Genomic DNA, 113,310 nt, shown 5'->3' with positions numbered 1-113,310 from the left:
CCAGCTCGGCCAAGGTATAGATGTGCGGCCCGCCCAGCTGGACGACCTGGCCGGCGGCATGCGGGTCGCGCAGGGCCTGCAGGTAAGCGCTGGCGACGTCGCCCACGTACACCGGCTGGAATCTGGCGGTGGCGCCGGCCAGCGGTACCACGGGCAAGTGGCGCTGCAGCTTGGCGAACATCGTCAGAAAATGGTCGCCCGGCCCGAACACGACCGAGGGCCGGAAGATGGTGGCGGCGACGTCCGGCTGGCTGCGCGCGGCCAGTTCGCCGTCGCCCTTCGAGCGCGCATACATCGACGGGCCGCGCGGGTTCGCGCCGAGCGCGCTCATATGCAGGTAGCGCGGCACGCCGACGGCGGCGCAGGCGTCGACGATGCGGCGCGGCAGGTCGACGTGGGCGCGCCTGAATTCGGCGCCGTAGGGCCGGGCGCGGCCGCCGTGCAGGATGCCGACCAGGTTGATCGCCGCCGTGCGCCCGGCCAGCAGCTCGCGCAGGGCGGTGCCGTCGTGGATGTTGGCCTCGACCACGTCCACGCCCGGCAGCGTAGTCAGGTGGCGGACACGGTCGGCGTGGCGCGTCGGCACCAGCGTCGGAATGTTTTCCTCCGCCAGCAGCGCCACCAGGTGGCTGCCGATGAAACCGGAACCGCCAAATACCACTACCTGGGGGCTGCGCATGGGGTCCTCTTCAGCTCGATGTGGTCCGGTTACGGCAACCCGGAAGCGCCGGTCCGTGGCGTGATCGTTCCGAGCCGCGCCTTGAGCGACTGCGGACGCCGTTCGAACAGGGCCGCGTAGTTCGTCGCGTTGGACATCACGTTGCGCACGTAGGTTCGGGTCTCCGTAAACGGAATCGATTCGACGAAGACGGCGCCCTCCATCGGGGTCTCGAGCAGGCCGCGCCAGGTGCGCGAGCGCGCCGGGCCGGCGTTGTAGGCGGCGGTGGCCAGCACCTGCGAGCCGCCGTTATTCTCCAGCACCATGTTCATGTAGTTGGCGCCGAGGGTGATGTTGGTGCGCAGGTCGTTGAGCATGTCGTGCACGAAATCCGTCAGGCCGATCTTGCCCGCCACCCACTTGCCGGTGGCCGGCATCACCTGCATCAACCCGGAGGCGCCGACGCCGGAACGGGCATCGGTGATGAAACGCGATTCCTGGCGGATCAGGCCATACACCCAGGCCGTGTCGAGCGAGAGGTTTTTCGCGGTCGGCTGCAGGATGTCGTTGTGCGGCGCGGGGAAACGCTGGTTGAAGTCGAGCTCGGTGCGGGTGCGCAGCGAGGTTTCGACCATGCGGTCGAGCAGATCGTTGCGCCGTGCGTACTCGGCGGCGGCCAGCAGTTGCCGCTCGGAGAGCGAACGCAGCGCCCAGTTCCATTCGCGGTTGCCCTCGGCCCGCAGGCGCAGCGCATAGAATTTCATGGCCTGGCGCATTGCGGGGAGCGCCGCCACGGCCTCGACTTCGGCCGGCAGCGGCGGCGCAGCGCTCGGCGGAATGCTCACCAGTTCGCCCAGTTCTTCCATCGCCAGCTGGCCATAAAAATTGTTCTGGGTGGCGACGCGGCGGAACAGGGCTTCGGCCTGGAGGCGCCGGCCCTCGGCCGCCTGGGCGCGGCCCAGCCAGTAGACCCAGCCGGATTCGTCGCGCAGCGGAGCCGGCATCGATTCGATGGTGGCGGCCACCGTTTTCCAGTCGCCGCGGCGAAGCGCCATGCGGGTTTTCCATTCGCGCTGGAAGTTGGTCAAGGGTGCGCCCTCGGCCCGCTTCCAGTAGTCGTGGGCTTCCGGCGCCAGCACGATGGAAGCGGCCAGGGCCACGTTGGCCCAGCCGATCGCGCGTTCCTCGTGCGTGAGCTTGTCGCTGTTCTTATTCAGCGCGATGGTCGCCAGTTTAAGGCTAGTGCGCGCCATGCGGCCCAGCGCCACCAGGTAGATTTCGTGCTCGGCGCGTGTGTCGCCGATGCCGCGCGCCATCGCCACGGCCGGTGCGTCGACCGCCTGCGCGGCCCGCGTGTCGGACGCCCCCAGCAGCTGGGCGATGCGGCGCGACGGGCCGGTGGCGCCCATTTCTCCCGCCAGCCGCAGTTGCGTCAGCAACTCGTCCTGGCCGAGCTGGTTCGACTGGACCAGCTGCGCCATCAGGGCCGCGCAGGCTTCGCCATAAGCAGGCGGATTGGCCAGCAGCGGCCGTGCCTCGAGCGCCACCCGCTCGCCGCGCGCGGCGCGCATCAGGAGCGCATAGCAGCGCACTTGCAAGTTGTCGCTGCGGGTGGCGAAAGCGAGTTCGCGTTCAAAATTGACCCAGTCGCGCTGGCGGCCGAGTTCCTGCAGCCACTCGATGCGCAACTGTTCTGCGATGGCGCTGCCTTCGTGGCGCCGCAGCACGGTACGGATTTCCTCGTACGGTGTCTCGCGCAGCCGCGGTTTGAGACGATAATAGTCCACGTAGGCAGGCAGGACATAGTTGGGCAAGCGCGAGGCCAGCGCATTGGCGCGGGCGGCGTCGTTCTGGCGAGACGCTTCGCGCAGCAGCAAGAAGGTCTCGTCCTCGGCGCGCGTCGCGTCGTTGGCCGGTGCGGCGCCCGGCGCAGCAGGGACGGTCGTGGCACCCGGCACGGGCGGCACGGTTGCCGCGGGGGGCTGGGCCAGGACGGAAGCACCAGCAGCGGCGAAGATCGCGCCGGCTATCAATTTCCATGGAAGCAACAACACAGCTTTTCTACCCTTCACTCGAATCATGACCGGCAAATCAAGAATACCATGCGCATCAATTGTGCCGCCACAAGAGGACTCTGGCGTGGCGCGTGACGGAAACTCGGCGCCTGCCTCCGGCGCAGTCTCTGTGCCCAGCATCGCACAGGCAAACGTGGCATGCGGCAAGCCCGCACAGGCGCCGGCATCAGGCGATGTGGAAACGCAACAGAGTAGCCTGGGCGCCACGGCGCAAGCGGCTGCCGTCGCCAAGTCCGTCCTGCGCAAGCACCTGAAGGCGCAACGCGCCGGCCTTGACGATGCCGGCAAGCCGGAACGCGACCGCCGCATCGGAGACCAGGTACTGGCCTGGTGGCGCCGCACCCGCCCGCCCCTGCTGGCCGTGTACTGGCCCCTGAGCGGCGAGCCGGACCTGCAAGAGACCTATCGCGCGCTGGCGCATGAGGGCGCCGCGCTGGCGCTGCCGGTGGTGGTCGAGCGCCATGCGCCGCTGGCCTTTGCCGAGTGGACGCCGGGCGAACCGATGCTCACCGATCCGATGGGCATCGCGGTGCCGGCGCAGCTGCGCACGGTGGCGCGGCCGCCCGCCTTGCTCGTGCCCTGCCTGGGTTTCAACGAACACGGCTACCGCCTCGGCTATGGCGGCGGCTTCTATGACCGCACGCTGGCCGGCGGCGTCAAACCGGCCACGCTGGGCATCGCCTATGCCTGCCAGGCGGCGCAGTTCGAGGCCGATGTACACGACCTGCCGCTCGACATCATCGTCACCGAAGAGACAGCCGTGGAGTGAGGTGTGCGCTGCCCTTGCCGGGCAGCTTCCCGGGCCGCGGCAGCGAAAAAAAATCCCGGCAGGCGCTTGCGCGCTGCCGGGATCTCGTCATGCAGGGTTGGCCTGCCGAACGGAAGGCTTATTTGCCCGTCAGGTGCTGCCAGATCGCCGTCGTCGCGACCGCCTGGTTCATGCTGTAGAAGTGCAGGCCCGGGGCGCCCCCCGCGAGCAGGCGTTCGCACAGCTTGGTGACCACATCCAGCCCGAAGGCCTTGATGGAGGCGCTGTCGTCGCCGAAGCTGGCCAGTTTCAGGCGCACCCAGCGCGGGATTTCGGCGCCGCACATGTCGGAAAAACGCATCAGCTGCGTGTAGTTCGTAATCGGCATGATGCCGGCCACGATCGGCGCGTCGATGCCCAGTTTTTGTGCATTGTCGACGAACTGGAAATAGGCGTCGGCATTGTAGAAATACTGGGTGATGGCGCCGTTGGCGCCGGCCTTGACCTTGCGCTCGAAGTTCAGCAGGTCGTCCTGGGGAGACCTGGCCTGCGGGTGCATCTCCGGATAGGCCGCCACTTCGATATGGAACCAGTCGCCGGTCTCGGCGCGGATGAACTCGACCAGCTCGCTGGCATAGCGCAGTTCGCCGGCGCCGCCGTAGCCGCTCGGCAAGTCGCCGCGCAGCGCCACCAGGCGGCGGATGCCCTTCTGCTGGAATTGCTGCAGGAGGGTGCGGATCGATTCGCGCGTGGCGCCGATGCACGACAGGTGGGGGGCGGCCAGGTGGCCGTCGGCCATGATGTCGAGCACCGTGTCGAGCGTGCCCTGCTGGGTGGAGCCGCCGGCGCCGAAGGTCACCGAGAAATACTTCGGATTCAGTTCGGCCAGCTTGCGGCGCGTAACGCGCAGTTTGTCCGCGCCCTCGGGTGTCTTGGGCGGGAAAAACTCGATGCTGAAATTAGGGGTTTCCATCTTTTTTCAGGAGCAAGGTTGAAAGCGCCCACGAAATGACGCTGTACAGGATCGCCGCCAGGAAGGCGGACCAGAATCCCGCCACCTCGAAGCCCTCGATCATGGTCGACACCAGCCAGAACAGGACGGCATTGATGACCAAAATAAAGAGCCCCATCGACAGCACCGTGACAGGCAAAGTCAACAATACCAGCAGGGGCCGGATCAGCGTATTGACCAGGCCCAGCACGAGGGCCGCGATCAGGGCGGTGCCGACGTTGGTGACGGAGACGGAGTGCATCAGGTAAGGCAGTGCCATCAACGCGACAGCGTTGATCAGCCAGGTCAGGAGCAGGCGCATGGTCGGCTTTCGTGGTGCGTTTCTTGTTGTGGGACAAGCGTATGGGAGGTCCCGGACCCGCACCGAGTCCGGGACTTGCACGGCCACGGGGGCCGCTTGCTGCTTAGAACACTGAGCGCTCAGCGATCAATAACGGTAGTGGTCAGGCTTGTACGGGCCTTCCTTCTTCACCGAAATATAGGCGGCCTGCTCGTCGGTCAGCTCGGTCAGCTGGGCGTTGAGCTTCTTCAGCTGCAGGCGCGCAACCTTCTCGTCGAGGTGCTTCGGCAGCGTGTAGACGCCGACCGGGTAGTTGGCCGTGTTGGCGAACAACTCGATCTGGGCGATGGTCTGGTTCGCGAACGAGGAGCTCATCACGTACGACGGGTGGCCCGTGCCGCAGCCCAGGTTCACCAGGCGGCCTTCGGCCAGCAGGATGATGCGCTTGCCATCCGGGAAGATGACGTGGTCGACCTGCGGCTTGATGTTTTCCCACTCGTATTTCTTGAGCGCGGCGACATCGATTTCGTTGTCGAAGTGACCGATGTTGCAGACGATCGCCTGGTCCTTCATGCGCAGCATGTGCTGTTCGGTCAGGATGTGATAGTTGCCCGTGCAGGTAACAAAAATGTCGCCATGCTCGGCGGCGTAATCCATGGTCACGACGCGGTAACCTTCCATCGCCGCCTGCAGTGCGCAGATCGGGTCGATTTCGGTGACCCAGACTTGCGCCGACAGGGCACGCATGGCCTGGGCCGAGCCTTTGCCCACGTCACCGTAACCGGCGATGACGGCGATCTTGCCGGCGATCATGACGTCGGTGGCGCGCTTGATGCCGTCGACCAGCGATTCGCGGCAGCCGTACAGGTTGTCGAACTTCGACTTGGTGACGGAGTCGTTGACGTTGATTGCCGGGAAGGCCAGCTTGCCTTCCTGGTGCATCTGGTACAGGCGGTGCACGCCGGTGGTGGTCTCTTCGGTCACGCCGAGGATGGCCGGCAGGCGCTTCGAGTACCACTGCGGATCGCGGGCCAGGCGGCCTTTGATGGCGTTGAACAGGCAGATTTCTTCTTCCGAACCCGGGTTCGCCAGCACCGAGATGTCGGTTTCGGCGCGCTTGCCCAGGTGCAGCAGCAGCGTGGCGTCGCCGCCGTCGTCGAGGATCATGTTGGCGTGGTTGTCGCCCGGCCATTCGAAGATGCGGTGGGTGTATTCCCAGTATTCGTCCAGGGTCTCGCCCTTGATCGCGAACACCGGCGTGCCGACGGCGGCGATGGCGGCGGCAGCGTGGTCCTGGGTCGAGTAGATGTTGCACGAGGCCCAGCGCACCTGCGCGCCGAGCGCTTCCAGCGTGCGGATCAGCACGGCGGTCTGGATGGTCATGTGCAGCGAACCGGCAATGCGCGCGCCCTTCAGGGGCTGCGATGCGGCATATTCTTCGCGGATTGCCATCAGGCCCGGCATCTCGGTTTCGGCGATGCGGATTTCCTTCTCGCCCCAGGAGGCCAGGGAGATGTCGGCAACGAGGAAGTCTTGGGTTTCTTTCAGTACGGCGCTCATCACGCCCTCCTTTCAATTGAAAAAAGTAACGTGAGCGCAGTTGCTGGATATCCGAGCCTGGCGAAAAGGAATCTTTTCGTCGCAACGCTCCTCGGAACGGGGTAGTTTAGCACGACTGGGCGGGGGTGTCGCGGGCCGGCCAGGCGGCTAGGGAGAATTTGTGCGGTCGCAACAATTGAACAGCCGCAGGTGCTCATCCGTGGGATACCGCGTGGGCTCGAGAGCCCACCCTACGAAAAGCGGGCATCGACCTGTTCGGATCGATGCCCGCTTTATTGCTTACGCCAGGCCCGCTTCCGCGCGCAGCAGCGCCGCCTTGTCGGTGCGCTCCCAGGTGAACTCCGGCTCTTCGCGGCCGAAGTGGCCGTAGGCGGCCGACTTGGTGTAGATCGGGCGCAGCAGGTCGAGCATCTGCACGATGCCTTTCGGGCGCAGGTCGAAGTGTTCCATCACCAGCTGGGCGATCTTCTCGTCAGGGATGACGCCGGTGCCTTCGGTATAGACGGTGATGTTGATTGGGCGTGCCACGCCGATCGCGTAGCTCACCTGCACCTGGCACTGGCGCGCCAGGCCGGCGGCGACGATGTTTTTCGCCACATAGCGTGCCGCGTAGGCGGCCGAGCGGTCGACCTTCGACGGATCCTTGCCCGAGAACGCGCCGCCGCCGTGCGGGGCTGCGCCGCCGTAGGTGTCGACGATGATCTTGCGGCCGGTCAGGCCGCAGTCGCCCTGCGGGCCGCCGATGACGAAGCGGCCGGTCGGGTTGACCAGGTATTTCGTGTCCTGCAGCCATTCGCGCGGCAGCACCGGCTTGATGATTTCCTCGATCACCGCTTCCTCGATCTGCGAGTGCGACACGTCCGGATGGTGCTGAGTCGAGAGCACGACGGTGTCGACCGAGACCGGGCGGCCGTCGACATAGCGCAGCGTGACCTGGCTCTTCGCGTCCGGGCGCAGCCACGCCAGGCGGCCGTCCTTGCGCAGCTGCGACTGGCGTTCGACCAGGCGATGTGCGTAGTGGATGGCGGCCGGCATCAGCTCGGCGGTCTCGTCGCAGGCGTAGCCGAACATCAGGCCCTGGTCGCCGGCGCCCTGGTCGAGGTCGAGGCCGGCGCCTTCGTCGACGCCCTGGGCGATGTCCGGCGACTGCCTGTCGTAGCAGACCATGACGGCGCAACCCTTGTAGTCGATGCCGAAGTCGGTGTTGTCGTAACCGATGCGTTTGATGGTGTTGCGCGCGACGCCGATATAATCGACGTTGGCGTGCGTGGTGATCTCGCCGGCCAGCACGACCAGGCCGGTGTTGCACAGCGTTTCAGCGGCAACGCGGGCACGCGGGTCCTGCTCGAGGATGGCGTCGAGGATCGCGTCCGAGATCTGGTCGGCGACTTTGTCGGGGTGGCCTTCCGAGACGGATTCGGAAGTAAAGAGATAATCGTTGGACATGGAGGCTCCAGTTACTGTTCAAAAACTGCCGCAGCAACCCGTGCCTGCGACGCTTTAGCGACATTTATATTCCGCTTCGCAAGTTGTCTATTAACTCGGCGGATCCTGCATAAAGTGGTATTTTACGCTCCTTTGAGAAATTTTTCGCGGAGGGGGCCGCTTCCTCCTCAACCCTGATCAATCGAATGCTAGTTATTTTATTCAGAGTCTTATCCGTTTTTCCCCTGCGCATGCTCCACGGGCTGGGCGCCGCGCTGGGCTGGCTGGTCTACCTGCTCTCCCCTTCCTACCGCCGCCGCCTCGACGCCAACCTGGCGCAGGCCGGCTTCAGCCAGCATCGGCGCGCGGCCGTCGCCGAGGCCGGCAAGGCGATCGTCGAGCTGGCGTTTGTCTGGTGCGGCAAGCCCGAGCGCGTCGCACGCCATGCCAGCGTCGAGAACTGGGAGGTGGTCCAGCGCGTGCTCGATGCCGGCCGCGGCATTGTCTTTTTGACGCCACACCTGGGCTGTTTCGAAATGACCGCGCAGCAAATCGCGCTGCACACGGCGCTGACCGTCATGTACCGCCCGCCGAAGAAAAGCGCGCTAAAGCCGCTGGTCGAAGGCGCCCGGGCGCGCCACAACCTGCACCTGGCGCCGGCCAACCTGTCGGGTGTGCGCATCCTCGCCAAGACCCTCAAAAGTGGCCAGCCGATCGGCCTGCTGCCGGACCAGGTGCCGCAGGAAGGAGAAGGCGTCTGGGCGCCCTTCTTCGGCCGCAGCGCCTACACGATGACGCTGCCGGCGAAACTCGCCCAGCTGGGACGCGCCGACATCCTGCTGGTGTACGCCGAGCGCCTGCCGCAGGGACGCGGCTACACGGTGCGCTTCGTGCCCTTCGAGGGAGATTTGTCGGGCACGCCGGCCGAGCAGGCAGCGAGCATCAACCGTGCGATGGAAGAACTCATCGCGCGCTGCCCCGCCCAGTATTTCTGGAGCTATAACCGCTATAAAAAACCCGATGGGGTTGCCGCGCCGGAAGCCGAGGCCGTGGCATGAGGGTCCTGATCGCATTCCTGTGGCTGCTGCACTGGCTGCCACTGCCCGTGCTCGGGCGTTTCGGCGAGGCCGTCGGCAGCCTGCTGTTCCTGGTGCTGGGCAAGCGGCGCCATATCGCATTGACCAATTTGCGCCTGTGCATGCCGGAGCTGTCCGAGCAGGAGCGGCGCCGCATCGCCCGTGAACACTTCCGCGGCTATTCGCGCAGCATTTTCGAGCGCTCGATCCTGTGGTGGGCGCCGGAAGCACGCGTGCGCAGCCTGATCCATGTGGACGGGGCGGTGCCGCAGGCGGCGATGGAAGCCGGCCCGACCATCCTGTTGTGTCCCCATTTCGTCTGCCTGGACGTGGCCGGCGTCGCCTCCCGCGTGATCCCGGTGTGCAGCATGTACGTGCCGCAAAAGAACGCCGCCTTCGACAAGCTGCTGCGCCATGGCCGCGAACGCTACGGCCCGGTACGCCTGGTGACGCGCAAGGAAGGCATCAAGCCGATCCTGCGCGCGCTGCGCGACGGCCTCCCCTATTTCATGCTGCCGGACATGGATTTCGGAGAAAAGGACGCCGAATTCGTGCCCTTCTTCGGCGTCCCCGCCGCCACCCTGACCGCGCTGGGCCGGATCGCCGCCACCACCGGCGCCAAGGTGATTCCGGTAGTGGCGACCTTCATGCCGAACTACCAGGGCTGGCGCGTGCGCTTCTATCCGGCCTGGGAAAACTATCCGGGTGACGACATGATCGCGGCCACGCGCCGCATGAACGCCTTCATCGAAGAGCGGGTGCGCGAAGCGCCGGCCGAATACTTCTGGACCCATAAACGATTCAAGACGCGCCCGCCGGGCGAACCGTCGCTGTATTAAATAAGCGCTGTACGAATAACAGGCACCTCACACGATGAAACTCAAGTTCACCAAGATGCAGGGCGCGGGCAACGATTTCGTTGTGCTCGACGCCATCAGCCAGACCGTCGATTTCAGCCCCGAGCAATGGCGCCGCCTGGCCGACCGCCGCTTCGGCGTCGGCGCCGACCAAATCCTGGTCGTGGAACGCCCGACGGTGCCCGGCTGCGACTTCCGCTACCGCATATTTAATAGCGACGGCGGCGAAGTCGAGCAGTGCGGCAACGGCGCGCGCGCCTTTGCCCGTTTCGTCAGCGACAAGGGCCTGAGCGGCGAGCGCAGCATCCGGGTGCAGACGATGTCGGGCATCATCGCGCCGCGGCTCGAGGAGGACGGCAGCGTGACGGTCGACATGGGCGCGCCGGTGCTGGAACCGGCCGCCGTGCCCTTCGACGCCGAAGGCCTGGAAGGCCAGGCCGAAGGGCGCGATATCGTGTGGCCGCTGATGGTGCACCAGGGCGTGCTGGAAACGACCGTCCTCGTGTCGACCGTTTCGATGGGCAACCCGCATGCCGTGCAGGTCGTGGACGACGCCGATACCGCGCCGGTCGCCGAGCTGGGGCCGCAGATCGAACACCACCTGCGTTTCCCGAAGCGCGTGAATGCCGGTTTCATGCAGGTGGTCGAGCGCCATCATATAAAACTGCGCGTGTACGAGCGCGGCGCCGGGGAGACCCTGGCGTGCGGCACCGGCGCCTGCGCGGCGGTCGTGGCCGGCATCCGGCGCGGCCTGCTCGATTCGCCAGTCCGGGTATCGGCGCGCGGCGGAGAACTGTCGATCGCCTGGGCCGGTGAAGGCGAACCGGTGTACCTGAGCGGCCCGGCCGTTACCGTGTTCGAGGGAGAAATCGAACTGTAAGGATTCGGCTGCGACTTGGGCCTCGCCAGGGCGCGTTACGCCCCTGGCAACTAGGCCGGCTCAATCCTGGCCGGTTGGCCTCTTCCGTTGCCGGTCAAGCGGCCGCCCTCAGGCGGCAATTCCGTACGAGGAGCCGGGGCGCTGGGGGCTGGCCGGCACCGGCATCGTGTCCTTCGCTTCGTGTTCGCCGGCTTGCGTGGCCGCGGCAATCAGCGTGCGCAAGCGATACAGGCGCTGGCGGTAATTGCCTTCCGGCCCACCCGGGCCACAATCGACACCCTCGAACAGGTGTACGATGCGGTCGAGCGACTGTCTCTCCTGCGCCGTATCGACCATGACCAAGCGGCGCTTGCTGCGCCCGTAGCTGGCGCGGATATCGATCACCAGGCAGTGCCCCTGGTCTGCCGCCGGCACATCGAGCAGCAGGGTTTCGGCGCGCGTGAGGCCGAACAGGGCGGCCAGTTCGAGGCGCGCCGCCAGCAAGGGATAGGCGGACAGGTCGCCCATGCAGGCCAGCAATGCGCCCGTTTCGAGATGGGCTTCGTCCGCAGGACGCGGCGCGATCTTGTGCAGGGCCGCCAGCGCCTCGGCATTGCCCTGGGCAGCCGCCTGCTGCAGCCAGAACACCGCCCGTACGTCATTGCTCTCGTTTTCGCGGCGGGCACGCCAGGCATTGCTGCCGCATTCGAGCTGGGCGGCCTCGTAACCCATTTCCGCCGCACGCTCGAGGTAGCGCTGGGCGTCCGCGACATTGCGTTGCGAGAACTCGGGTTTTAAATAGATGCGCGACAGTGCGTACCAGGCCGCCGCCAGGCCCTGTTCGCCGGCCATCAGCAGCCAGCGGATCGCTTTTTTGAAATTGGCCGCGCCGGTGCCGCCGGTGATGCGCGTGCCGTCGACCTCCATGCGCGCATACCAGAGGCCCATGGCCAGTTGCGCATGCCGGTCGTGTTCGCTCCCGGCCAGTTCCCAGAACGTGTGCAGCTCTTCGCCGCTGACGCCGCGGTCCCCGCCCTCTCCCCTGGCGAGCAGACGCGCGGTACGCGACAGCAAGGCGACCTCGCCGGGCGCCAGACGCTGCCCGCGCTTGCTGCCCGCCGCCTGCACCAGCGTACGCGCCAGCGGCAGCGCGCGCTCGAGGTAATCCACCCAGGCACCGCTTGCCCAGCTTTGCTCGAGCACGGCGAACTGCGCCTCGGCCAGGCCATTGTCGGCTGCGCGGCGCATCCAGGGCTGCCCTCCCGGCGCCAGCGCCGGCGCCGAGCCGGCCATGCGACGCTCGACCGGCCGGGCGGCCGTTGCAGCAGCGCCGCCAGGACCGGCGGCGCCACCTGCGGTAGTGGTGTTGGCCCGGGCCGGCGCCGCGGCAGCGGCCGCCGCGATCTCGGGACGGCGCGCCAGCAGCCACTGCGCTTCCGCGAAGCCTGCACGCGCCGCGTCCTCGAGAGCATGCACGGCCTTGGAGCGGGAAACGCCGGGGCCGGCGCCGCCGTCTTCGAGCAGCAACTGGGCCAGCACCATGCCGGCGCGCACGTTGCCGTTGTCGTAGGCGCGTTCGTACCAGGGCGCCAGGGGCGTCGGGTGGGTGCGGGCCAGGTCGAACGGGATGTGGCTGCCGATCAGCTCGCAGGACTCATCGCAGCCCTGACGCGCGGCCCGGTCGAGCCAGTGCAGCGCGGTAGGCAGGCTGCGCGGCAGGCCGGCGCTGCCGAACAGATAGCGCTTGCCGAGCTCGAGCTGCGCCTCGGCGCGGCCACTGCGGGCGCCGCGGATGATCGCCAGTTCTTCACGATTTGCCATCGGTCGGTCTTTGTTAAATGAGTGGGAGGCGTGGCGTGGGCGGGTCGGCGGGATGCCACAACGAGACGGCCGTCGCGGAAAAAAGTTGCCAATATACAAGAAGATCCCGGATAGCGCCCACACCCATCGGTTCAGGAAAAAGTCTAAGCCAGCCCCTGCCCCCTCATGTCCCGAACAAACCGATGATTGATATCGAACAAGCGCACCCGATTAGTGCGGAACCCGGTACACAGCCGTGCATCGGGCACGGTTGCGGGGCGCGGCAGAGCGAACTCTGCGTTTCAAAAATACAACAGCACGATTGGTTAAATTGGCTTTCCACCAACTCGCGCCGTCATAATTAACAAATCCGGCATCCCTGATGCATTAAGCAATTAAGGTTCACTCATCCGAGTGTTCAGCAAATAAAGTCTCAATGCTCTTTGGATTCCGATTCATCTTCTAAGGAAACAAATAAATGAAAACATCGTTGATGGCAGTCGCTCTTTTCGGCGCATTCGCCGGCGCCGCCCATGCCCAGACCGCCGTTCAGATCTACGGCACCGTGGACGCAGGCGTTCAAAAGCAGACCGGCCAGACCCTGAGCATCGGCAAGCGCGCGTCGAATACCCTGGGTTTCAAAGGTACTGAAGACCTTGGCAACGGCCTGAAAGCCCTGTTCCACCTGGAAATCCGCTACGAGCCGGACACCGGCACCCTCGAGCGCACCAACCGTCCACTGTTCCAGGGCCAGAGCCGCGTCGGCCTGCAGGGTGACTTCGGTATGGTGCGTATCGGTCGCGGCCTGACCCCGTACCAGGAAACCATCGGCGCCTTCGATCCGTGGCATGCCGTGCCGAACCAGGGCGGCTTCTACACTGACCTGACCGTCGCCGGCTACAACTCGCAGCCGCTCGACCCGGCCGGCACCGGCAACAACCGCTGGGCCAATGCCTTCTGGTACAACAGCCCGGTCGTCAGCGGCTTCCAGCTGAACGCAGCCATCGCCACCAAGGAAGGCAATGGCGGTACGCTGATCGGCCGCGGCACCGCGGCAGCTCCGCAATACCCGGTTGGCGCAGAAGCCAGCGCCAACCCGTTCTCGGTCTCGGCAACCTACAACAACGGTCCTGCCGCCCTGATGCTCGGTTACGAGCGCAACGCGATCGAAACCAAGGTAATGTCGGTCGGCGCCTCGTTCATGGTCACCCCTGACCTGAAGCTGATGGGTACCGCAACCCGCCAGGACCAGGAAAACACCGTGTTCGTGAACCCGAAGACCAAGGCATGGGTGCTGGGCGCAAACTACGCCCTGGGCCCAGGCAAGGTGCTCGCTGGCTACGGCCAGAAAGACCCGGACGGCCAGGTCAAGACCAAGCAAATGTCGCTGGGCTACGAGTACAGCCTGTCGAAGCGCACCTACCTGTACATCGACGCATCGCGCAAGAAAGCGCAAAACAGCGTCAACTACTACGACCTGGGCGTGAACCACTCGTTCTAAGCTGAGCCGGGCGCAAGCCCGCAAGCCCAAGTGAAAACATGAAAGGGCAGGAACCGTCGCCGGTTCCTGCCCTTTCACTCGAATGAAAACCGAAGAGGCAGGAACCGTTGCCGGTACCTGCCTCTTCTAATGCCACCTCGTTGTTTTTATGCAACGTTGATCGCAACAGTCCTGCTTGCCATGTATACAGTGCCATGCGTCAATGGCATATTGGCAAAACGGAATGAACCTCATCCAAGATTAACAATAGTGGAGATGCAATGAACAAATGTTTGATCGCCGGCCTGGTCGGCGCCTGCTTCGCAATCCCGGCTGCAGCCGAGACCAGTGTCCAGATCTACGGCATCGCCGACGCCGGCGTGCTGTGGCAAAAAGGCGGCCCGACCAAGATCGTCAGCGGTGGCGCCGACGGCTCGCGTATCGGCTTCAAGGGCACCGAAGACATCGGCAACGGCTTCAAGGCGATCTTCAACCTGGAAGCCCGTGTCGAACTCGACACCGGTACCCAGCAGCCAACCCTGATCAACGACAACCGCGGCCTGTACCTGGAGCGCGGCCTGAATGCACTGAACGCGTTCAGCCCATTGATCGCCCCAGGCCTGCGCGCAGCGCTGTACACCCCGGGCGCACCGGCCGTCAACCAGGAACGCGCACTGTTCGACCGTACCGCGATGGTCGGCCTGATCACCCCGGTCGGCGCCGTGCTGCTGGGCCGCATGTACACCCCTGGCTATGAAGTCTTCGCCGCCGCCGATGCATTCGAATCGGGCATGGTCGGCACCTGGGGCCACGTCACCGGCGGTACCGCCGGCTTCACCGCACTGGGCGCGGACATCCGCTCGCAGGAATCGGTCCAGTACCGCATCGCGCATCCGTCGGGCTTCGGCGGCTCGGTGATGTACGGCAAGCAGGGTTCGGGCTACCTCGGCCGCTACAGCAAGTTCCAGGGCGGCGCGTTGACCTATAAAGCCAACGGCTTCGACATCGGCATCGGCTACAACCAGGGCTTCGACCAGCGCGGCTTCCACAGCCTGCGCACCCGTACCATCGGCGGTTCGTACACCCTGAACCAGTTCAAGTTCTTCGCCGGCTTCCACGACCAGCGCAACCAGAACTCGGCCCTGATCGCCGACTACCTGGCGGCATGGGATGCGCGCATCGCGCCGGCACTGGCTGCCGCGCCTGCACCGATCCGTGGCGCTGCCCGCGCGACCTTCGAAGGCATCATGCGCAACAACACCTTCCAGGATGCCAGCAGCTACCAGATCGGCCTGCACTACAAGCTCGGCAGCGGCCGCATCATGGCCTCGGCTGCGCACCAGAACGACCTGACCGCGTCGAACAGCGATGCCAACATGTACGCGCTGGCCTACGACCACTTCCTGTCGAAGCGCACCGACCTGTATATCGCCGGTTCGGTCATCCGCAACGACAACGAAGCCCAGTACTCGCCAGGCATCTCCGGTTCGCCGGGCGGCTTCACCCGCGCACCGGGCGAAGACGGCCGCGCAGTCCAGATCGGCGTGCGTCACCGCTTCTAAGCTGCCGCTTCCAAGCGACATTCAGCACCAGCAATACGGAAAGGGCGCCTGCGGGCGCCCTTTTTCTATCCGGCACGCCTCCCCTCTCAGGTAGAATTGCGCTCACCCAATTCCTTGCAAGCTACTCCCATGATCGCCACCCTCGACTCCGCCACCGTTGCCCAATTCCTGGCGGACAATCCGCAGTTTTTTGAAGAACACGCCGACCTGCTGGGCGAGGTCAAGCTGTCGAGCCCGTTGACGGGGAAAGCGGTGTCGCTGCAGGAGCGCCAGATGGAAGTCATGCGCGCCAAGTACAACGCGCTCGAGCTGCGCATGGCGGACCTGATGCGGGTGGCGGCCGAGAATACCGCTCTCCTCGAGCGCTTCCATGCCTGGCACCTGGCGCTGCTGGCGTCCAGCGGCGGCGCTGCCATGGCGGACGACCTGGTCGCCGCCCTGGTGGAACACTTCGGCGTGCCGCAGGCTGCGCTGCGCCTGTGGAACGTCGCACCCGAATATGCGGACGCCCCCTTCGCCGTCGGGGTGACCGAGGATGCGCGCCTGTTCGCAGCGGGCCTGCGCGCGCCCTACTGCGGCCCGAACAAGGATTTCGAGGCGGTGCGCTGGCTCGACGATGCCGACAGCGTACGCTCGACCGTCCTGCTGCCGCTGATTAGCGACGGCCAGACCTTTGGCCTGCTCGTGCTCGGCTCTCCCGACGACGCGCGTTTCAGCCCGGCGATGGCGACCGATTTCCTGGTCCAGCTCGGCCAGAGCGCCAGTGCCGCCCTGGCCCACCTGCGCGGATAAGCAAGATGGAGACGGCGCGCGAGGACTGGGCCGGGCGCTACCTGAGCGAACTGGCCACGCAGCGCCAATTGTCGAAGCACACGGTCGCAGCCTACCGGCGCGACCTGTCCGAACTTGCCGAGCTTGCCGGCCACGACGACTGGCCGGCGCTGACCCATGCCGACATGCGCCGTTTCGCCGCGCGCCTGCACGCCGGCGGCCAGGAACCGCGCACGATCGCGCGCAAACTCTCCGGCTGGCGCGGCTTCTATGCCTGGCTGTCGCAGAGAATAGCGCTGCCGGCCAATCCCGTCGAAGGCGTGCGCGCCCCGCGCCGCCCGAAAACCCTACCTAAAGCCCTGCCCGTGGACGCCGCGGTCCAGCTGCTGGAAGCGAACCGCCATGGCCACCCCGAACCTGCCGAACTGTGCAACCTCGCCATGTTCGAACTGCTGTATTCGAGCGGACTGCGGGTGTCCGAGCTGGCCGGGCTCGACCTGGCCTACCGCAGCGAGAAAGACAGCGCGGACGGCGCCGCCTCGCTCGGCTGGTTCGATGCGGCGGCCGGTGAAGTCGTGGTGACCGGTAAGGGAGGCAAGATGCGCCGCGTTCCGGTCGGCGGCCCGGCGCGCGAAGCGCTCGCGGCCTGGCTGGCGGTGCGCCCGCCGGCACGCGACGGCAGCGCCGCCCTGTTCCTGTCGGCACGCGGCGCGCGCATCACGCCGCGCGTCGTCCAGCAGCGCCTGAAGCAGCACGCGATCCGGGCCGGCTCGGCCACCCACGTGCACCCGCACGTGCTGCGCCACTCCTTCGCCTCGCACCTGCTGCAATCCTCGGGCGACCTGCGCGCCGTGCAGGAACTGCTGGGCCACGCCAGCATCACCTCGACCCAGGTCTATACGGCGCTCGACTTCCAGCATTTGGCGGCCGTGTATGACCGAGCTCATCCGCGAGCGAAAGCGAAGTAAGCAAACGCTCGCCTGAGCTGGCGCAAAAGCCGGTACGGTTGATGGTGGCAGATTGCAAATTACGGCATAATCTTCCGATTCCCCTTGCCCTACCAGGCCGAACCGAACGCGAACCCATGTCTTCTTCTCCGTCTCCCGCCGTGCAGCCCGCAGTGCAGCCCGCTGCACTGCCGATCCCGACCACCATCCTGACCGGCTTCCTCGGCGCCGGCAAGACCACCCTCCTCAACCGCATCCTGCGCGAGGAGCACGGCCTGCGCATTGCCGTCATCGAGAACGAATTTGGCCAGGAAAATATCGACAACGAGATCCTGGTCCAGGACAGCCGCGAGCAGATCGTCGAGATGAACAATGGCTGCATCTGCTGCACCGTGCGCGGCGACCTGATCGTGGCGCTGACGAACCTGGCGCAAAAGCGCGAAGCGGGCGAGATCGCCTTCGACCGCGTCGTCATCGAGACGACGGGCCTCGCCAATCCGGGCCCGGTGGCCCAGACCTTCTTCGTCGACGAAGAAGTAGGTGCTCACTACATGCTCGACGCCGTGGTGACCGTGGTCGACGCCCGCCATGCGATGGACCAGCTCGACCGCCACGAGGAAGCCCAGCGCCAGGTCGGTTTTGCCGACAAAATCCTGCTCTCGAAGCTGGACCTGGTCGACGCCGCCGCCCTCGACGCCCTCAAAACACGTCTTGCACGCATCAACCCGCGCGCCCCGATCTCGACCTCCGACTTCGGCCGCGCGCCGCTGGCCGAAGTCCTCGACCTGCGTGGATTCAACCTCAACGACAAGCTCGAACTCGACCCCGATTTCCTGCGCGCCGACGAGCACGGCCACGACCACGATCACGATCACGCTGCCTGCGAAGAGCATGGCCACGTCCACAGCGAAGCTTGCGGCCACGGTGTCGACCACCATCACGCCCACCACAGCGACGACATCGCCGCCTTTGTGTTCAAGAGCGAACGCGCGTTCGATCCGGAACGCCTCGACCAGTTCCTCGGCAGCATGGTGCAAGTCTTCGGCCCCAGCATGCTGCGCTACAAGGGCGTGCTGTCGATGCAAGGCGCCGACCGCAAGGTCGTGTTCCAGGGCGTGCATCAAATCATGGGCAGCGACCTCGGCGCAAAGTGGGAAGCCGGCGAAGCGCGTGGCAGCAAAATGGTTTTTATTGGTAAAAATTTACCGAAAGACGTATTTATCCGCGGATTGGAACAATGTTTGGTATAAACTATCCCGGTTTAACAGTACCGGTCGTGGCCTGAGGGATGTAACCGGTACTGGCGATGGACCGCTGCCGAAGCCGGGCAGCGAAGACGGCAGGCACGCCGTCATGGCAGCAGCGCAGGCGCGCACCCTTGAGCAAGGGTGTTACGGCTGAGCTAGCTGATAAAATGAAAACCTCTGTCGTATCGAAGGTAAGTGAAGTCATGACTAAAACAACGAAACCGAATGCCGCCGCGGCCGAAACCCGACTTTTGACGGAAGAAGAAATTCGGGCGATGGGCGAAGAGGACTACATGAACCCGGCCCAGCTCGCGTTCTTCAAAGACCGCCTGCAGCAGCTCGAGAAGGAACTGCTGAAAAACGCCGGCGAGACCACGGAACACCTGCGCGAGACCGTCCTCGTTCCCGACCCGGCCGACCGTGCGACCATCGAGGAAGAGCACGCCCTCGAACTGCGTACCCGCGACCGCGAGCGCAAGCTGCTGAAAAAAGTGCAGCAATCGCTGGCGTCGATCGAAGCCGGCGACTACGGCTGGTGCGAAGAAACGGGTGAGCCGATCGGCATTCCACGCCTGATCGCGCGCCCGACCGCCACGCTGTCCCTGGAAGCCCAGCAGCGCCGCGAACTGAAGCAAAAGCTGTACGGCGACTGATCCTGCCGGGCCCCGCCCTTGGGTTCTACCCTCGAAAAGCATGCGCTCGCCGCATGCTTTTTGCATTTTGGCGCCATACCTTCCTGCCGGACCTGCCATCCGTGCTCTCATAAACTTTCCCATCGGATACACTAACGTGCGTCCGCACAGCCTTTGCGCGGGCGCAGGTGTGCGCGGCACGCCGTCGGCGCGTCCATGCTAACGTCATGGATGAGCGCTACCTGATGCGATTGACATGAGAACAACGTGGGCTTCTTCTCCTTTTTAAAGAAAAAGAACGAGGCGCCGGCATCCGCGCCGGCGGCAACTCCACGTCCCCAGGAAACGTCCCTTCTCTCGAACGAGGCCGAGCGCGAGCGCCAGCGCGAAATCGCCCGTGCCACCGCCGCCAAGATCGACGCGATCGAACTGGAGATGACGAGCGACATGTTCGCCGACACCGAGGCCGCCTGGGGCAGCGCGCGGCGCGCCCCGGCTGCGGCGACGGCAAGCACGACCGTTGCCGAGGCGGCCGACGTCGACGCCGTCACCCTGGCCGAGCTGCCCGACGCGGCTGCCGCGCCGGCCAGCGCGCCGGTGGTCGAGGAAAGCGCCATCCTGTACGCCAACGGTCAAGCCGCGCTGGCCGAGCAAATGCTGCTGGGCAGCCTGATTGAACTCGGCCGCAGCGAGCGCCAACCCTGGTGGATGCTGTTCGACCTGTACCAGGCACAGGGCCGCGAAGCCGACTTCGACAACATCGCAATCGACTACGCCAGCCACTTCGAAACCTCGCCGCCCGCCTACACCGACCGGGTGCCCCAGGACAGTCCAGGTGCGGCCTGGACGGGTGCGGCACCCGGTGCGCGCTTCCCGGGCATGCTCGACAGCGCCGCGGCGCCGCGCCTGCAGGCTTTGCTGGCGACAAGCGGCGCCCCGGTACGGCTCGATTTCAGCGGCGTGACGGGCGCCACCGCCGAGGGTTGCGCGGCCCTGCTCGCCACCTTGCAGGGTTTACGGGCAGCCGGGCGCGAGCTCGCGCTGCCTGGGGCCGACGCCCTCATCGCCGTGCTGCGCCCGATGCTGGCCATCGGCGAACGCGCCGGCGGCGAGGCGCCCTGGCTGCTGCTGCTCGAACTGCTGCAAAGCTTGGGGCGCGAAAAAGATTTCGAGGAAACGGCGATGGATTACTGCGTGACCTTCGAGGTATCGCCGCCGTCTTTCGAGGCAGGCGCCACGTCCCGGGCCGGCGCCGCCTTCCCAAGCGCGGGCGCGCCGGCGGCCGCCGAGCAGCGTTTCCTGCTGCCGCCGGTAATCGACGGCGACATCCACCCGCTGCTGGCCGCGCTCGACGCCTACGCCGCCGCCGATCCCTTCCAGCCTGTCGTGCTCGACTGCTCACGCCTGGCGCGCATCGGCTTCGGCGCGGCAGGCGTCCTGCATACGAGCTTGAGCAGGCTGGCCTCGGACGAGCGCCAGGTCGAACTGCGCGAACTGAACCACCTGGCGGCGGCACTGCTGCGCCTCCTGAACTACACCGACTGCGCGCGCCTGTATGCGCATAAATATTAGGGAACAGGAAGTTACCACCCTGGCGCACTGCCTTGGCGACGCGCCTGTCCTGATCATCCTGTCTTGCAATTTTGTGCAACACCCCCACTTGCGGAGGGCTAGTTAATCATGAGGCAGATATGGAACAATTTCACGGCACCACCATTGTGAGTGTGCGTCGCGGCTCCCAGGTCGCATTGGGCGGCGATGGCCAGGTCACGCTGGGCAACGTCGTCATGAAGGGCTCGGCCCGCAAGGTGCGCAAACTCTACCAGGGCAAGGTCCTGTGCGGCTTTGCCGGCGCCACCGCCGATGCCTTCACCCTGCTCGACCGTTTTGAGGCGAAACTGGAAAAACACCAGGGCAACCTGCTGCGCTCGTCGGTCGAACTGGCCAAGGACTGGCGCACCGACCGCATGCTGCGCAAGCTGGAAGCCATGCTGCTGGTGGCCGACAGGGAAACGACCCTGATCATCACCGGCAACGGCGACGTGCTCGAACCCGAGGACGGCATCGGCGCCATCGGCTCGGGCGGCATCTATGCCCAGTCGGCGGCCAAGGCGCTGCAGGAAAACACCGAGCTGCCGCCGGGCGAGGTGGTCAAGAAGGCCCTGACCATCGCCGGCGAGCTGTGCATCTACACGAATCTGTCCCACATCATCGAAACGCTGGACTGACCGGCGCGCACACCATGAACATGACCCCACTGGAAATCGTCTCGGAACTGGACAAGCACGTCGTCGGCCAGGGCAAGGCCAAGCGCGCCGTCGCCATCGCCCTGCGCAACCGCTGGCGCCGCCAGCAGGTGGCCGAGCCGCTGCGTCACGAGATCACCCCGAAGAACATCCTGATGATCGGCCCGACCGGCGTCGGCAAGACCGAGATCGCACGCCGCCTGGCGCGCCTGGCCGATGCGCCTTTCATCAAGATCGAAGCAACCAAATTCACCGAAGTCGGCTATGTCGGGCGCGACGTCGACACCATCATCCGCGACCTGATCGACATCGGCGTCAAGCAGACGCGGGCCAGCGAAATGAAGAAGGTGCGCCAGCGCGCGGAAGACGCCGCTGAAGACCGCATCATCGACATCCTGGTGCCGCCGGCGCGCGATTTCGGCTTCAACGTCAGCGCCGCCGCCGAAGCGAAGGAAGGCGACAGCACGCGCCAGACCTTCCGCAAGCGCCTGCGCGAAGGTTCGCTCGACGAGCGCGAAGTGGAAATCGAAGTGGCCGATGCTGCGCCGCAGATGGAAATCATGGCGCCGCCGGGCATGGAAGAAATGACGGAGCAGATCAAGTCGATGTTCGCCGGCGTCGGCGCGGCGCGCAAGAAGCCGCGCAAGATGAAGATCAAGGACGCGATGAAGGTGCTGGTCGACGAGGAAGCTGCGCGCCTCATCAACGAAGACGAGATGAAGCAGAAGGCGATCCACAATGTCGAAAACAACGGCATCGTGTTTCTGGATGAGATAGACAAGATCGCGACCCGCTCCGAGCATGGCGGCGCCGACGTGTCGCGCGCGGGCGTGCAGCGCGACCTGCTGCCGCTGGTCGAGGGCACGACGGTCAATACGAAATACGGCATGATCAAGACCGACCACATCCTGTTCATCGCTTCGGGCGCCTTCCACCTGGCCAAGCCCTCGGACCTGATCCCGGAACTGCAGGGCCGCTTCCCGATCCGGGTCGAACTCGAATCGCTGTCGATCGACGATTTCAAGCGCATCCTGACCAGCACCGATGCCTGCCTGACGACGCAGTACGCGGCGCTGCTGGGCACCGAGGGCGTGCAGGTGTCCTTCTCCGAGGACGGCATCCACCGCCTGGCCGAGATTGCGTTCGCGGTCAACGAGCGCACCGAAAACATCGGCGCGCGCCGCCTGTACACGGTGATGGAAAAGCTGCTCGAGGAAATTTCCTTCCACGCCAGCGACACCCAGGATAAACAGGTGACGATCGATGCGGCCTATGTCAACGAACGGCTCGACGTGCTGTCGACCAACGAAGACCTGTCGCGCTACGTGCTGTAAAGGAAAACGATCAGGAGAGGCACATGGCGAACAAGGCACTCGCGACGCGGCAAAAGATGATGCTGCGGGTACAACCGGTGGGTCAACTGAGCAAGCCGCGCAACCCGCTCGCGGCCCTGGCGAAGGCACGTTCGGCGGGGCCGCACGCCAAGCCGCTGTCGAGCGAGCGCCAGGCTGCCAAGCGCCAATTGAAAAAGGCGCCGCTGGTATCCGAAGACGACTGACAGGCCGCCATCGATACACCAGCGGCGCCCGGTGCCCGCCGGAGCGGACGCCTTCCTTGTTTCAAGGAAGGCTGCTCCGACCATCGGCGGGACGATCCCGCCGGGGCGATTGCCAGCGGTAAGGGCTAGGGGTAACGCTAGGGGTAACGTTTACCGACGCACTTCGCCCGGTAGTACTCCTCCTGGCCGTGGGCGCGCACCGTCCGGGCCAGCTCCGCCGCCTCCACCGCCGCCTGGTTGACGAAAGCCTGGGCGTGCGGGACCTCCTGCAGGCGCGCGATGGTCTCCTGCGCCTGCTCCTTGCCCGCCAGCGCCAGCCCGAAGATCGCGGACACGGGCCGAGCCGATGAACTTGCCGGCATCCGACCCGCCCGCGGCGCCCTCGCCGATCGAGACGAATACCTGCGAGCGGGGACCGACTTCCGGCCAGTCGAGGCGCAGCGTCCACTGGCCGCGCCGCGGCCCCCAATCGTGGCGGTAGGTAAAACCGGTCCCGCTCAGTTCGGGCTGGGGCGTGGCCGCGCCGAACAGCGGCTGCACGGCTTCCCGCTGGACCTCTTGCGTGGCCTGCGCGAAGGCCGCGGCGGCCTCCTGGCCGGAACCGGACGTGGGGACCATTCCGGGGGTGTGAATTTGATTATTTGTCATCCACTATCTCCTTTGCACGCTATGTGTAGGATCAACCCAGTCCGCGAAGCGACCGGCCGAGCCGGATCGGTTCGCCAGAACGCTATGAACTTAATGGAAGTCTCTCCAGACTGAACTCGATTTCCTCAAGGCAAGGGGAATTCGACGGCGGGTCGGCGGGGGCGTCTTGCCCACCCTGCCATTCGCCTGTACATTGGTCGCCGTCCCTTGCCTTATTGCCCAGTAACCACAGGAACTCCATGAGCTCTCCCGAGCTGATCGTCGACGTGCTGCGCGCCGAATTGCGCGCGGCGAACCTCACCTATAAAACGCTGGCCGAACGCATCGACATGAGCGAGTCGAGCGTCAAGCGCCTGTTCGGCCAGAAAGACATGCCGCTGTCGCGCCTGGCGCAGATTTGCCAGGCCGCCGGCATCGCCTTCGAGGACGTGCTGCGCCGCGCAGCCGACTCCCAGCCGCAGGCCGATGCCCTCACCCTGCCCCAGGAAACCTCGCTGGTGTCCAAGCCGCGCCTGCTGCTGGTGGCGATCTGCTGCCTCGGCTACTGGAGCATGGAGCAGATCGTGGAAACCTACAGGCTCAGCGAAGCGGAATGCATAGTCTGCATGGTCGAGCTGGACCGGCTGGGCCTGATCGAACTGCGCCCGCTGAACCGCTACACCCTGCGCGTCTCGAATGCCTTCCACTGGCTACCGGACGGCCCGGTGCAGCATTATTTCCGCGAGCAGATCGTGCCGGATTATTTTGCGGGACGTTTCGACGGCGCCGGCGAAACCCTGATGTGCCTGCCGGCACGGCTGTCCGCGGCCAGCGCGGCCGAGCTGGCGCAAAAGATCCACCAGCTGGCGGCGGAGCTGACGCGCCTGCACCGGCATGACCGCAGGTTGCCCGCGGACGAACGCGAGGGGATGACCTTGCTGGTCGGGTTCAGGTCGTGGGAGTTTGCGGCGTTTACGGCGCTGCGGCGGTGATTGTGCCGGGCCAGGAGCGGGCGCTGCGGGTTTAGCAGGGGTAAGTCCGCGTGGACACAAGCGTCCACCCTACACTCGGCAGCATGGCCGAGGCAATGCTTACTGCGATACCGGCTGGCCGCTCACCGGGCTGCCGATCGAGCGGGTCGGCGGCGGCATTTGCGGCTGGGTTGGCGGCGGTGGTGGCGCCGGCGCGACGTCGGGCGGCGGCGGTTCCTGCGGCGGCTCCTGGCCCTGCGGGACGACCGGGTTGACTTCGCCCGGCGGCGGCGGAGCCTGGACGGCGCCCGGCGCAGTCTGCGGTTCGACCGCCGGCATGGCGCCCGGGGCGACCGCCGGCTGCGCCATCTGCGGCGGGGCCATAGCCGCCGCGCCCGACAGCGGGATCGCCGGCCGGGTGTCGGCCACGAGGTCGACCCGCTTCATGACCCCGCCTTCGGACAGCATGATGTACTTCGGATGCACTTCGCTGATGCTCACGCCCGGCGCCAGTTCGCGTCCGACCTTCAATGCCTTGGGCGGCTGGCCGTCGGCTACCAGGATGGCCACGCTGTCGCGGCCGGCGGCGACGATCCCCGTCAACTGGTAGTTGCTGACGACATTCGTCACAGCCTGGCCGCCGAACAGGGTCGCGGCGGCGTCGGGAGACGGCTCGGGCAGCGCGGCCGTCTGCACGGCGGCGATCGGGCGCTGCTGCGGCTTGACCAGCTGCATGCCCCAATAGGTGGCAGAGACGGCGACGAAGACCAGGGCAAGCAGGGTGAATAGGAGAGGCAGACGCTTCATCGGTTTCCTTGTTAGCGCACCAGCTGGTTGATTTCAATAATCGGCATCAGGACCGCCAGCACGATCAGCAGCACCACCAGGCCCATCGCCAGGATCAGCACCGGCTCGAGCAGGCCGGCGATCGTCAGCGTGCGCCGTTCGAGGTCGGCCTGCTGCGAGTTGGCTGCGCGTTCGAGCATGGCCGGCAGTTCGCCGGTGATTTCTCCGGCGCGGATCATGTGCACCAGCATCGGCGGGAAGTGTTTTTGCACGGACAGCGCGCGCGCCAGGCTGACGCCCTCGCGCACGCTGCCGGTCGCCTGTTCGACCAGGTCGCGCATGGCGACGTTCGACAGGGTGTCGCGGCTGGTGTCGAGCGCGCGCAGGATGGGCACGCCCGAACCGGTGGTGATCGCCAGCGTGCTGGCGAAACGCGCCGTGTTCAGGCTGCGCTCGAATTTGCCGTAGATGGGCGCCGTCAGCAGCCAGGTATGCCAGCGCCGTTTCAGGACCGGGTTTTGCAGCGCGCGGCGCCAGGCGAACCAGGCCGCGACCAGCGCCAGGCCAAGGATGATGCCGTAGGCGCGCATGAAATCGGACACGGCCAGCATCACGACGGTCAGCACCGGCAGCTTTTGCTTGGTATTGGCAAACACCGACACAATCTGCGGCACGACATAGGTGAGCAGGAAGATCACGATCGCGAACGCGACCACGGTGACGATCGCCGGATAGGTAAAGGCCAGGCGCACCTTCTGCACCAGCGCATTGCGGCGTTCGATATAGTCCGCCAGGCGCGACAGCACGCGCGCGATCTGGCCGATCTGCTCGCCCGAGGAGACCAGGCCCCGATAAATCTGGTCGAAGTCGCGCGGGTGGTGCGACAGGGCATCGGAGAACGCGATGCCGCCCATGACCTCCGAGCGGATCGAGGCGATCAGGTCGCGCACATAGGGCCGCTCGGCCTGCTCCAGCAGCGCCGTAAACGCTTGCTCGAGCGGCAGGCCGGCTTCGAGCAGGCTGGCCAGCTGGCGGGTGAACAGCGCCAGCTCGACGGTGGACAGGCGTTCGCCAAAACCGCGTGCACGGGTGGCGCCGCTGGCGTCGACCTGGGCCGCGATCGCTTCCACGTTCAGGGGCGTCAGGCCCTGGACGCGCAGGTCGGAACGCGCGGCGCGCGGGCTGTCGGCATTGACCACGCCCTTGCGGGTGGCGCCGCCGGCGTCGACTGCTTCGTAACGGAATGCCGGCACTTAGTTCATCCCCATTCGTTAGTCTTTCGTCACGCGCAGCAACTCCGCCTGCGTGGTGGTGCCGTCGCGCAGCCAGCGTTCGCCGTCTTCGCGCATCGTGCGCATGCCGCTTTCCTGGGCCGCGACGCGGATTTCCGCTTCCGACGCCTGGTTGTGGATCTGGGCGCGGATGCCCTCATTGGTCTCGAGCAACTCGTAGACGCCGACCCGGCCGTGGTAGCCGGTATGGCCGCAGCGCTCGCAGCCGACCGCATGCCAGACCGCGCCGTCGCTCTTCTTGCAGTGCGTGCAGAGCTTGCGCACGAGGCGCTGCGCCATCACGCCCAGCAGCGACGAAGACAGCAGGAAGGGTTCGATCCCCATGTCCAGCAGACGGGTCACGGCCGCGGCCGCGTCGTTGGTGTGCAGGGTCGCCAGCACCAGGTGGCCGGTGAGCGAGGCCTGGACCGCGATCTGCGCCGTTTCCAGGTCGCGGATCTCGCCGATCATGATCACGTCCGGGTCCTGGCGCAGGATCGCCCGCAGGGCTTTCGCGAAGGTCATGTCGATACGGGCATTCACCTGGGTCTGGCCGACGCCGTTCAGGTCGTACTCGATCGGGTCTTCCACCGTCATGATGTTGGTGGTCGAGGCGTTCAGGCGGGACAGCGCCGCATACAGGGTCGTCGTTTTGCCCGAACCGGTCGGGCCGGTAACGAGCACGATGCCGTGCGGCTGATTGATCAGTTTGTCGAACTGGGGTAGCAGGTCCGGGCTCATGCCGAGGTGCGACAGGTCGAGCCGCCCCGCTTCCTTGTCGAGCAGACGCAGCACGGCGCGCTCGCCATGGCCGGTCGGCAAGGTCGAGACACGTACGTCAACGGGTTTGCCGCCCACGCGCAGCGTGATGCGGCCGTCCTGCGGCAGGCGTTTTTCGGCGATGTCGAGCTGCGACATGATCTTGATACGCGAAATCAGCGAAGCGTGGATACCCTTGCGTGGACGCACGATGTCGCGCAGCGCGCCATCGATGCGAAAACGTACGACCGAGGTTTGCTCGAATGGTTCGATGTGGATGTCGGACGCCCCTTCGCGCAGCGACTGCGTCAGGAGCGCGTTGATCATCCGGATCACCGGTGCGTCGTCCGAGGATTCGAGCAGGTCTTCGATGGCCGGCACGTCCTGCAGCAGGCGCGTCAGGTCGAGGTCGGCGTCGAATTCATCGGCGACCTGGTTGGCGTCGCCGCCCGCGGAGGCATAGGCGGCGGCGATGGCGTCGTCGAGCTCGCCGCGGTCGAGGCGGCGCAAGGCGATGCGGCCGAAACGACGCGACACCTCGGCAATGGCGGCCGGCGGCGTGCTGCTCGACACCAGCACTTCGATACTCTGGCCGTTCTGGCCCGAATCATCGCCAGTGCGCGCCAGCACCCCGTGGTCGCGGGCGAAGGCATAAGGCAACAGATTAGTCATGATTCATCACTTCTGGTTCGGTGGCGTCACCGGACGGTATTCCGGTACCGGCGACACCTGGGCCGGGCTTGGCGCGACCTGGGCCGGGCTGCGTCCGGTTGGCGTACCCGCTCCGGCCGCGGCGCCCGGGCGCGCGGTCGGCGGCGCCGGCGGCGGCATCGTCGCCAGGGTGCCGCCTGGAGGCGGCTGGCCATTGGTCAGGGGCGGCAGTTCCGGCGCGCCGATGTTCTTCATCAGGATGGTGTCGTCGGCCGGACGGTTGACGGCGCCCAGGGCGCGCATGTATTCGTAGCGGTCGAGCGAGATGCTGTTGTTCTGCTCCTTGCTGCGCACCACTACCGGGCGCAGGAAGACCATCAGGTTGGTCTTGCTGCGGGTGCGGGTCCGGTATTTGAACAGGTTGCCCAGCACCGGGATGTCACCCAGGCCGCGCACTTTTTCTTCGCCGTGGTCTGCGTTATCGGAAATGAGGCCGCCCAGGACGATGATCTGGCCGTCGTCCGCGAGGATATTGCTTTCGATCGCGCGCACGGTGGTCACGATGCCATCGGCGCTGGTCACGGAATTGTCGATGCCCGAATTCTCGTGGTAGATCGACAGCTTGATCACCCCGCCTTCGGAGATTTGCGGACGTACCTTCATCAGCAGGCCGATGTCCTTGCGGTCCACAGTCTGGAACGGATTGTTCGCGCCGCTGGTGCCGGTCGTGAACGAACCCGTGAGGATAGGGATGTTCTGGCCCACCTTGATCGTCGCCAGCTCGTTGTCGAGGGTGATCATGTTCGGTGTCGACAAGATGTTGGCGGCACCGTCGTTTTCAAGGGCGCTGGCCACGGCGCCCAGGCCCAGGTCGCCATTGATCTGCTTGAAGACGCCCAGCGTGAAGCCCGGCAGCGAAGGCACCGAGGTGGTGCCGCCGAGGCCGGCGCGGGCGGCGGCAGCCAGGTTGATCAGGTTGTTGCTGGCGGGTGCGTTGAACGACTGGATGCCGCCGACGCGGTACTTGCTGGTGTCGCTGCCCGACAGGCCCAGCCACTGCACGCCGAATTCGGACGCTTTATTCGAGGTCATTTCGACCACCAGCGCCTCGATGTAGACCTGGGCGCGGCGCACGTCGAGCTGGTCGATGACGCCGCGCAGGTTGCGGTAGACCGCGTCCGGCGCCGTGATGATCAGGCTGTTGGTGGAAGCGTCGGCCTGGATGAAGCCGGAACCCTGGCCACCACCGGCGCCGGCGCTGGTCGCCTGGCTCTGCTGGCCGAAGGTGTTGCCGGTGCCGCCCATGCCGATGCTGCTCTGCTGGCCCTGCTGGCCGCCGAGGTTGCCCGCGCCGCCTGCCCCGCCCTGGGCGCCGGCCTGGATCGAGCCGCCCGAGGTGCCCTGCTGCTGCACGGGTACTGCCGAGGCGTCCTGCGAGACCACCGCGCGCAAGGTCTGGGCGACGCGGCTGGCGTCGGCGTTTTTGAGGTACACGACGTGGATGTTGCCGCGTTCCGTCGTTGCCTGGTCGAGCTTGGCGATCAGGGATTTGGCCAGGTTGGCGCGTGCCTGGGACGGCGCGCGCACGACCACCGAATTGGTGCGCGGATCGGCCAGCACCGTGACGCGACCGGAGTCGCCGCCGGCGGCCGGCTCCATCAGGCGCGACACCAGGGTCGCGATGTCGCTGGCGATGCCGTTGCGGATCGGCACGACGTCGAGGTCGGCCGCCACCGGCGCGTCGAGCGCGGCGATGATGCGCGACAGGCGGCGCAGGTTGTCGGCGTAGTCGGTGATCACCAGGCTGTTGTTGCCCGGATTGGCCATGATGGAATTGTTCGGCGAAATCAGCGGGCGCAGCACGGCGGTGAGATTCGCGGCCGATTCGTAGGACAGGTGGAAGACCTGGGTCGCGATCTGGTCGCCCTGGACGCGCGTGCCGCGCTTGCCCACCTGGGTCGGCGAGGATTGCAGCTTCGCTTCGGCTTCCGGCACCACCTTGGCATAGCCTTCGCCGGTGGTGACCACGGCAAAGCCCTGCAGGCGCAGCGCCGAGGTCAACAGGCCGAAGGCCTGGCTCTTGGTCAGCGATTTTTCCGACTGCAGGGTGATCGTACCCTTCACGCGCGGGTCGATGATGAAAGTCATCCCGGTGTAGTGGCCGACGGCCTTGATCACGGACTCGATGTCGGCGTTCACGAAGCTGAGGGCGGCGGCGTTTTCCTGGGCAAATGCGGGGGCCGGCGGCAAGGCCGTGGCGACCGCGCAGCACAGGAGGGCGCCGGCGGCGACGCGCTTGAGTACCGGAAGGCGAGCCGGGAAACGGGCCGGGAAATCAGGGGTGCTACGGAAGGATGTCTTCATTATCTGAACTCTAGTGCGATTATGTTTTTACCGTTCACCATGCGGCGCTGTCCCAGCAGGTTCAGCATATTGCCCAGTGTCTCTTCATATCCTTCGGCAGCCGAAGCCTGCCCGGAAAAGCGCAGGCGTCCGTTCTGCAACGTTCCATTTCCCGACAACAGCAAGGCGCCGCGTACCGTGCGCAGCACCAGGTCGGCCTGGGCGCCACGCCAGTCCATCGCCATCTCGTAGCTGCCCAGCGGCCGGATCGGCGACATGCGCGAACCCATGTCCGTCATCGACAGCACCGTGCGCCCGCTGACCGCCACGCTGTTGGGCTGGCGCACGAGGTCGAGCCGGTTCCAGGACAGGCGGATGACGCCCGATGGCATCAGCGTATTGAGCGGTGCGCCGAGCCCGGCCAGGCCCTCGGCCGGCAGCAGCAACTGCCCTTCGCTCACCTGCCATTGCAACCAGCTGCCTTCGATGCGTACCGGGGCGCTGAGCGCCTGGGCATTCTCGAGCACCATGTCGACGCGCCCGAACAGGACCAGCGGCGACAGCTGCCAGGCAAAACGCCCCGGCAACAGCGGCGTCACCGATCCGCCTTCGCCCGGCGCGCCGCCCACAAAGGCTGAGCCGTGCCAGAGCGTACCCTGCGCATCCCCGAGAGTCAAACGACCGCCGGTCTGGCGTTCCACGATCGAGCCGAGCCAGCTGGCGGGCAGGCAGACGAGCACCGTCAGCGCGATCGCCACCACGAGCACGAGCAGCAACCCGAATGTTCGCTTCATCGGGCGCCGGTGCCAGTGTCCTGGCGCAAGGTCAGGTTGGCATCGACCTGGCCGACCGGATCCTGCGCACTAAAGTTTCCTTCCTGTACGGCGATACGGTTCTCGCGGCGCTGGGCGTCGAGCCAGGCGACCAGGTTGGCGAACGACACGCCGGTCACCTGCAGGCGCGCGAATTCGCCGGTGAGCGTGAGCGAACCGGGCGTGATGCCGCGTGCCGTCAGGCTGGCCTGCAAGGTCTCGCGCGTCATGGGCGTGACCGGCACCGGCTGCTGGCCGGCAAGGGCCCGCGCCTGGCCGGCCATGTTCGTCAGCTCGGCCGCCTGCAGGCGCAAGGCCGGAAGCGAGCGCTGCAACTGGGCACGGCCTTCGACCGCCGGTTCGATCAGGCCCATGTAGACCAGCGCCAGGGCGGCGACCGTGAAACCGGCCGCAAGATAGCGGCGCTCCTGCTCGGTGCGCGCGATCCAGTATGCCGAGGCGCGTTCGCGCACCCGGCCGACAGTGTTACCCAGGCTCATGATTTAACTCCCGTACTGCGTACCACCCAGCTGGCCGGTGACGAGCTATCCAAAGTAAGGCCGCGTGCGGACAGGGCCGCCTGCAATTGACGCAGCGCGTTCGGGTCGACCGTTTCTGGTTTGACCGCTACCCGCAGAGTCCGATCCTTATATTCGATTGACGTAATCCCGGGTGGGCTCATCATTTCGCGTGTTGCCTCGCCCAGGGCGCCGGCCAGATAAATGAATTCGTCGGGGGCGACCTGGCCGCTGCCGGCCTGGGCGCGGGCAATCGCCTGGCGCATCTGCGCCACCGGATCGACCATCGGCTGGTTCGGATAGACCGACTGGTAAGTCTGCGTCATCTGCTGGCGCACGGCGTTCGCTTCGCCGCGCAGGCGCAGCCAGTCGTAATTGATGGCGCCGATGTTGATGACGGCGCCCAGGAAGGCCAGTGCGATCGGCACGCGCCAGCGGCGCCAGTCGCGCTGGCGCGCGCCGGCGGCGCCCAGGCCGGGCACCAGGTCGAAGGCGATGCTGCGCGCGCCGGCGATCCAGTGCGCCCAGTCGTCGGCCTCGAGCACGGTGCCGGGACCGGCCTCGGCCAGCAGCACGCCGTATTCTCCGAGCTGTTCGCGCGGCACGTAGAGGGTCAGCGGTGCATCGCCGGCCAGCGCGCGCGCGGTCTGCAGGGCGACGGCCGGGTTGGCGTCGAGCGCCAGACCGAGGCCGCTGTACTGGCCCTGGCGCAGCAACAATTCCGCGCCGCCGATCGCGGCGCTCACGCCCCCGGGCTGCAGGGGCAGGCACAGCTGCGCCGGCAGCGCCGACACGGCCCTGGCGCCCTGCGCCAGCAGGGTGCGTATCAAGGGCTCGAACCAGTCGCGCGCCACCACCGCCACTGGGCGGGTGCCGTCGCTGCCGGCAGGACCGGCGACCAGCACGCACTCGAGCGGGTCGCCCAGGATATGTTCTTCGACCAGGCCGGGCAGTGCCGCGCGCAGGCGCTGGCCGGACAGCGGCGGCACCGGCAAGGAGAGCAGGTTGACGTCGGTGCCGGCCAGCAGCAGCACGACCTGGCGGCTGGCGGCGACGATGTCGGTCAGGCTGCGCAGTGCGCCTTCGCCTTCTTGTTCGATCTTGCCGCCCTCGCCGACGAGGGCATAACGGCAGGGCGCGCCTTCGCCTTCTGCGCGTGCCGGATGCCGGATATAAAGTGTAGCCAAACCGTCTCGCTTTCTTGTTAGTTTTAGTTTTGACGAACCCACACAACCTTGACGCCGCCGCTGCCCATGTTCAGCGGGTTGCCGCTGCGCTGGACCAGGGCCTGCGCATTCAGTGCCGCGCGCTCGAGCCGGATCCGGCTATTGACGAGGAACCAGTTGCTCTTCACGTTCACTGTCCCGTCTACCACCGGATGGCCGGCGCCGAGGTCGCGCTGGAACATGGCGAGGTCGCGCCAAGGCACATTACGCCGCCGCGCCAGCAGCGCATTGGCTTCGGACAGCGAATAATTCGGGATCACCGCCGCCAGCACTTCGGCCGAGGCCGTGTTCACGTTCACTTCGCTGCGTTCGGGCAGCACGGTCACGAAGGGGCGCACGCGCTCCAGCATTTCCGGTGTAAATCCTTTTACGGCCAGTAAATCGTCGACTTCCATGAACTTGATCGGCGTACCAAGGCCTTCGCGCGCGACCGGCAGGGTATTGGCCGGATCGACGTCGGCAGTATCTCCGTCGCGCTCCGCCCCACCGAAACCGCCCCCGCCCGCACCGCCGGCGCCCTCGCCTTCGGGATTGCCGCCCGCGGTCGGATCCTTGTCCTGGCCGCCGACCTCTTCCCCCGTGTTCGGGTCGACCGCCCCTTCCCCATAGCGCTGCGGCTGGCTGGCCGCCACCAGGTTCGCCGTGGTGCGCGCGAGGGCGGGATTGATGCGCAGGTTGGTCAGCAGGCGCTGGAAAATCTCCAGGTGCGTCTTGTTGATCCTGTTTCCAATTTCCAAGTTTCGCAGATTGTAGCGCGCAGTGGCGTCCTCGATGTTGCCCGACAGGGTGGCGTCGTAGCTTTCGCCCTCGATGCGCTCGCGTTCGATGTACTGGTCGAGCCGGGTCTCGGCCACCGGCATGGCCCAGACCTGGTCGAGGGACGTGTACTGGCTGGTATACGCGTCCTGGCGCAGCGCCAGGGTGGCCCAGTCGAGCGCGCCGCGCAGGATCCAGCGCGTCTGCAGGTTCAGGCGCTGGTTTTCCATCGAGCGCACCTCGACCTGTTGCTGCCAGAACAGGCTGGCGACGATCGAGATCGCCAGCGTGGTCAGCAGCAAGGCGGTGATCACGGCGACGCCGCGCTGGCGCCAGGTCCGCACAGCTTGCATGTTGGGGCGCATCAGATACTCCCCAACAGGAAGGATTTGGTCAGGGGCTGCGGATAGCCGCGCGTGGCCAGCACCACCTGCACCCCGGCGATGGCGGTAGTGCCGACGATGCCCTGCGCTGCCGGCTCGGGCTGCTTGCGCCAGGCATTGTTTTGCCACACGAGCACGCCCATCGAATCGACGCCGCCGTGCAGGCGCACTGGTGGCGTGGCGTCGGTGTCGCTGAGGGAAGCCTGCCACAGGGCATCGAGCTCGAGCAGGTCGCGGGTGGCGACCGACTCGCGCCGCAGCAGCTCGCCGTTGACCAGGCGGTAGGCGACCACCTGCAGCCGCGCCGGCTCGTGCTCGTTGAGCACGGTGCGGATCAGGGTCAGGCGGTTGTCGTCCTGGTGCAGGTAGGGACGGCGTCCGAGCAGGGTGGCATCGGCCGCGTGCTCGCAGTCGCTCTGCATCTGGGCAAAGGTCAGTTGCAGGCCGCGCGTCATCTCCATCTGCTCGGTCAGGGCGACGCGGGCACGCACGATGCCGTCCAGGCCGCGCCAGCCGAGCACGGCGACCATGGCCAGGATGCCGATCGCGACCAGCAATTCCACCAGGGTAAAGCCCCGGGCCAGGCGGCGTTGCGCTGTCATCGCGGCCTCAGCACGAGTTGGATCAGTTTCAGGATGCGGCGGTTCGGGTTGTCCATGTCGAACACGGATACCTCGACCCGGCGCAATTGCGGATTCGGGCTGACCAGGACTTCTTCCTGGCACATCAGGCGCAAGTCTCCCTGGCCGCAGGCGTAGCTGCGCTTGCCCACTTCGGGGAATTCCTTACCCAGGCGAATCTGCACGAGGCGGTTCTCGGCCGACCAGGTCGCCATCATGGAGGCGCGCAAGCCGTCGCTGTTGGAGGCCAGGCTGCCGACCGCGCGCAGGCCGGCCGCGAGCGCGGTGCCGACGATGACGAGGGCCACCAGCACCTCGAGCAGGGTAAAGCCCCGAGAAAAATGATGTGTGCGCAGCATTATTGTTCGCCCGGTTCGACGACCGTGAAGTGACCGACGCCGTCGGCGCGCACCGAGACGCTGTGGTTGCCGCTGGCCAGGGTCAGGACGAAGGGTTTATCCACCGGTTCGCGCCCGAAGGTGACGCGCAGCGATTCGCCGGCGCCCGGCTGCGGCGGGTCGAGCAGCAGGCGCACCGGCGCATTGCGGAAGGGCCGCTCGCGCAATAAATCGTCCTGGGTCACCGGCACCCAGCCGGTATCGTTGCGCACCATGAAACGGTAGCGCTCGGGGGTGGCTTCGAACGCGACTTGCCGGTTGCGCACGATGGCTTCGTCGCGCGCCAGCTGCAGGAGCAGCGTCAGGCGCTTGGCTTCGTTCTCGAGGTCCTGGCGCGGGCTGGGGATGGCGTTGAGCGACGCCATCCCGAGCGTGATGCCGATGATGACCATCACGACCAGGATCTCGACCAGCGTGAAACCGGCAGCCCTGCGAGCGGCCGAAAAATCCGCCCGGTGCGGCGCCGCGACGGCAGCCATGATGTGCTGTTATCCCTGCCAGGAACCGACGTCGGCGTCTTCGCCCTCGCCGCCGGCCTGGCCGTCGGCGCCGTACGAGAAGACGTCGATCTCGCCGTGCAGGCCCGGCGACAGGTACTGGTACGAGTTACCCCATGGATCCTTCGGCAGCTTCTCGACGTAGCCGCCTTCTTTCCAGCCGTTGGCGGCCGGGCCGGAGGTCGGCTTGCTCGTCAGCGACTGCAGGCCCTGCTCGGTGGTCGGGTAGCGCTGGTTGTCCAGCTTGTACAGTTTCAAGGCTTGCATCAGGGTGGCGATATCCGTCTTGGCGGCGACGACGCGCGACTCGCCGGTACGGCCCAGCAATTTCGGCACGACGAGGGCGCCCAGGATGCCGATGATGACCACGACAACCATGATTTCAACGAGGGTGAAGCCGCGCGCGAAACGCCGGCCAACTGCACGGTGCGAAACGATCTGCATAGTCAATCTTGGGTAGGTGGATCGGGAAAACGAACGAACTTAGTATAAGGCCGAATGGGGCATCGGGCCACCAGCGGGTGCAACATTGTAAGGCAGAGATAAAAGCTGCCGTAGTTCAACCGTGCGCGGGATGCGCGGCGCATACCGGGCAGGCGGGATTGCGCGCAATTTTGACGGCGGTCCACTCCATGGCACGGCCGTCGAGCAGCAGCAGGCGGCCGGCCAGCGGCTCCCCGATGCCCAGCAGCACCTTGAGCGCTTCGGCCGCCTGCGCGGCGCCGACGATCCCGACCAGGGGTGCGAACACGCCCATCGTACTGCAGGCAGCATCCTCGAAACCGCTGTCCTCGGGGAACAGGCAGGCATAGCACGGACAGTCGGGACGGCGCGTGTCGAACACGGATAATTGGCCATCGAAGCGGATCGCGGCGCCCGCCACCAGCGGCACCCCGGCGGCGACGCAGGCGCGGTTCAGGGCGTGGCGGGTGGCGAAGTTATCGCTGCAGTCGAGCACGACCGAGGCGCCTTGCACCAGTTCCAGCAGGCGCGCCGGGCCGGCGCGTTCGCGCAGGCAGGTCACCATCACGTCCGGGTTCATCGCCTGCAAGGCGGTGCGGCCGGACTCGACCTTCGCCATGCCGATGCGTTCGGTCGTGTGCATCACCTGGCGCTGCAGGTTCGTCAGGTCGACCTCGTCGTCGTCGACCAGGGTGATGCGGCCGACGCCGCTTGCCGCCAGGTACAGGGCCGCCGGCGAACCGAGGCCGCCCGCGCCGATGAGGAGCGCATGCGAGGCCAGCAGGCGTGCCTGGCCTTCGATGCCGATCTCGTCGAGCAGGATGTGGCGCGAGTAGCGCAGCAATTGGTTGTCGTTCATGGGAAATGGGACGTAGGGTGGACGGCTCCAACCGGCACAGGGGCATACATGCGGCGGCGACGCCGTCCGCGCGTTCAAGCGGCTGATGAAACCTCGCGACGGTGCTGGCGGGAGTGGAACGCGTGGACGGCGCACCCGTCGCGGGTTTTCATGCGCTGGGGCCGAGCCGTCCGGTGAAACTGTCGCCGAGGCCACTGGCCTCGGCGACCCCTACCTTACTTCTTCGAACCCTTCAGTTCCGGCGGTTTCGTTTCGGCGCCGGGCAGCTGCTTCGGCGCGGTCTCGACCTCGGCCGCATCGGCCTTGGCCAGTTGGACCGGCAAGCCCTTGAAGTGGTTCAGGGCCTGGGCCAGCTGGAAGTCGTCCTTGCCGCCCAGCTCGAGCGGCTGGCGGTTCTTCAGCAGGGCCAGGGCGCGCTGGCGCTGCTCGGCGGTGTCACGCGCCTCCTTGGCGGCACCCGGCTTTTCGCTTTCGCCGGAGAGGTGGCGCTGCAGGTCGACTTCGCGCACGCGCAGGGCGTTCAGGCCATCTCCCTCGAGCGTTTCGTCCACCAGCATGTCGGGCACGATGCCGCTGGCCTGGATCGGCCGTCCTTTCGGCGTGTAGTAGCGCGCCGTGGTCAGCTTGATCGCGGTGTCGGCGGACAGCGGGCGCAGGGTCTGCACCGAGCCCTTGCCGAAGGTCTGGCTGCCCATCACGATGGCGCGCTTGTAGTCCTGCAAGGCGCCGGCGACGATTTCCGAGGCCGAAGCCGAGCCGCCGTTGACCAGCACCACCATCGGCACGGTTTTCAGGGCCGCCGGCAGCTTCGCCAGCGGATCGGCGCCGCGCGGCGCGTAGAACTCGCGGCGGCCATAGTAATTCTCGTTCGAGCCGGGCAACTGGCCCTTGGTCGAGACAATCAGCTCTTCCTTCGGCAGGAAGGCGCTCGAGACGCCGACGGCGCCCGGCAGCAGGCCGCCCGGGTCGTTGCGCAAGTCGAGCACGAGGCCCTTGATGTTCGGGTTGTCTGCGTACAGGGCGGCGGTTTTATTCGCCAGCTCCTCCAGCGTGGCTTCCTGGAACTGGCTGATGCGCACCCAGGCGTAGCCGGGCTCGACCATCTTGGCCTTGACGCTCAGCACGCGGATTTCTTCGCGCATGACGGGCACCACCCAGGGGCGGTCCTCGCCGCGGCGGGCGATCGTGAGCGTCACCTTGCTGCCTGGCTTGCCGCGCATTTTCTTGACGGCGTCGTCGAGCGACAGGCCCTTGACCGGGACGTTGTCGATGCGGGTAATCAAATCTCCCGCCTTGATGCCGGCGCGGTAGGCCGGCGAATCCTCGATCGGCGAGACGATTTTCACGTAACCATCTTCGGCGGCGACCTCGATGCCGACGCCGACGAATTTACCGGCCACGCTTTCGCGCATCTCGCGGTAGGCCTTCTGGTCGAGGTAGACCGAGTGCGGGTCGAGCGAGGCGACCATGCCGCTGATGGCTTCGGACAAGAGTTTCTTGTCCTCGACCGGCACCACGTAATCGCTCTTGATGAGGCCATAGACATCGGCCAGCTGGCGCAGTTCGTCGAGCGGCAGCGGGCTGCCCTCCCCTTTCTGCGCCCAGGCCGAGACCTGCACCGTCAGCGCCACGCCGGCCACCACGCCCAGGCCGACCAGTCCCATGCTTTTCACTTTGTTGCCCATCGCTCGCCGTCCTTAGAATTTGACCCAGCTCGCCGGGTCGAAGGCTTTACCGAGATGCCTGAGTTCGAAGTATAGACCTGATTCCTCGTTACCGCCGGTGTTGCCCGCACTGGCAATCGGCTCGCCGGCACGCACTGCATCGCCGAGGCGTTTCAGCAAGGTCTGGTTGTTGGCGTAGATCGACAAATAGTCGCCGCCGTGGTCGATGATGATGAGGTTGCCGAAGCCCCGCATCCAGCCCGAGTGCACCACCCGGCCGAGCGCCACCGCACGCACCTCGGTGCCTTCCGGCGCCTTGATGAACATGCCTTTCCAGCTCGGACCGTCGCCGCCGCGCTTGGCGCCGAAGCGCGCGGCAATCGTGCCGCTGACCGGGCTGCTCAAACGCCCGCGCATGGCGGCAAAGGCGCCTTTCGGCGCGGCCGGGGCCAGCGAGATATCGGGCGTGCGTTCTTCTTCCACCGGCTTTGGCGTCTCGGCCACGCGCGGTTCTTCCGGCAGCGGCTTCGGCGGCGGCTTGCCCGCTTTCGCGGCTTCGCGCGCCAGGCGGTCGCGTTCGGCTTTCGCGGCGGCGCGCGCTTCGCGGCGCGCCTTTTCTTCGGCTGCGGCCTTGGCGCGCGCCGCGGCCAGTGCTTCCTGGCGCTTGCGTTCGGCTTCGGCCTGTTCGCGGATCAGGCGCGTCAGGCGGTCGACCAGGCCGCTCATGCGCTGTTCGTCGCGCTGCAGGCTGTCGACCTGCTTGCGTTGGCTGACCAGCTTGCTCGACAGTTCGTTCAGCAAGGCGGCACGGCGCAGCTTTTCCTTCTCCAGCACGACTTTCTGGTCGCGCTGCTCCTCGGCGATTTCCTCGAGCTCGACCTTGGCGTTCTCGACCTTCGCCCGGTTTTCCTCGACCTGCGCCAGGTTCGCATTCAGCGAGGCCAGCAGTTTTGCCTGGGCCTGCGACACGTAGGCCATCATCTGCAGGTCGCGGTTGATGCGGTTCGGGTTGTCGCCCGAGAGCAGCAGTTTGATCCGGTCTTCGTTGCCGGCCACATAGTGCTCGCGCAGCAAAGCCGACAATTGTTTTTTCTGACGAACAATTGTCAGGGCGAGCCGTTCCTGCTCGGTGCCGAGGTCCTGCAGGCGCAGATTCGTGTCCTGCTGCTCCTGGGCCAGGTCGCGCAGGGCACGGTTGGCATTCGAGATGGCTTCTTCCGATTCGGCCAGCGTGTCGGCGACGTCTTCCTTTTCGCTTTCGGTGGCGCGGATCTCTTTCTTGAGCGCGGTCAGCTTTTGCTGGATGCCGGCGCGCTTGGCTTCGGCAGCCGCCTTCTGGCGGCTGCGCTCGGTCGGCTTGGCAGCGGCCCCGGCCGCGTCCGCAAGGGGCGCAGCCAGGCTCAACACCAGGGCGCACACCAGTGCGCTGCCGGCTAACTTCTTGTTTGAGACACGCAAGACTTACTTCGCCTTCCCTTGGTTCGCGACGGCGGCCACGGCGGCGGCGATCGCGTCCTGGTCGCCCAGGTAGTAATGGCGGATCGGCTTCAGGTTTTCGTCGAGTTCGTAGACGAGCGGCTGGCCGTTCGGGATGTTCAGGCTGACGATGTCTTCGTCGCTGATGTTGTCGAGCATCTTGATCAGGGCGCGCAGGCTGTTGCCGTGGGCCGAGATCAGGATCTGCTTGCCGGCGCGAATGGCGGGGGCGATTTCTTCTTCCCAGGCCGGCATCACGCGCGCCACCGTATCCTTTAAACATTCGGTCAGCGGAATGCTCGCTTTCGGCAGGCCGGCGTAGCGCGGATCCTTGAACGAGGCGCGTTCGTCGGATTCGTCGAGCGCCGGCGGCGGCGTGTCGTAGCTGCGGCGCCAGACCAGCACCTGCTCGTCCCCATACTTCGCAGCGGTCTCGGCCTTGTCCAGGCCCTGCAGGGCGCCGTAGTGGCGCTCGTTCAGGCGCCAGTCGTTCTTGATCGGCAGGTACATCTGGTCCATTTCGTCGAGCGCCAGCCACAGCGTGCGGATCGCGCGCTTCAGTACCGAGGTGTAGGCCAGGTCGAAGGCGAAACCGGCTTCGCGCAGGACGCGGCCGGCGGTACGGGCTTCGTTGGCGCCTTTTTCGGTCAGGTCGACATCGACCCAGCCGGTGAAGCGGTTGGCCAGGTTCCAGGTGGATTCGCCGTGGCGCATGAATACGATTTTGTACATAAGCTCTTCTTCGATTTAAAAAAAACCTGCGGGGGACGTGCAAGCGGCTCGTCGCGCCGGCGTCTTGCGCCTGGGGCGAAGCCTTGCGGTCCCAAAAAATATTCCTGTCCGGCTTCTATTTTATAATGCGCGGATTGCGTTCAACCATTGGAAGCCTTGTGAAATTCATCCTCGATAATATCCTCTTCGTCGCACTTGCCGCTGTTTCCGGTGGTGCACTGCTGTGGCCAGCCCTCGCGCCAAAGGGCCGCCGTGCGACGCCGCTGCAGGTAACGCAGCTCATCAACCGCGGCAAGACCACGCTGATCGATGTGCGCAGCGCCGACGAGTTTGCCGCTGGTCATGTGCGCGACGCGAAAAACATTCCGCTGGCAGACTTCGGCAATCGGATCGGCGAACTGGAAAAGTCGAAAGGCCGCACTATCGTCGTCGTGTGCCAGGCCGGTACCCGCTCGGACAAGGCCGTGCGCCAGCTCAAGGCTGCCGGCTTCGAAGACGCGCTCAGCCTGGACGGCGGCATGACGGCCTGGACCGCTGCCGGTTTGCCGGTGACCAAGTAAATCAAGACAGGAAGGAAGAACGATGACTGCCCATGTTGTGCTTTACCATACCGCCGCCTGCCCCTACTGCGTGCGCGCCGAGCGCCTGCTCGAAGCGAAAGGCGTGACCGACATCGAACGCATCCGCGTCGACCTCGACCCGGAACAGCGCCAGATCATGATGCAAAAGACCGGCCGCCGCACCGTGCCGCAGATCTACGTGGGCGAGACCCACGTCGGCGGCTTCGACGACCTGTACGCGCTGGACCAGGCCGGTCGCCTCGACCCGCTGCTCAAGGGCGAATAAGCCCGGACGCGGGCCGCACGGCCCGCCTCACCCGCCTGGCTTGCCTCACCCTGCCGAACTGCCTTCAAAGGCCGAGGTCAAACCGCTATTGCATCCAAATTGATTTTGATACAATTGCCGTTGCGTTTGACTCCAAGCCCATCGGGGGCGGCGCTTTGCCGTCCCTTTTACTACACAACGAAAGCGTTCCATGTCTGACGAAAACCTGCAACCAGTATTCCAAATCCAACGCGTCTACCTGAAAGACATGTCGCTGGAACAGCCGAATTCCCCGGCCATCTTCCTCGAACAGGAAGCCCCGACGATCGAAGTCTCGCTGGACGTCGGCGCCGAAGCGATCGCCGATGGCATCTACGAGTCGACCGTGACGATCACCGTGACCGCCAAGGTCAAGGACAAGGTCGCTTTCCTGGTCGAAGGCAAGCAAGGCGGCATCTTCGAAGCCCGCAACATCCCTGCCGACCAGATGGATCCGCTGCTGGGCATCGGTTGCCCGAACATCGTTTATCCTTACCTGCGCAGCAACATCGCCGACGTGATCACCCGTGCCGGCTTCCCGCCAGTGCACCTGGCCGAGATCAACTTCGAAGTGTTCTACCAGCAGCGCCGCCAGGCAATGGCTGAAGCCGCTGCCGCAGCACCGGCAAACTAAGCATCGCATAGGCCAGCAATCATGCTGCCCATTACCAGTGCCGCGCCCTCCGGGGCCGGCATTGGTCATTCGTATTCCTCCCGTTTTCCCTCGATTCTTTCCTTCCTGGCGTCTGGTGTCACCGAATCCGGAAAGCCCGCCATGAACTCATTCCGCCTCCTTGCCAACACGCTCGCCGCCATGCTGCTGGTGCTCGCTTGCGGTTCCGCCAGTGCCTTCGATTTCCGTTCGGTCGGCCCGAACTCGGTGGCGCTGTACGATGCGCCCTCGCTGAAAAGCGTCCGGCGTTACATTGCGCCGCCCGGCATGCCTGTCGAGATCGTTTCCCGCTATGGCGCCTGGGTCAAGGTGCGCGACATCGACGGCGACATGGCCTGGACCGAAGCGAAGGGACTGTCGGCACGCCGCACCATCGTGGTCAAGGCGCCGCAGGCGCGCATCCGCGCCGCCGCCGACGACAACGCCGCCCTCCTGATGACCGCCGACAAGGGCGTGCTGCTGGAACTGGTCGACCCGCAGGCGGGCGAATGGGTCCGGGTCCGGCACCAGGATGGAATAGGCGGCTTTGTCCGCGCCTCGGAAATCTGGGGCATCTGAATCGACACCATGCAAGAACTGACCAACATGAACAAGATTACCGTCCTGGGCGCGGGCGCCTGGGGCACCGCCGTCGCCATCGCCATCGCCGCACGCAACGACGTTTTGCTGTGGGGACGCAATCCGGCCCAGATGGCCGCCACCGAGGCGGCGCGTGAAAACACGACTTACCTGCCTGGCCAGCCGCTGCCCGACGCCCTGCGCGTCACGGCCGACTTCGAGGCAGCGCTCACCCATGTCGAGGGCGCCGGCGCAGGCGCGCTCCTGATCGCGGCCTGCCCGGTGGCCGGGCTGCGCCCCCTGCTCGAGCAACTGAAGGGCCGGGCGATTCCGAATGTGGTGTGGCTCTGCAAAGGTTTTGAATACGGCACCGGCCTGCTGCCGCACCAGGTGGTGCGCGACGTGCTGGGCGATGCGGTGCCGGGCGCCGCGCTGTCGGGGCCCTCGTTCGCGCAGGAAGTGGCGCGCGGTTTACCGTGCGCGCTCACCGTCGCCTCCGACTCCGTCGCCCTGCGCGACCAGGTCGTGGCCGCGGTCCACGGCGGCAACCTGCGTGTCTATGCCTGTGACGACCTGGTCGGCGTGGAAGTGGGCGGCGCCGTGAAAAACGTGCTGGCGATCGCCACCGGCACCGCCGACGGCCTGGGCCTCGGCCTGAATGCGCGCGCAGCCCTGATCACGCGCGGCCTGGCCGAAATCACCCGCCTCGGCACCGCGCTGGGCGGACGCGCCAGCACCTTCATGGGGCTGACGGGCATGGGCGACCTGATCCTGACCTGCACCGGCGACCTCTCGCGCAACCGCCGCGTCGGCCTGGCGCTGGCACAGGGCAAGCCGCTCGACACCATCGTGGCCGAACTGGGTCACGTGGCCGAAGGCGTGCCCTGCTCGAAGGCGGTGCGCGACCTGGCGGCCAAGCTGGGCGTGGAGATGCCGATCACCGATGCAGTGGCCGCGGTGTTGTTCGACGGCTACGATGCGGCCGAGATGGCGAAACAGTTATTGGCGCGCGATCCGCGCAATGAGCTGGCGTAGGTATTCGTAGGGTGGACGGGTTCCGCCGTCCACGCGTTCAAACAGTGCTTGCATCACTGCGACGCATGCATTCATTCGCCTTCGCGTATTTGGGAATTGCAACGACACACTCGGGTTCCGTGCACGCGTGGACGGGAGACCCGTCCACCCTACAGAAAATGTATTAACTACCCTGCCCGCGTGCCGCATTGGTCGGCCCGCCGGTCCGCACCGGCCCCAATAAAATCGTCATGAGCGCCACCGCGTCCTGGTTGGCGCGGATTGCATGCGGCTCGCCGCCGGCCAGGTAGACCATCTCGTTCGGACGCAGCACGACGGTGCGGCCGTGGGCGTCGAAGGCGATCTCGCCTTCCAGGCACAAGAGCGTGACCTCTCCCTCGACCCGGTGCTCGGGCATCGGCTTGTCCTTGGTCACGACCAGCCGGATCAGTTCCATGTGCTCGGTCTTCGCCAGGGCGATCGACGTGAAATTCGCGATGTCGTCTTCGCCCCGGTGCAAGGCGATCCGTTCGCCCGATGCTGCGTGTTGCAAGGCCATGTCGCCTCCTTTTGCCGTTATCTACTCTTCGTTGGTGTGGGGCACGCCGCGCAGCCAGGTGACCAGCGCGTACGCGTCCTCGAATCCGCGCGCCAGCCGCGGCACCAGCTCGTCCGGATCGTTCACCCTCAGCGGCAATTCGGTCCACACGAAAAAGCTTTTCAGCTTGATGTGTTCGATGTGCGGGTGCGCAGGGTCGAAACCCTTGGGCGGACGCTGCAGTTTGTCTTCGTCCAGCAGGTCGCCGTAGGTCGCGCGCAGGTGTTTATTCTTTAACATTTTTGCGAAACCTGTCGCATCGTTGACCACATGTTCGCGGATCGCTTTCAGGCGCGCGCTTGGCGGCAGGTATTCGCCGGCGCCGATGCCCAGGGTGCCGTTGCCGTCGATCTGGAAGTAATAGGTCGAGCCGCCGCCTTCGCTCGGGCGGCGCTTGTTGTTGGGCGTGATGCCGGCTGAAAAACGTGTTTTATAGGGCGTCTTGTCGTTCGAGAAACGGATGTCGCGGTTGATGCGGAACATCGCCTTCTTTGGGTCGACGGCGGCGACTTGCTTGTCGAAACGGGACAATTCGCGGATCAACTCGGTAACGACGACGAGGAACTCTTCGCGCAGGATGTCGTAGCGCGGTTTGTTCATGATGAACCAGGGACGGGTATTGTTTTCGCTCAGTTCGGAAAGGAATTGCGTCAGGTCACGCAGGTGCATGGAGGGTCCGGAGTGGTTATGGTTTCGCGCGCGGCCGCTTGCCAACGGTGACATCGACCGTCGATTCGCGGTTCTGGCGCATCAGTTTGAGTTTGGCCTTGGCGCCGGGCGCCAGCTGGGCGATAAGGTTGAGCATGTCGCCGGTGCTCGTCACCGCCTTGCCCTCGACCGCGAGCAGGATGTCGCCGGGACGCACGCCGGCGCGGTCGGCCGGGCCATTGCGCACGACGCCGGCGATGATGGCGCCGCTCTTGCGCGCAAGGCCGAAGCTGTCAGCCAGTTCGGGCGTGATGTCCTGCGACTCGATCCCGATCCAGCCGCGCACGACCTGGCCGTGCTTGATGATCGATTCAAGCACAGTGCGCGCGGTCGAGACGGGAATGGCGAAGCCGATGCCGATCGAGCCGCCGGTCTGGGAATAGATTGCCGAATTGATGCCGAGAAGGTTGCCGTGGATGTCGACCAGCGCGCCGCCCGAGTTGCCGAAGTTGATCGCGGCATCGGTCTGGATAAAATTCTCGAAGTGGTTGATGTGCAGGTTGTTGCGGCCCACGGCCGAGATAATGCCCATCGTCACGGTCTGGCCGACGCCGAACGGGTTGCCGATCGCCAGGACGACATCGCCGACCCGCGCGTCGTCGGGCTCGCCGAGCACCATCACGGGCAGGTTGCGCTCGCCGATGCGGATCACGGCCAGGTCCGTTTCCGGATCGGTACCGACGATGCGCGCCGCCGCCTTGCGGCCATCGGCCAGGCCGACCTCGATCTGGTCGGCGCCTTCGACCACGTGGAAATTCGTGATGATGTAGCCCTCGCTGCTGACGATCACGCCGGAACCCAGGCTCGAGAGCTGCTCCTCGGGCGGCAGGCGGTCGCCGAAGAAGCGGCGGAAGAAAGGATCCTTGAGGATCGGATGGGTTTCGCGCGAGGCTTTGCTGGTGAGGATGTTGACCACCGCCGGCATTGCGCGCCCGGCGGCATCACGGTAGCTGGCCGTCGGCGGCCCCGACTGTGCCTGCAAGACGGGTACCGCGCCGGCGCCGGGGCCGACCGGCACCTGCACCGGCGCACGTCCGAGCCAGTCGGGCTTGAGCGCCGCCACCACGAAATACAGGGCGAGCGCGACGGTGACCGTCTGGGCGAACAGCAGCCAGAGGCGGCGCGCCGCGCCCGGACGGGAAGTGATGACGTCGTCTTTCACTTTTTATGCATCAGTTTGTCGACGTCACTTTTTCAACGTCAATGCATCGCGGATTTCGCGCAGCAGCACGACGTCTTCCGGAGTGGCAGGCGCCTTGGCTTCGTCGGCGGGCCGGACGCGCTCGCGCATGCGGTTCATCAGGCGCACCATCTGGAAAATGATGAAGGCGAGGATGATGAAATTCAGGAGGATGGTGAGAAAATTACCGTACGCAATGACCGCGCCGCCTTTTTTGGCCTCGGCCAGCGCCAGCCCGGTTAACTGACCATTCAGGGGAATATAATAATTCGCGAAATCGAGTCCGCCCAGCAGCCTGCCGACCGGCGGCATGACGATATCCTGCACCAGGGAATCGACGATGCGGCCGAACGCGCTGCCGATGATCACGCCGACCGCGAGGTCCACCACATTGCCGCGCATGGCGAACTGCTTGAATTCATTCATCATTCCCATAGCATCCCCTAGTTATTGAAATAGCTAATGTGATGATACCGCAAGCATTGGGGAGTGTTCGCACGACCGCTTGCCCCTCCTCCCGCCAGCCTGCCAGGCGCCACGCCAGCCACCGCTGCATGACAGGCACACCCTGCTCCGGACACGCTTTCGGCGGCTCGGAAGGCGGGTGCGCGGGACGCCCATGCCACAGTTAATGCACGCTCAACATTTTTTCTCCAATAAAGATTGCCATTCACATATAATTTTGTGTTGCTGCAAGCTCTTCATTGATTCTCAAGATTCGTAATTTCACGGAGTGGGGTTGGTATGAGTAACGAAAAGCAGGTCGATTCAGGCCGGCGTGGCCTCCTCGTCGCGACATGTGCGGCGGGCGGCGTCGTCGGTGTGGCCACGGCAGGTGCGCTGGTCAGTACGTTCCAACCGTCCGAGCGGGCCAAGGCTGCCGGCGCTCCGGTCGAAGTGGATATCTCCGACGTCAAGCCGGGTGAAATGAAGGTGGTCGAGTGGCGCGGCAAGCCGGTGTGGATCCTGCGCCGCACGCCGGAAATGCTGGCCAGCCTGCCGAAGAACGACGCACTCGTTGCCGACCCGAACTCCGAAAAAGTCTTCCAGCTCGACATGCCGGAATACGCGAAGAACGAATTCCGCGCCCGGCCCGAGCACAAGGAAGTGCTCGTCACCGTGGGTATCTGCTCGCACCTGGGCTGCTCGCCCTCCTCGCGCCTGACTGAAGGCCCGCAGCCGAACCTGCCGGACGACTGGCATGGCGGCTTCCTGTGCCCTTGCCATGGTTCGACCTTCGACCTGGCCGGCCGTGTGTTCAAGAACAAGCCGGCGCCGACGAACATGGATATTCCCCCGTACATGTATCTCGCCGATAACAAGATCGTGATCGGCAAAGACGAGAAAGGCGAGGCATAACATGGGCGCCGCATTCAAGGAAACCAAGCTGCCGGACAACGCACCGGCCGGCCACAAGGCCCTGGCCTGGGTCGACGACCGCTTCCCGCTGTCGAAACTCTGGAACGACCAATGGGGCAAGTACTACGCCCCGAAAAACTTCAACATCTGGTACCTGTTCGGCTCGCTCGCGATGCTGATCCTGGTGCTGCAGATCGTGACCGGCATTTTCCTGACGATGCACTACAAACCGGACGCCAACCTGGCCTTCGGCAGCGTCGAATACATCATGCGTGAAGTGCCCTGGGGCTGGCTGGTGCGCTACATGCACTCGACCGGCGCCTCGGCCTTCTTCATCGTGGTCTACCTGCATATGACCCGCGCCCTGCTGTACGGTTCCTACCGCAAGCCGCGCGAATTGATCTGGCTCTTCGGTTTCGCGATCTTCCTGTGCCTGATGGCCGAAGCCTTCTTCGGCTACCTGCTGCCATGGGGCCAAATGTCGTACTGGGGCGCGCAGGTGATCGTCAACCTGTTCGGCGCCATCCCCGTGATCGGCCCTGACCTGTCGCTGTGGATCCGCGGCGACTACGTGGTGTCGGATGCGACCCTGAACCGCTTCTTCGCCTTCCACGTCATCGCCCTGCCGCTGGTGCTGCTGGGCCTGGTCGCGGCGCACCTGATCGCGCTGCACGAAGTCGGCTCGAACAACCCGGACGGCATCGAAGTCAAAGCCACCATCGGCGCCGATGGCCATCCGGTCGATGCAATCCCGTCGCACCCGTACTACACGACCAAGGATTTGTTCGGCGTGTCGATGTTCCTGCTGATTTTCTCGGCGGTCGTGTTCTTCGCGCCTGAGATGGGCGGCTACTTCCTCGAGTACAACAACTTCATCCCGGCCGATTCGATGAAGACGCCGAACCACATCGCGCCGACCTGGTACTTCACGCCCTTCTATTCGGTGCTGCGCGCTACCACGGCCGACTTCATGTACGTGCTGATGGCGGCGATCGCGCTGTATGTCGTTTTCATCTGGATGAAGTCGCGCCTGTCGTTCAAGGCCAAGGTGGTGATTGCGGCCGTCGCGCTGGTGCTGATCATCGGCATGCTGCCGCAGGTGCTGGAGGCCAAATTCTGGGGCGTGGTGCTGTTCGGCTCGTCCGTGGTGATCATCGGCTTCCTGCCGTGGCTCGACCACTCGCCGGCACGCTCGATCCGCTACCGCCCGAACTGGCACAAGTGGGTCCTGGCCCTGTTCGGCCTGACCTTCCTGGCCCTGGGCTACCTCGGCACCCAGCTGCCGACGCCGGCGTTCACCATCATTTCGCAGGTGTGCACGCTGTTGTACTTCAGCTTCTTCCTCCTGATGCCATGGTGGAGCACGGCGGGCCGCTTCAAGCCGGTCCCGACGCGCGTGACCTTCCATCCGCATTGATCCCCAGGACCGAGCTTAAGGACAACCATGAACTTTACGAAGAAACTGATCGCGGTCCTGGCGCTGGTGCCGGGACTGGCATTCGCGGCCGAAGGCACTTTCCCGCTCGACCGCGCACCGGAACGCAGCGACATGGTGTCGCTGCAAAACGGCGCCAAGCTGTTCGTCAACTATTGCCTGAACTGCCATTCGGCATCGTCGATGCGCTACAATCGCCTGCGCGACCTCGGCCTCACGGACGAGCAGATCAAGACCAACCTGCTGTTCTCGGCAGACAAGGTCGGCGAAATGATGACGACGGCCCTGCGCCCGGCCGACGCCAAGGCGTGGTTCGGCGCGGTGCCGCCAGACCTGTCGGTGATCGCACGTGCAAAATCGTCGCCGGCCGGATCGGGCGCCGACTACCTGTACACCTACCTGCGCACCTTCTACAAGGACGATGAGCGTCCGACCGGCTGGAACAACATGGTGGTGCCGAACGTGGCGATGCCGCACGCGATGTGGCAACTGCAAGGCGTGCGCACCGTCAAAATGGTCGACGCGCCGGACCCGCACGACGCCAGCAAGACCATCCACAAGTTCGCCGGTTTCGAGCAGGTGGCGCCGGGCACCATGACGGCCACCGAGTTCGACACCGCGACCGCCGACCTGGTTGCCTACCTGAGCTGGATGGCTGAGCCAGCGCAAGGAACCCGCAAGAAGCTCGGTGCTATCGTGTTGATTTTCCTGTCGATATTTGCATTCCTGGCCTGGCGTTTGAACGCCTCGTACTGGAAAGATCTGAAGTAATTCGTTTTCATTGCCCGCTTGGCTATAATACGGGCAATCATTTTTTCGGGGTGAGTCGCTCGGCGCTTCACCCCTTTGTTTCTTAAGGAACGACCCACCATGATGGTTCTCTACTCCGGCACCACGTGCCCGTTCTCCCAACGCTGCCGCCTGGTCCTGTTCGAAAAAGGCATGGATTTCGAGGTGCGTGACGTCGACCTCTTCAACAAGCCAGAAGACATTTCGACGATGAACCCCTATGGCCAGGTCCCGATCCTGGTCGAGCGCGAACTGATCCTGTACGAATCGAACATCATCAACGAGTACATCGACGAGCGCTTCCCGCACCCGCAGCTGATGCCGGCCGACCCGCTGATGCGCGCCCGCGCCCGCCTGATGCTGTTCAACTTCGAGAAGGAACTGTTCGTCCACGTGCACGTCCTGGAAAGCGACCGCAACAAGACGAACGAGAAGGCCCACGACAAGGCGCGCGCCGAAATCCGCGATCGCCTGACGACGCTGGCCCCGCTGTTCCTGAAGAACAAGTACATGCTGGGCGACGAGTTCTCGATGCTGGACGTGGCAATTGCCCCGCTGCTGTGGCGCCTGGACCACTATGGCATCGAACTGTCGAAGACGGCAGCGCCGCTGATGAAGTATGCCGAGCGCATCTTCTCGCGTCCGGCCTACATCGAAGCGCTGACCCCGTCCGAAAAGGTCATGCGCCGTTGATGAGAACGGGGTAACGGGGAGACCGCGCCGCGCTTGCGGTGGTCTCCCTGTTTCCCCTCTCCTTGCGCCGGTTTTGCGACGTCGTTTGACGATTCGCAGTAAACTGGCGCCTCGCGCAGCTACCCGTTTGACATACGCCGCGTGCGGCGACGCATCCGTTTGCCGGCCTATTGACGGATTATTGTTATTCTCATTTGCACATGCCTGACATCTCCACCAAACCCTACCTGCTGCGCGCCATCTACGAGTGGTGCACCGACAGCGGTTTTACGCCGTATCTCGCAGTAAAGGTCGACGCGGCCACGACGGTTCCGATGGAATACGTCAGGAAGGGCGAAATCATCCTCAACATCAGCTACGGCGCGACCTCGGGGCTGAAGATGGACAACGAAGCGATCCAGTTCCGCGCCCGTTTCGCCGGCGTCTCGCGCGACATCTATGTTCCGGTGCATAACGTGCTGGCGATCTACGCCAACGAAAACGGCCAGGGCATGGCCTTCGAAGTGAGCACCACCGCCGCCGAGATGCCGGCGCCGACGGAGGAACCGGCCACTGCGTCGCCTGGCCTGTCGGCCGTGCCTGGCGGGACCAACGACGCCGCCACGGCAACGCTGTCGCATTCGCCCGACGACGATAACGATCCGCCGAAAAAAGGCGGCCGCCCGACGCTGACCCGGATTAAATAGCGTTATAATTCTTGCCGTACAGATTACGCCGGCTTAGCTCATTTGGTAGAGCAGTTGATTTGTAATCATCAGGTGGCCAGTTCGAAACCGGCAGCCGGCACCATAAAAAAGTAGAAGTAAAACAAAATGCCTTACGTGCACTGCGCGTGAGGCATTTTGTTTTTGCGGGACCGGATCGTCTTGGGTCAGAAGCGCACCGGCAAGGACACCATCAGCCGGAAGTCCGGCGTATTGCGCGTCAGGCCCGCCGAGAACAGGATGTCAATGGCGGTAGTCGGCGTCAGCACGGCCGATCCGCCCACCTCCAGGAAGGCAAGGATATCGTCGGTGGGGACCGGTGAGCCATTGACCTGCGTCTTGTCCAGCAGGCTGAGGCTGACGGCGGCGCGCAGCGAGGTCGCAGGAGCCGTCGCCAGCGCCGTGCCGAAGCGCATGCCATAGATATTTCCAGGCCGGATGCGGGCGCCGCCCTTGTCGCGTGCCCCGTAGCGGGTGGCGGACAAGCTGCCGAAAAATACCAGCGGATCGAGGCGCCGGGTGGCACTGAGCGAGGCTTGCAGCGAGGGGAAGCCTCCGCCGAGTGCGACCAGCGGCCCGCCCTCGTAGCTCGTGTTGCGCCCGGTCGTGCTCTGGTAGCTGAGGCTGCCGACGAGGCTCGGCAGCTTGCCGGCCTCGGCCATGAATTGGTGCGAGGCCGCCACCGACAGGTCGCCGACGCCGTCGTTGTGCGTCGACTGGCCGCCATTCCTGATTCTTTCGAATACGTAGGGCAGCGATGCTTCGACCTGCGATTTTCCGGGCAGGCCGACGCGTACCGTCACACCCGGGCCGAAGGAGGTGCGGCGGAACCCGCCTTCGCCCGAACTGTGCGAGGCGACGACATTCGGCTCGACCTCGGCCGTACCGGACGAGAGCAGCAGCGCGCCTTCCCGCACCAGAGCGCGTTCGAGCGCACGGTTGCTGTCGTCGGCTGCGTCCTGCGGCGCCGTATTCGTGCTGGTGCGGGTGCCGGCGTCGACCCGTGCCGGGGTCAGTTCGCGCTCGAGCAATTCGATGCGTTGCCGCTGGCGTTCGATGGTCGCCGCCTGTTCCGCGATTTTTTGCTCCAGCTCGGCGTTACTCTGGGCAGCGCAAGTCGCCGCGGCGCCGTACAGCACGGCACCGATCGTCAGATTCTTCATGTGGTTGCCTGTCGTGTTTTATTGGATGCCGAATCCGACGCCTTTCCACTGCGCGGCGAAGGCGGATTGGTCCATCCGATAATTCCCGAAACTGGGGTCGCCGATGTTGACGCCCGTCGCGGCGACCCGGCGGACGACGACGAAATGCGGATAGCCGTTCAGGGTGATCGGCACGATCATCGGGACGCGCTGTGCCAGGTCGGCCAGGCTCATGCGGGCGTAGCCCTCTCCCTGGAGGCCGATCCCTGCCAGGTAGCGCTGCATGTCCAGCAAGGAAAAGCCGCCACGCACGCGCACGCGCAAGGGATCGGTCTGGCGCAGCATGCCGCGCGCCACCGCTTCCTCGTCGGTCGGCACGCCCTTGTAGTAACGCAGCACGGTCGCCAGGGCCGCGGCCCCGCAGCTATTGTCCCAGCGCTGGGTAACGAGGGCTTCGCGCCGGATTTCGAGCAGCGAGCGGACCGGGCGCTCGGCCGCGGCGGGCGGCATCGCCAGCTGACAGGCCAGCCCCAGGATCAGCGCGCGCAGGCACCAGGCAAGACGGAAAGGGCAGGTCCGGGACCTGCCCTCGTGAGTCACCCTCATCGCCCGGTGGATCCGGTCGGGTTGGTATTCGGCCGGTCTGGTGGCGACGGCAGATTCTCGTTGCCGGTCTTCGACGGCGCGGTACGTCCGTTGTCGCTGCCGGGATTGCTCGGGTCTGCACCGTTGCCCCAGCCATTATTTCCCTTCTCCTTGCCCGTCGGCGGCGGGCAGCCGCAGTCGGTACCGGCCACGACCTCGTCGAGCTGGATGCTCGTCATGCGCTCGGGCGCAGCCATGGCCGGCAAGGCGAAGATCGCCGCTAGGGCGATTCCTGCAGTGGTGTGTTTCAACATGATGTGTCCTCCTTCAAAAAATCGCCCGCAGGCGAGAGGTCCACGATGCAGTGTGGGGTGGTCTCGGGTTTGATGAAGGTCAATCGGAACAAGGCTAGATGGGGCTCAGCGCACTCGGCACATGCTCTCTGGCCATGGGCCGCGTCGATGACATACATGGGTAACATTGATTCCGCACCACCTGGCTGGCTGGCTGCGTGCACCTGCCCTGCTCCGGGCTGGGGTTGGTTGCGCGGGCATCGTGCGGCGGGCGCGGCGCGACGCTTCATTCCGCATATTGTGCAGCCCGTCGCACAAGCAGGGCCTGCAACGGGCCACGGATCTATAGTGCAATCAAACACTAACCGATCACGGAGACCACCATGAACAAACTGCTCGGCACCACCCTGATGGCCACGGCCCTCACCCTCACCGCGGGCGCAGCCCTTGCGGCCGAAATGGTGCGCGAAACGCGCGCGGTCGACGCCCGCGTCACGCGCGTAAAACTGGACGGCGTCGTCGACCTCGTCCTGCGTCAGGGCAGCAAGCCATCGCTCGTGCTGTCCGGCGAACGCGACGACATCGCCCGCGTGACGACGCAGCAGCGCGGCGAAACGCTGGAGATCGACACCGAGCGCCGCAACAACTGGAACTCGGGCAACCGCAACCCACGTTTGCGCGCCGAGCTCACGGTGCCCAACCTGACCGAGTTCGTGTCGGACGGCGTGGGGGCCAGCACGGTGAGCGGCTTTAACGGCGACAAGATCGTGCTCGCCCTCGACGGCGCGGGGACCGTAACGCTCAACGGCAATTACCGCAACATCGATGCCCGTCTCGGCGGCGCCGGCAGCCTGAAGATTGACGCGCCGAAAGCGGAACGGATGGACCTGGCGCTGCGCGGTGCCGGGCAGCTGGCGGTGACGGGCCAGACCCGCAACTTGCACGCGACCCTGGCCGGCGTCGGCAACCTGGATGCGCAACACCTGCGCGCCGAAAAAGTCGACCTCGACATGAGTGGGCTTGGCGGCGCAACGGTGCATGCCAGCTCAGCGATCGACGTCAACCTGAGCGGCATGGGATCGGCCACCGTGTACGGCAATCCCACCCAGCGCAACGCCACCACCGGCGGCTTGGGCCGGGTGAACTGGCGCTAGGCACCGCCGGCTATTTCAGGATGGTGTTGTTGCGCACCTCGGTGACGCCTTTCACCTGACGCGCGATCTGCACCGCCCTTTGCGCACTTTCGCGCGATTCGACGAAGCCGCTCAGCTGCACCGTGCCTTTGAACGTTTCGACCTGCACTTCGGTTGCCTTGACGGTGGGATCGGCGGCAAAGGCTGCCTTGACCTTGCTGGTGATGACGGCGTCGTCGACGTACTCACCTGTGCCGCGATGGGCGCTGGTTGACGAGCAACCGGCCACCGTGAAGGCCATGAAGGCGGCAAGGATGGCAATGAAACGCTGTGCAATGCTCATGGCAACGCTCCCGTGAAATGAGGTGACAAGGCCTCATTTTCGGGTGCGCTCAATGCCAGGGTTTGAGACGGAACAAACGTGCCTTGCGCGCGAGGTCAGGGCGCAGACGTGGGCAACGGCGCAGCCGCATAGGTTTGTCCGGGTTCGGGCGCAGGCGCAGGCCGCAGCGTCACCGCGCCACGTCCCAGGTCGCGGCCGAGCACCAGGCGCATGTCGGTCTGCTTGCAGGTATCGACCTGCACCACCTGCACCTTGTCGAAGCTGCCGGTCAGGCGCGCAGCCAGCCGCTCGGCGCTGGCGCGGAAAGCCGCGCTGTGTTCGATGCGCGTGCGCCGTACGTTGAATCCCTTCTCGTTGCTCAAGCGCGTCACTTGCAGGTTGTCGTCCTTGACCTGGTGCGACAGGGCGCGTGCCATGCCGGTCACGCCATTTCCATTGCGAATTTCAATCAGGACGAGATCGGGCCGCCTGGCCGGCGGCGGCAATGGGTCGGGTTCGCGCGGCGGCAGGGTAGCCGCGACCGCCCGTTGCGCCGGCACGCGCAGCAGCTCGAGGGTGCCGTCGGCGGCGGTCCGTACTTCGGTGGCCGCCCAGCCGGGATCCGGCCGCACCGGCATGGCGACCGCTGCTTCGATCGCCGCCACCGCGGTGCCCCCCACGGCGGCATGGTCGCTTTGGAAATTGTGTTCGCGCAGGGCCTTGGCCTGGCGCAGCATTTGTTCAGCGCGGTCGAACTGGCCGAGGCGGCGCAGCGATTCTCCTAGGTTATGCCAGGCGCCGTGATCGAGCGGGTCAAGCACGCAGGCGCGTTCCAGCGCGGTGACGGCCTTGTCGTAATTGCCGTCCAACAGGTAGGCGTAGCCGAGGTTGGCGAACAGGTAGGCGGTATCGGGTCCGGCGCCCACCGCCAGTTCTTCGGTCAGGGCGCGCCAGATCGGAATGGCCTGGGTGAAATCGCCCTGGCGTGCATAGCTTGCGGCCAGCGCGTTGCGCGCCCGCATATGGCGAGGCGCCATCGCCAGTACCTTGCGGTAGGCGGCAACGGCTTCCTCGTAGCGTCCGGCGAGGTGATGCTGGCGTCCCCCATCGTAGATCAGGTCGGCGTCGACCTGGGACGCGCGCTCGGGATGGCGCCCGATCCCGGCGCAAGCGATCAGCAGCGTGCCGGCGCACAGGACCGACATTTTCTTGAGCATCATGCGGGTGGACATGGTCAACCTCCTATCGAATCATCGCGTGCCGCCGATGGCACCCAGTGTGCGGCTCAGCTGGATCACCGCCGGTCCCAGCAACACCATCAGCAGAGTCGGGAAAATGCAGAAAATAAGGGGGAACAGCAGTTTCAATCCGATCTTCGCCGCGCATTCCTCGGCCAGCATGCGGCGTTTGGTGCGCAGGTTTTCGGAATACACGCGCAGCGAATCGCCGACACTGGTGCCGAAGCGTTCGGACTGGATCAGCATCGCCACCAGCGTGTCGATGTCGTCGACGCCGCTGCGCAGGGCAAAATTGCGCAGGGCCTTTTCCTTGCTGAAGCCGGCGCGCATTTCCATCAGCACGAGCTGCAGTTCCTGGGCCAGCGTGACGCTTTTGATATGGATTTCGCCGGCCACCTTGACGAAGGCGCGTTCCAGGCTCAGGCCAGCCTCGACGCAGACCGTCAGCAGGTCGAGTGCGTCCGGCAGCGTCTCGAAGATTTCGCGCTTGCGACGGCGCACGATGCGGTTCAGCGCCAGGTTCGGCAGGTAGTAACCCACCGTCGCGGTCAGCAGCAGCAGGAACAGCAGCTTGCTGCCCGACAGCATGATCACCGAGGCGGCGACCAGCACGCCGATGGTTGCCGGGCCGGTCAACGCGAGCACCGTTTTGGAAGCAAAGAACAGGGTCGGCGCCACCGGATTGCGCCAGCCCGCATTCATGAAGCGGGTGCGCAGCGCCGATTTTTCCCAGCCCTCCTCGGGCACCGACAGTTTCATCAGCGGCTGGCTAACCTTGGCGACGCGCTCGACCCATCCGTCGGATTCGAGCGCAGTGGCCTCGGATTTACCGATGAAACGGCGCAGCCGGGTACGCAGCGCCACCGGCGCAAACAGCATCATCGCCAGCCAGGCCAGCGCACAGACGATGCCGAAGACGATCAACAGGAAAGCTAATTGTGCGGCATTCATTGCAGCTCCTCAGACGCGGATCCGGATGACCCGGCGCAGCCACACCACCCCGAACAGGATCATGCCGGCCGCATACCAGAGCATGCGTATCCCACTTGGGTCGGTCCATAACATGCTGACGTATTCCGGGTTGACCACCGTGAGCATCAGTGACACGGCAACCGGCAGCAATCCGAGAATCCAGGCCGACATGCGTCCCTCGGCCGACAGCACGCGCACCTGGGCCACCAGCTTCAGGCGGCTGCGGATGATGGTGCTGATATTGCCGAGGATTTCAGCCAGGTTGCCGCCCGACTCGCGCTGGATCAGGACCGCAATGATCAGGTAGCGCAGGTCGGTCAGCGGGATGCGCTCGGCCATGTTGTGCAGCGCTTCGTCCATCGGCACGCCGTAGTTGATTTCCTCGCGCGCGACGCGAAATTCGCTGCTCAGCGGCTCGGGAAGCTCGTTGCCGACGATTTGCAGCACGTTGGTGAACGAATGGCCGGCACGCAGGGCGCGGGCGATGAAATCGGCGGCATCCGGCAGCTGGTACTCGATGCGGCGCAGGCGCTGGGTGCGTGCGCGCCGCAACAGGCAATACGGGATGCCGAGCGCCAGCAGCGCGAGCAGGACGCGCCCTCCCGGCGGCAGAGTCCAGCGCGCGCTCACGATAAAGGCCAGCAGGAAGGCCGCCAGCGAGCAGCCGAGGAAGCGCTCGACCGTGAGCTTGCTGCCTGCCTGGACCAGCAAGGCATCGAGCCGTTGGAGCAGCGTCAGTTGCTGCAGCAGGCGATCGACGCCGTCGTTGACGCTGAAACGGCGCTGCTTGAGGATCGAAATGCGTTCACCGGCACGCCCCACGCCGCCCGACATGACCTGCAGCCGCCGTGCGATGCGCTGCGCTGCCTTGCCGTGGGTGCTCGACCACCAGAGATAGACGCCTTCGATCAGGAGGATGACGGCGGCGAACAGGAAGACGGTGAAGCTGTAGAAAAGCAGGTCCATGGCGCGGCTCCACGGCAGGCAGGGCCTGCAGGTTCATTGGTAAATGCGGTCGGGATGGAAGGTGTCGTCGGGGATCTCGACGCCGTACATCTTGAGGCGGTCGGCAAAGCGCGGCCGTACGCCGGTGGCGGAGAAATGGCCCAGCACCTTGCCGTCGCGGTCGACGCCGGTCTGCTCGAAGCGGAAGATCTCCTGCATCGAGATAATGTCGCCTTCCATGCCCGTGATTTCCTGGATGCTGACCAGCTTGCGGCCGCCGTCGATCAGGCGCGAGGCCTGCACCACGACCGTCACGGCCGAGCAGATCTGCTGGCGGATGGCGCGCGGCGTCAGGTTGGCCCCCGCCATGCCGACCATGTTTTCCAGGCGCGCCAGGGCGTCGCGCGGGGTATTCGAGTGGATCGTCGCCAGCGAGCCTTCGTGGCCGGTATTCATCGCCTGCAGCATGTCGAGCGCTTCGGCGCCGCGCACTTCGCCAAGGATGATGCGGTCCGGGCGCATGCGCAGCGCGTTCTTGACCAGCGCACGCTGGGTGACCTCGCCCTTGCCTTCGATATTCGACGGGCGCGTCTCGAGGCGCACCACGTGCGGCTGGCGCAGCTGCAGTTCGGCCGCGTCCTCGATGGTGACGAGGCGCTCGTTGGCCGGGATGAATCTGGACAGCAGGTTGAGCAGCGTGGTCTTGCCGCTGCCGGTACCGCCCGAGATCAGGATGTTGATCTTGGCGATGCCCAGGCCCTGCAGTACCTTGATCATCGGCGGCGTCACGCTCTTGTAGTCGAGCAGGTTCTGCACCGTCAATGGCGTGGCGCTGAAGCGCCTGATCGACAGGATCGGGCCGTCGACCGCCAGCGGCGGAATGATTGCATTCACGCGCGAGCCGTCCGGCAGGCGGGCGTCGACCATCGGGCTGGACTCGTCGACCCGGCGTCCCACGCGCGAAACGATCTTTTCGATGATCTTCATCAGGTGCGCGTTGTCGTGGAAGCTGACGTCGGTCAGCTCGAGCCTGCCGCGGCGCTCCACGTACACGCGGCTGGCCGTGTTGACCAGGATATCGGAGACGGTCGGGTCGTTCAGCAGCGGCTCGAGCGGGCCGAAGCCCAGCATCTCGTGCTGGATGTCGAGCACGAGGTTGTGGCGCTCGTGCTGGTTGAGGACAATGCGTTCCTCTTCGATGATCCGCTGGATCAGCAGCGCCAGTTCATGCTTGAACTGCTCGGCGGTCAGGCGCTTCAGGCGCTCCAGGTCGATCCGGTCGAGGATCATCTGGTGCATGGTCCTTTTCAGCTCCTGGTAGGCGCCGTTGCTGGCCTCGGCCGGCAATACGCTGGCCTTGCGGTCGTCGTCCGAAATGGAAAGGCGTTCGCGCAGCGACATGGATTCTCCTCACAGACTAGTAGTCGGCTTCGCCGCGGCCGAACAGGCGGTCGAGCAAGCCACGGGTTTCGGGGGCACGCCGCGCGGTGACCAGTTCCACCAGGTCGGCCAGGCTGCGCGCAGCTGCGCTCGCGCGCGACAGTTCGAGGACCGGCACGCCCTGGTTGACCGAATCGGTGACGGCGACGTAATCGTTCGGGACGGTATGCACGACCTCGCAGCCGAGCGCCGCATGCAGGTCGGGCAGGCGCAGGCGGCCGCCTTTTTCGTAGCGGTTGACGATCAGCCGAATCGTCTCGAGCGGGTAGCCGAGCGAACGGAAGATGTCGAGCAGGCGGCGGGCGTCGCGGATGTCGGGCAGGGCCAGCTGGAGCACCGGATAGATGGTGTCGGTGCTGTCGAGCGCGCGCAGCGACACGGCGTCGATCTGGCGGCCGACGTCGAGCACGATGTAGTCGTAGTGCTGGCGGGCGACGCGCAGGATGGCGTCGATGTGCTCGGGTTTGGCCGCCTTGGTCTGGGACGGGTCGTCGGCCGCGGCCAGCACGCCGAAGCCGCGCGTAACGTGCACCAGGCAGGAATCGAGAAACGGGCCGTCGATGCGCGCAATCTGCTCGCAGACATCGGACAGGGTCATGGTCGGCTTCTGGTCCGAGACATACAGGGCGGCGTCGCCGAACTGGCCGTGCAGGTCGATGAGCAGGACCTTCTTCTCGGCCAGCGTCGCCAGCGCATAGCCGAAATTGGTCGAGATGAAGGTGGCGCCGCTGCCGCCCTTGCAGGCGATGAAGGCCAGCACCTTGCCCTCACGCAGCTGGGCGACGCCGGCCGCCGTGGCAATCCGGTCCATCGCTTCGTGAAAGGCGCGGTGCACCAGAGGCAACTGCAGTACTTCGCGCACGCCCGCGCGCATTGCCCGGATCAGGAGTTCCGGCTGGTGCTGGCTGGTCAGCAGCATGAACTGGGCGTCCGGGTACTGGCGCGCCAGGCGTTCGAGCAGGTCGGCATCGTCGGACGCGCCTTCAGTGGCGTCGACAATGATCAGTCCTGGCGCCTCGCCCAGCGGCCGTTCGAGCGCCTCGCGCATCGACACACGGCTGTTGGCTACGTTCAGCGGCGGCACGCGGGCCGCGCCCTGGGACGCAAGCTCGGCAAACAGCAGGCTGTCGCGACTGATCAAAAGGGCTTTCATGACAATCCTTGTTGAAGCACGGGGATGGAAGCGGAACGGGTCAGCCGCGGTGGTTCATTGCCCGCTGCCGAGCGTGTTGAGCATCGGCGCCTTCGGGTCGGGCTGGACGAAGGAGCGCTGGTAGCGATCATGGGCAGCGCGCGCCGCCGGGCCGTCGATGCCCGTGGCGGGATTCACGTTCGCCGCGCCGCGCGGGTCGACTGTCTGCGCGGCCAGGTTGGTGCGCACCGCGTTACCGAAATTCTTCTCGAAGCGCGGCGCCGTCGAACAGCCCTGCAGCAGTACGAGCACTGCGATCCCTGCTATTGTCTTGGTTGACATTGCCGCCTCCTATTTGAGTTCGAAACCGTCGACGCTCTGCCCCGTGCGCGCAGCCGGCGGCGGCGCCTTGGCGGCGCTTTCGAGGCGCCCGCCGAGCATCAAGGCCGCGCGCGAAGGGGCATCGACGTTATCGGTTGGCAGCGCGTAACCCGTTGCCGTGAGCGGCTTGACCAGGCGCGCAGTGATCACGAAGACCAGCTCGGTGCGGTCCTGCTGGAAGTCGGTACTGCGAAACAGCGCCCCGAGTACCGGTACCTCGCCCAGCCCCGGCAGGCCTTTCAGGTTGGTGATGAGGTTGTTCTTGATCAGGCCGCCGATGGCAAAGCTCTGGCCGTCGTACAGCTGCACGGTGGTACTGGCCCGGCGCGTGGTCACGACAGGCAGGACCGTGGTGCCCGAGAGGCCGGTGGCGTTGATGCCGATGCCCTCGCGCGACAATTCGGATACCTCGGGCGCCACGCGCAGGTTGATGCGTCCACCGCTGAGCACAGTCGGCGTGAAGCGCAGACCCACGCCGAATTCCTTTTCTTCCAGCGTGATCTTGTCATTGTCCTGCGCCACAGGGATATAAAACTTGCCGCCGGCGAGGAAGCTGCCCTCCTGGCCGCTGATCGCCATGACGTTCGGCTCTGCCAGCACACGTATCAGGCCGTCCTGCTTCTGTGCGTCCAGGACGATGCCCTTGTTGCTGTCGCGGGCTGCGCCCAGCCTCGCGCCGGCCGTGCCGCTCAGGAAGTTCGATGTCAGGGCAGCGGCCCAGCTGCCTGGCGAGAAGCTCCAGGTCGCGCCTGCCTCCAGCCGCTCGAGCAGGGTCTTGGACACCTCGGCGATCTTGACCTCGAGCTGGACTTGCTGCGGCGCGCTGACGCTCAGCAGGTTCACCACGCGCACCTCCGGGGCGGCGCCACCGCCTGCCCCGCCGGATTTCGGCTCGAGCTCCTTCGGTACCGCGCCCAGCGCCCGCAGCGGACGGCGCACGTAAGCGGCCGCCAGCTCGGCGGCACGCGCCACCGCGGCAGCATCGGTGACGGTCCCCGTCAGCACCAGCGAATCGGCGGCGGCCAGCACCCGGATCTCTTTTTCTTCCGGCATGACGGCAGCCAGCGTGGCCTGCAGCGCGCTCGGGTCCATCGCCACCGTGATGTCGAGCACGCTGCACAGGCCGCTGCGGCCCTGGACGATCATGTTGGTGGTGCCGACGTCGACCCCGGCGATGTACATCGTGTCCGGCGCGACCAGCATGGCCTGCACGACGGCGGGATTGCCGACACTGCGGTTCTGGACCGCCTCGGGCAGGCGCATCAGGGTCGATTTGCCCATCTGGAGCGCGACCTGGGCCGGACGCGCGGCTTCGCCTTTGCAGCGCGGGCCGATTTCGGCACGATCGCCGACGACGGAGACGACTTCGGACTGCCCGGCAGGACGCGCGCCGTGCGCTCCCCCTGCCAGCGCCAGCGCCATGCCGCCAAGGACCACGTGGCGCAGCAAGGGGCCGCGCACGGCATGCGGCCGGACTGATTTCATAGGACGTGTGTTCATGGTTTCACCTGACACGGTAAAGGGGATCAGAAGCACTCCTGCGAGGAATGCAGGCCGTTGATGACGGTGACGCAGTTGCGCCGTACAGGAGGCGTCGCGATCCGGTGCACGGCCGGCTTCTCGGGACGGCGCGGCGCAGCCACCGGTTTTACGGGAACCGGCTTGACGACCGGCGCCGCCGGCAGCAGGGTCAGTTTGGTGGCGCCATCGGTCTGAGCCGATTGCGGATCGACCTGGTTGCGCAGGGCCAGCGACAGCGTGCCGACACTGCGCGCGAGGTCGAGTTTTTCGGCCTGCTCCGGCGTCACCTCGAGCGTGACGGCGTTCACCACGCGCGGCTTGGTCTCGTCGCGGTTGACCTCCTGCGCCACCGCCAGCACCAGGATGCGCTCCAGCACGATCTTCGAGATGCTCTGCTCGCGCCCATTGGCTTCCGGGGTCGGATCCTTTTCGGTGCTGACAATGATGTCGACGTAGTTACCCGGCAGCGTGAAGCCGGCTACGCCGATGACGTCGTTGACGCGCACCGTGATCGCACGCTTGCCTTCGGTGATCAGGGCCGACAGGCCGCCCAGCGTGCCGACCGGCGCCAGTTTCGCTTCGCTGACCGGTTCGCCGGCCAGCACGCTGCTCTTCAGGACGCGCCCGGCAAGCTTCTGCGGATCGGCAAAGGCGCCTTTCGGCACGCTGTCGGCGGGCCATTCGGCCAGCTTGACCATTTCCGGGGCAAGGCGCTGGCCAAGGCTGATATCCGTCGCCGCCACCACGATGTGCCCGCTGCTGGTGCTGGGCTGCAGGAGCAGCCAGCGCGAAGCGAGGACCACGGCCGTCAGGCCGAACAGGATGGCAACCGCCATCACGACAAGAGCGCGCTTGTTTTTCATTGGTCGATTCCTGCGACGTGGCACGGGGCCGGGGCGCTGCCGCTGGTCATGCTGTTCCACGCCTGCTCCAGGGCAGCGATCGTCAAGCGCGGTTCGGTTCCGGCAAAGCCGGCGAAATCAAGTACACGGCCGAGCAGCTCGTGCGGATAACAGGCCAGCAGCGGCGTGCCGCTGGCGCGGTGCAGGCGCGTGACCAGGTGGTCGAGGATGGTCTCGTCGCAATCGAGCCCGTGCAGCCGGCTGGCGCGCCGCAGCATGGTCCGGTAGGCGGGCTCGGCCAGCGGCCCGAGGCCGACGCGGTAGCCGATACGGCGCAGGAAGGCCGGATCGAACACGCTGGCCGGCGCCAGGTTGGTGACGAGGACGAGCATCGCGTCGAACGGCACGGTCTCGCCGTGCCCGCCTTCGACGGCGCGCGCCGGCCCGCCGTCGAGCACGCCGAACCAGCCGGCGAGCAGTTCGGCCACCGGTACCCGGCCGCGGCCGAGATCGTCCAGCACGAAGATGCCATTGTTGGCCTGCAGCGGCAGCGGCGCCTGATGAATGCCGCTGTCGGGGTCGGGGCGCAGCGCGAGCATGGATGCATCGAGTTCCGCGCCGACGTGCACCAGCGGCCGCTGGCAGATCGCCCAGCGCGCGTCGCAGCTGCGGCGCTCCTCCTGCTGGCGGCCCTGCGGCAACGGCGGCGGATGGCGCAGCGGATCGTGAAACGGCGCGATGTGGCCTTCGATCAGCAGCGCATACGGCACCGCGACCGCACCCGGCAACAGGCGCGCCAGCTTGCGTGCGAGCGTGGTCTTGCCGGAGCCGGTGGGGCCGTGCAGCAGCAGCGGGCGCTGCGCGTGCAGGGCAGCGCCGAGCAACTCGCGCAAGGCTGGATCGATCCCGTCGTCGGCCAGCACGGCGGCCAGTTCGCCGGGGGTGGGGCCACGCGTCGCCGCCCCTCCCTGGCGCGCCGTCGGCGCCTGGCGCAAGGACTGGCGCTCGACCATCGCCCGGTACGCGGCCAGCGTGACCGGTGCGGGGCCGACGTAGCGGCACTCATCAAGGCAAGCGAGCGCGGCGCGCTGGCCGATCGCGGTCAGCTGGTATTGCACGTCGATGTCGGAATCGCCCGACCAGGCCACCTCGGTCTGCTGGTCGACCGTCAGCACATTGAGTACTTCGCGCAGCACGCTGACGGACAAGCGCAGTTTTCCGGCCAACAAGGGCAAAGGCGCGCGGCCGGTGGCATGCAGGGTCTTGAGCAGCAGGGCGGATATCAGGCGCAGCTCGAGTCCGGTGTCGCCGACTGTCCTGGGCTGGCGCGGCAGGGTTGCGGCAACCTCCAGTTCGCCCGGTACCGGGGGCGGCACCGGACGCGACCCCGTAGCGGACGCGGTACTGGACGCTGCGAACGACAGCGTTTCGCTCATGGTCTTTCTCCTCGCATTTCAGCGGAGTGCATTCCCCGAGAACATTGAATTCATTCTAATGAGCTAGCCTTTGCGGCCATTGAGCAACAGCAAGCCGTTACCTAAGGATGATGACGTTGTGCTAACAACCAAAGCGTGCTCAAGGCAATCGCCAACCCATAGGGCATCGAGCCGACACTCTTGCGGGCCGGCGCGCTCCCGGGCGCCGGCGGCCCCAGGCGCAGAAGGATGGGCAGCAGCATCTCGCGCAGGTTGGCGTAGGCAGCCGACCAGCGCCGCGTAAACAGGATGATGACCAGCGCCATCGCGCCACCGAGGCACCAGGTCAGGATGCAGGCATAGATCGTCTGGGACGGTCCCAGGAACAGGCCGACAGTGGCCATCAGCTTGACGTCCCCGGCAGCCATGCCGCGCACTGCGTACAAGGGCAGGTACATCGCGAAACCAATCAGGGCGCCACCAAGCGCCGTGCTGATTGCGGCACCCGGCGCCGCGGTAGTGCAATACAAGCCGAGCGCGCCTATCCAACCGCTCAGCAACAACACATTTGGAATTTTGCGTATCGCCAAATCAATGACGGCAGCCGACACGACGAGAACAAGCAGCAATAGGTCAAGCCAGGTAGCGGCAGGCATGGTCGTACTCCAAAAAAAAAAGCCCTCCGGACAAGTCCGGAGGGCGAACTTAGGCGATTACACCAAAGCGGCGGCCAGCGCGTCGCGTACCCTCTCAAAGGTAGTTTCGATCTGCCCGCCCACGGTCGCTGCTACACCTGCCATCGCGACACCGATGAGGGCAGCGATCAGGCCATACTCGATGGCGGTCACACCGTCTTCATCAGCAACGAAGGCTTGCACAGCAGTAAAGATCGTTTTCATGACAAACTCCATATGGTGGTTTATAAGAAAAACCCTGAACCGGAGACTCCCTTGACTCCGCTAACTGCGCTTCGTCGTTTCCGTTTCAGTGAGTTCACTATAAAAGATGATGCCGGACAGCAAGTTGACTGTGAGCAAGGTTTCCTGTGTGAATTATTTACGCGCGGAAACTGTTGATCTATCTCGTGTCGAACCGGGTGAGCGTCGCGCAATGCCAAAAAAAGAGGCGGAATAATTGCCGCGATAACAAAAAAGGATTATTCTGTTTCGATTGCCCCTCGGAAATCTCAGTGTTGCAAGCGCAGCAACTGGGGCGACAGGCTGGCTGCTTACCTATCTGAGAACGACATGGATTCCCTTCTGAAACACATGGTCGACATGACTGGGCACCGCGATCACGCGATGCTCGACATCTCAGTGGTATCGGCGGTGCAGGAACTGGCCGCCGCCGCGCAGACGCGGATATGGTCGATCTCGACGATCGGCAACCGCTCCTGGGTGCGGGTACGTGCCAGCATCAATGCCGGTGGCCACGCCCGGGTCGAGGACGCACACGACAACGCGGCCCCCGGCCAGCCGCTCGATGCCTTTCCCGAGCTGGCCGCCTGCCTGGCACGGCGCGAAACGAGCGCCCTCGCCTGTGTGGGACCGAGCCGTACCCTGTGGCTACCGATCTGGCTGGGAGACAAGGCCGATACCTGCCTCGAGATCGTGCGCCATGCGCCCTTCCGGGCCACGACCATGCGCACCATCGCCGGCATCGTCGGCGTCTATCGGAATTTCCAGAATCTGCTCGACTACAGCGAGCGCGACTCGCTCACCGGCCTGCTCAACCGCAAGACCTTCGAGGACCAGCTTGCCCGCATGCTGCACTGCCCGGCCGAGCAGGAACCGCCGCGGCCGGGCCAGCCGGAGCGGCGCTCCAGCACAGGCGAAGAAAAGGGATGGCTGGCGGTGGTCGACGTCGACCATTTCAAGATGGTGAACGACACCTTCGGCCACCTGTACGGCGACGAAGTGCTGATCCTGATCGCCAACCAGCTGCAGGCCTCGTTCCGCTCGCGGGACCGGGTATTTCGCTTCGGCGGCGAGGAATTCGTGATCCTGCTGCGTTCGACCACGCTGGAACACGCGCGCCGCATCATCGACCGCTTCCGCAGCAACGTCGAGTCCTATGCCTTCCCGCAGGTAGGACGGGTGACGGTGAGCATCGGCTTCGTCAGCATCAGCCCCTACGATTCGCCGGTTGTCACGCTCGGCCATGCCGACCAGGCGCTGTATTACGCCAAGACGAATGGCCGCAACCAGACCTGCCACTACGACGAGCTGATCGAGCGGGGGCTGCTCAAGACCATCGCGTCGAACGATACCGCCGAGTTTTTCTGACGGCTTCCCTCAGGGGAGGAGCAGGAATTTGTCCGGGTCGACGCGCCACTTGGCCGGCGACTCGTGGCGCACGATCTTGTCGCCGCCGCCAAAGCCGAGCGCGCGCGACAGATCCAGCAGTTGCGGGCGAATATAGGTCTCGCTCTTCGTATTGAAGAACACATTCACCTTCGGCGTCAGCAGGTTCGTTTCGTGCGGCTCGACCACCACGCCCAGACGCCCCGACTCCAGCATCACCATCGTGCCGACCGGATAAATGCCGACGCAGCGCATGAATTCCTGGGCCAGTCCCGGGTGGAAGTGGAACTTGCTCCACTCGTAGATCTTGCGCAGCGCATCGGCTGCCGACATGCCCTTGTGGTAGCAACGATCCGAGGTGATCGCATCATAGACGTCGACGATCGCCGCCATCTGCGCCAGCTCCGAAATCTCGGCCTCGTTCTGCATTTCCGGATAACCGCTGCCGTCGCGCCGCTCGTGGTGGTGCAGCGTGATGTCGAGCGGGATCGGACTGATGCCGGGCGTGCGGCGCAGGATGTCGTAGCCGTCGCGCGGATGCTTCTTGATGATGGCGAATTCCTCGTCCGTGAGGCGTCCCGGCTTGTTCAGGACCGCGTCCGGCACCAGCGCCTTGCCGGTATCGTGCACCAGGCCGCCGATGCCCGCCTGGTGGATCGTTTCCTCGTCCATCCCGCGCGAGCGGCAGAAGGCGACCAGCAAGGTGCAGACGCTGACCGAGTGCAGGAAGGTGTAGTCGTCCTTGGTCTTGATGCGCAATAAACTGAGCAGAGCCCCGGAATTGCGCAGGATCGATTCGGTGATGTTCTCGACCACCGGAGAGACATTCTCCATCTCGACGGCCTTACCCAGGCGCGCATCCTGCATCACGGTGCGCACCAGGTTGACCGCCTGGCGCCGGATCCCGACGGCGCGCTGCATCTCGTCGCCGAGCGAGGTACGGAGCAGCTTGACCGGCTGGGCGGCGATCGCCGTCACCTCCGCTTCGGTTCTCGCCTGCGCTTCGGCCAGGGTCGGCGCCTCGACGTCAAGCCCTTTCGCGCAATCGATGACGACGTTGCGAATGCCGGCCCGGGTGATCTTGCGGATCTCCTCCTCGCTGCTCAGGACGAACTTCGCGCGCATGAACGGGTGCTCCATCCAGCCGCAATCGAGATCGTGGATGGCCATGCCCACGCGCAGCTGGGAGGAATCGATTTTTTTGAGCATTACGAGGGTTCGACGGTATGTTAATCTGCGCCAGCACCACGGCGGCTATGCAGTATAACAACTAAGTTTCCGTGCATAAACTTCTTGTCATTTATGTGTTGCAACTAGACACAAACTCCGTTTTCCATGGAATTACGCCAGCTACGCTATTTCGTTGCCATCGTCGACCACGGCTCGCTCTCGCGCGCCGCCCAGGTGCTGCACGTGGCGCAGCCTGCGCTCACCCAGCAGTTGCGCCAGCTCGAGGAAGAGCTCGGCGCCCAGCTCCTGCACCGCTCGGCCCATGGCGTGCTCAGCACCGAGGCCGGCAAGGTGTTTTATGAACATGCGCAGGCGATCCTGAAACAGGTGGCCGACGCACGCTCCGCCGTCACCCAGCTGACCACGCGGCCGTCGGGCAGCGTCACGCTCGGCCTGCCGCACAGCATTTCCGGTGCCCTGGCCCTGCCCCTGCTCACTGCCGCGCGCACGACCTATCCCGAGATCACCCTGCAGCTGACCGAGGAAATCTCGGGCAGCCTGACCGAGCAGCTCAAATCCGGGCGCCTGAACCTGGCCGTGCTGTTCGACGACGGCCAGCTCGGCGGCTTCGACAGCACGCCCCTGGTCGAGGAAGACCTGATGTACATCTGCCGCGCCAGCTCGACCTGGGTGCCCGCTACGGCCTCGGTCACCCTCGGCGCGGCGCTGGCCAGCCCCTTGATCCTGCCGGCGCAGCAGCACGGCGTGCGGCCGCTGATCGAGCAGGCGGCGCTTGGTGCCGGGCTGGCGCTGGCCAACATCATCGAAATCAATTCGATCGCGATCCTGAAGTCGGCCCTGCTGGCGGACATGGGCGCCACCCTGCTGCCGCTGGCGCCCCTGCGCGCCGAGATCGAAGCCGGCGCGCTGGTGGCGACGCCGGTGCACAGCCCGCCGATTTCGCGCCGCGTCACGCTGTGCGCTTCGCGCAATATTCCGCCGACCAATGCGGCGACGGCCATCAGCCGCCTGGTGCGCCAGGTCACCGAAATGCTGTGCACTAATGGGGAATGGCCCGGTGCGCGGCTGCGTGCGCCGTTGCGTGAATAGCGGCTATCATTTTTTCTTATACCCCCATCCGCATTCCCTATTTCCCTTCCCAACGGCGAGCCCCTACACTCCACGCCGACCGATAGACCTCCGTTTATCAAGAATACGTCGCCGACAAGCGACACCAACCCGTCACATTCGGCCGCCTACCCGGCGCCAGAGCTGGCGGGACACAACACCCAACGATCTTGGAGACCCGCATGCCCGATACCGTCGCGCCGCAAGCTGCCGCGCAGGACGTCTCGTCCCGCCTCACCACCGTCACCCTCGACGACAAATACACCGCGAAATCGGGCAACATCTTCCTGTCGGGTATCCAGGCCCTCGTGCGCCTGCCGATGATGCAGCGCGAGCGCGACGCCGCCGCCGGCCTGAACACGGCCGGCTTCGTGTCGGGCTACCGCGGCTCGCCCCTGGGCGGCCTCGACGAGACGCTGTGGAAGGCCAAGGGCCACCTGGAAGCGAGCCATGTGAAATTCGTGCCGGGCGTGAACGAAGACCTGGCCGCCACCGCCGTCTGGGGCACGCAAACCGTCGACCTGATCGGCCCGACCAGGTACGACGGCGTGTTCGCCATGTGGTACGGCAAAGGCCCCGGCGTGGACCGTTGCGGCGACGTCTTCAAGCACATGAACCATGCGGGCACGGCGAAAACCGGCGGCGTGCTGCTGGTCGCCGGCGACGACCACGGCGCCTATTCCTCGACCCTGCCGCACCAGTCGGACCACATCTTCTCGGCCTGCATGATCCCCGTGCTGTACCCGTGCAATGTGCAGGAATACCTGGACCTGGGCGTGCACGGCTGGGCCATGTCGCGCTTCTCGGGCTGCGCCGTCGCCTTCAAAGCGCTCGCCGACACGGTCGAGTCGAGCGCCTCGGTCGACGCCGACCCGCACCGCGTGCAGGTGAAACTGCCGAAGGACTTCACGATGCCCGAAGGCGGCCTGAACACGCGCCTGTCGTCGGTGCCGCTGGGCCAGCAGGCACGCGCGCAGGAAGCGCTGATGCAGGACTATAAGATCTACGCGGCGCTCGCCTACGCCCGCGAAAACAAGCTGAACCACACGACGATCGACAGCCCGAACGCCAAGCTCGGCATCATCGCCTCCGGTAAATCCTACCTCGACGTGCTCGAAGCGCTGGAAGAACTCGGCATCGACGAAGCCATGGCCGCGCAAGTCGGTCTGCGCCTGTTCAAGGTCGCGATGATCTGGCCGCTGGAGCCGGAAGGCGTGCGCGAATTCGCGCAAGGCCTGGACGAGATCCTGGTGGTCGAAGAAAAGCGGCAAGTCGTCGAATACCAGCTCAAGGAACAGCTGTACAACTGGCGCGACGACGTGCGTCCGCACATCATCGGCAAGTTCGACGACAAGGGAGAATGGGTTGCCCCGCGTGGCGACTGGCTGCTGCCGCCGAAGGCCGATTTTTCAGTCGCGCAGGTGGCGCGCGTGATCGCCGGCCGCCTCGCTCGCCTGCGCCTGATCGAAGACGACGCCACGCGTGACCTCATCAAGGCACGCCTGGCCTTCCTCGACGCCAAGGATGCGGTGCTGCAGAAAGCCATCACCACGCCCTTCCGCCCGGCGTTTTACTGCTCGGGCTGCCCGCACAACACCTCGACCAAGGTACCGGAAGGTTCGTTCGCGCTGGCCGGCATCGGCTGCCACGTGATGGCGACCTCGATCTACCCGGAGATGAACAAGCTGACCACCCACATGGGCGGCGAAGGCACGCCGTGGATCGGCCAGGCCGCGTTCTCGAAAGTGCCGCACGTATTCCAGAACCTGGGCGACGGCACCTATTTCCACTCGGGCTATCTCGCCGTGCGCGCGGCAGTCGCGGCGAAGGTCAACATCACCTATAAGATCCTCTATAACGACGCGGTCGCCATGACCGGCGGCCAGCCGGTCGACGGCCAGACCTCGGTGCCGATGATCGCCCAGCAGATGGCGGCCGAAGGCGTCAAACGCATCGCGCTGGTCACCGAAGACCTGTCGCGCTATGCGGACCGTTCCAGCCTGCCGGCCCTGGTCACCCTGCACGACCGCAAGGAGATGGACGACATCCAGCGCGAGCTGCGCGAACTGCCGGGCGTGTCGGTCATCATCTACGACCAGACCTGCGCCGCCGAAAAGCGCCGCCGCCGCAAGAAGGGCGAGTTCGCCGATCCGAACAAGCGCATGGTCATCAACGAAGCCGTCTGCGAAGGCTGCGGCGACTGCGGCATCCAGTCGAACTGCGTCTCGATCCTGCCGAAAGAGACCGACTTCGGCCGCAAGCGCACCATCGACCAGTCGTCCTGCAACAAGGATTATTCGTGCGCGAAGGGCTTCTGCCCGAGTTTTGTGACCGTCGAAGGCGGCACGCTCAAGAAGAGCAAGGCTGGGGTCACCAAGGGCGATGGCGACGACGGCTGGGGCATCCTGCCCGAGCCGGTTCTGCCGTCGATCGAGCACCCTTACAATATCCTCATCAACGGCATCGGCGGCACTGGCGTGATCACCGTCGGCGCGCTGATGGGCATGGCCGCGCACCTGGAAGCCAAGGGCGCCTCGGTGCTGGACATGACCGGCATGAGCCAGAAGAACGGTTCCGTTACCTCGCACGTCAAGATCGCCGCAACGCCCGAGCGCCTGCGCGCCCAGCGCATCGCCACCGGCGAAGCGGACCTGGTGCTCGGTTGCGACATGCTGACCACGGGCGCCGCCGATGCGATCTCGAAAATGCGTCCGGGCCGCACGCTGGCGATCGTCAACCTGCACGAGCAGCCGACCGGCACCTTCGCCCAGAACGCCGACTGGCAGTTCCCGGCCGAGGACGTGCGCGGCCTGATCGTCGAAGCCGTGGGCGGCAACGCCGGCGCCGATTTCGTCGACGCCACCAAGCTGGCCACCGCGCTGATGGGCGATTCGATTGCAACGAACCTGTTCCTGATGGGATACGCCTGGCAGAAAGGCCGCATTCCTTTGACCGAAGCGTCTCTGATGCGCGCGATCGAACTGAATGGCGTAGCGGTTAATTCGAACAAGAAGAGCTTCCTGTGGGGCCGCCGCGCCGCCGTCGACTTCAAGCGCGTCGAAAAGGTCGCCACGCCGACCCAGGCCGTGCTGGTGCAGATGCCGCAGAGCCTCGACACCGTCATCAAGAAGCGCGTCGAAGCCTTGAGCGCCTATCAGGACGCCGCTTACGCCGCCCTGTACGCCGAGCTGGTCGAGAAGGTGCGCGCCGCCGAGACGGCGCAAGGCCTGGGCAACAAACTGTCGATGGCGGTCGCGAAGTACTACTTCAAGCTGATGGCCTACAAGGACGAGTACGAAGTGGCGCGCCTGTACACCGACGGCCGCTTCCTGGAACAGGTCAAATCCCAGTTCGAAGGCGACTTCACATTCAAGTTCAACCTGGCGCCGCCGCTGTTCGCGAAAAAGGACGCCAAGGGCCAGCTGGTCAAGCAGGAATTCGGCTCGTGGATGATGGGTGCCTTCAAGGTGCTGGCCAAGCTGAAGGGCCTGCGCGGCGGCGCCTTCGACGTGTTCGGCTACACCGCCGAGCGCAAGATGGAGCGCGCCCTGATCGGCGAATACCGTGCGATGATCGAGGCAATGCTGCCGTCGTTGAATGGCGCGTCGTACGCCCAGGCCGTCGAGCTGGCGAACCTGCCGGAACAGATCCGCGGCTTTGGCCACGTGAAGGAAAAGGCGGTCGAGGAATTCCGTGTGCGCAAGGCGGAGCTGCTCAGCGGCAACGTCAAGAAGCGCGCCGCTTAATTGCTGGCGTTGTACCGCGTGGGCATGAATGCCCACCCTACGTAAAACCGGTTTTCGTAGGGTGGGCACTTGTGCCCACGCCGTCTCACCGTTTGATCACCCGACATCCCGAACTTGACGTTAACGTTAACGTCATATACCGTACAAATCGAACCTGTCCGCTTCCGATTCCAGAAGGAACCCCATGAACGACATCACCCCCGCCGCCAAGCTCGAGCTGCCGGAGCAGCCGAAGCTCGCCAACAAGGTCCGCTTCGTCACTGCCGCCTCGCTCTTCGACGGCCATGACGCTTCGATCAACATCATGCGCCGCATCCTGCAGTCGAACGGCGTCGAAGTGATCCACCTCGGCCACAACCGCTCGGTCGACGACGTCGTCACCGCGGCCCTCGCCGAAGACGTGCAAGGCATCGCCATCTCCAGCTACCAAGGCGGCCACGTCGAATATTTCAAGTACATGATCGACCTGCTGCGCCAGCGCGGCGGCGCCCACATCAAGGTCTTCGGCGGCGGCGGCGGCGTGATCGTCCCGTCCGAAATCGAAGAACTGCACGCCTATGGCGTCGCCCGCATCTTCAGCCCGGAAGACGGCCAGCGCATGGGCTTGGTCGGCATGATCCGCTCGATGATCGAGGCCTGCGACATCGACCTCTCTCCTTACGCCCCGACCACGATCGACGCGCTCCGCAGCGGCGAGATCGCCGAACGCCACCGCCCGCTGGCCCAGCTGATCACCGCGCTGGAAAACGGTAAAGCGGACCCGGAACTGCGCAAGCAGATCGTCGAAGCGGCCGACGGTGTAAAAGTGCCGGCACTGGGCATCACCGGCACCGGCGGCGCGGGCAAATCCTCGCTGACCGACGAACTGATTCGCCGCATCCGCCTCGACCAGGGCGACCGCCTGAACATCGCCGTCATTTCGATCGACCCGTCGCGCCGCAAGTCGGGCGGCGCCCTGCTGGGCGACCGCATCCGCATGAACGCGATCAATCCGTGGAACGGCCAGGCGCGCGTCTTCATGCGCTCGCTCGCCACGCGCGAAGCGGGATCGGAGATCTCGCACGCACTGCCGGACGTGATCGCCGCCTGCAAGGTCGCCGGTTTCGACCTCGTGATCGTCGAAACCTCCGGCATCGGACAGGGCGACGCGGCGATCGTGCCGCACGTCGATGCCTCGATGTACGTGATGACCCCGGAATTCGGCGCCGCCTCGCAGCTGGAAAAGATCGACATGCTCGATTTCGCCGACTTCATCGCGATCAACAAGTTCGACCGCAAGGGCGCGCTCGACGCGCTGCGCGACGTCTCCAAGCAATACCAGCGCAACCGCGAACTGTGGAGCCAGAGCCCGGACGAGATGCCGGTGTTCGGCACCCAGGCCTCGCGTTTCAACGACGACGGCGTTACCGCCCTCTACCACGGCCTGCTGCCGAAGCTGGCCGAACTCGGCCTGCGGGTCGAGCCGTCGAAGCTGGCCGCCCCAGGCCAGAAAGCCTCGAGCGGCAAGAACGTCATCGTGCCGCCAGCCCGTGCGCGCTACCTGGCCGAAATCTCGGACACCGTGCGCGGCTACCACAAGAACACCGCGAAACAGGTAAAACTCGCGCGTGAGCGCCAGCAGCTGATGGAAACCAAGCGCATGCTGGTCGCCGCCAACCGCGAAGTGGTGCTGGACGACCTGATCACCGAGCGCGAAAACGCGATGGACGGCAGCGCGAAAAAGCTGCTGACCATGTGGCCCGACATGCAGGCCGCCTATGCCGGCGACGACTACGTCGTTAAAATCCGCGACAAGGAAATCCGTACCAAACTGGTGCAAAAGACCCTGTCCGGCACCACCATCCGCAAGGTCGCCCTGCCGAAGTACGAAGACCACGGCGAAGTGCTGCGCTTCCTGATGCTGGAAAACGTGCCGGGCTCCTTCCCGTTCACGGCCGGCGTGTTCGCCTTTAAACGCGAGAACGAAGACCCGACCCGCATGTTCGCCGGCGAAGGCGACGCCTTCCGCACCAATAAGCGCTTCAAGCTCGTTTCGACCGGCATGGACGCCAAGCGTCTGTCGACCGCCTTCGACTCGGTGACCCTGTACGGCGCCGACCCGGCGCTGCGCCCCGACATCTACGGTAAAGTGGGCAACTCGGGCGTCTCGATCGCGACCCTGGACGACATGAAGGTGCTGTACGACGGCTTTGATCTGTGCAGCCCGAGCACCTCGGTCTCGATGACGATCAACGGCCCGGCGCCGACCATCCTGGCGATGTTCATGAACACTGCCATCGACCAGCAGATCGAGAAGTTCGTGCAGGATAACCATCGCCAGCCGACCGACGACGAAGCGCAGAAGATCAAGGAATGGGTGCTGGCCAACGTGCGCGGCACGGTGCAGGCCGACATCCTGAAGGAAGACCAGGGCCAGAACACCTGCATCTTCTCGACCGAATTCTCGCTGAAGGTCATGGGCGACATCCAGGAATACTTCGTGCACCACCAGGTGCGCAATTTCTACTCGGTGTCGATCTCGGGCTACCACATCGCCGAAGCGGGCGCGAACCCGATCTCGCAGCTGGCCTTTACTCTGTCGAACGGTTTTACTTTCGTCGAAGCCTACCTGGCGCGCGGCATGCACATCGACGACTTCGCCCCGAACCTGTCGTTCTTCTTCTCGAACGGCATGGACCCGGAATACACGGTGCTGGGCCGCGTGGCGCGCCGTATCTGGGCCGTGGCCATGCGCGACAAGTACGGCGCGAACGACCGCTCGCAAAAGCTGAAGTACCACATCCAGACTTCGGGCCGCTCGCTGCACGCCCAGGAAATCGACTTCAACGACATCCGCACCACGCTGCAGGCGCTGATCGCAATCTACGACAACTGCAACTCGCTGCACACCAACGCGTATGACGAAGCCATCACCACGCCGACCGACGAATCCGTCCGCCGCGCGCTGGCGATCCAGCTGATCATCAACCGCGAATGGGGTCTCGCCAAGAACGAAAACCCGAACCAGGGCTCGTTCATCATGGACGAACTGACGGACCTCGTCGAAGAAGCCGTGCTGCAGGAATTCGAGCGCATCGCCGAACGCGGCGGCGTGCTGGGCGCGATGGAAACCGGCTACCAGCGCGGCAAGATCCAGGAAGAGTCGATGCTGTACGAGCACAAGAAGCACGACGGCTCGCTGCCTATCATCGGCGTCAACACCTTCCGCAACCCGAAGGGCGCGGAAGCCCCGGCCACGATCGAACTGGCCCGCTCGACCGACGACGAAAAGCAGTCGCAGCTGACGCGCCTGGAAGCCTTCCACACGCGCCACGCCGCCGAGGCGCCAGCCGCCCTGGCAGCGCTGCAGCAGGCCGCGATCGACAACCAGAACGTGTTCGAAAAGCTGATGGACGCCGTGCGCGTCTGCTCGCTGGGCCAGATCACGACTGCGCTGTTCGAAGTGGGTGGGCAGTACCGCCGTAATATGTAAGCCGGCGCCCGCGCCTGTACTAAGATCCCCTCACGCCTCCACGGCGTGAGGGGATTTTTTTTGTTTGAAGGCTTTTGCGGGAGCAGCGATGCTGCGGTACATGAGGCGCCGGATGCCCGGGATTTTCAGGCCGGCCGCGAACATCAGGTCGCGCCACAAGCCGCCGCCGTCGGCCTGGAAACACGGTGTCAGCGCCTTGCTGAGCAGTTGATAGTTGCGCACGGCGCACAGGCGCTCGGTGGAATAGGCGGCGGCGCCGTCCACCGCGCCGTGCCTGCAGACGGCTTGCGCCAGCGCCAGCGCGTCCTGCACCGCGAGTGTCGTGCCGAGGCCGAGCTGGGGGCTCATCGAATGGGCGGCGTCGCCGATGACGCATACCCGGCCGCCGGCCAGGCGCCTGGCGCGCGCGTGGCGGTAGGTTGCCAGTGCAAACTGGTCGTGGCGTGCGATCTGGCTGACGACCGGCGCCGATGCCGGCCACAGGTCCAGCAATTCGGCCTTCCACTCCTCGATCGGGCGGCTGGCCCAGGCTGCGTAGTCCCGGCAAGGCAGGCTCCAGAACATCGACAGGGTCAGCTTGCCGTCTACGCGCGCGGTGGGCATCAGGCCGAACATCTGGCGCGTGGTCCGGTAGCGCTGTTCGAGCAGCGCGTCGCCGGGCCAGTGCGCGACGTCGAACATCGCCCAGAGTGCGCCCCATTCGTACACGGTGGACGCCACCGCCAGCCCGGCCTGCGCCGGCAAGCGCGAGCCGGCGCCGTCGGCAATCGCTACCAGGTCGAAGCGGCGCGTTCCCGAGCGCAGGCAGGCCACCGCCTGCTCGCCGTCGTCGGCGATCCGCTCTACCTCGCTGTCGTATTCGATCCGCGCGCCGGCCTGCAGCGCCGCCTCCAGCAGCAGCCGCGACAGCGCCGCGCGGCTGACCCCGCGCGCCTCAAGCGCGCCGTACTCGATGTCGACCAGCGTCCAGTCGCGGTGACAGGTGCCGAGCAGCCGCGTGACCGGCACGCTGGCCGCGGCAAAGGCGGCGCCCACACCCAGCGCCTCCAATGCGGCCACGCCCTGTGGCTGGATCAGCAGGCCCGCGCCCAATGCCGACAGCGCCGCATGCTTTTCGAAGACCGTGACGCGGTGCCCTGCCCGCGCGAGCGCGATGGCAGCGGCCAGTCCGGCCGTGCCGGCGCCGACGATCCCGATATTTAACGAGTTGCTATTTGGCATGATCCGATTCTAGACCATGCCGGCGCAGCGCTTGAAAAAAAACAGAACAGGCTGCGTCGTATCAGGTGCCGTGCCGCTCCCCGGTTCATGGGTACCGCCAGCGCCGCGATGCTGGCCTACAATAAGCCATCATTCACGCCTGGAGGACCGCATGCCGATCAAGCCGGAACAACTGGCCGCCCTGATGCGCGAAGTCGAGCAGGAAGACCCGATCGACTTCGCCGACCTGCCTTTCGCCGAGGACGACCTGCGCGCACTGGTGGCCAATCACCTGTGCGAAATGGCCGCGGCCATGGAAAATTTCAGCACCGAGGACAGGCTGATGACCCTGCTTGCCGTGTCGGCCAAGCTGGTGCTGGAAAACATGGTGCTGCACATCCAGCTGCTGCGCCGCCATGGCCTGCCGGTGGGCGACAACGTCGACGCCCTGCTCAGCCGCCTGCGCAAAGGCGAATCTGAATAAGAGCGCCTAACAAAACCTCCATAGCTGCGTTGCAGCTCCTTGCCGTACAGTCGTACTGTCTTCGCCGCTGCGCCTTGCTCTGAAGGTTTTGTTAGGCGCTCTAAGTCCCGGGCAGCGCTGGTCGCGTGATCATTCCACAGGGAAATCGCGTGCCTGCAACACGATTCGCATTGTGCGGGAACTAAGCCATTCCTTAAGGTATTATTGTTAGTCAAGAAACTCGTCGGCGACGCTCGGCGTGTCTGCACTCCGTAAAACCTGAGGAACCCATGTCCCGTACCGTCTCCAAGCTCAAACTCACTACCGCTGTGGTCTCCGGCGCCCTGCTGCTCGCCGGCCTGGGCGGCTGCACCCGCGACCAGTCGACCGCCAGCCTGCTGGCCGAGGCCAAGCAATACCAACAGAAGGGCGACCACAAGGCCGCCATGATCCAGCTGAAGAATGCAGTGGCGAAGAGCCCGGAAGATGGCGAGGCACGCATGCAGCTCGCCACGCTGTACCTGGAAACGGGCGACGCGCTGTCGGCCGACAAGGAGCTGCGCAAGGCGGCCAGCCTCGGCATCCCTGCCGAGCGCACCCTGCCCCTGCTCGCCCAGGCCATGCAGGCGCAAGGCAAGTTCAAGGAATTGCTGAACGAAATCAAACCGGAAATCGCCGCCAAGTCGGCTCCGCTGACGGCCATTCGCGGCGATGCGCTGCTGGCCACCAACGACCAAGAAGGCGCGAAGGCGGCCTACGAGGCGGCGCTGGCGCTGCAGCCGGCCAACGGCGCCGCCCTCACCGGCCTGGCCCGCCTGGCGCTGGTCAAGCAGGACCTGCCGACGGCCGAGCGCTATGCGAGCGAAGCGGTGGCGAAGGACGCGAACAATCCGGAAGTCTGGATGTTCCGCGGCGGTATGCTGCGCGGCATGAACAAGCCGGACGAGGCGCTGGCCGCCTTCGACAAGGTGCTGGCCCTGCGTCCGCAAGACCGCAACGCCAACCTGGAAAAGGCGTATATCCGCATCAACCAGGCCAAGTTCCCCGAAGCGCAGGCAGAGATCGCGGCGGCCCAGAAGAACGCGCCGAACAGCCTCCTCGTCACCTATGCCCAGGCCCTGCTCGACTACACACAAGGCAAGAACGCGGCGGCGCGCGAGTCGCTGCAGCGCGTCCTCAAGAGCGCTCCCGAGCACATGCCGAGCATCCTGCTGGCCGGCGCGGTCGAGCTGAACCTGGAGGCGCCGCAACAGGCGCAGATGCACCTGCGTAAATACCTGGAGACCGATCCGAACAACCTGCATGCGCGCAAGCTGATGGCCCAGGCCCAGCTCAAGACCGCGCAGCCGGGCGAGGCGGTAAACACGCTCACGCCGATGCTGGACAAATCGACCGACCCGCAACTGCTGGCGCTGGCGGGCGAATCGCACATGCAGGCGCGCGAGTTCGGCAAGGCGACGACCTATTTCGAACAGGCGGCCAAGCTGGCGCCGGAAGCGGCCGTGGTGCGTACCTCGCTCGGCCTCGCACGCCTCGGCCAGGGCGACACCGCCCGCGCCATCGGCGAACTCGAACGCGCCACCGAACTCGATCCGAAGTCGGACCGCGCCCTGACCGCGCTGGTCCAGGCCGAAGCCGGCCTGAAGCACTACGACAAGGCGCTTGCCGCCCTCGCCAAGCTCGAGCAGATCAAGGGCGACGACCCGCAGACCCACAACCTGAAGGCAAGCGTCCTGCTCGGCAAGGGCGACGTCGCCGGCGCCCGCGGCGCTTTCGAGAAAGCGCTGCAACTGAAGCCCACCTTCTTCCCGGCTGCCGCTAACCTCGCCAAGCTCGACCTGCTGGAAAACAAGCCGGATGCGGCGCGCAAGCGTTTCGAGACGGTGCTGGCAAGCGACAAGAAGAACTTCGGCGCGATGTCCGCGCTGGCCGAACTGGCGATGCTGCAAAAGCGTCCCGAGGAAGCGACCACCTGGCTGGAGAAGGCGCAAGCCGAAAACCCGGACGCGATCGCGCCGGTGCTCAAGCTCGGCAACCAGTATCTCGCCACGAAACAGGAAAAGAAGGCGCTGACGCTGGCGCGCAAGTTCCAGGCCGCGAACCCGGCCAACGTCGACCTGCTCGACCTGCTCGGCCAGGCCCAGCTGGCCAACGACGACGGCCAGGGCGCCCTCGACAGCTACAGCAAGCTGGTCGCCGCGGTACCGAAATCGGCGGCGGCGCAGATTCGCCTGGCCTCGGCCCACTCCCAGCTGAAGAACGACGCCGCCGCGGCCGACGCGCTCAAGCGCGCCGTCGCGCTCGAGCCGGGCATGGTCCGGGCCCGCGTGCTCCAGGTCGAACTGGCAATGCGCCGCGGCCGCACCGACGAGGCGCTGGCGCTGGCGCGCGAGGTGCAGGCCGCCGATCCGAAGTCGCCGGTCGGCTTCCTGCTCGAAGGCGACCTGCAGCGCGCGCAAAAGAACCCGGCGGGGGCCGTGGCCGCCTACGACAAGGCGATGGCGATCAGCAAGTCGGGGTCCATCCTGATCCGCAGCGCCGAGCTGCTCAAGACCATGGGCAAGGACAAGGAAGCCCAGGCGCGCGTGGCCGCCTTTGCCAAGGCCAACCCGGACGATCCGGCCGTCCAGATGTACCTGGCCGAATCGCACCTGAAGGCGTCGGAATACAAGCCGGCTGCGGCGATTCTGGAAACCCTGGTCAAGCGCAACCCGAACAACGGCGCGGCGCTGAACAACCTGGCCTGGGCCTACGCCCAGCAGAAGGATCCGCGTGCGCTGGCCACGGCCGAGCAGGCCTATAAGGTATCCGCCAACAGCCCGGCCGTGATGGATACGCTGGGGTGGATGCTGGTCGAGAAAGGCGATACCGCGCGTGGTTTGCCGCTGCTGCAAAAAGCGGCGGCGGGCCAGCCGCAAAGCCCGGAAATCCGCTATCACCTGGCGGTCGGCCTGCATAAATCGGGCGACAAGAATGGCGCGCGCAAGGAACTGGAAACCCTGCTGGCACAAAATCAGCCATTTGCGCAACTCGAAGAAGCGCGTTCGTTGCTAAAAATGTTATAACCGTCTAGTATTTAAAATAAATAAAAGACAACAGAACCGCGCCCGCCGCTTTGCCGGACAGGGTGCGGGAAACGTCAAAAAGGCGCCGCCGTCGTGAGCGGCGGCGCCCCAAAACGAAGGTGTCCCGATGATGAATCCCGACGATTTGCAGGAACACGAAGAGAGTTCCGTCGAATTTCTATCGAACGCTCATGTTTCAGAGGATCGCGATAATATGGCGAACTCAGAATTAGAGGATGTTATCGTGAACCAAGATTCATATGGAATCCGGCTTACCGATACGGCGAAAGGACGCAATTCGGCCAGCATGCTGGTCAACAAAATGTATGCTTGGCGCGGCTATGCTGGCTCGCACCAGTTCAGCGACGATCCCAATCGCATTACCCTGACAGCCACTGACAAAGGCGACGTGGTAGGCACCCTGACGCTCGGTATCGACTCGCCCATCGGCCTGATGGCCGACCAGATTTTCAAGGAAGAACTCGACGCGCACCGTGCGCGCGGGGCGAAGCTGTGCGAATTCACCAAGCTCGCCTTCGACCCGACGGTCCGCTCGAAAACCTCGCTGGCCAACCTGTTCCACCTCGCGGTGATTTACGCCCGCGATATCCACGACTGCACCGACATCGTCATCGAAGTCAATCCCCGCCACCGCCGCTTTTACGAGCATATGCTCGGATTCAAGCGCGAAGGCGATTTGAAGGACAATCCGCGCGTGAATGCGCCGGCTTATCTCTTGCGGATCGAGCTGTCATACGTCACCGAGCAAATCAAGAAGCACGGCGGCACCTTCAGCGAAACCTCGACGGAACGCTCGTTTTATCCGTACTTCTTCTCCGCGCGCGAAGAGCAGGGTATTATCAACCGCCTGCGCCGCATCGACGAACAGCAGGTAGCGTAAAATTCCCCGGCGCCGGCAACGGTCCGGCGTGTCAACAAGCCGCGCCGGGACGATTCCCTCGGGCGCTAACGCGACGCACCAGGAGAGTCGCCATCGCGCGACTCCCGGGCCGCCCATTTCCCACAGCTTTATCGCATCAAGACATGACCACTTCTTTTCGCTATGAGCAGGCTTTTTCTCGAAATATTGGCTGGGTAACCCGAGAGGAGCAGGCGCTGTTGCGAAGCAAGCAGGTGGCGATCGCGGGCGGCGGCGGCGTCGGCGGCGTCCATGCGCTGACCCTCGCCCGGCTCGGCGTCACGAAATTCCGCATTGCCGATTTCGACACCTTCGACGTGCCCAACTTTAACCGGCAAGTGGGCGCGATGGTGTCGACACTGGGCCAGCCGAAGGTCGACGTCATCCGCCGCATGCTGCTCGACGTCAATCCGGAATGCGAAGTCGAAGTCTTTGCCGAGGGCATCAATGACGCCAACCTGCACGCCTTCCTCGACGGCGCCGACATGTATGTCGACGCGCTCGATTTCTTCGCCTTCGAGATCCGCCAGAAAACCTTCGCCCTGTGCGCCCGGCTCGGCATCCCGGCCAGCACCGTGGCCCCGCTCGGCATGGGCGCGGCGCTGCTGAACTTCCTGCCGGGGCAGATGACGTTCGAGGAATACTTCCAGTGGGGAGACCTGCCGGAAACGGACAAGGCCGTCCATTTCGTGGTCGGCCTGGCGCCGGCCGGGCTGCACCGCCCCTACCTGGTGGTGCCCGAGGCCGTCAACTTCGTCGAGCGGCGCGGGCCCTCGACCATCATGGCCTGCCAGCTGTGCGCCGGCGTGATGGGAACCGAGGCGCTGAAAATCCTGCTCGGCCGCGGCCGGGTGCTGGCCGCGCCCTGGGGCATCCAGTTCGATGCCTACCGCAACAAGCTGGTACGTACCTGGCGTCCGGGCGGGAACCGCAACCCGCTGCACCGCCTCATGATCAAGATAGGCAAGAAGCAGCTGGCCAAGGACCTGGCCGCCGCAGGAGCGACCCGATGAACAACCCGACGACGACGATCGAACAGATCCTGGAGCTGGCGCGCTGGGCGCCCAGTGGCGACAACATGCAGACCTGGCGCTTCGAGATTGTCGCGCCGGACCACGTCGCCGTGCACGCCTACGACACGCGCGACCACTGCGTCTACGACCTCGACGGCCACCCGAGCCAGATCGCCTTCGGCACCCTGCTCGAGACGATCGCGATCGCCGCCAGCGGCCATGGCCTGCGCGCCGACGTCAAGCGCCGCCCCGAAGGACGCGACACGCACCCGGTGTTCGACGTACGCTTCATGGCCGACGCGAGCGTCGCGCGCAGCCCGCTGATCGAAGCCATCGACAAGCGCACGGTGCAGCGCCGGCCGATGCGCACCACCGCCCTCACGCCGGAGCACAAGCGGCTGCTGGAAGCCACCGTCGCGCCCGAATATGGCTTGCGCTGGCTCGAGAGCCGCGACCAGAAATGGCAGGCGGCCAAGCTGATGTTCAATAACGCGCGGCTGCGCCTGACGATGCCCGAGGCCTTCGAGACCCACCGCAGCATCATCGACTGGGAAAACCGCAAGCACAGCCCGGACAAGGTGCCGGCCGGCGCGCTGGGCGTCGACGCGATGACCCTGCACCTGATGAAATGGGCGATGGTCAGCTGGCGCCGCATGGCGACCGTCAACACGCTGATGGGGACCTGGGCGCCGCGCCTGCAGATGGACCTGGCGCCCGGCATGGCCTGCGCCGCCCACTTCGTGCTCAAGGCGCGCCGCGCACCGCAGTCGATCGACGATTACGTGGCCGCCGGCCGCGCCCTGCAGCGCTTCTGGCTGACCATGACCACGCTCGGGCTGTACATGCAGCCGGAAATGACGCCCCTGATTTTCTCGAAATACGCGCGCGAAGGCACCCGCTTCACGGCCCAGCCGAAGCTGGCGCAGGCGGCCAAGGACCTCCAGCGCCAGACCGAGGCGCTCATCTTCAACGACGAACTGCACCCGGTCTACATGGGACGCCTGGGCTATGGCCCGGCGCCGGAGGCGCGCTCGGTGCGCCGTCCGCTGGCCGAGCTGATGAAGCGCTGAGCGCGGGGCCGGGACATGCAAAAACGGCGGGGCCCGAAAGGGCCGCCGCCGTTTTTTTCATTCAGCTTCTTCTCGCGGCATACAAAGAAAAAGAGCGGGCAAGCCCGCTCTTTCTCATGCAGCTTTCGCTACGTCCAGGAGGCGATTAGGCCTTCTTGGCAGCGCGCTTGCGGCTGGCGAAACCAGCGCCCAGCATCGCGATGCCGAACAGGGCCAGCGAGCCTGGCTCTGGAACTTCAGCCAGCTTGAACTGGCCGTTGTTCGAGACGAAGAAGTACTGGCCAGGTGCATTGGCGTAAGCCGAGCCGTTGCAGCCGGCGCCGGTGAAGCCTGCGTATTGGCAAGCGACTTCCGACACCAGGTTAGGCGTTGCAGCGCTGTTCGGGTTGACGATCGGGTTGGCGTTGGTGAAGGCGAAGGCCAGCACCGATTCCATCGACAGATCCTGGCCGTTGCTACGGAAGAAGTAGCCTGGCGCCATCATGGTAGCTTGTGCGAACACGCTCACCTGGCCGTTGGCGATCGGGCTGCCGCTGGCATCGACTTCGCCGCCGCCGCCGGCGAGGACGTTGAAGGAGGCGATTTCGGTGCCCAGGTTGGCGCCGTAGATGCCCTGGGTGCTGCCGTACTGGCCATCAACCGGGTTCTGGAAGATGCGGATGGTGCCGCCGGTGAACGAGAACGAACCGTTGGTGGTGCCGGTGCCGCGCATGCCGTTACCGAAGCCTTCGAAGATTGCGCTGATGTTGCCGCCTTCGAAGCGGTCGTTGAAGGCCTGGCCATTGCTGTCAGCTTGCAGGATGTTGAACACTGCGTGCTCGACGAAGCTGAAGCTGCGCTCGCCGGTTGGGGTCAGTTGGATGAACGAGTTGCCGTTCACGTCCAGGTATTCGCCGATGACTTGGGCGTTATCGAAACCGCCGCCGTTCGGGTTGAAACGCCAGTCGGTCATGATCTGGGCTGCGTTAGCGGCACCAGCGAAGGACATTGCGACAGCAGCAGCACAGGCCAGTTTCTTCATAAATTTCATGATTCAAATTCCTTGTTGAGTGGATCGGTTTGGGCAAACACACTCAGCTATTAGCAAGCGCCGTGCCAGCCTCCACTTTCCCTTTTAAATCAATGATTTAAAGTCAACAGTTAGAGCTAGCTCAGCAGCCTTGTAAAGAATGCCGACAGGATTTTTTATTATAAAAATGTCCTCAGGAATTTTTCTTTCTATACAAGAAATTCTTAACAATGTTGCTTTTACCTAATATTCTTGTAACGTTGTAAGAACGCTCCTACGCAGCACCCGACGTTCACCATTTAGCGCGCCGGCGCAGCCCTCGACGACAGGAAAGCCTTGTGGAACAGGTGGCGCGACAGCATCAACGGCGGCATGCGCAGCCAATTGCCGCGTATATACAGCATGGCGTGCGCCGCCGGATCGAGGGCAGTTGCGCAGCTCGGGTGCGGCGGACGCAAGGCGCGCTCGAACAGTGCGTCCATGAGCGTTAACAAGGGGGCCGGCGGGCGGCCGCGCTGCGCCGCCTCGACGGTATGGGCCGGCACCTGCGTAGCGAGCAGGCGGGTGCAGTAACGCAGCGCGTAGAACAGCGGCCGCTCCAGCTGCAGTTGCTGCGCACGGGCCGGCAGCGCCGTCCAGAAACCGGTTTCCAGCGCCCCGAAATGGCCCAGCAGGCGGTGCAGGTCGAACAGGCCGCGCAGGCCGTGGTGGTACTCGCCTTCGGAAAACAGGTGGGTGGCGCTGTGCAGGACCATGTCGCAGGGGGCCAGCACCCGGCAGCCCTCGCCGGCCGGCCGCGCCGCCGCGCGCAGCAGCGCCGGGTCGGGCCGGACCGCCGCCGTCAGCGGCAGGATCGCGTGGTGGACGTCGATGGCGCTGCCGCGCCGCATGTGCTGCATCGGCGGCAGCTCGTGCATCCACTCGCGGTAGTAGCGCTGGTCGTAGGCGTCGTGGTGGGTGGAGGCCCAGCCGTGCAGCATCAGCTGGCTCTCCACGTCGGGCAGGCCCTCTTTCGGCACCAGGATGTCGATGTCGGAAAACATCCGTCCGCCGGCGGCCGGCAGGCCCGCCGCCAGGTAAGCGCTGCCCTTGAGCAGAAGCAGCGGCAGGCCGGTGCCGGCCAGCGCCCTTTTTATCTGCCTGATTTCGAAGCGCACCGCCTGCACATGGCGCTCCCAGACGGTACGGGCCCAGCCCAGGCGGCGCCGCGCGGCCGGCGGCAGGGTCTCGAACAGGCCCTGTTCCTCGGCCAGCACGCACAAGGTGGCGGTGAGCCCGGCCGCGCCGGCCTGGCGCAGCAGCAGTTCCCACTCGGACGCCTCCAGCGTGGCCATGCACGCCGGGTGGCGCAGCACCTGGACCAGCAGGGGCAGCGGCGCGCTCATGGGCGCTCCAGGAGCAGGCGCTCGAACACGGCCATGGCGTCCTCGAGCGCGCCGTAGCGGAAGTCGAACGTGCGGGTGCCCCCGATCAGCCGCGCCGCGGCCGTAAAACCTTTGGCACCCAGCAGGCTGTAATTGAAGGCGTTTTCCGCCAGGCGCAGGTGGGCGCGCGCCTGCGGCACCGGCGCCAGCTCGGCCGCCGCGCCAGCGTGCCATTTCGGGAACACGATCCAGGCCGGCAGCGCCGGCTCGTGCGCGCGCGCCACGCTGGCCGCGGGCACGCGCATGTGCGCAACCGTGCCCTTCAAGGTGTCGGCAACCGGCGGCGACAGCTCGGCGTCGGGGGCCCAGGCGCGGATCACGTCGATCGAACCGTTCTTCAGGCTGACCGGGCGCGGCAGCGGGTCGATGCGGCCGTCGTCCAGCCGGACCAGGGTCAGCTCGTCCGACAGGAGGCGCCAGCCGCGCGCCACCAGGGCCGCGCACAGCGTGCTTTTTCCCGAACCGGGCGGGGCCGGCAGGATGACCGCCTGGTTTTCCTTTTCGACGACGGCGGCGTGGATCACCAGCCACGAGTGGGCCTGGCTCGAAACGCACCAGTTCATCGCCCATTCGAACATCGGGAAGGCCTGGGCCAGCGGCAGCGGCTGAAACGGAGCCATGCCGTCGTAATGGAAGTGCACTTGCGGCCGCACCAGGCGGCGCAGCCCGCGCGCGCTAGTAAGCAGCAGGTCGAAATCGGCCTGGGTGCCCTCGTCGAGCACGGGATAGTCGGCATACATGCGGCCGAGGCTGCGCGCCAGCGCGGGCAGCGGACTGCGCACGCGCGCCACGAAGGGCCCGGTCTGCAGGCGCAGGCCCGGTCCGCGCAGTCGCTCCGCCAGCGCACCCGCGCCGAGCGCGCCGACGGTCAGCACGCCGCCTCGATCAGGTGCAGCGCGGCGAGGTCGGCCAGCAACTCGGCAAGCGGGTCGTCAAGGGCGGCATCCACGTCAGGATGCTCCTCGAGGGCGCCGAGGGCGGCGGCAAGCGCCCCTGCCGGCCGCGGCGCGGCGCCTAGCAGTTCCAGTAATTCGAGGGTGAAGGCATCGACCAGATGGGTGTCGCCCGTCAGGTCGTTGTAGAGCACGCATTCGCCATCCCAGCAGCGGTGCAGCAGGTGCTGGCCCGGGACCAGGCGCCAGGAAATAAGAGGTGGCATGCGTGCGCGGCGAATCGCTGCCTTAGCGGAAGGTACTTTCGAAATATTCCGCGATCAGCGGGCCATGCCAGATGAAGGCGCCGGTGCTGGGCGAATAATAGCCCTGGCGGACATACTGACCCCAGATTTCCTGCACTAGACTTTCCGGCAACACGGTCGGCGTGGCCGTCCGGCTGGCCGCGCGCGCATTGAGGAAGGCCGTGACGGTCTGCATCGCCACATTATTCTGGTCGATCTCCTTGATGTCGATCCAGTCCGTGGAGTCCGTCGAGTCCTCTGAGCCCTTTGGGTTCTTCGGGCCTTTCGGGTCCTTTGGGTCCTTTGAATCCTTCGGCGGACGGACCAGGACATCCATCAGGGTAGCCTGCGCAAGACCTTCGTAGTTGCCGGTGGCAAGGAAGATGTCGCCGAATTTCGTTGTCGAGTCGACACCGGCTTGGCTCGCCCACTCATCTTCATGGGTTTTCCAGTAGCCGTGCGAGCGGTTGCCCGAACAGATCCCTTGCGGGCTGTGGCTGGCCGAAGTGGTCTTCATCGACATGAAGCCGGACGGCGTAACGCATCCGAGCCCTTCGGCCGCCATGCCCGGCTGGCTGTGCAGGGTCAGGATGACGCCGGTGGCGCCAGCGCCAAGACGCGTAAAGCGGCGTCGCGCAGCTCCCTTGGAATCGAGGGGCGGTAGCGTGGTGGCGGTTTGCGACGGCTTAACTTGGTTTGGTTGCTTGTCCATGAACACATCTCCCTCGTTTTTCAAAGTATGGCACACCTGCGCTTTCGTAGGGAAATTCCTACAAGCAAATGCCATACCAAAGGAAAATAAGTAATTAAATACAACAACTAATCAAGCACTTAGCCAAGCTGGAGCGCAAAGACAAACGGCGCCCGAAGGCGCCGTTGTAAGAAAACCCGACAGTATCATGCCGGGTCGACAGGGTAATCCCTGCTTAGAAGAAGCTTTCCGGGATCACCAGGATGTCGCCCGGACGCATCGGCATGTTGGCCGAGATGTCGCCGTCCTTGATCAGGTCGTCGAGGCGCACGCGCAGTTTCTGCTGCTTGCCGTCGACCGTGCGGATGATGCTGGCGCGGTTGCCGGAGGCGAACTCGGTGACGCCGCCGACGGCGATCAGGACGTCCATCAGCGACATGTCGCGGCGGTACGGCAGGGCTTGCGGCTTGGCGGCCTGGCCGATCACGCGGATTTGCTCGCCATAGTTGCCGATGAAGCCGGTGACGACGACGGTGACAACCGGTTGCTGGATGAACTTGGCCAGCGCCTTTTCGATGTCGCGCGCCAGTTCGGTCGAGGTCTTGCCTGCGGCCGGCAGGTCTTCGACCAGCGGGGTGGTGATCTTGCCGTCCGGACGCACAGGCACCGACATCGACACTTCCGGATTACGCCAGACGATGATGTTGACGGCGTCGCCCGGGCCGATCAGGTAGTCGGCCGGCACCACGCCTGCCATCGATGCATTCGTTGGCGCGGGCGACTTGAACCTGTCCAGCAGCGAGCAGCCGGACAAGGCCACGACGCAGGCGGAAGCCAGGGCCAGTTTCGTCAGATTCGTCATGATCTTGCTCACTTCATTCCCCTTCACAAAACAGGCACCGGCGGCAGCGACGGCATCGCCAGACTGTTGTTATTGCAGATTAAAAATTGTTATTTAGCCATCAAACTGGCGTATTGTATCTTAATCGTGCTCGCGGTTAAGGCGTGCACGATTGAAATATTTCATTTTTTTCACTTCCGCTGCAACAGTTCATGCACGTACTGAACCGGGATAGCATAGCTGATGCCGCTCGGGCTGGAAATCGCATTTTCCTTCAATCCCTTGACGAACACCATATTGATCACGGCGAGCACGGCGCCCGTCTCCGGGTCGTACACCGGGCTGCCGCTGTTGCCCGGATAAGCCGTGCCGTCGAGCTGGAAAATTTTCAAGGGGTCGCGCTGCAGCTGGGTGATCGCACGGGCATCGAGTCCGCGCGAGCTCATCGACGGCATGACGATCGGCGTCACGGCCGACAGCATCGCGCGATGGGTGACGTGGTTCAGCCCGAGCACCATGCCCAGCGGGAAGCCGGTGAAGGCCAGCGCCTGCCCTTCGAGCGCGGCGCGCGAGTCGCCCAGCGCCAGCGCCGGCAGCGGCGCCCCGCCAGTCAAGCGCAGGTGCGCCAGGTCGCGCCCGCGATCGACCGCCACCACGCGCGCCGGGCGGAAAGCGAAGTCCTGGCCGGCGCCGACCACCACGCCCAGCTCTTCCATCCTCGCGCCGTCGAGCGTAGTCGGCACCACATGCGCGTTGGTGATGACGCTCAGCCCGTCGCCGACGGCAAAGCCGGTGCCGGTAAACATCACCGACGGGCTACGGGTTTTCAGGAAGGTGCCGACCCCGACGATAGCCGGCTTGACCGCCGCAATCGTGCGCGTCAGGCCATCGGCGTGACTCGGACCAGCCGTCGCCGCCAGCGTAAAGGCCGCGCAGGCGGCCAGCAGCCGGCGCCGCAACGGTCCCTTATTGATGTTGCATTCATTATTTCGAATAGGAATCAATCGTGCAGCCCCTTTTGCAATTTCAACATTACAATACATCAGCTTGATGGTAAGCAAAGACATTGTCCTGGATTCAGGTTCAGGAAAAATGCTGCGGTTGCGTATTAACGCTGTGCAACATTTTAAGCGAGCTGAAGTTTGTTTGGTGGCAATAATAACGTCCCAAATGAAACACGACAGCCGTTTTCGGCGTTGCAGGCAAGAATTTGTGTTGTAACGCGTGCTATGCAAGGCGTTTATTAGCACAAATTTCTGGCACGCAATTGCAATTGCACAAACTACAAGCGATGATGCGTGTTCCTTTGTTGAATGTTCGTGTCCGGCGCCCCGCCGGGCACTCATGGCGAGACTGATGAGATGGCAGAGATAACAGCCCTAATCCTGAATTTCCTTAAGGCCATCGGTAAATACCGCTGGCATGCAGTGGCCATCACCTGGGTGGTGGCGCTGATCGGCTGGGCCATTGTGCTCAAACTGCCGAATCAGTACGAAACCTCGGCCCGCGTCTATGTCGATACGCAGAGCATCCTCAAGCCGCTGCTGTCGGGCATGACCACCCTGCCGAACGTGGACCAGCAAGTCATGTTCATGCGCCAGACCCTGATCAGCCGCCCGAACGTCGAACGCGTCATGCGCGATACCGACCTCGACGTCAAGGCCAAGACCAGCGACGAGAAGGACCGCATGGTCGACGAGCTGATGTCCAAGATCACGATGGCCGGTACCGAGCGCGACGACATCTATACCATCAGCTACACCGCGACCGATCCGAAGCTGGCCAAGGACGTGGTTCAGTCGCTGCTGACGATCTTCGTGGAAGGCAGCTTCGGCGGCAAGAAGCAGGAATCGGACAAGGCTGTCCAGTTCATCGACGACCAGATCCGCAGCACCGAGGAAAAACTGGCCGCCGCCGAGAACAAGCTGAAGGAATTCAAGATCAAGAACATGGGCCTGCTGCCGAACGGCACCGATTTCGGCAGCCGGGTCGCTTCCGCCAACGACGCCCTGAGCCAGGCCCGCCTGGAGCTGGCCGAAGCCGAGCAGGCGGCGAACGCAATCCGTCGCCGCATGGCCACCGGCGGCGGCGCCGTCACCAGCAGCGGCACCGTAGTCGATCCTGAACTGGAAAACCGCCTCGCCACCGCCCAGAAGAACCTCGACGCGCTGCGCCTGCAGTACACCGAGCAGCACCCGGACATCATCGGCACCAAGCGCCTGGTCGAGCAGCTGCAGGCGCAGAAGAAGGAAGCGGCGAAGAAGCCTCGCGCCGATGCGGTCGTGGCCGCCAGCCCGATGATGCAGCAGCTGACCGTGTCGCTGTCGGATGCCGAGTCGCGCGTGGCCTCGCTGCGTGCCCGTGTCAACGAGTACTCGAACCGCGTGGCCACCCTGCGCAGCCAGCGCGAGACGGCGCCGGAAGTCGAAGCCCAGCTGGTCCAGCTGAACCGCGACTACGAAGTCAACCGCGACAACTACCAGAAGCTGGTCCAGCGCCGCGAGCAGGCCCGCCTGTCGGGCGACCTGACCTCGGCCACCAACATGATGACCTTCCGCGTGATCGAGCCGCCGCTGGCAGCCGTCAAGCCGTCCGGCCCGAACCGCCTGGCCCTGTTCTCGGCCGTGTTTGCCGGCGCTCTGCTCGCCGGCCTGATCGGCGCCTTCCTGATGGCCCAGGTGCGTCCGACCTTCCTGAGCCATTCGGCCCTGCGCGAGACGACCGGCGTTCCGGTGCTCGGATCGATCAACATGCACTGGACCGGCAGCCAGAAGGTGATGCGCAAGCGCCGCCTGATGGGCCTTGGCGCCGCCGTGCTGGGGCTGTTCGGCGCCTACGGCATCGGCGTGGCCGCCATGCTGGCCCGGGCAGCGGCGTAAGCGCGCCCCCGGACGCCGTGTAACGGAACAATATTAGGAGCGAACGTGAGCATTATCGAAAAAGCGGCCAGCCGCATTGACCACACCCGCGTGCCTGCACCGGCCCCCGTCGTCGTCGAGCACGATGGCGAAGCCGTCGTGCTGCAGCCGCAGGCAGCGCCTGCCGCGCCTGCACCCACCGCCGCCACCGCGGCGCCAGCCCCGGCAGCGCGCGCCGAAGCGCCGCGTGCCGGCCGCGCCGAACCGCGCCTCGACACGCCGCGCATGACCACGCCGAAGCCGGGCGTGCGCAAGGTCGAACTCGACCTGGCGGCGATGCGCGAAGCGGGCCTGGTGACGGCCGCCAGCGGCCGCACCAGCCTGCTGGAAGACTTCCGCGTCATCAAGCGCCCGCTGCTGCAGCGCGCTTTCGGCCAGGCCAAGGGCGCCCGCCCGAACAACCTGATCATGATCACCAGCTCGCTGCCGGGCGAAGGCAAGACCTATTGCGCGATCAACCTGGCGATGAGCATCGCCATGGAACTCGACCACACGGTGCTGCTGGTCGACGCCGACGTGGCCCGTCCTTCGGTGCTGCGCACGCTCGGCCTGCCCGCCGAGCGCGGCCTGATGGACATCCTGGTCGACGACAAGCTCGACCTGTCGGACGTGATGCTGCGTACCAATGTCGACACGCTGAGCATCCTGCCGGCCGGCACCAGCACCCCGCGCGCCACCGAACTGCTGGCCAGCTCGACGATGAGCAACCTGGTCAACGAGATCGCCCACCGCTATCCGGACCGCGTCATCATTTTCGATTCGCCGCCGCTGCTGCTGACGAGCGAATCACGCGTCCTGGCCAGCCACATGGGCCAGATCGTGATGGTGGTCGAGGCCCAGGCCACGACCCAGCAGGCGGTCTCGGAATCGCTGCGCCAGCTCGAAGGCTGCAGCAACGTCAACCTCATTTACAACAAGGCGCGGGACATCCCGGGGATCGAAGAGAAGTATGACTACAACTACGGCTAAGCAGATCATCGGCAAGCTGCCGCGGCTTGCGCCGCTGGCAGCGGCATTGCTGGTGGTACTGCCGGCCCAGGCCCAATGGCGTGTCACGCCCTCGCTGTCCATCACCGAAACCCTGACCGATAACGCCAACCACGGCAGCTCGCGCCGCGACGCGCGCCTGATCACCGAAGTCATGCCGGGCATTTCCGCTTACGGCCAGAACAGGTACGTGCAGGGCAGCGTCAACGCGAGCGCCTCGCTGTTCGGCTACATCGGCGGCGGCCGCGGCAACTCGCGCAGGAACCGCCTCCAGTACGACGCCGCCGGCCGCCTGAAGGTCATCGACGAGTTCATGTACGTCGACGCCAGCGCCAGCGCCAGCACCCAGGCCATCTCGGCCTTCGGCCTGCTCGGCCAGGAAGCCCGCTACAACAACGAAAACGTCGCCGACGTCAGCACCTGGAGCATCAGCCCGAACATCCAGCAGCGCTTCGGCAACTTTGCCCATGCGACGCTGCGCTATACCCTGAACGGCGTCGAGGCCGACCGCTCGCGCTACGGCAGCAGCACCGCCCATGGCCCGTCGTTCACCCTGACCAGCGGCCGTTCGTGGGAAGACCTGAACTGGAACCTGAACTATGCGCGCCAGGATGTCGACAACAAGCAATTCGCCGACACATTCTCGGAAAACGCCAAGCTGAACCTGGGCTATGCGCTCAGCCGCACGCTGCGCCTGACCGCCAGCGGCGGCTACGACACCTACGACTACGATTCCCTGGGCGGCAGTACCGAAGGCCCGAGCTGGTCGGCCGGCTTCGCCTGGCGCCCGAACAGCCGCATCAAGCTGGAAATGTCGGGCGGTCGCCACTTCCTGGGCAAGACCGGTGCACTGTCGGCCTCGTTCCGCGGCCGCCACAGCGTCACCAGCCTGAGCTACTCGGACGACGTGACGACCACCCGCTCGCAGTTCTCGCTGCCGCAGGCGCTCGACACTGCCTCCCTGCTCGACACGCTGTTCGCCGCGACGATCCCCGATCCGTTCGCGCGCCGCCTGGCGATCGACAACTACCTGCTCGCCACCGGCCTGCCGGGTAGCCTGGCGCAGGAAGTGAACTACCTGACCAACCGCTATTTCCGCCAGAAGCTGGCGCGCGCCGCGACCACCTACAACTGGCGCACCCACAGCACGGTCGTGTCGCTGTTCGCCAGCGAGCGCATCGCCCTGTCCTCGAGCGAGGCCGACAGCGACCTGCTCGGCAGCCAGCTGTTCGCACTCAACAACAACGTGCGCCAGGCCGGCTTCAACGCCGCCCACAGCTATCGCCTGGACTCGAAGACGACCGCGACGGCGGCCCTGACGCTGTCGCGCTCGCGCTCCCTGTCCACCAACATCGAGCGCGACCAGCAGACGCTCAGCATGGGCGTGCGCCAGATCTTCAGCCGCCAGCTGAACGGCCTCGTCGAACTGCGCCACTCCCGCGGCGAGCATGGCCTCAACAGTACGCATTACTACGCCAATTCGATCAGCGCCACCCTAACGGCCCAGTTTTAAGTGGAGTGACACGATGTACGAACCGTATTATGGATTTTCGGCCAAGCCCTTCCAGCTGCGCCCCGACCCCCACTTCTTCTTCGGCAGCAAAGGCCACAAGCGCGCCATGGCGTACCTCGAGTACGGCCTGTCGCAGGGCGAGGGTTTCATCGTCGTGACCGGCGAGGTCGGCGCGGGCAAGACCACGCTGGTGCGCAACCTGTTCAACAAGCTGCCGCACGAGCAGATCGTCGCCGCCCACATCGTCAACACCCACCTCGATCCGGACGACACGCTGCGCATGGTGGCCTCGGGCTTCGGTCTGCCGCATGAAGGCGCGACCAAGACCGACCTGCTGACCCGCCTCGAGGCCTTCCTGCACAACGTCGACCGCCAGGGCAAGCGCGCCCTGCTCGTCATCGACGAAGCGCAGAACCTGAACCCGAAGACGGTGGAAGAACTGCGCATGCTGTCGAACTTCCAGACCGACGACAAGTCCCTGCTCCAGACCTTCCTGCTGGGCCAGCCGGAATTCCGCGCCACCCTGCACAGCCCGGGCATGCAGCAGCTGCGCCAGCGCGTCATCGCCAGCTACCACCTGGGCCCGATGGATGCGCAGGAAACCCGCGCCTACATCGAGCACCGCCTGCACACGGTGGGCTGGAACGGCGACCCGAGTTTCGACGATGCCGCCCACGAGGCGATCTTCGGCTACACCGGCGGCATCCCGCGCAAGACCAACACGCTGCTCGACCGCGTGCTGCTGATGGGCTACCTGGAAGAGCTGCACCACTTTACAGAAGAGCATATCCGGACCGTCATCGGCGACATCAGCGAAGAATTCCAGCAGCCGGAGGTGATGGCTGCGCCGGCAACCGGCGCCCTGCGTACTCAATCGATGGCCGATGGCCTCGACCACCTGGGCGAACGCCGCGACAGCATCGAAGTGCTCGACGAGCGCATGATGCGCCTCGAAAAATCGGTGGTCTCGGTGCTGTCGATCCTGAAAAAAATCGTCGCCAACCCGCAAGGGATCCAGGCGGCACAACACGTGGATACCCAGGAATGAAGATGCAGACTCCCGCAGCCCGGCCGCAGCGCCAGCCGGGCGAGCGCATCCGCAATGCGATGACCTGCGACGTCGAGGACTATTTCCAGGTCTCGGCATTCGCCCCCTATATCGACCGCGCCAGCTGGCCGGCGCGCGAATGCCGCGTCGAAGCCAACATCGAGCGCATCCTCGCCCTGTTCGAGCAGGGTGGCGTGAAGGGCACCTTCTTCACGCTCGGCTGGATCGCCGAACGCTATCCCGCCATGGTGCGCCGCATCGTCGAGGCCGGCCATGAACTGGCCAGCCACGGCTACGGCCACCTGCGCGCCTCCGACCAGAGCCGCGCCGAATTCGACAACGACATCCGCTCCAGCAAGGCCCTGCTGGAAGACATCGGCGGCCAGGCCGTGATCGGCTACCGCGCCCCGAGCTTCTCGATCGGCCACGGCAACCTGTGGGCGCTTGACGCGCTGACGGAAGCGGGCTACCGCTACAGCTCGAGCATCTACCCGATCCAGCACGACCACTACGGCATGCCGGACGCGCCCCGTTTCGCCTTTTACCCAAACGGCCCGGACGGTTTGCTGGAAATCCCGATCACCACTGCCATGCTGGGCAATCGCAAACTGCCGGCCGGCGGCGGCGGCTACTTCCGCCTGCTGCCGTACGCACTGTCGCGCTGGATGGTCAAGCGCGTCAACGAGCTCGATAACGAGCCGGCCCTGTTCTACTTCCACCCGTGGGAAGTCGATCCCGGCCAGCCGCGTCCCGAAGGCCTGGGCGCCAAGGCGCGCTTCCGCCACTACATCAACATCGACCGCATGGAAGGGCGCATCGCTGCCCTCGCCCGCGATTTCGCGTGGGACCGGATGGACCGTATTTTCCTGAGTAAGCCATGATGAATTCGATTATTGAAAACTCGCAGGCCCTGCAGGCGGAACGCACGCATGGCCTGCGTTCCGCTGCCGCACAAACCCTGCAGCTATTGAAACCGCAGGACCGCGCCCGCTGGGACGCTTTTGTCCGCAGCTGCCCGGAAGCGACCTTCTTCCACCTCTCCGGCTGGCAGCCGGTGATCGAGCAATCCTTCGGCATCAAGACCTGGTTCTATTACGTCGAACAGGACGGTCAGATCCTCGGCGTGCTGCCGCTGGCGCAGATCAAAAGCCGCCTGTTCGGCCACTCGCTGGGGGCGATGCCCTTCTGCGTCTACGGCGGCGTGGCCGCGATCGACGACGGGGCCCGTGTGCTGCTCGACGGCGCCGCCGACAAGCTGGCGCGCGAGCTCGGCGTCGGCCACCTCGAATACCGCGGCATGGAGCGTGCCCACCCGGACGATCCGTCCTGGCACACGAAGGAGCTGTACGTCACCTTCCGCAAGGCGATCTCGCACGACGACGAGGAAAACCTGAACGCGATTCCGCGCAAGCAGCGCGCGATGGTCCGCAAGGGCATCAAGCTGGGCCTGCGCGGCGAAGTCGACAGCAACGTCGACCGCCTGTTCACGGCCTATTCGCACAGCGTGCACCGCCTCGGCACCCCGGTCTTCCCGAAAAAATACTTCGCGCTGCTGCAAAAAGAGTTTGGCGATGAGTGCGAAGTGCGCACCATCGTCACCGATGACGGCCGCCTGGTCGGCTCGGTACTGAGCTTCTACTGGCGCGACGAAGTGGTGCCCTACTACGGCGGCGGCATGGACCTGGCGCGCGAAGTGGCGGGCAACGACTTCATGTACTGGAATCTGATGCAGGCAGCGGCCGCGCGCGGATGCCGCCTGTTCGACTTCGGCCGCTCCAAGCTTGGCACCGGTGCCTACGACTTTAAAAAGAACTGGGGCTTCACGGCCCAGCACCTGCCCTACGAATACAAGCTGTACGGCGCCGACGCCCTGCCGGACAATAATCCGCTGAATCCGAAATACCAGCTCTTCATCAAGATGTGGAAAAAACTGCCGATCCCGGTGGCAAACCTGATCGGTCCACACATTGTCCGCAACCTGGGGTAATCCGTGCAAGACCTGCTGCTACTGATCCACCGTATCCCTTATCCGCCGAACAAGGGCGACAAGATCCGCTCCTACCACCTGCTCAAGCATCTTGCGGGGCAGTACCGGGTGCACCTGGCGACCTTTGTCGACGACGCCGACGACTGGCAGCACGTGCCGAAGGTCGAGGCCATGTGCGCGAGCAGTCATTTTGCGCCGCTCAACCCGACGCTGGCGCGCGTGCGCAGCCTGGGCGCCCTGCTGAAGAACCGCTCGCTGTCGCTCGACTACTACCGCGACGCCAGCCTCGAACGCTGGGTCGACGCCACGGTCGCCAAGCACCAGATCGAGCGCGTGCTGGTGTTCTCGTCGGCGATGGCGCAGTACGCCGACAAGTACCCGCAGGCGCGCCGCGTGGTCGACTTCTGCGACGTCGATTCGGACAAATGGCGCCAGTACGCCGACCAGAAATCCTGGCCGATGAGCTGGCTGTACCGCCACGAAGCGCGCCAGCTGCTGTCCTATGAACGCCGCGTCGCGCGCGACTACGACGCCTCGCTGTTCGTCTCGGCCCCGGAAGCCCAGCTGTTCCGCGACCTGGCCCCGGAAAGCAGCGCCCGCATCGGCTTCTTCAACAACGGCGTCGATACCGAGTACTTCAGCCCCGACACTCCCTACGCCAATCCGTATGCCGGGGGCGAGCGCGCCGTCGTCTTCACCGGCGCCATGGATTACTGGCCGAACGTCGACGCCGTGCAGTGGTTCGCGAACGAGGTGTTCCCCACACTGCGCACGCGCTTTGCCGACCTGCGCTTCTACATCGTCGGCGCGCGCCCGACCCAGGCCGTGCGCGACCTCGAAAAACTGCCGGGCGTGACCGTCACCGGCACCGTGCCCGACGTGCGCCCCTACATCGCGCACGCCCAGGCCGCGGTGGCGCCGCTGCGCATCGCGCGCGGCATCCAGAACAAGGTACTCGAAGCGATGGCGATGGCCACCCCGGTCGTGGTGTCGCCGCAGGCACTGGAGGGCATCGAGGCCGAACCGGGCGCCGAACTGGTGCTGGCCGACGGCGCCGACGCCTTTGTGGAAGCCGTGAGCGGCATGCTGCACGCACGCCGGGATGCGATGGGACGCGCCGCACGCGAACGCGTCGAACGCCAATACAGCTGGCCGAGCAACCTGGCCTGCATCGGGGAGCGACTGGAATGTTCCTGAAACCGCCACCGGGCCTGGTCGAGGCCAACGCCCGTCCCGTGACGGGAGCCAATGCGCTCCTGGTCGTCCTTGCGCTGCTCGCGCCCCTGGTGCTGTATTTCGACACCGCGCGCTCGATCGTCGACATCTGGAACAGCTCGGAGACCTTCGCCCACGGCTACGCCATCGTGCCGATCAGCCTGTGGCTGATCTGGCGCCGGCGCGCCAATTTTTCCCTGATTCCCGCGCAACCGGCATGGCCGGTGCTGGCGCTGCTGGCGATCGCCGGCGCCGGCTGGCTGGCCGCGCGCATCGCCGGGGTGCAGGTCGTGATGCAGTACGCCTTTGTCGCGATGTTCCCGCTGGCGGCCTTTGCCCTGCTCGGGCGCCGCCTGGCCGGTTCGCTGACCTTCCCGCTGCTGTTCCTGCTGTTCGCCGTCCCCTTCGGCGAAGTCTTCGTCGACCCGCTGATCGGCATCACCGCCGACTTCACCGTGTGGGCGGTGCAGGTCACCGGCATCCCCGTGCTGCGCAACGGCACCCGCTTCGAGCTGCCCACCGGCAGCTGGTCGGTCGTGGAAGCCTGCAGCGGCGTGCGCTACCTGATCTCCTCGATCACCCTCGGCTGCCTGTACGCCTACCTGACCTACCGCTCGAACGTGCGCCGCGCGCTGTTCATCGGCCTGTCGGTCATCGTGCCGATCATCGCCAACGGCCTGCGCGCCTACATGATCGTCATGATCGGCCACCTCTCCGGCATGGAACTGGCGACCGGCGTCGACCACCTGATCTACGGCTGGCTGTTCTTCGGCATCGTGATGTTCCTGATGTTCTGGATCGGCAGCTACTGGCGCGAAGAAGAAGCGCCGTCACCAAGCGCACAGGCCGCCGTGGCCGGTATGGCAAACGCGGGCCCTGCCCGCTCGCTGCTGCCGATGGCGCTGGCGATCGTCGCCGTAGCCGCCGTCTGGCCAGCCTTTGCCGCCTACAACGACCGCGCCAACCACAACCCGGACGCCGTGTCGCTGGCCCTGCCGCAACTGGGCAGCCAGGCGAGCACCGCCGCCGCCTTCCCGGGCTGGGAACCGGACTACATGGCCCCGGATGCCAAGGTCGCCGGCGTCTACATGGAAGGCAGCCGCCCTGTGAAGCTGCAGGTGCTGTACTACCGCAACCAGGACAAGAGCAAAGGCCTGATCAGCTCGATCAACCGCCTGGCCGGCCCGAAGGATGCCTGGCACGCCACTAGCAGCAGCGGCCGCACCGTGGACGGCCTGGCCGTGCGCGAAACCACGCTGGCGGGTCCCGGCGGCCCGCTGCTGGTCTGGCACTGGATGTGGATCGATGGCCACAACACGACCAGCAACGTGGTCGGCAAGCTGCACACGGCCAAGGCCAAGCTGCTGTTCCATGGCGACGACGGCGCGCTGCTGGTGCTGGCGACGCCGGTGAACGACGACCCGCAGGCGGCGCGCGCCGCGCTGCGCGCCTTCATGGCACGCGGCGGCGAGGCCATCGAGGCCACGCTGCAGCAGACGCGGGGACGCTGAGCATGGCCGTGGTAACGCTTCATCGCACCGCCCCGCTGGTCGTGCACCTGATCTACCGCCTCGACATCGGCGGCCTGGAAACGCTGCTGGTCGATACGATCAACCGCATGCCGGCCGAACGCTACCGGCACGCGATCGTCTGCCTGACCGACTACACGGATTTCGCAGAGCGCATCGCGCGCCCGGACGTCGAGCTGTACGCGCTGCACAAGGCACCGGGTCTCGCGCCGGAGGTGCATGTCAAACTGTTCAAACTGCTGCGCCGCCTGCGCCCGGCCATCCTGCACACCTATAACCTCGGCACCATCGAGTACCAGGCGGTGGCTTTGCTGGCCGGCGTGCCGGTGCGCATCCACGCCGAGCACGGACGCGACGCCTCCGACCCGCAGGGTCTGAACCGCAAGCACAACCTGCTGCGCCGGCTGCTGGCGAACGTGATCGACCGCTATGTGCCGGTGTCCGCCGACCTCGCACGCTGGCTCGACACGACCGTGCGCCTGCCGAACCGCAAGGTGGAAACCATCATCAACGGCGTCGACACCGAGCGCTTTTATGCAGGTGCACCGGTAGCCCCGGCGGCAGCAGCCTGGCGCGCCGACGGCGCCTTCGTCATCGGCGCCGTCGGCCGCCTGCAGGACGTCAAGAACCATGCCTGCCTGATCGACGCCTTTGCGCGCCTGCGCGCACGCGTCCCCGACCAACAGCTGCGCCTGGTGCTGGTCGGCGACGGCCCGCTGCGCGCGCGCCTGGAAGCGCAGGCGGCCGCCAGCGGTGTCGGGGAGGACATTATCTTCGCCGGCGCCCATGCCGACGTCGCTGCAGTGCTGGGCGGCTTCTCGCTGTTCGCCCTGCCCTCGATCGCCGAAGGCACGCCGGTGACCCTGCTCGAAGCCATGGCCAGCGAACTGCCGGTCGTCGCCAGCCGTGTCGGCGGCATCCCGGAAGTGGTGACCGACGGCGTGCACGGCAGCCTGGTGCCGGCCGGCGATCCGGAAGCGCTGGCGCAGGCGCTGGCCACCTACGTACGCAACCCGGACCTGGCGGCAGCGCACTGCCGCGCCGCACGCGAACGCATCGAACACCAATACAGCATGGCGGCCATGCTGGCCGCCTACCTCGGCCTCTACGACCGCCTCTGCAAGAGCAAGACAACACTTCAACAAGCAATCACACCATGTGCGGAATAACTGGCATTTTTGACCTGCACGGCGGCCGGGCGATCGACCCGGCCCTGCTGCAGCGTATGAACGACTCGCAATTTCACCGTGGTCCGTCGGAGGGCGACCTGCACCTGGAGCCGGGCCTGGCCTTCGGCCACCGCCGCCTCTCGGTGATGGACCTGGCCGCGGGCCTGCAGCCCATGTTCAACGAAGACCACAGCGTGGTCATCGTGTTCAACGGCGAGATCTACAACTTCCGCGCCCTGATGACGGAACTCAAAGGCCTGGGCCACGAGTTCCGCACCCGCTGCGACACCGAGGTCATCGTCCACGCCTGGGAAGAATGGGGAGAAGACTGCGTGCACCGCCTGCGCGGCATGTTCGGCTTCGCGATCTGGGACCGCAACAAGCAGACCCTGTTCATGGCGCGCGACCGCCTCGGCATCAAGCCTTTCCATTACGCGCTGCTGCCGGACGGGATGTTCGCCTTCGGCTCGGAACTCAAATCCCTGCTAACGCTGCCGAACCTGGTGCGCGAGATCGACCCTTGCGCCGTCGAGGAATATTTCGCCTACGGCTACGTGCCCGAGCCGCGCACGATTTTCACCGGCGCGTTCAAACTGCTGCCGGGCCACACGCTGACCTTAAAGCCCGGCATGACGACGCTGCCGGCCTCGAAACAGTTCTGGGACGTGCCGTTCACGCCGCACGTCGGCATGACCGACGGCGACATCGAGGGCGAAACCATCCATCGCCTGCGCGAAGCGGTCGAGAGCCACATGGAAGCGGACGTGCCGCTCGGCGCCTTCCTGTCGGGCGGGGTCGATTCGAGCGCCATCGTGGCGATGATGGCCGGCCTGTCCGATCGTCCGGTGAATACCTGCTCGATCGGCTTCGACGAGGCGGACTTCGACGAGTCGACCTATGCCAAGCAGGTGGCCGAACGCTACAAGACCAATCACCGCATGGAAATCGTCGACAAGGACGACTACGGCCTGCTCGACATGCTCGCCGGCCTGTACGACGAGCCGTATGCCGACAGCTCGGCGATCCCGACCTACCGCGTCTGCGAACTGGCGCGCAAGAACGTGACCGTGGCCCTGTCGGGCGACGGCGGCGACGAGAATTTCGCCGGCTACCGCCGCCACCGCATGGCCATGGGAGAAGAGCGCGTGCGCTCGATGCTGCCGCTGGCCCTGCGCAAACCCGTGTTCGGCCTGCTCGGCAAGGCCTATCCGAAGGCCGACTGGGCGCCGCGCGTCTTCCGCGCCAAGACCACCTTCGAGGCCCTCGCGCGCGACCTGACCGAGGGTTACTTCCACGGCGTGTCGATCAACAACGACCGCGTGCGCGGCGGCATGTTCTCGGACAGTTTCAAGAGCAAACTGCAGGGCTACCGCGCGGTGGAAGTCATGCGCGGCTACGCGAATAACGCGCCAACCGACGATCCGCTGTCGCTGATCCAGTACATCGACATGAAGACCTACCTGCCGGGCGATATTTTGACCAAGGTCGACCGCGCATCGATGGCGCATGCACTGGAAGTGCGCGTGCCCCTGCTCGACCACCAGTTCGTCGAGTGGGTCTCCGGCCTGCCATCGGGCTGCAAGCTGCGCAACGGCGAAGGCAAGTACATCTTCAAAAAGGCGCTCAAGCCCTATCTGGGCGACGACATCCTGTACCGCAAGAAGATGGGCTTCTCGATCCCGCTGGCGACCTGGCTGCGCGGCCCGCTGGCCGGCGCCATGAAGTCGGCCGTGCTCAATCCCGCCCTGCTCGACACCGGCATTTTCAACCCGAACACCCTCAAGCAGATGGTCGACGAACACCAGGCCGCCACCAAGGACCACAGCACCGCGCTGTGGTCGGTACTGATGTTCGAAGCCTTCCTGCGCAAGAACGGCGCTGGCGCAGCCGCCGCCCCAAGGAGCAACTGATGCGCGTACTTCACGTCCTCGACCATTCGATCCCGCTGCACAGCGGCTATACCTTCCGTACCCGCTCGATCCTGCGCGAACAGCGCGCGCTCGGCTGGGAGACCTTCCATGTTACCGGCTCCAAGCAGAATTCCGACGACGCCCTCGAGGAAACCGTGGATGGCCTGCACTTCTACCGCACGCCGAAGTCCAGCGGGGCGCTCGCGCGCCTGCCGGTGCTGAACCAGAAGGAAGTCATCGACGGCCTGGTCCGGCGCCTGGGCGAGATCATCCCGAAGATCAAACCCGATGTGCTGCACGCGCACTCGCCGAGCCTGAACGCGATCGCCGCCCTGCGCGCCGGTAAACGCTTCGGCATCCCGGTGGTGTATGAGGTGCGCGCCTTCTGGGAAGACGCGGCCGTCGACCACGGCACCAGCGCCGAGAACGGCCTGCGCTACCGCGCCACGCGCGCGCTGGAAACCTATGCGCTGCGCCAGGCCGATGCGGTCACGACCATCTGCGAAGGCCTGCGCCGCGACATCGTCGCGCGCGGCATCCCGGCCGACAAGGTCACCGTGATCCCGAACGCGGTCGACATCGACAAGTTCGCCGTCGGCGGCAGCGCCGACCAGGATCTCAAAACGCGCCTGGGCCTGGCCGGCACCCGCCTGATCGGTTTCATCGGCTCGTTCTACGCCTACGAGGGCCTGGACGTGCTGCTGCGCGCGGTGCCGGCGCTGACGGCACGCCTGCCGGACCTGCGCGTGCTGCTGGTCGGCGGCGGTCCGCAGGACGCCCAGCTGCGCCAGCTGGCGCAAGACCTGAACATCGCCGACAAGGTCGTCTTTACCGGCCGCGTGCCGCACGACCAGGTCAACATGTACTACGACCTGCTCGACGTGCTGGTCTACCCGCGCCTGCCGATGCGCCTGACCGAGCTGGTCACCCCGTTGAAGCCGCTGGAAGCGATGGCGCAGGGCCGCATCCTGGCCGCGTCCGACGTCGGCGGCCACCTGGAACTGATCGAAGACGGCAAGACCGGCGTGCTGTTCAAGGCGGCGGATCCGGCCTCGCTGGCCGAAAAAGTCGGCGCCCTGCTCGAGCAGCAGGAACAATGGCCGGCCTTGCGCGCGAATGGCCGCCGCTTCGTCGAGACCGAGCGTAACTGGAAGGTCAGCGTGGGGCGTTACCCCAACATCTACGGCCGCCTGACGGCCCGGCGCGCTGCATGAAGATCCTGACTTTCAGTACCCTGTTCCCGAACAGCGAGAAGCCCGGGCACGGGATTTTCGTCGAAACGCGCCTGCGCCACCTGGTCGCCAGCGGCAAGGTCGAGGCGCGCGTGGTCGCGCCGGTGCCCTGGTTCCCGTCGACGAATCCGCGCTTCGGCAACTATGCGAAGCAGGCGCGGGTGCCGCGCGAGGAACTGCGCCACGGCCTGCGCGTGGCGCATCCGCGCTACCCGACCCTGCCGAAGATCGGCATGAACGTCGCGCCCCTGCTGCTGGCGCAGTCGGTGAAACCAACGATCGCGCGCATGTTAGATGAGGGTTACGACTTCGACCTGATCGACGCCCACTACTTTTATCCGGACGGCGTCGCCGCGGCCATGCTGGGCCGTTACTTCAACAAGCCGCTGGTCATCACCGCGCGCGGCTCGGACATCACGCTGCTGCCGAACTACACACTGCCGCGCCGCATGATCCGCTGGGCCGCCAACCGCGCCGACGCCATTATCACGGTCTGCAATGCGCTGCGCGACGAAGTCGTCGCCCTTGGCGTCGATGCCGGCCGCGTGACCTCGCTGCGCAACGGCGTCGACCTGCAGCTGTTCCAGCCGATCGAGCGCCAACCCAAGGCGGGCGCCTTTACGCTGCTGACGGTCGGCCACCTGGTGCCGGTCAAGGCGCAGGAACTGATCATTGCCGCGCTGCCGCTGCTGCCCGGCGTGCGCCTGGTCGTGGCCGGCGACGGCCCGAACCGGCAGATGCTGGAAGAACTTGCGCGCACGCTGGACGTCGCCGCCCGCGTCGACTTCCTCGGCGCCGTGCCGCAAGCCCAGCTGCGCAATCACTACGGCGCGGCCGACGCCCTGGTGCTGGCTTCCTCGCGCGAAGGCTGGGCCAACGTGCTGCTCGAATCGATGGCCTGCGGCACCCCGGTTGTCGCCAGCCGCGTGTATGGCACCCCGGAAGTGGTGGCCGCGCCGCAAGCCGGCGTGCTGATGGCCGAGCGCACGCCCCAGGGCGTGGCCGACGCCGTCAATGCCTTGCGCGCCAACTACCCGGACCGGGGCGCGACCCGCCGCTATGCCGAAGGCTTCAGCTGGGACGACACCACTGCCGGACAGCTCAACCTGTTCGAAGACATCCTCAACCGGCGCCAGCGCCAACCGTCCGGCGCACTTGCCTGCCGGACGCCCTAACCTGGATCGACACGCAAGATGGAATCAATTCTCTGGGCCTGCAACCTGCTGGCCGTCGTGTACCTGTGCCGCTGGGCCCTGCGCGCCGACGTGGCCGAGACCAAAGCCGAAGAACAACGCAAGAAGATGGGGCAGGGCTGATCCATGCGCGACCTCGTACTGTTAAGCCTCCTGCCCTTCATGCTGTACTTCATGGCGCGGCGCCCGTTCATCGGCCTCGGCATGTGGATCTGGACCGCGCTGTTCTTCCCCAACGCCTGGGTATACGGCGTTGCCGGCAACATCCGCTACAACCTGCTGTTCACCGGCGTAGCCATCCTGAGCTACCTGGTCATGAAGGACAAGCCCAAGCCCGCACTCGGGGCGCTGGGCGGCATGATCCTGCTGTTCTTCGTGTGGACGACCCTTTCGACCCTGATGACGATGGCGCCGCCGGAACGTTCCTGGGAAATCTGGAACCGCTTCGCCAAGGTGATCGCGCTGTTCGTATTCGTGATCCTGATCATCGAGAAGAAGCTGCATGTCGACTTCTTCCTGTGGTGCGTGGTGCTGTCGGTGGGCTTCTATGGCGATCTCGAGGCCCTCAAATACCTTGCCAGCGGCGGCGGGCACAAGATCGAAGGCCTGCCCGGCCACGCACTCGGCGACCGCAACGAACTTGCGCTTGCCTTCGTGATGACCCTGCCGATCTGCTTCTATCTGCTGGGCCAGTATGGCCAGCGTTCGCGGATCATCTGGCTCGGCCTGCTCGGCACGATGCTACTGCTGGTGGCCGCCGTCATCGGGACTCAGTCGCGCGGCGGTTTCGTGGCGCTTGCCGGTTTCGGCGTCTACCTGTTCGTCAAGACCGACCGCAAGGTACCGGTCCTGCTGCTGATCGGGGTATTGGTAATCGGGCTATCGTTCTTTGTGTCGGAAGAGTGGACCTCGCGCATGAACACGCTCGAAGCAGCCGATGAAGACGCTTCGTTCATGGGACGTGTCACCGCTTGGAAATTGAGTTTTATCCTCGCCATGCAGAATCCGTTCTTCGGAGGCGGTTTTAAATCGCTTGAAACCTTCTCGGTGTGGAGTGAGCTGTCACGCCACTTCTTCGACTACGAGTGGTTCTACACTGGTACTGCGCTGCCAAACGCCACGCGCGCCCGCGCTGCCCATAGCATCTATTTCCAAGTGCTGGCCGAGCACGGCTTCTTCGGCCTGGCTATCTACCTGATCTGCCTGCTGGGCGCATTCCTCAAGGCAGTTCGCATCGCACGCAGCATCAAGCGCGATGGCGGTCCGCAGTGGATCGGCTCGCTGGCAACCATGCTGCAACTTTGCCTTTTCGCCTTCGCCCTGGGCGGCGCGGCGCTGAGCTTTGCGTACTTTGAGCTGACCTTCGCCATCGTCGCTGTCCTGATCGTGTTGGAAGCCCGAATACTCCCTCAGGCGCGCAAGGCACAGGTTCTGGGGGTGGGCCTGGATGAGAAGGATATGCCCGTCAAGAATATGCCGGTGAACGAGCCCGTCCTCGGCAAGGCGTAACTGTTCGATAGTGCTGAATCGGCAGGCAGCGTGCCCTCCGTCGAACGGCGGCACGGCTGTCACGCCCGCGGGTATGACCGTTAATTAATGAGTTGTGGGAAAGCAGTGGATGACATCTAAGGAAAGCGTCGTAACCGGGGTCAAATGGACCTTTGTTTCAACGATGGGCAAACGCGCCATGGCGCTCCTGGCAAACGTCATCTTTGCACGACTGCTTGCCCCGGACGATTTCGGTCTGGTAGCGATGGCAGGGGTCGTTCTCGGTTTTGTCGACCTTTTCCGCGACCTCGGCACCGGGGCTGCGCTGGTACGCCAAAAAGAGCTTCGACCCAGCCTGCAATCGAGTGTGTTCTGGCTGAACCTGGTTTTCGGGCTCACGATGACCTTGCTGATGATGGCACTGTCGCCCGTCATTGCCGCACTCTACCGCGAGCCGCGCGTCCAACCGGTCATCATGGTGATGTCGGTTTCGTTCCTGCTGTCCTCGATCGCCATCGTCCAGTCCGGGGTACTCGTTCGTGAAATGCGTTTTGAGGCACTGGCAAAGATCGAGCTCGCCGCATCGGCATCCTCGTACCTGGTCGGCATCAGTGCCGCACTATTGGGACAAGGGGTATGGAGCCTGGTCTACCAGGTGATGACGTACACGGCGCTCAGCACCATCCTGATCTGGATCGTCGGCGACTGGCGCCCGCAACTGGTCTTCGTCTGGGCCGAAGTACGCAGCATTATGGGCTACAGCCTGAACCTGGTCGGCTATAACGTCTTCTATTACTTTGCCCAGAACGTCGACAACCTGCTGATCGGCCGCTACCTCGGTACCGGTGCACTGGGTGTCTACGACCTGGCATTCAAGCTCATGGCGTTCCCGATGCAGGCAATCTCTGCCGTGTTCAGCAAAGTCATGCTGCCCTATTACGCCAAGGCTCAGGACGACCTGCCGCGCTTCCGCCGGGTATTCCTGCAGATTGCCAGCGCAATTGCATTCATCAGTTTCCCGCTGATGATCGGCCTGTTTGCCACCCGAGAACATTTTGTCCTGTCGGTGTTTGGTGCCGACTGGGCCCAGATGATCCCCCTGCTGGCGATGTTTGCGCCCCTGGCGGCAATACGCTCGGTGCTCACGACCACAGGGTCGATTTACGTTGCAACCGGCCGTGCGGATTTGCAACTGCGTTGGGGTATCGTGTCCAACCTGATCGTATTTGTTGGCTTGGCAATTGGTTTGCAATGGGGCATCATCGGTGTCGCGGCTGGATTTACGATCACGGCGTTACTGCTGCTTTACCATAACTTCATGATCCCGTTCCGCCTGGTCGGCCTGACGCTGCCCGACCTGCTCGAGGCATTGCGGCCTACCGCCCTGTGCACAGGCTTGATGCTGGCGCTGCTCACGCTGTTCGATATCGTGTTTGCTGACATGATCGGACATCCCGCAGCGCTGGGACTGCTGATATGTGCAGGCATTGCAAGCTATACGATCTTCACTTGGATTCTCAACCGCGAGATGCTGTACCAGTTTATTGCGACAGCCGGATTCAAGAAGCAGCCGGTCGCGATATCACGTTGAACAACTAAAACGAACTCGACATAATGACCATTTTCGCTGGCGCTTACAGCCTTGATCCGAACGACCCGCTGCCGACCCAGCTGGTCGACCAATTACGTGGTGCTGTGTCACGCTCGCCGTTGGACACTCCCCAGCAGTATGCCGCTGCGGGCTTTTTTGCGCTCAAGGTCGATATCAATGCGTTCGACGCCCCCGGGGACCACACCGATGCTGGCGGCAACGTCACGATCGTGGCGGGCGAGCCGCTGCTGAGCGAAGGCGAAGGCGATCCGGACTGGAACCGCGCGAGAGACGCAGATGTCCTGCACCAGGAATTCAACTGTGGCAGCCATGCCGTTTTGAGCCGCGCGCGCGGCACGTTTTGCGGCCTGCACTACCACGCGACAGACCACCGCCTGACCCTGTTCGTCGACAAAATCGGTGTGCGTCCACTGTATGTCTGGGCCGGCCCGCGCTTTGTCGTGTTCAGTACCGCCTTGCGTGTCCTGGAAGCCATTCCCGCAGTGCCGAAGCAATTTGACGTGCGCGGTGTTACCGAAGTCGTGGCATTTAATTTTTCGCTGGGCGACCGGACGCCTTACCTTGGCATCAATATGCTGCGCAGCGGCGAAACGGTATCGGTGACAGGCGGCCAGGTTGAACGCTCCCTGTATTGGCGCTGGGACGGTCCGCTCGACACGAGCGTCGATTACGACCAGGCCGTCAAACGTTCCTACAGCGAGTTTATTAAGGCCATCGACAGGCGCCACCGCAAGTCAGCGATCGCCGCTGCCTTCCTGAGTGGAGGGCTCGATTCCCGCGTCATCGTCGGTGGCCTGGCGGCCAATGGCAGCACGGTCTTTGCCGTAAACTACGCCCCCGACCGCAGCCAGGACCAGGTGTTTGCCAAGTTTGTTGCTGACAAGCTCGGCATCAACTACACGCAAATCGAGACCAATGCGAACAACGTGAGCCAGGGGTACCGCAAGGACGCCGTCGCGAAATGGATCAAGCAAACCTTTGCCAACGTCGCCGATGGCGGTAAGGCGCCGCGGATCTGGTCGGGCGATGGTGGTAGCGTGGGCTTGGGTAATGTCTACATGACACCGGAAATTGTTGACGCGATGGAACGCGACGCGACGACGGAAGCCATTGAACTTTTCCACAAAGGCATCCCGCAGCGCATCTTCAAACGCCAGGCCCAGACCAAATTGCGCCGCCTGCCCTATGACGGCATCAAAGATGAGCTTGCTGCCATCGACAGCCCGGATGGCGGCCGGAAATTCCACCTGTTTTTGATGTTGAACGACCAGCGTCGCCATCTTGCCCAGCACTTCGAGAATATCGACGTCGAACGGATCGAATTCGAGCTGCCATTCTTCGATGCAGATTTCCTGGAGAGCGTGCTACGCCTGCCCAATGACTGGTTCATGGCCCACCGCTTCTACATGGACTGGCTGGCAGAGTTCCCGAACGGACTCGACACGATCCCATGGCAAGCGTATCCCGGCCATATCCCATGTACATTACCGAGCCCGCCGGGCCTGAGGTATCAATGGGAAGAGTATTACGACAAGGGCATGTATGCACAGATTCGCAGCGCTGCGGCAAAAAAAGGAAAACACATGCTCGCCGCTCCGCGTTTCCCTGACCACATCATCAGCCGCAATGTGCTGCGTGTCGCCAGCCTGATGACCGGTACCGGCCTGAGGGACTATCAATACCTGATCACGACCGCCGGTGTATTCCAGCGCTACTGGGAAGCAACCGATGACGTCAGGAATGCGGCCTGAGGGGTAGATTGCAGCGGTGGCCATACGCATTTGTAGCGCACGGCAGGGCGGGAACGGTTGGGCGTAGAGGCGTGATCGATGGCCTGCCACAGGCCCTGCAGCGAACCCGCTCCGCTGCTTGAAGCGCCAGTCTGGAAACAAAAGAATAAGCTGATGTGTTTCCTATCGAACATTGGATTTTCTTTATTTCTGCGATGCTCATCGTTCTTGGCAATACCTGTACGAAGAACCACCTACGCAACGATGTATCAGCATGTTGCGCCGAACGATTGAATGGCGACATTGAACCAACATTCCTACCTGACTGAACGCCTGATCCGCACGGTGGGCAACGCCATCGCGCTGGCCGGCCGCGGCAACCGGCTATGCGTGGTCAACTATCACCGCATCCTCGCCGGGCCCGACCCGCTGCTCGAATCGGAGCCGGACGTCGCCGCCTTCCGCTGGCAGATGGCATTGCTGGCGCGCTGCTTCAACGTGCTGCCGCTGTCGCAGGCCCTGGCCGCGCTCGACGCCGGCACGCTGCCGCCGCGCGCCGTCTGCATCACCTTCGACGACGGCTACCGCTCGGTGCACGACCTGGCGCTGCCGGTGCTGCGCGAATTCGGCCTGCCGGCCACGGTGTTCGTCACCAGCGGCTTCGTGGGCGAAGGCAACATGTGGAACGACCGCATCATCGAGGCGGTACAGAGCCTGACCGAGGACACGCTCGACCTGTCCGACCAGGGCCTGGGCAGCTACGCGCTGGGCAGCCTGGAAGCGCGCAAGCAGACCCTGAGCCGGCTCACCGAGCACTCGAAATACCTGCCGCCGGCGGCGCGCGCCGCGCTGGTCGAACGCCTGGAGGCGATGGTCGGCGACGACCTGGCGCCGGGCCTGATGCTGACGCCGCAGATGATCCGCAACCTGCAGCAGGGCGGTATCGAGATCGGCGCCCATACCGTGACGCACCCGATCCTCACCAGCCTCGACGACGACACCGCGCGCCTCGAGATCGCCACCGGCAAGGCCGACCTCGAGGAAATCGTGGGCCAGCCGGTGCGCCTGTTCGCCTACCCGAACGGCAAACCCGGCAAGGACTTCGACGAGCGCCACGCGGCGATGGTGCAGGCAGCCGGTTTCGCCGCCGCCTTCACCACCCTGCCCGGCCCGATCACCCGAGGCCACGACCGCTTCCAGCTGGCGCGCAGCCGCCCCTGGGACAAGACCCCGCTGATGTTCGGCCTGCGCCTGTTGCGCTGGCTGGCAGAGTGAGCAGGCAAGAGCACGACCCCATTTTAGGTAAGACGAAACAAGCATGAAAACTAAACACGCGTTGATGGTGGCCTTCCACTTCCCGCCACAGACCGGCAGCAGCGGCGTCCAGCGCACCCTGAGCTTCTCGAAGCGCCTGCAGGCGCAATCCTGGCATCCGCTGGTCCTGTCGGCCAACCCGCGCGCCTATGCGACCCACAACCCGGCCCAGCTGGCCAGCCTGCCGCCCGACCTGGTGGTGTGCCGCGCCTTTGCGCTCGATACCAAGCGCCACCTCGGCCTGGGCGGGCGCTACAGCGAGCTGATGGCGCTGCCGGACCGCTGGATCAGCTGGTGGGGCCACGGCGTGCTGGCCGGGCTGAAGCTGATCCGCCGTCACAAGCCCTCGGTGCTGTGGTCGACCTTCCCGATCGCCACCGCGCACCTGATCGCGCTGACCCTGCAGCGCATCACCGGGCTGCCCTGGATCGCCGACTTCCGCGACCCGATGCTGCAGCCTGCGCACCCCTCGTCGAAGCGCCAGCGCCGCATCTACGGCTGGCTCGAAAAACAGACGCTGCAGCGCTGCCGCTTCGCCGTGTTCACCACGGATAACGCGATGAACGCCTACCGCGCGCGCTTCCCGGAGATCGACCCGTCGAAATTCCACGTGATCGAGAACGGCTACGACGAAGACGACTTCGCCGCCTCCACCAACGGCATCGTGCCGACCGTGAACGCGCGCACCACCCTGCTGCACAGCGGCATCCTGTACGACGCCGGGCGCAACCCCGAGCAGTTCCTGGCCGCGCTGGCGCAGCTGAAGGCGGCCGGCACGATCGACGCCTCCCTGCGCGTGGTGCTGCGCGCACCGGGCGACATCCCGGGCACGATCGAAAAAGTACAGCGCCACGGCGTACAGGACATCGTCGAGGTGCTGCCGCCCGTGCCCTACCGCGACGCCCTGCACGAAATGCTGTCGGCCGACGGTTTATTGATCTTCCAGGGCACGCCCTACAACAACCAGATCCCGGCCAAGATCTACGAATACTTCCGCGCGCGCAAACCGATCCTGGGACTGGTCGACGCCGCCGGCGAGACGGCCGGCGTGCTGCGCCGCGCGGGCTTCCTGGACATGGCGCCGATCGACGACACCGCCGCGCTGGCGCCGGCGATCGCCGATTTCGTGGGCGCGATCCGCAGCGGCAGCGCGCACCGCGCCAGCGAGGAGCTGGTGGCGCGTTCCTCGCGCACCCACAAGGCGGTGCAGCTGGCGCAACTGTTCGACGAGGCC

At 65.2% G+C, this 113,310-nt stretch carries 105 protein-coding genes, 1 tRNA gene and 1 riboswitch (2 of these 107 running past the window's edge); of the genes, 54 read left to right on the top strand and 52 right to left on the bottom strand.

Annotation, left to right across the window (positions count from 1 at the left end; all coding sequences use genetic code 11):
- Positions 1 to 679 carry the 5' portion of a complex I NDUFA9 subunit family protein gene (locus tag ACWCIA_RS06070; protein WP_454161693.1) on the bottom strand. Its footprint begins 284 nt before the window's first position, so 679 of the gene's 963 nt are visible here — the first part of the coding sequence; its start codon is at positions 677 to 679; its stop codon lies beyond the left edge, outside the window.
- A gap of 29 nt (positions 680 to 708) precedes the next feature.
- Positions 709 to 2,739 (bottom strand): transglycosylase SLT domain-containing protein, encoded by a 2,031-nt coding sequence (locus tag ACWCIA_RS06065; protein ID WP_454161692.1) that lies wholly within the window; start codon positions 2,737 to 2,739, stop codon positions 709 to 711.
- A 169-nt stretch (positions 2,740 to 2,908) separates the two neighbouring features.
- Here ACWCIA_RS06065 and ACWCIA_RS06060 point away from each other — a divergent pair, with 169 nt between their 5' ends.
- The gene (locus ACWCIA_RS06060) at positions 2,909 to 3,502 is read left to right on the top strand and encodes a 5-formyltetrahydrofolate cyclo-ligase (RefSeq protein WP_454161691.1); all 594 of its coding nucleotides are present in this window, start codon (positions 2,909 to 2,911) and stop codon (positions 3,500 to 3,502) included.
- Between the two features lie 118 nt (positions 3,503 to 3,620).
- Here ACWCIA_RS06060 and metF read toward each other — a convergent pair whose 3' ends face one another.
- From metF to metK, 4 genes are all read right to left on the bottom strand, one after another.
- Entirely contained in the window at positions 3,621 to 4,454 is an 834-nt protein-coding gene (metF, locus tag ACWCIA_RS06055) for a methylenetetrahydrofolate reductase [NAD(P)H] (protein ID WP_454161690.1), read from the bottom strand.
- Positions 4,441 to 4,794: a phage holin family protein gene (locus tag ACWCIA_RS06050; RefSeq protein ID WP_454161689.1), complete on the bottom strand. Its 354-nt coding sequence runs from the start codon at positions 4,792 to 4,794 to the stop codon at positions 4,441 to 4,443. The genes metF and ACWCIA_RS06050 overlap by 14 nt, the downstream gene beginning before the upstream one ends.
- 126 nt (positions 4,795 to 4,920) lie before the next feature.
- Positions 4,921 to 6,333 (bottom strand): adenosylhomocysteinase, encoded by a 1,413-nt coding sequence (gene ahcY / locus ACWCIA_RS06045; protein WP_454161688.1) that lies wholly within the window; start codon positions 6,331 to 6,333, stop codon positions 4,921 to 4,923.
- A 25-nt stretch (positions 6,334 to 6,358) separates the two neighbouring features.
- Positions 6,359 to 6,432: riboswitch (S-adenosyl-L-homocysteine riboswitch) on the bottom strand.
- Between the two features lie 180 nt (positions 6,433 to 6,612).
- A complete protein-coding gene (gene metK, locus ACWCIA_RS06040) occupies positions 6,613 to 7,779 on the bottom strand; it encodes a methionine adenosyltransferase (protein ID WP_454161687.1) in 1,167 nt (388 codons plus the stop codon).
- Between the two features lie 185 nt (positions 7,780 to 7,964).
- Here metK and ACWCIA_RS06035 point away from each other — a divergent pair, with 185 nt between their 5' ends.
- Genes ACWCIA_RS06035 through dapF form a run of 3 tightly spaced genes read left to right on the top strand, consistent with a single transcriptional unit; the run spans position 7,965 to position 10,571 of the window.
- Positions 7,965 to 8,816, top strand: a complete 852-nt coding sequence (locus tag ACWCIA_RS06035) for a lysophospholipid acyltransferase family protein (protein ID WP_454161686.1) — start codon at positions 7,965 to 7,967, stop codon at positions 8,814 to 8,816.
- Positions 8,813 to 9,673: an LpxL/LpxP family acyltransferase gene (locus ACWCIA_RS06030; RefSeq protein ID WP_454161685.1), complete on the top strand. Its 861-nt coding sequence runs from the start codon at positions 8,813 to 8,815 to the stop codon at positions 9,671 to 9,673. Before ACWCIA_RS06035 ends, ACWCIA_RS06030 begins: the two co-directional genes overlap by 4 nt.
- Positions 9,674 to 9,707: 34 nt before the next feature.
- Positions 9,708 to 10,571: a diaminopimelate epimerase gene (dapF, locus tag ACWCIA_RS06025; RefSeq protein WP_454161684.1), complete on the top strand. Its 864-nt coding sequence runs from the start codon at positions 9,708 to 9,710 to the stop codon at positions 10,569 to 10,571.
- A gap of 108 nt (positions 10,572 to 10,679) precedes the next feature.
- Here dapF and ACWCIA_RS06020 read toward each other — a convergent pair whose 3' ends face one another.
- The gene (locus ACWCIA_RS06020; protein ID WP_454161683.1) at positions 10,680 to 12,371 is read right to left on the bottom strand and encodes a tetratricopeptide repeat protein; all 1,692 of its coding nucleotides are present in this window, start codon (positions 12,369 to 12,371) and stop codon (positions 10,680 to 10,682) included.
- A 457-nt stretch (positions 12,372 to 12,828) separates the two neighbouring features.
- On the opposite strand from ACWCIA_RS06020, the gene ACWCIA_RS06015 reads away from it, so the two are divergent.
- The 10 genes from ACWCIA_RS06015 to ACWCIA_RS05970 all read left to right on the top strand — a co-directional run bounded on the left by ACWCIA_RS06015 (position 12,829) and on the right by ACWCIA_RS05970 (position 22,793).
- A complete protein-coding gene (locus ACWCIA_RS06015) occupies positions 12,829 to 13,851 on the top strand; it encodes a porin (RefSeq protein ID WP_454161682.1) in 1,023 nt (340 codons plus the stop codon).
- A 260-nt stretch (positions 13,852 to 14,111) separates the two neighbouring features.
- Positions 14,112 to 15,392 (top strand): porin, encoded by a 1,281-nt coding sequence (locus ACWCIA_RS06010; protein ID WP_454161681.1) that lies wholly within the window; start codon positions 14,112 to 14,114, stop codon positions 15,390 to 15,392.
- A 129-nt stretch (positions 15,393 to 15,521) separates the two neighbouring features.
- On the top strand, positions 15,522 to 16,184 hold the full coding sequence (locus ACWCIA_RS06005) for a DUF484 family protein (RefSeq protein ID WP_454161680.1): 663 nt from the start codon (positions 15,522 to 15,524) through the stop codon (positions 16,182 to 16,184).
- A 5-nt stretch (positions 16,185 to 16,189) separates the two neighbouring features.
- Positions 16,190 to 17,131 carry a tyrosine recombinase XerC gene (locus tag ACWCIA_RS06000; RefSeq protein WP_454161679.1) on the top strand — a complete coding sequence of 314 codons (942 nt, stop codon included), beginning with the start codon at positions 16,190 to 16,192 and terminating at the stop codon, positions 17,129 to 17,131.
- Between the two features lie 116 nt (positions 17,132 to 17,247).
- Positions 17,248 to 18,360 (top strand): CobW family GTP-binding protein, encoded by a 1,113-nt coding sequence (locus tag ACWCIA_RS05995; protein WP_454161678.1) that lies wholly within the window; start codon positions 17,248 to 17,250, stop codon positions 18,358 to 18,360.
- A gap of 200 nt (positions 18,361 to 18,560) precedes the next feature.
- Positions 18,561 to 19,010 (top strand): RNA polymerase-binding protein DksA, encoded by a 450-nt coding sequence (gene dksA / locus ACWCIA_RS05990; protein WP_454161677.1) that lies wholly within the window; start codon positions 18,561 to 18,563, stop codon positions 19,008 to 19,010.
- A gap of 246 nt (positions 19,011 to 19,256) precedes the next feature.
- Positions 19,257 to 20,561, top strand: coding sequence for an STAS domain-containing protein (locus ACWCIA_RS05985; RefSeq protein ID WP_454161676.1), 1,305 nt, complete (start codon positions 19,257 to 19,259; stop codon positions 20,559 to 20,561).
- A 119-nt stretch (positions 20,562 to 20,680) separates the two neighbouring features.
- A complete protein-coding gene (hslV, locus tag ACWCIA_RS05980; RefSeq protein WP_454161675.1) occupies positions 20,681 to 21,217 on the top strand; it encodes an ATP-dependent protease subunit HslV in 537 nt (178 codons plus the stop codon).
- 14 nt (positions 21,218 to 21,231) lie between these two features.
- A complete protein-coding gene (gene hslU, locus ACWCIA_RS05975) occupies positions 21,232 to 22,569 on the top strand; it encodes an ATP-dependent protease ATPase subunit HslU (protein ID WP_454161674.1) in 1,338 nt (445 codons plus the stop codon).
- A 23-nt stretch (positions 22,570 to 22,592) separates the two neighbouring features.
- Positions 22,593 to 22,793 carry a hypothetical protein gene (locus ACWCIA_RS05970; RefSeq protein WP_454161673.1) on the top strand — a complete coding sequence of 67 codons (201 nt, stop codon included), beginning with the start codon at positions 22,593 to 22,595 and terminating at the stop codon, positions 22,791 to 22,793.
- A gap of 137 nt (positions 22,794 to 22,930) precedes the next feature.
- Here ACWCIA_RS05970 and ACWCIA_RS05965 read toward each other — a convergent pair whose 3' ends face one another.
- Entirely contained in the window at positions 22,931 to 23,155 is a 225-nt protein-coding gene (locus tag ACWCIA_RS05965; RefSeq protein WP_454161672.1) for a hypothetical protein, read from the bottom strand.
- A gap of 525 nt (positions 23,156 to 23,680) precedes the next feature.
- On the opposite strand from ACWCIA_RS05965, the gene ACWCIA_RS05960 reads away from it, so the two are divergent.
- A complete protein-coding gene (locus ACWCIA_RS05960) occupies positions 23,681 to 24,412 on the top strand; it encodes a helix-turn-helix domain-containing protein (RefSeq protein WP_454161671.1) in 732 nt (243 codons plus the stop codon).
- Positions 24,413 to 24,511: 99 nt separating this feature from the next.
- Here the strand turns inward: ACWCIA_RS05960 and ACWCIA_RS05955 are convergent, their stop codons facing one another.
- The 16 genes from ACWCIA_RS05955 to gpmA all read right to left on the bottom strand — a co-directional run bounded on the left by ACWCIA_RS05955 (position 24,512) and on the right by gpmA (position 40,604).
- Positions 24,512 to 25,198 carry a type II secretion system protein N gene (locus tag ACWCIA_RS05955; protein ID WP_454161670.1) on the bottom strand — a complete coding sequence of 229 codons (687 nt, stop codon included), beginning with the start codon at positions 25,196 to 25,198 and terminating at the stop codon, positions 24,512 to 24,514.
- Between the two features lie 11 nt (positions 25,199 to 25,209).
- Positions 25,210 to 26,430, bottom strand: a complete 1,221-nt coding sequence (gspF, locus tag ACWCIA_RS05950) for a type II secretion system inner membrane protein GspF (protein WP_454161669.1) — start codon at positions 26,428 to 26,430, stop codon at positions 25,210 to 25,212.
- A gap of 18 nt (positions 26,431 to 26,448) precedes the next feature.
- Positions 26,449 to 27,879, bottom strand: a complete 1,431-nt coding sequence (gene gspE, locus ACWCIA_RS05945; RefSeq protein WP_454161668.1) for a type II secretion system ATPase GspE — start codon at positions 27,877 to 27,879, stop codon at positions 26,449 to 26,451.
- 6 nt (positions 27,880 to 27,885) lie between these two features.
- Entirely contained in the window at positions 27,886 to 30,222 is a 2,337-nt protein-coding gene (gene gspD, locus ACWCIA_RS05940; RefSeq protein WP_454161667.1) for a type II secretion system secretin GspD, read from the bottom strand.
- A complete protein-coding gene (gene gspN / locus ACWCIA_RS05935) occupies positions 30,222 to 30,995 on the bottom strand; it encodes a type II secretion system protein N (protein WP_454161666.1) in 774 nt (257 codons plus the stop codon). Before gspN ends, gspD begins: the two co-directional genes overlap by 1 nt.
- Positions 30,992 to 31,513, bottom strand: a complete 522-nt coding sequence (gene gspM / locus ACWCIA_RS05930; protein WP_454161665.1) for a type II secretion system protein GspM — start codon at positions 31,511 to 31,513, stop codon at positions 30,992 to 30,994. The genes gspN and gspM overlap by 4 nt, the downstream gene beginning before the upstream one ends.
- On the bottom strand, positions 31,510 to 32,718 hold the full coding sequence (gspL, locus tag ACWCIA_RS05925) for a type II secretion system protein GspL (RefSeq protein ID WP_454161664.1): 1,209 nt from the start codon (positions 32,716 to 32,718) through the stop codon (positions 31,510 to 31,512). The genes gspM and gspL overlap by 4 nt, the downstream gene beginning before the upstream one ends.
- Positions 32,719 to 32,741: 23 nt before the next feature.
- Positions 32,742 to 33,878, bottom strand: coding sequence for a type II secretion system minor pseudopilin GspK (gene gspK, locus ACWCIA_RS05920; RefSeq protein WP_454161663.1), 1,137 nt, complete (start codon positions 33,876 to 33,878; stop codon positions 32,742 to 32,744).
- Positions 33,878 to 34,498, bottom strand: a complete 621-nt coding sequence (locus tag ACWCIA_RS05915) for a PulJ/GspJ family protein (protein WP_454161662.1) — start codon at positions 34,496 to 34,498, stop codon at positions 33,878 to 33,880. The genes gspK and ACWCIA_RS05915 overlap by 1 nt, the downstream gene beginning before the upstream one ends.
- Complete coding sequence (gene gspI / locus ACWCIA_RS05910; RefSeq protein WP_454161661.1) at positions 34,495 to 34,875, bottom strand: type II secretion system minor pseudopilin GspI; 381 nt, start codon at positions 34,873 to 34,875, stop codon at positions 34,495 to 34,497. Before gspI ends, ACWCIA_RS05915 begins: the two co-directional genes overlap by 4 nt.
- A complete protein-coding gene (locus tag ACWCIA_RS05905; protein WP_454161660.1) occupies positions 34,875 to 35,393 on the bottom strand; it encodes a GspH/FimT family pseudopilin in 519 nt (172 codons plus the stop codon). The genes gspI and ACWCIA_RS05905 overlap by 1 nt, the downstream gene beginning before the upstream one ends.
- Positions 35,394 to 35,402: 9 nt before the next feature.
- Positions 35,403 to 35,855: a type II secretion system major pseudopilin GspG gene (gene gspG / locus ACWCIA_RS05900; RefSeq protein ID WP_454161659.1), complete on the bottom strand. Its 453-nt coding sequence runs from the start codon at positions 35,853 to 35,855 to the stop codon at positions 35,403 to 35,405.
- A gap of 115 nt (positions 35,856 to 35,970) precedes the next feature.
- Positions 35,971 to 36,732: a HesA/MoeB/ThiF family protein gene (locus tag ACWCIA_RS05895; protein ID WP_454161658.1), complete on the bottom strand. Its 762-nt coding sequence runs from the start codon at positions 36,730 to 36,732 to the stop codon at positions 35,971 to 35,973.
- A 215-nt stretch (positions 36,733 to 36,947) separates the two neighbouring features.
- Positions 36,948 to 38,417 carry a S41 family peptidase gene (locus tag ACWCIA_RS05890; protein WP_454161657.1) on the bottom strand — a complete coding sequence of 490 codons (1,470 nt, stop codon included), beginning with the start codon at positions 38,415 to 38,417 and terminating at the stop codon, positions 36,948 to 36,950.
- A 12-nt stretch (positions 38,418 to 38,429) separates the two neighbouring features.
- Positions 38,430 to 39,854 carry a murein hydrolase activator EnvC family protein gene (locus ACWCIA_RS05885; RefSeq protein WP_454161656.1) on the bottom strand — a complete coding sequence of 475 codons (1,425 nt, stop codon included), beginning with the start codon at positions 39,852 to 39,854 and terminating at the stop codon, positions 38,430 to 38,432.
- A gap of 3 nt (positions 39,855 to 39,857) precedes the next feature.
- The gene (gene gpmA, locus ACWCIA_RS05880; RefSeq protein WP_454161655.1) at positions 39,858 to 40,604 is read right to left on the bottom strand and encodes a 2,3-diphosphoglycerate-dependent phosphoglycerate mutase; all 747 of its coding nucleotides are present in this window, start codon (positions 40,602 to 40,604) and stop codon (positions 39,858 to 39,860) included.
- A gap of 158 nt (positions 40,605 to 40,762) precedes the next feature.
- Here gpmA and ACWCIA_RS05875 point away from each other — a divergent pair, with 158 nt between their 5' ends.
- The 5 genes from ACWCIA_RS05875 to ACWCIA_RS05855 all read left to right on the top strand — a co-directional run bounded on the left by ACWCIA_RS05875 (position 40,763) and on the right by ACWCIA_RS05855 (position 43,734).
- Positions 40,763 to 41,164, top strand: coding sequence for a rhodanese-like domain-containing protein (locus ACWCIA_RS05875; protein ID WP_454161654.1), 402 nt, complete (start codon positions 40,763 to 40,765; stop codon positions 41,162 to 41,164).
- Between the two features lie 22 nt (positions 41,165 to 41,186).
- Positions 41,187 to 41,450 carry a glutaredoxin 3 gene (gene grxC / locus ACWCIA_RS05870; RefSeq protein ID WP_454161653.1) on the top strand — a complete coding sequence of 88 codons (264 nt, stop codon included), beginning with the start codon at positions 41,187 to 41,189 and terminating at the stop codon, positions 41,448 to 41,450.
- Between the two features lie 190 nt (positions 41,451 to 41,640).
- Positions 41,641 to 42,102, top strand: coding sequence for a protein-export chaperone SecB (gene secB / locus ACWCIA_RS05865; RefSeq protein WP_136221540.1), 462 nt, complete (start codon positions 41,641 to 41,643; stop codon positions 42,100 to 42,102).
- A gap of 141 nt (positions 42,103 to 42,243) precedes the next feature.
- Positions 42,244 to 42,699, top strand: a complete 456-nt coding sequence (locus ACWCIA_RS05860) for an SH3 domain-containing protein (protein ID WP_454161652.1) — start codon at positions 42,244 to 42,246, stop codon at positions 42,697 to 42,699.
- A gap of 9 nt (positions 42,700 to 42,708) precedes the next feature.
- Positions 42,709 to 43,734, top strand: coding sequence for an NAD(P)H-dependent glycerol-3-phosphate dehydrogenase (locus ACWCIA_RS05855; protein WP_454161651.1), 1,026 nt, complete (start codon positions 42,709 to 42,711; stop codon positions 43,732 to 43,734).
- Between the two features lie 163 nt (positions 43,735 to 43,897).
- On the opposite strand, the gene ACWCIA_RS05850 is transcribed toward ACWCIA_RS05855, so the two are convergent.
- From ACWCIA_RS05850 to mscL, 4 genes are read right to left on the bottom strand one after another with little or no spacing between them, the layout of a single operon-like run.
- Entirely contained in the window at positions 43,898 to 44,272 is a 375-nt protein-coding gene (locus ACWCIA_RS05850) for a cupin domain-containing protein (RefSeq protein WP_454161650.1), read from the bottom strand.
- A gap of 21 nt (positions 44,273 to 44,293) precedes the next feature.
- Positions 44,294 to 44,980, bottom strand: coding sequence for a DUF2461 domain-containing protein (locus tag ACWCIA_RS05845; protein ID WP_454161649.1), 687 nt, complete (start codon positions 44,978 to 44,980; stop codon positions 44,294 to 44,296).
- A 16-nt stretch (positions 44,981 to 44,996) separates the two neighbouring features.
- On the bottom strand, positions 44,997 to 46,181 hold the full coding sequence (locus tag ACWCIA_RS05840; RefSeq protein ID WP_454161648.1) for a Do family serine endopeptidase: 1,185 nt from the start codon (positions 46,179 to 46,181) through the stop codon (positions 44,997 to 44,999).
- Between the two features lie 24 nt (positions 46,182 to 46,205).
- Complete coding sequence (gene mscL, locus ACWCIA_RS05835; RefSeq protein ID WP_454161647.1) at positions 46,206 to 46,634, bottom strand: large conductance mechanosensitive channel protein MscL; 429 nt, start codon at positions 46,632 to 46,634, stop codon at positions 46,206 to 46,208.
- Positions 46,635 to 46,943: 309 nt separating this feature from the next.
- Between mscL and petA the strand changes: the two genes are divergently transcribed.
- The 6 genes from petA (at position 46,944) to ACWCIA_RS05805 (ending at position 51,264) form a co-directional block, all read left to right on the top strand.
- Entirely contained in the window at positions 46,944 to 47,558 is a 615-nt protein-coding gene (gene petA, locus ACWCIA_RS05830) for a ubiquinol-cytochrome c reductase iron-sulfur subunit (RefSeq protein ID WP_454161646.1), read from the top strand.
- A gap of 1 nt (position 47,559) precedes the next feature.
- Positions 47,560 to 48,975, top strand: coding sequence for a cytochrome b (locus ACWCIA_RS05825; RefSeq protein WP_454161645.1), 1,416 nt, complete (start codon positions 47,560 to 47,562; stop codon positions 48,973 to 48,975).
- Positions 48,976 to 49,002: 27 nt separating this feature from the next.
- A complete protein-coding gene (locus ACWCIA_RS05820; RefSeq protein ID WP_454161644.1) occupies positions 49,003 to 49,764 on the top strand; it encodes a cytochrome c1 in 762 nt (253 codons plus the stop codon).
- 99 nt (positions 49,765 to 49,863) lie between these two features.
- Positions 49,864 to 50,475 (top strand): glutathione S-transferase N-terminal domain-containing protein, encoded by a 612-nt coding sequence (locus ACWCIA_RS05815; RefSeq protein ID WP_056342583.1) that lies wholly within the window; start codon positions 49,864 to 49,866, stop codon positions 50,473 to 50,475.
- A gap of 200 nt (positions 50,476 to 50,675) precedes the next feature.
- Positions 50,676 to 51,161: a ClpXP protease specificity-enhancing factor gene (locus ACWCIA_RS05810; protein ID WP_454161643.1), complete on the top strand. Its 486-nt coding sequence runs from the start codon at positions 50,676 to 50,678 to the stop codon at positions 51,159 to 51,161.
- A 27-nt stretch (positions 51,162 to 51,188) separates the two neighbouring features.
- A tRNA-Thr gene (locus ACWCIA_RS05805) sits at positions 51,189 to 51,264 on the top strand.
- 82 nt (positions 51,265 to 51,346) lie between these two features.
- Here the strand turns inward: ACWCIA_RS05805 and ACWCIA_RS05800 are convergent.
- Genes ACWCIA_RS05800 through ACWCIA_RS05790 form a run of 3 tightly spaced genes read right to left on the bottom strand, consistent with a single transcriptional unit; the run spans position 51,347 to position 53,220 of the window.
- Positions 51,347 to 52,342, bottom strand: a complete 996-nt coding sequence (locus ACWCIA_RS05800) for a hypothetical protein (protein ID WP_454161642.1) — start codon at positions 52,340 to 52,342, stop codon at positions 51,347 to 51,349.
- An 18-nt stretch (positions 52,343 to 52,360) separates the two neighbouring features.
- Positions 52,361 to 52,927: a C39 family peptidase gene (locus ACWCIA_RS05795; protein ID WP_454161641.1), complete on the bottom strand. Its 567-nt coding sequence runs from the start codon at positions 52,925 to 52,927 to the stop codon at positions 52,361 to 52,363.
- Positions 52,924 to 53,220 (bottom strand): hypothetical protein, encoded by a 297-nt coding sequence (locus ACWCIA_RS05790; protein ID WP_454161640.1) that lies wholly within the window; start codon positions 53,218 to 53,220, stop codon positions 52,924 to 52,926. Before ACWCIA_RS05790 ends, ACWCIA_RS05795 begins: the two co-directional genes overlap by 4 nt.
- Before the next feature lie 362 nt (positions 53,221 to 53,582).
- On the opposite strand from ACWCIA_RS05790, the gene ACWCIA_RS05785 reads away from it, so the two are divergent.
- On the top strand, positions 53,583 to 54,353 hold the full coding sequence (locus ACWCIA_RS05785) for a head GIN domain-containing protein (protein WP_454161639.1): 771 nt from the start codon (positions 53,583 to 53,585) through the stop codon (positions 54,351 to 54,353).
- 10 nt (positions 54,354 to 54,363) lie between these two features.
- On the opposite strand, the gene ACWCIA_RS05780 is transcribed toward ACWCIA_RS05785, so the two are convergent.
- From ACWCIA_RS05780 to ACWCIA_RS05725, 12 genes are all read right to left on the bottom strand, one after another.
- Positions 54,364 to 54,675 carry a BON domain-containing protein gene (locus ACWCIA_RS05780; RefSeq protein WP_454161638.1) on the bottom strand — a complete coding sequence of 104 codons (312 nt, stop codon included), beginning with the start codon at positions 54,673 to 54,675 and terminating at the stop codon, positions 54,364 to 54,366.
- A 95-nt stretch (positions 54,676 to 54,770) separates the two neighbouring features.
- On the bottom strand, positions 54,771 to 55,886 hold the full coding sequence (locus tag ACWCIA_RS05775) for a LytR C-terminal domain-containing protein (RefSeq protein ID WP_454161637.1): 1,116 nt from the start codon (positions 55,884 to 55,886) through the stop codon (positions 54,771 to 54,773).
- A gap of 18 nt (positions 55,887 to 55,904) precedes the next feature.
- On the bottom strand, positions 55,905 to 56,843 hold the full coding sequence (locus ACWCIA_RS05770) for a type II secretion system F family protein (protein ID WP_454161636.1): 939 nt from the start codon (positions 56,841 to 56,843) through the stop codon (positions 55,905 to 55,907).
- 9 nt (positions 56,844 to 56,852) lie between these two features.
- Positions 56,853 to 57,830 (bottom strand): type II secretion system F family protein, encoded by a 978-nt coding sequence (locus ACWCIA_RS05765; protein ID WP_454161635.1) that lies wholly within the window; start codon positions 57,828 to 57,830, stop codon positions 56,853 to 56,855.
- Between the two features lie 33 nt (positions 57,831 to 57,863).
- Positions 57,864 to 59,210 carry a CpaF family protein gene (locus tag ACWCIA_RS05760; RefSeq protein ID WP_454161634.1) on the bottom strand — a complete coding sequence of 449 codons (1,347 nt, stop codon included), beginning with the start codon at positions 59,208 to 59,210 and terminating at the stop codon, positions 57,864 to 57,866.
- Positions 59,211 to 59,226: 16 nt separating this feature from the next.
- Positions 59,227 to 60,402, bottom strand: coding sequence for an AAA family ATPase (locus tag ACWCIA_RS05755; RefSeq protein WP_454161633.1), 1,176 nt, complete (start codon positions 60,400 to 60,402; stop codon positions 59,227 to 59,229).
- Positions 60,403 to 60,456: 54 nt separating this feature from the next.
- Complete coding sequence (locus tag ACWCIA_RS05750; protein WP_454161632.1) at positions 60,457 to 60,723, bottom strand: hypothetical protein; 267 nt, start codon at positions 60,721 to 60,723, stop codon at positions 60,457 to 60,459.
- 9 nt (positions 60,724 to 60,732) lie between these two features.
- Positions 60,733 to 62,262: a type II and III secretion system protein family protein gene (locus tag ACWCIA_RS05745; protein WP_454161631.1), complete on the bottom strand. Its 1,530-nt coding sequence runs from the start codon at positions 62,260 to 62,262 to the stop codon at positions 60,733 to 60,735.
- Between the two features lie 26 nt (positions 62,263 to 62,288).
- On the bottom strand, positions 62,289 to 63,146 hold the full coding sequence (gene cpaB / locus ACWCIA_RS05740; protein WP_454161630.1) for a Flp pilus assembly protein CpaB: 858 nt from the start codon (positions 63,144 to 63,146) through the stop codon (positions 62,289 to 62,291).
- Complete coding sequence (locus ACWCIA_RS05735; protein WP_454161629.1) at positions 63,143 to 64,561, bottom strand: ATP-binding protein; 1,419 nt, start codon at positions 64,559 to 64,561, stop codon at positions 63,143 to 63,145. The genes cpaB and ACWCIA_RS05735 overlap by 4 nt, the downstream gene beginning before the upstream one ends.
- A 101-nt stretch (positions 64,562 to 64,662) precedes the next feature.
- Positions 64,663 to 65,196: an A24 family peptidase gene (locus tag ACWCIA_RS05730; protein ID WP_454161628.1), complete on the bottom strand. Its 534-nt coding sequence runs from the start codon at positions 65,194 to 65,196 to the stop codon at positions 64,663 to 64,665.
- A gap of 57 nt (positions 65,197 to 65,253) precedes the next feature.
- Complete coding sequence (locus ACWCIA_RS05725; protein ID WP_454161627.1) at positions 65,254 to 65,439, bottom strand: Flp family type IVb pilin; 186 nt, start codon at positions 65,437 to 65,439, stop codon at positions 65,254 to 65,256.
- 348 nt (positions 65,440 to 65,787) lie between these two features.
- Between ACWCIA_RS05725 and ACWCIA_RS05720 the strand changes: the two genes are divergently transcribed.
- A complete protein-coding gene (locus ACWCIA_RS05720; RefSeq protein WP_454161626.1) occupies positions 65,788 to 66,825 on the top strand; it encodes a GGDEF domain-containing protein in 1,038 nt (345 codons plus the stop codon).
- Between the two features lie 9 nt (positions 66,826 to 66,834).
- On the opposite strand, the gene ACWCIA_RS05715 is transcribed toward ACWCIA_RS05720, so the two are convergent.
- Positions 66,835 to 68,052 carry an HD-GYP domain-containing protein gene (locus ACWCIA_RS05715; protein ID WP_454161625.1) on the bottom strand — a complete coding sequence of 406 codons (1,218 nt, stop codon included), beginning with the start codon at positions 68,050 to 68,052 and terminating at the stop codon, positions 66,835 to 66,837.
- Between the two features lie 126 nt (positions 68,053 to 68,178).
- Here ACWCIA_RS05715 and ACWCIA_RS05710 point away from each other — a divergent pair, with 126 nt between their 5' ends.
- From ACWCIA_RS05710 to icmF, 3 genes are all read left to right on the top strand, one after another.
- The gene (locus tag ACWCIA_RS05710) at positions 68,179 to 69,123 is read left to right on the top strand and encodes a LysR substrate-binding domain-containing protein (protein ID WP_454161624.1); all 945 of its coding nucleotides are present in this window, start codon (positions 68,179 to 68,181) and stop codon (positions 69,121 to 69,123) included.
- 200 nt (positions 69,124 to 69,323) lie between these two features.
- Positions 69,324 to 72,887, top strand: a complete 3,564-nt coding sequence (locus ACWCIA_RS05705; RefSeq protein WP_454161623.1) for an indolepyruvate ferredoxin oxidoreductase family protein — start codon at positions 69,324 to 69,326, stop codon at positions 72,885 to 72,887.
- A 184-nt stretch (positions 72,888 to 73,071) separates the two neighbouring features.
- The gene (gene icmF, locus ACWCIA_RS05700; protein ID WP_454161622.1) at positions 73,072 to 76,359 is read left to right on the top strand and encodes a fused isobutyryl-CoA mutase/GTPase IcmF; all 3,288 of its coding nucleotides are present in this window, start codon (positions 73,072 to 73,074) and stop codon (positions 76,357 to 76,359) included.
- A gap of 30 nt (positions 76,360 to 76,389) precedes the next feature.
- On the opposite strand, the gene ACWCIA_RS05695 is transcribed toward icmF, so the two are convergent.
- Entirely contained in the window at positions 76,390 to 77,580 is a 1,191-nt protein-coding gene (locus ACWCIA_RS05695) for an FAD-dependent oxidoreductase (protein WP_454161621.1), read from the bottom strand.
- A gap of 151 nt (positions 77,581 to 77,731) precedes the next feature.
- On the opposite strand from ACWCIA_RS05695, the gene ACWCIA_RS05690 reads away from it, so the two are divergent.
- From ACWCIA_RS05690 to ACWCIA_RS05670, 5 genes are all read left to right on the top strand, one after another.
- Positions 77,732 to 78,043 carry a hypothetical protein gene (locus tag ACWCIA_RS05690; RefSeq protein ID WP_454161620.1) on the top strand — a complete coding sequence of 104 codons (312 nt, stop codon included), beginning with the start codon at positions 77,732 to 77,734 and terminating at the stop codon, positions 78,041 to 78,043.
- Positions 78,044 to 78,312: 269 nt separating this feature from the next.
- A complete protein-coding gene (gene prsT, locus ACWCIA_RS05685; RefSeq protein ID WP_454161619.1) occupies positions 78,313 to 81,087 on the top strand; it encodes an XrtA/PEP-CTERM system TPR-repeat protein PrsT in 2,775 nt (924 codons plus the stop codon).
- A gap of 127 nt (positions 81,088 to 81,214) precedes the next feature.
- The gene (locus ACWCIA_RS05680) at positions 81,215 to 81,988 is read left to right on the top strand and encodes an N-acyl amino acid synthase FeeM domain-containing protein (protein WP_454161618.1); all 774 of its coding nucleotides are present in this window, start codon (positions 81,215 to 81,217) and stop codon (positions 81,986 to 81,988) included.
- A gap of 143 nt (positions 81,989 to 82,131) precedes the next feature.
- Positions 82,132 to 83,019: a ThiF family adenylyltransferase gene (locus tag ACWCIA_RS05675; protein WP_454161617.1), complete on the top strand. Its 888-nt coding sequence runs from the start codon at positions 82,132 to 82,134 to the stop codon at positions 83,017 to 83,019.
- Positions 83,016 to 84,089: a nitroreductase family protein gene (locus tag ACWCIA_RS05670; RefSeq protein ID WP_454161616.1), complete on the top strand. Its 1,074-nt coding sequence runs from the start codon at positions 83,016 to 83,018 to the stop codon at positions 84,087 to 84,089. Before ACWCIA_RS05675 ends, ACWCIA_RS05670 begins: the two co-directional genes overlap by 4 nt.
- Positions 84,090 to 84,234: 145 nt before the next feature.
- Here ACWCIA_RS05670 and pepA read toward each other — a convergent pair whose 3' ends face one another.
- The 7 genes from pepA to ACWCIA_RS05635 all read right to left on the bottom strand — a co-directional run bounded on the left by pepA (position 84,235) and on the right by ACWCIA_RS05635 (position 90,190).
- Positions 84,235 to 85,119, bottom strand: coding sequence for a flocculation-associated PEP-CTERM protein PepA (pepA, locus tag ACWCIA_RS05665; protein WP_454161615.1), 885 nt, complete (start codon positions 85,117 to 85,119; stop codon positions 84,235 to 84,237).
- 278 nt (positions 85,120 to 85,397) lie between these two features.
- The gene (locus ACWCIA_RS05660) at positions 85,398 to 86,483 is read right to left on the bottom strand and encodes a nucleotidyltransferase domain-containing protein (RefSeq protein ID WP_454161614.1); all 1,086 of its coding nucleotides are present in this window, start codon (positions 86,481 to 86,483) and stop codon (positions 85,398 to 85,400) included.
- Positions 86,480 to 87,397, bottom strand: coding sequence for an HprK-related kinase A (locus ACWCIA_RS05655; RefSeq protein ID WP_454161613.1), 918 nt, complete (start codon positions 87,395 to 87,397; stop codon positions 86,480 to 86,482). Before ACWCIA_RS05655 ends, ACWCIA_RS05660 begins: the two co-directional genes overlap by 4 nt.
- Positions 87,391 to 87,681 (bottom strand): HPr-rel-A system PqqD family peptide chaperone, encoded by a 291-nt coding sequence (locus tag ACWCIA_RS05650; protein ID WP_454161612.1) that lies wholly within the window; start codon positions 87,679 to 87,681, stop codon positions 87,391 to 87,393. The genes ACWCIA_RS05655 and ACWCIA_RS05650 overlap by 7 nt, the downstream gene beginning before the upstream one ends.
- A 22-nt stretch (positions 87,682 to 87,703) precedes the next feature.
- Entirely contained in the window at positions 87,704 to 88,411 is a 708-nt protein-coding gene (locus ACWCIA_RS05645; RefSeq protein ID WP_454161611.1) for a hypothetical protein, read from the bottom strand.
- A 214-nt stretch (positions 88,412 to 88,625) separates the two neighbouring features.
- Complete coding sequence (locus tag ACWCIA_RS05640) at positions 88,626 to 89,252, bottom strand: XrtA/PEP-CTERM system exopolysaccharide export protein (protein WP_454161610.1); 627 nt, start codon at positions 89,250 to 89,252, stop codon at positions 88,626 to 88,628.
- A 170-nt stretch (positions 89,253 to 89,422) separates the two neighbouring features.
- Positions 89,423 to 90,190: a S1 family peptidase gene (locus tag ACWCIA_RS05635; protein ID WP_454161609.1), complete on the bottom strand. Its 768-nt coding sequence runs from the start codon at positions 90,188 to 90,190 to the stop codon at positions 89,423 to 89,425.
- Positions 90,191 to 90,592: 402 nt separating this feature from the next.
- Between ACWCIA_RS05635 and ACWCIA_RS05630 the strand changes: the two genes are divergently transcribed.
- The 18 genes from ACWCIA_RS05630 to ACWCIA_RS05545 all read left to right on the top strand — a co-directional run.
- A complete protein-coding gene (locus ACWCIA_RS05630) occupies positions 90,593 to 92,110 on the top strand; it encodes an XrtA system polysaccharide chain length determinant (protein ID WP_454161608.1) in 1,518 nt (505 codons plus the stop codon).
- Positions 92,111 to 92,155: 45 nt separating this feature from the next.
- Positions 92,156 to 93,118, top strand: coding sequence for an XrtA-associated tyrosine autokinase (locus ACWCIA_RS05625; protein WP_454161607.1), 963 nt, complete (start codon positions 92,156 to 92,158; stop codon positions 93,116 to 93,118).
- Positions 93,099 to 94,649 (top strand): TIGR03016 family PEP-CTERM system-associated outer membrane protein, encoded by a 1,551-nt coding sequence (locus tag ACWCIA_RS05620; RefSeq protein ID WP_454161606.1) that lies wholly within the window; start codon positions 93,099 to 93,101, stop codon positions 94,647 to 94,649. The genes ACWCIA_RS05625 and ACWCIA_RS05620 overlap by 20 nt, the downstream gene beginning before the upstream one ends.
- Before the next feature lie 13 nt (positions 94,650 to 94,662).
- Positions 94,663 to 95,697, top strand: a complete 1,035-nt coding sequence (locus ACWCIA_RS05615) for an XrtA/PEP-CTERM system-associated ATPase (RefSeq protein ID WP_454161605.1) — start codon at positions 94,663 to 94,665, stop codon at positions 95,695 to 95,697.
- On the top strand, positions 95,694 to 96,578 hold the full coding sequence (locus tag ACWCIA_RS05610; RefSeq protein ID WP_454161604.1) for an XrtA system polysaccharide deacetylase: 885 nt from the start codon (positions 95,694 to 95,696) through the stop codon (positions 96,576 to 96,578). Before ACWCIA_RS05615 ends, ACWCIA_RS05610 begins: the two co-directional genes overlap by 4 nt.
- The gene (locus ACWCIA_RS05605) at positions 96,578 to 97,684 is read left to right on the top strand and encodes a FemAB family XrtA/PEP-CTERM system-associated protein (RefSeq protein WP_454161716.1); all 1,107 of its coding nucleotides are present in this window, start codon (positions 96,578 to 96,580) and stop codon (positions 97,682 to 97,684) included. Before ACWCIA_RS05610 ends, ACWCIA_RS05605 begins: the two co-directional genes overlap by 1 nt.
- A gap of 3 nt (positions 97,685 to 97,687) precedes the next feature.
- On the top strand, positions 97,688 to 98,881 hold the full coding sequence (locus tag ACWCIA_RS05600; RefSeq protein ID WP_454161603.1) for a TIGR03087 family PEP-CTERM/XrtA system glycosyltransferase: 1,194 nt from the start codon (positions 97,688 to 97,690) through the stop codon (positions 98,879 to 98,881).
- The gene (gene xrtA, locus ACWCIA_RS05595) at positions 98,872 to 100,410 is read left to right on the top strand and encodes an exosortase A (protein WP_454161602.1); all 1,539 of its coding nucleotides are present in this window, start codon (positions 98,872 to 98,874) and stop codon (positions 100,408 to 100,410) included. The genes ACWCIA_RS05600 and xrtA overlap by 10 nt, the downstream gene beginning before the upstream one ends.
- Before the next feature lie 2 nt (positions 100,411 to 100,412).
- Complete coding sequence (locus tag ACWCIA_RS05590; protein WP_454161601.1) at positions 100,413 to 101,597, top strand: TIGR03088 family PEP-CTERM/XrtA system glycosyltransferase; 1,185 nt, start codon at positions 100,413 to 100,415, stop codon at positions 101,595 to 101,597.
- Positions 101,585 to 103,507 carry an XrtA/PEP-CTERM system amidotransferase gene (locus ACWCIA_RS05585; protein WP_454161600.1) on the top strand — a complete coding sequence of 641 codons (1,923 nt, stop codon included), beginning with the start codon at positions 101,585 to 101,587 and terminating at the stop codon, positions 103,505 to 103,507. Before ACWCIA_RS05590 ends, ACWCIA_RS05585 begins: the two co-directional genes overlap by 13 nt.
- Positions 103,507 to 104,721 carry a TIGR04063 family PEP-CTERM/XrtA system glycosyltransferase gene (locus ACWCIA_RS05580; RefSeq protein WP_454161599.1) on the top strand — a complete coding sequence of 405 codons (1,215 nt, stop codon included), beginning with the start codon at positions 103,507 to 103,509 and terminating at the stop codon, positions 104,719 to 104,721. The genes ACWCIA_RS05585 and ACWCIA_RS05580 overlap by 1 nt, the downstream gene beginning before the upstream one ends.
- Positions 104,718 to 105,914 carry a glycosyltransferase family 4 protein gene (locus ACWCIA_RS05575; protein WP_454161598.1) on the top strand — a complete coding sequence of 399 codons (1,197 nt, stop codon included), beginning with the start codon at positions 104,718 to 104,720 and terminating at the stop codon, positions 105,912 to 105,914. Before ACWCIA_RS05580 ends, ACWCIA_RS05575 begins: the two co-directional genes overlap by 4 nt.
- Before the next feature lie 18 nt (positions 105,915 to 105,932).
- Positions 105,933 to 106,055 carry a hypothetical protein gene (locus tag ACWCIA_RS05570; protein ID WP_454161597.1) on the top strand — a complete coding sequence of 41 codons (123 nt, stop codon included), beginning with the start codon at positions 105,933 to 105,935 and terminating at the stop codon, positions 106,053 to 106,055.
- Between the two features lie 3 nt (positions 106,056 to 106,058).
- Positions 106,059 to 107,441 carry a putative O-glycosylation ligase, exosortase A system-associated gene (locus ACWCIA_RS05565; protein WP_454161596.1) on the top strand — a complete coding sequence of 461 codons (1,383 nt, stop codon included), beginning with the start codon at positions 106,059 to 106,061 and terminating at the stop codon, positions 107,439 to 107,441.
- Between the two features lie 109 nt (positions 107,442 to 107,550).
- Entirely contained in the window at positions 107,551 to 109,011 is a 1,461-nt protein-coding gene (locus ACWCIA_RS05560) for an MOP flippase family protein (RefSeq protein ID WP_454161595.1), read from the top strand.
- 23 nt (positions 109,012 to 109,034) lie between these two features.
- Positions 109,035 to 110,783 carry an asparagine synthase-related protein gene (locus ACWCIA_RS05555; protein ID WP_454161594.1) on the top strand — a complete coding sequence of 583 codons (1,749 nt, stop codon included), beginning with the start codon at positions 109,035 to 109,037 and terminating at the stop codon, positions 110,781 to 110,783.
- Between the two features lie 273 nt (positions 110,784 to 111,056).
- A complete protein-coding gene (locus ACWCIA_RS05550; RefSeq protein ID WP_454161593.1) occupies positions 111,057 to 112,037 on the top strand; it encodes a polysaccharide deacetylase family protein in 981 nt (326 codons plus the stop codon).
- Between the two features lie 43 nt (positions 112,038 to 112,080).
- Positions 112,081 to 113,310: the 5' portion of a glycosyltransferase gene (locus tag ACWCIA_RS05545; RefSeq protein ID WP_454161592.1), read on the top strand. It continues 9 nt past the right edge of the window; 1,230 of the gene's 1,239 nt are visible here — the first part of the coding sequence; it begins with the start codon at positions 112,081 to 112,083; its stop codon lies beyond the right edge, outside the window.

The sequence above is a fragment of the Massilia sp. SYSU DXS3249 genome, from assembly GCF_053668055.1.
The sequence above is the reverse complement of the archived record's forward strand: the minus strand, read 5'-3'. Positions and strand labels throughout refer to the sequence as shown.

Bases quoted from the DNA above. Each gene is read 5' to 3' on its own strand.
- ACWCIA_RS06065 (WP_454161692.1), bottom strand. From the start codon at position 2,739: ATGATTCGAGTGAAGGGTAGAAAAGCTGTGTTGTTGCTTCCATGGAAA.
- metF (WP_454161690.1), bottom strand. From the start codon at position 4,454: ATGGAAACCCCTAATTTCAGCATCGAGTTTTTCCCGCCCAAGACACCC.
- ACWCIA_RS06050 (WP_454161689.1), bottom strand. From the start codon at position 4,794: ATGCGCCTGCTCCTGACCTGGCTGATCAACGCTGTCGCGTTGATGGCA.
- ahcY (WP_454161688.1), bottom strand. From the start codon at position 6,333: ATGAGCGCCGTACTGAAAGAAACCCAAGACTTCCTCGTTGCCGACATC.
- metK (WP_454161687.1), bottom strand. From the start codon at position 7,779: ATGTCCAACGATTATCTCTTTACTTCCGAATCCGTCTCGGAAGGCCAC.
- ACWCIA_RS06035 (WP_454161686.1), top strand. From the start codon at position 7,965: ATGCTAGTTATTTTATTCAGAGTCTTATCCGTTTTTCCCCTGCGCATG.
- ACWCIA_RS06030 (WP_454161685.1), top strand. From the start codon at position 8,813: ATGAGGGTCCTGATCGCATTCCTGTGGCTGCTGCACTGGCTGCCACTG.
- dapF (WP_454161684.1), top strand. From the start codon at position 9,708: ATGAAACTCAAGTTCACCAAGATGCAGGGCGCGGGCAACGATTTCGTT.
- ACWCIA_RS06020 (WP_454161683.1), bottom strand. From the start codon at position 12,371: ATGGCAAATCGTGAAGAACTGGCGATCATCCGCGGCGCCCGCAGTGGC.
- ACWCIA_RS06015 (WP_454161682.1), top strand. From the start codon at position 12,829: ATGAAAACATCGTTGATGGCAGTCGCTCTTTTCGGCGCATTCGCCGGC.
- ACWCIA_RS06010 (WP_454161681.1), top strand. From the start codon at position 14,112: ATGAACAAATGTTTGATCGCCGGCCTGGTCGGCGCCTGCTTCGCAATC.
- ACWCIA_RS06005 (WP_454161680.1), top strand. From the start codon at position 15,522: ATGATCGCCACCCTCGACTCCGCCACCGTTGCCCAATTCCTGGCGGAC.
- ACWCIA_RS06000 (WP_454161679.1), top strand. From the start codon at position 16,190: ATGGAGACGGCGCGCGAGGACTGGGCCGGGCGCTACCTGAGCGAACTG.
- ACWCIA_RS05995 (WP_454161678.1), top strand. From the start codon at position 17,248: ATGTCTTCTTCTCCGTCTCCCGCCGTGCAGCCCGCAGTGCAGCCCGCT.
- dksA (WP_454161677.1), top strand. From the start codon at position 18,561: ATGACTAAAACAACGAAACCGAATGCCGCCGCGGCCGAAACCCGACTT.
- hslV (WP_454161675.1), top strand. From the start codon at position 20,681: ATGGAACAATTTCACGGCACCACCATTGTGAGTGTGCGTCGCGGCTCC.
- hslU (WP_454161674.1), top strand. From the start codon at position 21,232: ATGAACATGACCCCACTGGAAATCGTCTCGGAACTGGACAAGCACGTC.
- ACWCIA_RS05970 (WP_454161673.1), top strand. From the start codon at position 22,593: ATGGCGAACAAGGCACTCGCGACGCGGCAAAAGATGATGCTGCGGGTA.
- ACWCIA_RS05965 (WP_454161672.1), bottom strand. From the start codon at position 23,155: ATGCCGGCAAGTTCATCGGCTCGGCCCGTGTCCGCGATCTTCGGGCTG.
- ACWCIA_RS05960 (WP_454161671.1), top strand. From the start codon at position 23,681: ATGAGCTCTCCCGAGCTGATCGTCGACGTGCTGCGCGCCGAATTGCGC.
- ACWCIA_RS05955 (WP_454161670.1), bottom strand. From the start codon at position 25,198: ATGAAGCGTCTGCCTCTCCTATTCACCCTGCTTGCCCTGGTCTTCGTC.
- gspE (WP_454161668.1), bottom strand. From the start codon at position 27,879: ATGACTAATCTGTTGCCTTATGCCTTCGCCCGCGACCACGGGGTGCTG.
- gspD (WP_454161667.1), bottom strand. From the start codon at position 30,222: ATGAAGACATCCTTCCGTAGCACCCCTGATTTCCCGGCCCGTTTCCCG.
- gspN (WP_454161666.1), bottom strand. From the start codon at position 30,995: ATGAAGCGAACATTCGGGTTGCTGCTCGTGCTCGTGGTGGCGATCGCG.
- gspM (WP_454161665.1), bottom strand. From the start codon at position 31,513: ATGAGCCTGGGTAACACTGTCGGCCGGGTGCGCGAACGCGCCTCGGCA.
- gspK (WP_454161663.1), bottom strand. From the start codon at position 33,878: ATGCGCCCCAACATGCAAGCTGTGCGGACCTGGCGCCAGCGCGGCGTC.
- ACWCIA_RS05915 (WP_454161662.1), bottom strand. From the start codon at position 34,498: ATGACAGCGCAACGCCGCCTGGCCCGGGGCTTTACCCTGGTGGAATTG.
- gspI (WP_454161661.1), bottom strand. From the start codon at position 34,875: ATGCTGCGCACACATCATTTTTCTCGGGGCTTTACCCTGCTCGAGGTG.
- ACWCIA_RS05905 (WP_454161660.1), bottom strand. From the start codon at position 35,393: ATGGCTGCCGTCGCGGCGCCGCACCGGGCGGATTTTTCGGCCGCTCGC.
- gspG (WP_454161659.1), bottom strand. From the start codon at position 35,855: ATGCAGATCGTTTCGCACCGTGCAGTTGGCCGGCGTTTCGCGCGCGGC.
- ACWCIA_RS05895 (WP_454161658.1), bottom strand. From the start codon at position 36,732: ATGAACGACAACCAATTGCTGCGCTACTCGCGCCACATCCTGCTCGAC.
- ACWCIA_RS05890 (WP_454161657.1), bottom strand. From the start codon at position 38,417: ATGGGCAACAAAGTGAAAAGCATGGGACTGGTCGGCCTGGGCGTGGTG.
- gpmA (WP_454161655.1), bottom strand. From the start codon at position 40,604: ATGTACAAAATCGTATTCATGCGCCACGGCGAATCCACCTGGAACCTG.
- grxC (WP_454161653.1), top strand. From the start codon at position 41,187: ATGACTGCCCATGTTGTGCTTTACCATACCGCCGCCTGCCCCTACTGC.
- secB (WP_136221540.1), top strand. From the start codon at position 41,641: ATGTCTGACGAAAACCTGCAACCAGTATTCCAAATCCAACGCGTCTAC.
- ACWCIA_RS05860 (WP_454161652.1), top strand. From the start codon at position 42,244: ATGAACTCATTCCGCCTCCTTGCCAACACGCTCGCCGCCATGCTGCTG.
- ACWCIA_RS05855 (WP_454161651.1), top strand. From the start codon at position 42,709: ATGCAAGAACTGACCAACATGAACAAGATTACCGTCCTGGGCGCGGGC.
- ACWCIA_RS05850 (WP_454161650.1), bottom strand. From the start codon at position 44,272: ATGGCCTTGCAACACGCAGCATCGGGCGAACGGATCGCCTTGCACCGG.
- ACWCIA_RS05845 (WP_454161649.1), bottom strand. From the start codon at position 44,980: ATGCACCTGCGTGACCTGACGCAATTCCTTTCCGAACTGAGCGAAAAC.
- mscL (WP_454161647.1), bottom strand. From the start codon at position 46,634: ATGGGAATGATGAATGAATTCAAGCAGTTCGCCATGCGCGGCAATGTG.
- petA (WP_454161646.1), top strand. From the start codon at position 46,944: ATGAGTAACGAAAAGCAGGTCGATTCAGGCCGGCGTGGCCTCCTCGTC.
- ACWCIA_RS05825 (WP_454161645.1), top strand. From the start codon at position 47,560: ATGGGCGCCGCATTCAAGGAAACCAAGCTGCCGGACAACGCACCGGCC.
- ACWCIA_RS05820 (WP_454161644.1), top strand. From the start codon at position 49,003: ATGAACTTTACGAAGAAACTGATCGCGGTCCTGGCGCTGGTGCCGGGA.
- ACWCIA_RS05815 (WP_056342583.1), top strand. From the start codon at position 49,864: ATGATGGTTCTCTACTCCGGCACCACGTGCCCGTTCTCCCAACGCTGC.
- ACWCIA_RS05810 (WP_454161643.1), top strand. From the start codon at position 50,676: ATGCCTGACATCTCCACCAAACCCTACCTGCTGCGCGCCATCTACGAG.
- ACWCIA_RS05800 (WP_454161642.1), bottom strand. From the start codon at position 52,342: ATGAAGAATCTGACGATCGGTGCCGTGCTGTACGGCGCCGCGGCGACT.
- ACWCIA_RS05795 (WP_454161641.1), bottom strand. From the start codon at position 52,927: ATGAGGGTGACTCACGAGGGCAGGTCCCGGACCTGCCCTTTCCGTCTT.
- ACWCIA_RS05790 (WP_454161640.1), bottom strand. From the start codon at position 53,220: ATGTTGAAACACACCACTGCAGGAATCGCCCTAGCGGCGATCTTCGCC.
- ACWCIA_RS05785 (WP_454161639.1), top strand. From the start codon at position 53,583: ATGAACAAACTGCTCGGCACCACCCTGATGGCCACGGCCCTCACCCTC.
- ACWCIA_RS05780 (WP_454161638.1), bottom strand. From the start codon at position 54,675: ATGAGCATTGCACAGCGTTTCATTGCCATCCTTGCCGCCTTCATGGCC.
- ACWCIA_RS05775 (WP_454161637.1), bottom strand. From the start codon at position 55,886: ATGTCCACCCGCATGATGCTCAAGAAAATGTCGGTCCTGTGCGCCGGC.
- ACWCIA_RS05770 (WP_454161636.1), bottom strand. From the start codon at position 56,843: ATGAATGCCGCACAATTAGCTTTCCTGTTGATCGTCTTCGGCATCGTC.
- ACWCIA_RS05765 (WP_454161635.1), bottom strand. From the start codon at position 57,830: ATGGACCTGCTTTTCTACAGCTTCACCGTCTTCCTGTTCGCCGCCGTC.
- ACWCIA_RS05760 (WP_454161634.1), bottom strand. From the start codon at position 59,210: ATGTCGCTGCGCGAACGCCTTTCCATTTCGGACGACGACCGCAAGGCC.
- ACWCIA_RS05755 (WP_454161633.1), bottom strand. From the start codon at position 60,402: ATGAAAGCCCTTTTGATCAGTCGCGACAGCCTGCTGTTTGCCGAGCTT.
- ACWCIA_RS05750 (WP_454161632.1), bottom strand. From the start codon at position 60,723: ATGTCAACCAAGACAATAGCAGGGATCGCAGTGCTCGTACTGCTGCAG.
- ACWCIA_RS05745 (WP_454161631.1), bottom strand. From the start codon at position 62,262: ATGAACACACGTCCTATGAAATCAGTCCGGCCGCATGCCGTGCGCGGC.
- cpaB (WP_454161630.1), bottom strand. From the start codon at position 63,146: ATGAAAAACAAGCGCGCTCTTGTCGTGATGGCGGTTGCCATCCTGTTC.
- ACWCIA_RS05735 (WP_454161629.1), bottom strand. From the start codon at position 64,561: ATGAGCGAAACGCTGTCGTTCGCAGCGTCCAGTACCGCGTCCGCTACG.
- ACWCIA_RS05730 (WP_454161628.1), bottom strand. From the start codon at position 65,196: ATGCCTGCCGCTACCTGGCTTGACCTATTGCTGCTTGTTCTCGTCGTG.
- ACWCIA_RS05725 (WP_454161627.1), bottom strand. From the start codon at position 65,439: ATGAAAACGATCTTTACTGCTGTGCAAGCCTTCGTTGCTGATGAAGAC.
- ACWCIA_RS05720 (WP_454161626.1), top strand. From the start codon at position 65,788: ATGGATTCCCTTCTGAAACACATGGTCGACATGACTGGGCACCGCGAT.
- ACWCIA_RS05715 (WP_454161625.1), bottom strand. From the start codon at position 68,052: ATGCTCAAAAAAATCGATTCCTCCCAGCTGCGCGTGGGCATGGCCATC.
- ACWCIA_RS05710 (WP_454161624.1), top strand. From the start codon at position 68,179: ATGGAATTACGCCAGCTACGCTATTTCGTTGCCATCGTCGACCACGGC.
- ACWCIA_RS05705 (WP_454161623.1), top strand. From the start codon at position 69,324: ATGCCCGATACCGTCGCGCCGCAAGCTGCCGCGCAGGACGTCTCGTCC.
- icmF (WP_454161622.1), top strand. From the start codon at position 73,072: ATGAACGACATCACCCCCGCCGCCAAGCTCGAGCTGCCGGAGCAGCCG.
- ACWCIA_RS05695 (WP_454161621.1), bottom strand. From the start codon at position 77,580: ATGCCAAATAGCAACTCGTTAAATATCGGGATCGTCGGCGCCGGCACG.
- ACWCIA_RS05690 (WP_454161620.1), top strand. From the start codon at position 77,732: ATGCCGATCAAGCCGGAACAACTGGCCGCCCTGATGCGCGAAGTCGAG.
- prsT (WP_454161619.1), top strand. From the start codon at position 78,313: ATGTCCCGTACCGTCTCCAAGCTCAAACTCACTACCGCTGTGGTCTCC.
- ACWCIA_RS05680 (WP_454161618.1), top strand. From the start codon at position 81,215: ATGATGAATCCCGACGATTTGCAGGAACACGAAGAGAGTTCCGTCGAA.
- ACWCIA_RS05675 (WP_454161617.1), top strand. From the start codon at position 82,132: ATGACCACTTCTTTTCGCTATGAGCAGGCTTTTTCTCGAAATATTGGC.
- ACWCIA_RS05670 (WP_454161616.1), top strand. From the start codon at position 83,016: ATGAACAACCCGACGACGACGATCGAACAGATCCTGGAGCTGGCGCGC.
- pepA (WP_454161615.1), bottom strand. From the start codon at position 85,119: ATGAAATTTATGAAGAAACTGGCCTGTGCTGCTGCTGTCGCAATGTCC.
- ACWCIA_RS05660 (WP_454161614.1), bottom strand. From the start codon at position 86,483: ATGAGCGCGCCGCTGCCCCTGCTGGTCCAGGTGCTGCGCCACCCGGCG.
- ACWCIA_RS05650 (WP_454161612.1), bottom strand. From the start codon at position 87,681: ATGCCACCTCTTATTTCCTGGCGCCTGGTCCCGGGCCAGCACCTGCTG.
- ACWCIA_RS05645 (WP_454161611.1), bottom strand. From the start codon at position 88,411: ATGGACAAGCAACCAAACCAAGTTAAGCCGTCGCAAACCGCCACCACG.
- ACWCIA_RS05640 (WP_454161610.1), bottom strand. From the start codon at position 89,252: ATGACGAATCTGACGAAACTGGCCCTGGCTTCCGCCTGCGTCGTGGCC.
- ACWCIA_RS05630 (WP_454161608.1), top strand. From the start codon at position 90,593: ATGGCAGAGATAACAGCCCTAATCCTGAATTTCCTTAAGGCCATCGGT.
- ACWCIA_RS05620 (WP_454161606.1), top strand. From the start codon at position 93,099: ATGACTACAACTACGGCTAAGCAGATCATCGGCAAGCTGCCGCGGCTT.
- ACWCIA_RS05615 (WP_454161605.1), top strand. From the start codon at position 94,663: ATGTACGAACCGTATTATGGATTTTCGGCCAAGCCCTTCCAGCTGCGC.
- ACWCIA_RS05610 (WP_454161604.1), top strand. From the start codon at position 95,694: ATGAAGATGCAGACTCCCGCAGCCCGGCCGCAGCGCCAGCCGGGCGAG.
- ACWCIA_RS05605 (WP_454161716.1), top strand. From the start codon at position 96,578: ATGAATTCGATTATTGAAAACTCGCAGGCCCTGCAGGCGGAACGCACG.
- xrtA (WP_454161602.1), top strand. From the start codon at position 98,872: ATGTTCCTGAAACCGCCACCGGGCCTGGTCGAGGCCAACGCCCGTCCC.
- ACWCIA_RS05590 (WP_454161601.1), top strand. From the start codon at position 100,413: ATGGCCGTGGTAACGCTTCATCGCACCGCCCCGCTGGTCGTGCACCTG.
- ACWCIA_RS05585 (WP_454161600.1), top strand. From the start codon at position 101,585: ATGTGCGGAATAACTGGCATTTTTGACCTGCACGGCGGCCGGGCGATC.
- ACWCIA_RS05580 (WP_454161599.1), top strand. From the start codon at position 103,507: ATGCGCGTACTTCACGTCCTCGACCATTCGATCCCGCTGCACAGCGGC.
- ACWCIA_RS05575 (WP_454161598.1), top strand. From the start codon at position 104,718: ATGAAGATCCTGACTTTCAGTACCCTGTTCCCGAACAGCGAGAAGCCC.
- ACWCIA_RS05570 (WP_454161597.1), top strand. From the start codon at position 105,933: ATGGAATCAATTCTCTGGGCCTGCAACCTGCTGGCCGTCGTGTACCTG.
- ACWCIA_RS05565 (WP_454161596.1), top strand. From the start codon at position 106,059: ATGCGCGACCTCGTACTGTTAAGCCTCCTGCCCTTCATGCTGTACTTC.
- ACWCIA_RS05560 (WP_454161595.1), top strand. From the start codon at position 107,551: ATGACATCTAAGGAAAGCGTCGTAACCGGGGTCAAATGGACCTTTGTT.
- ACWCIA_RS05555 (WP_454161594.1), top strand. From the start codon at position 109,035: ATGACCATTTTCGCTGGCGCTTACAGCCTTGATCCGAACGACCCGCTG.
- ACWCIA_RS05550 (WP_454161593.1), top strand. From the start codon at position 111,057: ATGGCGACATTGAACCAACATTCCTACCTGACTGAACGCCTGATCCGC.